We start from the raw sequence: 112735 nt of genomic DNA on the forward strand, positions 1-112735 counted from the left end.
GGCTGCCAAGAACGATCCGCGCGTCACCCGCTTCGGCAACTTCATGCGCAAGACCCGTATCGACGAACTGCCGCAGATCCTCAACGTGTTCAGGGGCCAGATGTCCTTCGTCGGCCCGCGCCCGGAGCGTCCTTACTTCGTCGAGCAGCTGATCGAAGTGGTCCCGTATTACAACGTGCGCCACAGCGTCAAGCCGGGCATAACCGGCTGGGCCCAAGTACGCTATGGCTACGGCTCCTCGGCCGAAGATGCCCTGCAGAAGCTGCAGTACGACCTGTACTACGTAAAGAACAATAGCCTGTTCCTCGACGTTCTCATCCTGATCAACACGCTCAAGGTCGTCCTGCTCCGCCGCGGCCAGTGAGCGCCGCCGCAGAGTCCCGCCCGGCGCGCCGTTGCGCTGGGCCAGCCCGAGCTTCATTCCTTCCGCCAAGCGCCGCCTAGTTTCTCTCATGGACGATATCTCCCTGACCAGTATCGCGGCCTACAGTTACGTACTGGTGGCCGTATGCTTTCTCATTCTCGGCGCGCCGCTGGCGGTGGGCCAACGGCGCCGCCACGACGTCGCGCTCGGCCTTGCCAGCCTGTCGAGCGTGCTGTGGGGCGCCGCCCTGGCATGGGAGGCGGCCGCCGGCGGCATATCCTCGATGCTGACCGACTGCGCCGAACTGCTGCGCAATGCCGGCTGGTCGGTGTTTCTGGTGGTGCTGCGCGGGCACTTCACGGATGACAGCAGCCGCATGCCACTTCGCCTGCAGCCGGCGCTGGTGCTTGGCGCCCTGGTCTACCTGGCTTGCTTCGGCGCCGTGGCCCTCGGCTGGTGGAGCCTGGCAAAGCAGGGCCAGGCTGGCGTGCTTCCGGGGGCAGCCCGGGTGGCGATCGCGGTGTCGGGCATGCTGCTGGTCGAGCACGTGTACCGCGCGCGCAGCCTGCACGAACGCTGGGCCGTCAAATTCGCCTGTCTCGGCATCGGCGCAATGTTCGCCTACGACTTCTACCTGTACAGCAACGCGATGCTGTTCCGCGAGGTTAATCCCGACATCTGGGCCGCGCGTGGCGTCGTCAATGCGCTGACCGCGCCGCTGATCGCGGTCTCGCTCGGGCGCAGCAAGTTGTGGTCTTCGCCGCTGTCGGTGTCGCGCCGCGCGATGTTCCATTCCGCTACCCTGTTCGGCTCGGCCGTGTACCTTTTGGCGATGGGCTCGGCCGGCTACTACCTGCGCTACTTCGGCGGCAGCTGGGGCACCGTGATGCAGGTGACCTTCCTGTTCGGCGCCCTGATCCTGCTGGTCGGCGTGTTGTTCTCGGGAAGCTTCCGGGCACGCCTGAAGGTCTTCATCAGCAAACATTTCTACCGCTATAACTACGACTACCGCGAAGAATGGATGCGCTTCACGCGTACCTTGTCGAAACCTGGGCCGGACCTGGGCGAACGCGTTATCGAGGCGTTGGCGACCCTGGTCGAAAGCCCGGGCGGCGTGCTGTGGCGACGCAGCGGTTCCGGCGGCTTCGAGGCGGCGACCGCCTGGCATTCGCCGGCCTTGAGCGGCATGGAAGCGGCCGATTCGCCGTTCTGCCAGTTCCTCGAGTCCAGCCAATGGGTGGTCGACCTGCACGAATACGCGCATAGCCCCGATAAATACGAGGCTCTGGTGCTGCCCGAATGGCTGATGAATTATCCGCGTGCCTGGCTGGTGGTGCCGCTGATCTTGCACGGACGCCTGTCCGGCTTCGTGCTGCTGCAGAACGCGCGTAGCCCGATCACGCTAAACTGGGAAGTGATTGACCTGCTCGAGATTGCCGGCAGTCAGGCCGCCAGTCAGTTGGCCCAGCAGGAGACCGCGAACGCCCTGATGGTGGCGCGCCAGTTCGAGTCCTTCAACCGCATGTCCACGTTCGTGGTGCACGACCTGAAGAACTTGGTGCTGCAGCTGTCCCTGATGAACGCCAACGCCGCCAGGCACAAGGACAATCCGGAATTCCAGGCCGACATGCTCGAGACCGTGGATTACTCGGTACAGAAGATGAAGATCATGCTGCAAAAGCTGAGCCGCACCGAAAATGCCGAACAGCCGTCGGCGCTGGCGGTGGAGCAGGTAGTGCGCCAGGCGATGGAGCAGAAGGCAGCCTTCGAGCCGCGTCCGCAACTGCTGGTCGAGACCCCGGGGCTGCAGGTGGTGGCCGACCGCGAACGCCTCGAGCGCGTGGTCGGGCACCTGATCCAGAACGCGATCGAGGCCACCCCGCGCACCGGCACCGTCACTATCCGCCTGGCCGGCGACGGCACGCGCGCGCTGGTGGAGATCAGCGATACGGGCGAAGGCATGAACGAGGAATTCGTCCGCGAGCGCCTGTTCAAGCCCTTCGACTCGACCAAGTCGGCGGGCATGGGCATCGGCGCTTTCGAGAGCCGCGAGTACATCAACGAACTGGGCGGCAGCCTGGAGGTGCGGAGCAGCCCGGGTACGGGCACCACTTTCCGCGTCGTGCTGCCGCTCCATCAACAGGAAGTGCCGGCGGAGCCGGGCGCCCAGCGTGCCCAGCGTGCCGCCTGAAGCGAGGAAAGACGTGACCCAGACCAAACCGAAACTGCTCATCATCGAAGACGATCCCGGCGTGCAGAAGCAGCTGCGCTGGAGCCTGGATGGCTACGACGTGGTGGTGGCCGGCGACCGCGAGGCCGCGCTGGCGCAGATCCGCCGCCACGAACCGGCCGTGTGCACCATGGACCTGGGACTGCCGCCCGATCCTGACGGCTCCACTGAAGGACTGGCGACGCTGCAGCAGATCCTGGCGCTGGCGCCGGATACTCGCGTGATCGTCCTGACCGGCAACCAGGACCATGCCAATGCGGTCAAGGCGATCGGCATGGGGGCCTACGACTTCCACCAGAAGCCCTGCGACCCGGAAGTGCTCAACCTGGTGATCCAGCGAGCCTTCTTCCTGCATGACCTGCAGATGGAGAACCGCCGCTTGCAGGAGACCCAGGCCGACGCACCGCTGGCCGGCGTGATCTCGCGCGACCCGGGCATGCTTAAGGTCTGCCGCAACATCGAAAAGGTCGCCCCGACCTCGGCCTCGGTGATGCTGCTGGGCGAATCGGGCACCGGTAAGGAGGTGCTGGCGCGCGCGCTGCACCAGCTGTCGCCGCGCGCCAAGGAGCGCTTCATGGCGATCAACTGCGCGGCGATTCCGGAAAACCTGCTCGAGAGTGAACTGTTCGGCTACGAAAAGGGCGCCTTCACCGGCGCCGCCAAGCAGACCAAGGGCAAGGTCGAGCTGGCGCACGGCGGCACCTTCTTCCTCGACGAAGTGGGCGACCTGCCGATGCCGCTGCAGGCCAAGCTGCTGCGCTTCCTGCAGCAGCGCGTCATCGAGCGCATCGGCGGCCACGAAGAGATTCCGGTTGACGTGCGCATCGTCTGCGCGACCCACCAGAAACTCAAGGAACTGTGCGCCCAGGGCCGCTTCCGCGAAGACTTGTACTATCGCCTTTCCGAGATCGTGGTGACCATCCCGCCGCTGCGCACGCGCGAAGGCGATGCCGCGCTGCTGGCCCACCACTTCAAGAACAAGTTCTGCGCGTCCGAAGGACGCTCCTCGCTGAACTTCGCACCGGACGCCATCGCCGCCATCGAGGCCTACAACTGGCCGGGCAATGTGCGCGAGATGGAGAACTACGTCAAGCGCGCCGTGATCATGGCCGATGGGAATACCATCGTGGCCGACGACCTCGGGCTGCCGAGCGAGGGCGCGGTGGAAGAGCCGATCAACCTGCGCCAGGTACGCGACGAGGCCGAGTACAAGGCGATCGTCAAAGTGCTGGCGCGGGTGGACGGCAACATCGTCAAGGCCTCGGAAATGCTTGGCGTAAGCCGCCCGACCTTATACGACCTGATGTCCCGGCACGGGATCAAGGCGTCTAGCCAGAACGGTAACTAAGCGTTCAGGACCTCGTCAAACAGGCGCGCCAGCTGCTGTGCATGGGTGCGGCGCTCGTGGCGCCGCACCGTCTCTGGGCAGGCCAGGAGTGCCTACCTTCGGCGACCAGCGCCAAGAGCCGCGCGGTGTCGAGCGCAAAGGCGCGCTACACCTTTGCAACCTGCTGCTGCGGAAAGTGAAAGGCTACCATCAGTACCTCGCTTCGAGGGGCTCCCACCAGGGTTTTCTATCACGCGCGCATCCACTCACAGATGCGCGCGATAGCCTCGTCCTGCCAGGCACGCTGGGAGAAGGTATGGTCGGCGCCCGGGAGCTCGTAGCGGGTCACGCGGCTGTCTGCCAGCAGCGTGCGCCAGAGGGCCGAAGACTGCGCCAGTCCGGCGAATTCCTGTGCGGTCAGGTCGGCCCCGCTCAGGACCACCAGCACGCCGCCGCGAAACGCGCTGAGTCGCCCGTAGAGCCTGTCGGGCAGGCTATCGCCGGCTTCCTGCGCCGGGGTGCTCCGGGCATGACGCAGCAGTCCCAATACTGAGGACAGCGCGGCCCCTGCCTTGAAACGGCCCGACAGCAACTTGCGCCAGAAATCGCCGCTCGCCAGGCGCGCGCTGTAATAGTGCTGTAAGGTGGCGCGCGCCGCGCCCTGTTCGGTGCGCGCCCATGGGTTGAGCAGCACCAGGCCGCGCACGCGCGTGTCATCGGCCGCATAGAGCACCGCAGCGGAGGCGCCGTCGCACAAGCCGCACAGGGCCACTTCGCGCAGCGAAGGCACGGCAGCGAAGAAGGCGTCGAGCGCAGCGCGCAAGTCGGAATTGACCGTCTCGAAGCTGCGCAGATCGCCTTCACTGTCGCCCATGCCGCGGTAGTCGAAGCGCATTGCTGCCACACCGCCGGCGGCCAGTCGGCGCGCCAACTGGGTGAACTGGCGGTGGCTGCCGGCACGGTATTGCGGGCCGCCGACCACGATCAGTACGCCGCGGGTGGCGGGGGGAAAGGGCAGGCTGACGATGCCGACCAGCTGCTGTCCTTCGCAGGCGAAGGACAGCGCGCGTTCCTCATGCATGGGCGGCCTCCGCCATAGCAGCCACGGTGGCACCGACCAGGGCCGGACAGTCGACGATTTCCTGGCTGTCCCAGAAGGCCGGCCCACGTACCGAATGCATGGCCACCCGCACGCCGGCCTTGCCGCCGACGCTCCAGACGTGCGCAATGCGTTCGCTGGACGGAGACATGGGACGCTCACCCGGGCTGATCGCGAACCAGTCGACCGATGCCGGCGGGATCATGACGCCGGCATCCAGGATGTCGATGGCCGCCGCCAGCTGCGGAGCTAGAGTGTAGCCGGCAACCTCGAGCGGCGTACCGCCGAGCAGGGCGGCGCGCAGGGTCTGAGCCCCCTGCGCGCTGCCAGCGCGCAGCATGTCGCCAGCGCTGCGCAAGCGCAGGAACTGGGTGAGGTAAACTGCGCCGCTAGTGACCGGCTGCCACAACAGGAGGCGTGGTGGCGGGGCGGCGGCGCGCCGGGCAAAGTCGAGCGCCAGCAGCGCGCCAAGGCGCAGGCCCCACAGGCTGGCCGCCATGCCGCTGCGCTCATGTAGCCAGGCCCGGCCAAGCGCCAGGTCGTCCAGCCAGGCTTCCCAGCGCGCGTCGGCGAAATCGCCGTGGCTGTCGCCGCAACCGCTCAGGTCCAGCTGCAGCACGGCCACACCGCTGGCCGCCAGGCGCCGCGCCGTCATGGCGGCCATGCGGCGCGACTTGTTCATCTCTTCGCCGAATGGATGCACGTAGAGCAGGGCATGGCGGCACACGCCCATGGGGGCGTGATACAGGGCGAACAGCGGCCCGCGCGGGGACGGCAGGAAAAAGGGTGCGGCGCCCGTTGCCCTGCTCATTGGCCGAGCTTGTAGGTGACGAATGCTGTCAGGCTGCCCAAGGTCTCGAAGGTACTGGCGCTGATCTCGTCGTCGTCCACCATGAAGCCGAAACGCTCTTCGAGTGCACCCAGCAGCGACACTACCGCCATCGAGTCGAGCTCGGGCAGGGCGCCCAGCAGCGGCGAGTCGGCGGTGAGCGCGTCGCCGCGCGGGCCCAGAAACAAGGTGTTGGTCACGATTTGTCTTACTTCATCAAGGTACATGGCTTCTCCAGCGATTCAGGCCCGGGCGCGCAGCGCGGCATGCGCGCGCGCCAGCAGCGGCCATCGGTAATAGTTTACATGGTACAGACGGCGGACTTCCTGCGTCCAGCGCAGGTGCCATTCCATCACCCTGCCATAGAATTCGATGCGCCGGCAGTGGCCCGCTCCGAACAGGGCGCGGGTGGACTCCTCGCGCATTAGGAGGGCGGGAGAGGTGCCCTCAGCCACCACTTCGTCGTAGGTCGTCTTCAGCACGATCAGGACTCCTTCATCCTCGATGCACAGGTCCATTGCGGCCAGCCGCTCGCCATACCAGTAGCGGTAGACACAGGCGCCGCCGCGGCGGGCAAACGCGGCCAGCATGGCGGCGTAGAAGCGGCTCTGCGCGTCGCCCGGCGCCACCGCGGTGCCGCCCCCGGCCTTCCAGCCGGCGGCCTCCAGGCGCGCATAGTCGGCCACCGCCGCCTCCATGTCAGCGGCATCGCGCACCGTTTCCAGGCGCAGGGCGATGCCGTCGCGGGCCAGGCGGGCGCGCTGCTTCTTCAAGTTGGCGCGCAGGTTCTTGCCGCGCGCGCCCCAGTAATCGTCGAAGCTGCCCTGCAAGGTGATGCGGGCGGTGTCGATGTAGTCAAGCGTGCGCACGCTGCGCGCATCCGGGGGGCGCGGCAGCAGGTCAGGGTCGAGGTGGGTCAGCGCCACCATTGCCGGCCAGCCGGGCAATGCCCGCAGCAGGTCGTGCAGCAGTTCGCCGGTGCCCCGGCCCGGCTGCTGCAGCCACAGACCGAGCGGGGCCTGGGGCGGCTGCAACGTGCTCCAGCCACGTCCTGCGGGAACGAATATGCCCATTGCGACCGGGAGGGACGCGTCGTTTTTGCCTTCCCGGCAGCAGGCCAGCAGAGCGCGCTGGTCGCCGAAGCAGTCTAGCAGCGGCATTACGAGCTCGGGCGCCAGCGCCGGCAGCATGGCGGTCTCGCGCGCCAGCGCCGTCCAGTCGGAGGCGAAGTCCGGGAAGCGGGCGGCGGGGTACAGGGTCCAGCGCAAGGTATCGCTCATGCGCCGGCCGCCTCGCGAATGGTGGTGCACAGCCAGGCGGCTTCGTCTGCCCGCAACTCCTGGTGTATAGGAAAGGCAAGCACCTGGCGCACCAGCGCGGCGCTGTGCGGGAAGGCATCGACACTCGCCCCGGGGTCGCGCATTTCGGCGAAGCGCACCAGCGGCACGCCGCGTGCGCGCAGGGCTGCGAACAGCGCCTCGGGGTGTTCGGCCACTAGCGGGAATACCCAGGGACACACGTCCTCGGGGAGGCAAGGATGCAGAGGACGACAACCCGGCAGGCCGGCCAGCGCATCCGCCAGGCGGGCATAGTTGGCGCGGCGCTGCTGGACAATGCGTTGCGCGCTGCTCAAGCGCAGCACGATACGCGAGAACAGCGCACTGCGGCGATCAAGCCAGGCCGGCTCGAAGCGCACGCTGCTGTCGGACGAATCGGGCGCCAGCGCGGCGGGGGCGCCGGCTTGTTTCGCCTTGGCGCGCTTCCACAGCACGCGCTTGAGGGCCATTGGCAGCGCCAGCAGGAGCTCGAGCCCCTGCAGGCGACCGTAGCCGAAGGCGCGTTCCAGCGCGCCCATGGCCGCCTTGGCCTCGAAGCCGACCCCGGCGCCGCGCGGCGCCGGCGCGCGCAGCGCATGGCGCGCCGAAACCAGGCAGCCGCCTTCGTAGGTAGGGTAGAACTTCATGCTGCTGGCGATCGCATAGTCGCCCCAGGCGCCTGCCGGGCGCCCCTGGACTTCGCCGAACCAGCAGTGGGCGCAATCCTCCAGCAGTTGCAGCCCGCTGGCGTCGCACCAAGCGCGTAGCGCCGCCATGTCCTGGTGGAAGCCGAAATAGTGGGTCGCCATCAGCGCGCGTACCGCCGGGGTGCGCCGGCGCGCCAGCTCCTGGATGGCGACGGCGCCATCGGGGCCGACGTCGTAGAACACCGGCTGCACGCCGGCCCACAGCAGTGGCGCCACCATCGACTGGGTGTGCCAGGCCGGCACCAGCATGGCGTCGCCGGGCTTGAGTTCCATCTCGCGTAGGGCCATGCCGATCGCGATGCGGCCGCTGGTGACCAGCAGGACAGGACCGGCATCGAGCACGGAAGGCAGCCTTTCCGGCGCTACGGTGCCTCCATGCGTGAAGCTGGCGACCGACAGCACCGGCGCCAGCGGTACGCGCGGACGTGCCGGCGTGCCGGTGGCGCCGGGAGTTGCAAGGGTGGGTGAGGGCAGGATTCTGGTCATCAGAGAGTATAGGCTCAGCAATGGCTTCCGGTCGAGCGGGTGCTCATCCGTGCGCCCCCGTCGTCGATTACTTCACCGAAATCTTACTGGTAAAATGCGCGCTTGGCTGCCCGGACAGGGAGCGGGAAAGGATCAGTTTTCATGAGTGAGCTCGTTCACGATTTCATTTTCTCGGCGGCAGAGCGCATGCCGCATGCCGAAGCGCTGGTCTACCGCGGCGAGCGCCTGGACTACGCGGCGCTGGCGCAGCGCGTCCGCGCGGCCGCCGGCGCCGTGCAGGACGCCGGCGTCCAAGGCGGCGAGCGCGTCGCGGTCTTCCTCGAAAAGCGCATCGAAGGCGTCGTCGCCCTGTTCGGCGCCGCCGCCGCGGGCGCCGTATTCGTGCCCGTCAATCCCCTGCTCAAACCGGAACAGGTCGCCTATATCCTGGCCGACTGCGGCGTGCGCGTCCTGGTGACCTCGCCGGAACGCCTGCGCCAGCTGGCGCCCGCGCTGACTGGCTGTCCCAAACTGCGTACCATTTTGCTCGCTGGCGCCACCGACGGGCTGGAAGCGCTGCCGGGCGTAGTCCTGCGCACCCTGGGAAGCGATAGCGCGCCGGCACGTCCGGTGGAACGCATCGACCTCGATGTTGCCGCGATCCTGTACACCTCGGGCAGCACCGGTAAACCGAAAGGCGTCGTGCTGTCGCACCGGAACCTGGTGGCGGGCGCGCTCAGCGTGTCGAGCTACCTGGCGCTGCGCCCGGACGACCGCCTGCTGGCGGTGCTCCCGCTCAGCTTCGACTACGGCCTGAGCCAACTCACTTGCGCCTTCCATGTAGGCGCGGCAGTGGTGCTGATCAATCATCTGTTCGCCCAGGATATCGGGCGCGCCGTGGTGGCCGAGCGCATCACCGGGCTGGCGGCGGTGCCGCCGCTGTGGATCGAGCTGGCGCGGCTCGACTGGTCGGCGGCGACCACGTTGCGCTACCTGACCAATTCCGGCGGCGCCATGCCGCGTGCCGCCGTCGATGCGCTGCGCGCGGCCATTCCGCAGGCCGAGCTATTCCTGATGTATGGGCTGACTGAAGCCTTCCGCTCCACTTACCTGCCGCCGTCCGAACTGGACCGCCGTCCGGATTCGATCGGGCGCGCGATCCCGAACGCCGAAGTGATGGTCGTGCGGCCCGACGGCACGCCCTGCGCGACAGACGAGCCGGGCGAACTGGTGCATCGCGGAGCCCTGGTGGCGCTGGGCTACTGGAACGATCCGGTCAAGACCGCCGAGCGTTTCCGCCCGACGCCGGGCCGCGATCCGGCCCTGCCGCTGGCTGAGATGGCGGTGTGGTCGGGCGATACGGTACGCCGCGACGCGGAGGGCTACCTGTATTTCATCGGCCGCAGCGACGAAATGATCAAGGTTTCCGGCTACCGGGTCAGCCCGACCGAGGTCGAGGAAGCTTTCCATGCCAGCGGTCTGGCGACGGAAGTGGCCGCCTTCGGCGTGCCGCACCCGAAGCTGGGGCAGGCGGTGGTGGCGGTGGCGCGCCTGCGTGAAGATGCCGGTCCCGATGCGGCGGCGGGCCTGCAGCAGGCCTGCCGCCGCCTGCTGCCGGCCTACATGGTGCCGGCCCACATCGACCTGCGTGCCAGACCCTTGCCGCGCAACCCGAACGGCAAGATCGATCGTCCGTTGCTGCGCGCTGACTTCATGAACCTGTTCGAGGACCAGCATGAGTGACTCCTGTCCACTGCAAAAGCCCGTGCATGCGGCGCAAACCCTGTTCGCCGTGGCGGATGGCTGCCTGCAGGTAGGCGGCATCCCCCTGACCCGGCTCGCCGAGCGGGTCGGCTCCACGCCCTTTTATGCCTACGACCGCAGCCTGCTGGGCGCGCGCGTGGCGCAACTGCGCGCTGCACTTCCGGGTTCGGTACGGCTGCATTACGCGGTCAAGGCCAATCCGATGCCGGCCCTGGTGCAGCACATGGCCGGCCTGGTCGACGGCTTTGACGTGGCCTCGGCCGGTGAGATGGCGGTCGCCCTCGACACCGGCATGGCGCCGGGCGAGATCAGCTTCGCCGGCCCCGGCAAGCTCGATGCCGAGCTGCGCCGGGCGATCGCCGCGGGGGTCTGCCTGCACATCGAGTCGGAAGGTGAACTGGCGCGCGCGGCCACCATTGGCGCTCAACTGGGCATCCGGCCGCTGGTGGCGCTGCGCGTCAACCCGGACTTCGAACTGAAGGGCTCGGGAATGCGCATGGGGGGCGGCGCCAAGCCTTTCGGCATCGACGCCGAGCGGGTGCCGGCGGTGCTGCGCTCACTGGTGGACATGCCGGTCGAGTTCCGCGGCCTGCACATCTTCAGCGGTTCCCAGAGCCTGAAGGCGGACGCCATCATCGAGGCCCAGGCCGCGACCATCGAGCTGGCCCTGGCCCTGCTCGAAGACAGCGGCTTGCCGCTGCCCCAGCTGAACATCGGCGGCGGCTTCGGTATTCCATATTTTCCCGGTGAGGCGCCGCTGGCGCTGGACGCCATTGGGGCTAAGCTGGAAGCCTGTATCGCGCGTCTGCATGAACGTTCGCCACAGACCGAGGTGATCGTCGAGCTGGGACGCTACCTGGTAGGCGAGGCCGGCGTGTACGTGGCTCGTGTCACCGAGCGCAAGGAGTCGCGCGGCCAGGTATTCCTGGTAACCGACGGCGGACTGCATCACCATCTGGCGGCGTCCGGCAACTTTGGCCAGGTGATCCGCAAGAATTATCCGGTCGCGATCGGCAACCGGATGCAAGATGGCGCCGGCGCGCAGCGTGAAACGGTCTCCGTGGTGGGGCCGCTATGCACCCCGCTCGACCTGCTGGCCGAGCGCATGGAGTTGCCAAAGGCGGAAGCGGGAGACCTGGTGGTGGTGTTCCAGTCCGGCGCCTACGGGCGCAGCGCCAGCCCGGCCGCATTCCTGAGCCATCCGGCGGCAGCCGAAGTCCTGGTCTGAGGCCATCCCTTGATCAGGATGTCCCAAACTTGCATCCTCCTTATTTCCCCAGCTTCAGAAAGGTTTCTTTGGTCAAGGCTGCTGCTTCTAGCATGAGCGCGCGTGGCAGGTAAGACAGGCTCTTCAGGGGACGGGTGCCACAGCGCGCCGCCTGGATGAACAGCGACATGCTGGAGCGGTAGCTGCCCGAGAAGAACAGGTCGCAGGCCATCTGGAACGAGCGGCTGCCGCGCATATGGCGAATTTCGGCATCGGACAGCTTGCTCGCCTGTTCGCGGATATGGCGCTCGATCATGGGCTGGACGATGTCGCCGGTCTGGCGGCGGTGGCGCTTCATCAGGCTGTCATTTAGGTCATAGTAATTGATCAGCACTTCCGGCAATACCGTGATCTTGCCGCGGGTGGCCAGTTTGATCCACAGGTCGAGGTCCTCGCCCACCGCCAGTTGTTCATCGAAGCCACCCAGTTCACGCACCAGCGCGGTACGGGTGAGCACGGTGGGGGTCGGCAGGAAGTTATACACCAGCAGGGTCTTCCAAGCGTCTGCGCCCTGCACCGGCGGCCGGTTCACGTGGCCTTCCTTGAGCGGCCGGCCCTCCGCATCCGTCTGCTGGCTGTTGCAGGAGACCAGGGTGATAGTCGGATCGGCGGCGATGGTCGCCACCTGGCGCTGGAGTTTGCCTGCCAGCCAGATGTCGTCGGCGTCGAGAAAGGCCAGGTAAGGCGCGCGCGCCAGCCGGATTCCGGCATTGCGTGCCGCCGATACACCGCTGTTGAGTGGCAGTTGCAGCAGGATGATGTTTTCTCCCGGCCGGATCGCGGCGCGCACGGCGTCCGCGGTGCCATCGCAGCTGGCGTCGTCGATGACAATGATTTCGGTCCCCACGCCTTCCTGGGCACGTACCGAAGCGAGTGCGCGTGCGATGGTCGCAGCGGCATTGAAGGCCGGGATGATCACGCTGACCTGGATGTTGTCGGGGGCGCAGGAAAGTGCGGCGCCCGGCCGGTCGTTATGTTGTTCTTGCATCGGGTTAACCTTCGAAACCATATTGTGCTCTTGATAGTGGGGCGGGCTGCGCCGCCTTCGGATCGATATAGGTTGTGGCGACAGGACGCATCGCGAGTCCTAGGCCCGCGTGCGCGCGAGTGCACGCACCGGGCGCAGGAATAGCCAGGCCGCCAGCCGGGTTGGCTCGACAAGGCCGTCAGCGCCGGCGATCTCGCGCTCCGAGATGTGGAGGCGGCCGACCGGGCCGATGTCCTGGCCCGGCTCGGCTGCGCCACCGATGCGGTTCAGGTGGCCGCGGCTGTCGAACAGGTAGCGGTAGCCGGCCGCGCGACAGGCCGCCAGCACGGTGTCCGATCCGGCGCCGTGTGGCAGCGACATCGAAACGATCCGTTCCTGGCCGAGGTAGCCGGACATCGACTCCTGCGCGGCGCGTAGTTCACGGGCCAGGTCGGGAACCCGGGTCAGGGGCTGGTGGCTCATGCCATGTCCGCCGATCGCATGGCCTGCGGCCAGCTGGCGTAGCTGCGGCACGTCCATCATCGCGGGAAGGCCGTGTCCGGCGCCGCTTCGGCGGCGCAGTTCGGCGGCCAGCGCCAGCGTTTCGCTGCGTGGACGCTGGCCGAGTTCGCGGATCACGGCGCGGATCGCCGCTTCGCCGCCGGCTGGCGCAACATCCTTGAGCGGCTTCATGTCGAGCCCGGCCAGCGCCGCCCTGAGCTGTGCCAGCGCCTCCGGCTCGGTCGCCAGGAAACTGAATACGGCTTCCTCCCAGAAGGGAGCGCTCTGGCCAACCGCGCCGCCTGCCACGAACACCAGCGCCGGCATGCGGTAGCGGTCGAGCACCGGCTGAGCGAATTCTGCGGTGTCGGCCCAGCCGTCGTCGAAGGTGATCAAGAGGCTGTTGGGCGGCAGGGTGTGTTTTCCTTCGAGCGCCGCGAACACCCGAGGCGCATCCACCACGTTGTAGTGGCGGCGGAAGAACTCGAGGCATTGGCCGAATGCTTCTACCGTCATGGTCCATTCCGGATCGGCGCCGGCGAAGCGCGGATCAGTGCGTGGCAGGACGCGGTGGAACATCACCACCGTCAGGTTGCGGCGGTTGCGGATGCGGTGCCAGGCGCCCAGCAGGCCGCTGCGGTAGACCAGCCGCTTGACACGCGTGGCGAGGCCCGGCGCCGAGGTGCGGCTGGAGGGGGCATGCAGGCCGAGCAAGGGTAGCACGTGTTCGCCCAGCGGGTGGCGGGTGAGCACCAGGCCGCCAAGCCATCCCAGGACGGCGCCGAGGCCTCCCAGCGCCAGTGCGCTCCAGACGTGTGGCGTATGGTCGGAACCTCCCAGCCACACCAGGACCGGCACCGCCAGCGAGCAGGCCGCGATTGCGACGCTGCCAGCACAGGCACGCGCCAGCGCCGGCGGACGCACGCCGATAGTGCGGTGCAGGAACCAGCATACAACCACCAGGCCGATGCATTCGGAAACTACCATAGCCAAGGCCACCGCTTCCAGGCCCCAAGCCGAGCTGGCCAGCACGGCAGCGATGCGCAGCGGCTGGACCAGTAGGTTGCACAGGGTCGCGCTGCGCACTTGGCCCGCCGCCACCATCGCCTGCGACGAGAAGAGGCCGACCGCACTGACGATGCTGGCCACGCACAGCAGGCGCGCTATCGGCACCGCGGTGTTCCACTGGTCGCCGTACAGGGCACGGGTCACTGGATAGGCCAGCACCAGCAGAACTGCCAGGAAGGGCCAGGCTACCGCGGTCAGCTGTGACACCGCTGTCAGGTAAGGCTTGTCGAGCGCCTTGCCATCGCGCTTCACCTGGGCGAAGTAGGGCAGCACCAACGGCGTGAGCGCGCTGGCGATCAGGCGTGTGAACAGCTGCACCAGGCCGGTGGCGCGGCTGAAATAGCCGACCGCCGCCAGGTTCATGACCTTGCCGATGATGAGCTCTGGAGCGCTGGCGCCGGCGTTATTGGCCAGGTTGCCCAGGCTGCTGATGCTGCCGAAGGACAGGATGGCGCCCAGATTGCGAAAGCGCGGTAGCCAGGGCAGGCTGGCGGGCCGGAAGACGTTGCTGGCCAGGCCGAAGGCGAGGATGCCGGCGAAGTTGCTCCATGCCAGGCTGAGGGCGCCATGACCCTTCAAAGCAAGCCAGATGCCCACGCTCACCTGGCACAGGGCAGCGAAGGTCTTCACGTAGAAGATTGCGTCGAGGCGCCCTTCGCGCCGCAGCACGCCGAGCACTACCGAGCCGAAGGGAGATATCGCGAAGCTGGCCGCCATCACCAGCATGACATCGCGCAGCGCCTGGTTGGCATAGAACTGCGCCACGGGCACACTGAGAAGCGCCATCACGCCCGCTACCGCCAGCGCCAGCAGGATCGCCACGCCCATTACCGAGCTCAACTTGTCGCGGCCCAGTTCGCGTTCCTGGATGATGTACTGGATCACGCCGAAGTCGCGGAACGTGTGCAGCATGGTCATCAACATGGCCGCCACCGAAAAGGTGCCGATCTCCGACGGCGACAAGATCCGCGCCAGTACCATCACCGACACGAACTGGATTCCCAGCTCGACGTATTGCGTGGCGAACGAGATGCCGATTGCCTTGCGGCCTGTGAATGTGTTTGTCATGGTAGCCATGACGTTCACGCTGCCAGCCAGCGCAGGACGCGGAATACGTAGAAGGGGCGGGTAACGTCCCAAGGACGGCTGCGCGGTAGGGCGAAACGGTGGTCGGCAGCGCTGGCCGCTCCGAGGGCGGTCGTAAAGGCGGCCTCGAAGCCGGCCTGGCGCGCCATGGTCATATGGCGTTCGTCGAAATCCTTGCCGTGCTTGCCGTTCGGGTAGGCGAAATAGCGCACCGGCCGGCCCGTTATCGCTTCCAGCTGGCGCTTGCTCTCTTCCATCTCCTGCAGCGCGCCGGCATCGGGCAGGCTTGTCAGGATCGGATGCGACACTGTGTGTGCCCCGATCTCGATGCCCTGCTCCATCAAGGCGCGGATCATGTCTGTGGTGAGCATCGGCTCGCGCGCCGGCGAATCGGCCAGCCCGTCGAGGTGCTCGACCAGGGCCTGGCGCGCGGCCGGCTCGAGATACTTGGCTTTTTCAGTCAGTACCGCGACTGCCTCGCGGCGCTGTTCGAGGGTGTCGAGCGAATAGCTGCCAAGCCCCGCATCCTCCAGGTTGAGACCGGCCGCGTTCATGGTGCGCAGCGCTTCCAGAATGCGGTCGTTCCACATGCTGCCGCGGTCGACGAAGCCGGTGGTGACGAACACCGTGGCGGGAAAGCCGAACTCGCGCAGCACCGGCAAAGCCAGGTCATGGGTCGAGCGGTAGCCGTCGTCGAAGGTGATGCATACCGCGCGTGGCGGCATGCGGCCACTCGCGAGCGCCGTGAGCGCCTCGTCCATCGGCAGCACGTTGAAGCAGTCGGCCAGCACCTGCATCTGCCAGCGGAATGTCTTCACGTCCGGTTCGGCCGCCAGCAACGGATCGGCCGACTCCAGGATACGGTGATAGTTCAGGATACATAAACGGCCTTGTCCGGGCCTGCCGGTGGCGATTCGGTCACCGATATACCGCACCAGGCGCGCACTCATGCCTGAAGAAGGCGTATACGCCGTCATGTCATGTCCTTTGCGAGGAAACCACGGTAGGCGGCGTCTCATGGCGGAGCAGCAGCCCTTGGAAGAGGCCGACGACGCGCAGCGCATTTTCGTGCCAGGTGAGTCTTTGTTCGGCGATCGTGGCACGGGCATTGGCCGCCACCTTCTCGCGAAGGGTGCGATCATGACACAGGCGGTCGACCGCTTGCGCCAGCGAAGCGGTACTGTCCGGGTCGAACAGTACCGCATTCTCGTCGCGCGTCAGGATCTCTTCGATGTTTGGTTGGGCCGGGCCGACGATCGCCTTGCCGAGCGCTAGGTATTCGAACAGCTTCAAAGGCGACGCGTAGGCCACCACCGCCGGCTGCAGCGCGATGTCGAAGGCCGCCACGTGGCGCGCCACGTCGTCGCGGCCGACGATGCCGGTAAAGGTCACGCGGCTGGCGATACCGAGCTCGCGCGCCTGCTTTTCCAGGCTGGCGCGCGCCGGACCGTCGCCGACTACCAAGAGGTGGCGCTGCGATTCGGGCGGGTCTTTCGCTATCAGGTCGATTACCTTGTCCAGGCCGTGCCAGTCGCGCACGAAACCGGTGAAGCCCAGCACCAGCTTGCCGCCCAGGCCGAGAGCGCGCTTGGCCGCCTCGACGTCGGGCACCGACGAGAAGCGCTTGTTGTTGATGCCATTCGGGATCACCACGATGCGCTCCTGCGGCACGCCGTAGGAAGCGACGATGTCGCCCAGCACGCGCGTTACCGGCAGCACCACGTCGGCGTTGCGCCAGGCATAGGCTTGCGACCAGCGCGCCAGGCGGGTGAGTGCGAGGCCGTCGTAGCGGCTGCGCTCTTCCAGGATCGGGGCGTTGATCTCGAGCAGCAGCGGCAGCTTGTAGCGGCGCGCCAGCGAGACGCCGGCCGGCAGGAACAGGTTGTAGCGCTCGTAGATGCAGTCCGGCTTGTGCTCGCGCACAGCTTTTGCCAGGCGGCGGTAGGCCACCAGCGAATAGCCCAGCTCTATCAGTTCGTAGAACCATTTCGGCAGCCAGCGCTTGAGCAGAGCCACGGCGCCGGCGTCCGAACCGAAGTCCTCGGTCTCGGCGCTGGGCGGAGCCACGATCACGATCTCATGGCCCTGCTCGCGCAGGGCATTGATCATCTCTTCGATGTGGACGTACTGGCCGTCCTTCGAGCGGGTGCGGTGGTGATAAAGGATGCGCATCAGGTATGCCCCATAAGAATAGTGCGGAACAGGTCGATCTGTCCCTGCGTGGTCTGGTCCCAGCTGAAGCGTTCGGCGTAGCGCCGGGTGGCGGCGCGGTCCGGGGTGTCGGCGCGCAGCAGCTTGACGGCTTCCGCCAGGCATTCCGGCGTGCGCTCGGGTATCAGGCGGCCCGCTTCGGGCGCGGTAACGACTTCCGGCGTGCCGCAGATGCTGGTGGCGACCACCGGCGTGCCGCAGGCCATCGATTCGAGCAGCACGTTGGCCCAGCCTTCGCGGCTGGAGGCGAGCACCAGGAGATCGGCGGCGCCGTAATAGGTACGCAATTCGGTCTGCGGCACGGGACCAAGCAGGCGCACGCGGTCGGCCACGCCGAGTTCTTGCGCGAGGGCGGCCAGCTTGCCGCGGTCCGGACCGTCGCCGGCGATCATCAGGCTCACGCCCGGCAGGCGGGTGAGGGCCTTGACGATGATGTCGTGGCCCTTGACTTCATTGAGGCGGCCGACCGAGAGCAGGGTGTAGCCGCTAAGGCCGAGCTTGGCGCGCACCGCATCGCGTTCGGTGTCCATCGGCGCGAAGCGCTGCAGGTCGACGCCGTTGCGCAGCGGCGTAATGCGCTGCGGGTCGGCGCCCAGGCGCACCATCTCGTCCTTCAAATAGCTGCAGACGGTGATCACGGCGTGCGCGTTCTTGGCCGCCCACAGGATCATCTTGCGCGGCACCGGGAATTGCGGCAGCAGGTTGATGTCGCTGCCGCGCGCGGTCACCACCACCGGCTTGTTGAAGTACTTGCCGAGCATGACCGCCGCCACCCCGTCCGGGTAGAAGTAATGGGCGTCAATGGCGTCGAAATCGTAGCCGCTATCGATGATCCGGCCGATCGCCGGACGCACTGCGCGCGCCATTAGATGCGGCGCGACGTTCATGCCGATCTTCGGCAGCGCCACGTAGCGCGGATGGCTGACCTCAATGGCGCCGCGTACTTCGTTGGTAGGCACACACGCCAGCTTGCCGTACTTGCCGAAGCGCTCGTGTGCGAACGGGAACCAGGGTACGGGGGCGACCACGCGCGATTCGACCTGGCCGCTGGCGATCAGGTAGCGCAGCCGGGTTTCCACGAACAGTCCATGGGTGGTCTGTTCGGCATTGGGAAACAGAGTGGAAAACGTCAATAATTTCATGTCGGAACTTGACCGGACAGGCATTCCGGCACTGCCTTCACAAGGCACGCGGACCGGTCTTCGCTTGTTGCACCTGACCGGTATAGTCAGGACAGGGAGTGCTTATTGGAATGCCATTTTCGTTAAAGGCAAGTCAGCATATTACCTTATAAAAATTAAAATATCGCACTTGTTTCGTGTGGGACACAGTGTCCGTTTTTACGCATGCAGTGCCATACACAATAATGTTATTTCGTTTGCAATTTTTTAACGGCACTGTTAGTCTTGCTAGAAACATTCACGGCCGGGCTCGCTTGAAGCGCCGGCTATCCGTGTCTCTTTCCACGCTGAATTCCTATGAAAATTTCCATCATCGGCACCGGGTATGTTGGCCTGGTGTCTGGCGCCTGCTTCGCTGACGTTGGCAATACCGTGCTGTGCCTCGACGTCGATGCTCGCAAGATCGACATGCTCAAGGACGGCCGCATCCCGATTCACGAACCGGGCCTCGATTCGCTGGTCAACCGCAATGCCGGCGCGGGGCGCCTGCTGTTTTCCACCAGCTACGATGAAGCGGTTGCTCACGCCGAGGTGATCTTCTTGGCGGTCGGAACCCCACCGGACGAGGACGGCAGCGCCGACCTGACCCACATCCTGACCGCCGCGCGCAGCATCGGCAAACGTATCGACCGTCCGGTGGTCATCGTCGACAAGTCGACCGTACCGGTGGGCACCGCCGACAAGGTACGCGCTGCCATCGCAGGCGAATTGGACAAGCGTGGCCTGAATATCGAATTCGCCGTGATCAGCAATCCGGAATTCCTGAAGGAAGGCGCCGCGATCGGCGACTTCACCCGTCCGGACCGCATTGTGATCGGCAGCGACAATGTATGGGCGACGCGCCTGATGCGCGAGCTGTACGGTCCTTTCAACCGCAACCACGAAAAGCTGGTCGAGATGGACGTGCGCAGCGCCGAGCTGACCAAGTACGCCTGCAACGCCATGCTGGCCACCCGCATCAGCTTCATGAACGAACTGGCGAACCTGGCCGAACTGCTGGGCGCCGACATCGAGGCGATCCGCCTCGGCATGGGCCTGGACCCGCGCATCGGCCCGAACTTCCTGTACGCCGGCGTCGGCTACGGCGGCTCCTGCTTCCCGAAAGACATCAAGGCTCTGGTCAAGACTGCAGCCGACCACGAGCAACCGATGTACCTGCTGAACGCCACCGAGAAGGTCAACGAGGCGCAGAAGAACGTGCTGTTCAGCAAGCTGTGCCGTTTCTACGGCGGCGAAGACAAGCTGGCCGGCCTCACGATCGCGCTGTGGGGCCTGTCGTTCAAGCCGAACACCGACGATATGCGCGAAGCCTCGAGTCTGTGCCTGATCCGCAAGCTGTTCGCGGTCGGCGCCAAGGTTGTGGCCTACGACCCGGTGGCGAGCGAAGAAGCGTTGCGCGTGCTGCTGGCCGAGCACGGCCCGCAACGCATCGCCGAGATGCTGCGCATCTCGACGTCGGCCATGGATGCGGTGCGCGGTGCCGATGCGCTGGCGCTGGTCACTGAGTGGAAGGAATTCCGCTCGCCGGATTTCGCCCAGCTGGCCCAGGGCCTGGCAAGCAAGGCTGTGTTCGACGGCCGTAACATCTGGCAGCCGGCCATGGTCTCATCCTATGGCCTGCATTACGAAGGGATCGGGCGCGTCAGCCGCGCCGCGTGAAGCGTTCCCCGGGCCGCATGCCCAGGGTGTTCGTATAGATGTGAATCAGCGCCCGGCCTGTGCCGGGCGTTAGTTTTTCAGCGTCCCAAGCTGACGCGCAGGAAGGCTTCGAACATCAGCACCGACCACAGCGAGGCGCTGTAGTCGCTGGTGCCGGATTCGTGCTGGTCCACCATGTGGCGCAGGTAGCGCTCGTTAAAGATGCCGGTGTCCAGCAGGCGCTGGCTGAGCACCGCTTCGCGCACGGCTCCGCGCAGCGGGCCACGCAGCCACGCTGCGACCGGGATCGAGAAGCCCTTCTTGGAACGGTACAGCACGTCCTCGGGCAGGAAGGGTTCGAGCGACTTCTTGAAGATGTACTTGCCCTCGCCACCCTGCAGCTTGATGTTCGACGGCAGCCCCGACACCCACTCCAGGAAGGTATGGTCCAGCAGCGGCACCCGCACTTCGAGCGAGTGGGCCATGCTGGCGCGGTCGACCTTGGTCAGGATGTCGCCCGGCAGGTAGGTCTTGAAGTCGAGGTACTGTAGCAGCGACAGCGGGTCGTCGGTGGGAGCGTTCTTGGCATGGCTGCGCATCACTTCAATCGCGCGGTAGCCTTGCAGTTTGTTGCGGAAGCCATCGCTGAACAATTCGTCGCGCACGCGGTCCGGCATGATTGACACGCCGTGGAAGTAGCCCTCGACCAGGTCGCGCGCCAGCGCTTCGAAGGTGGTCTTGGCACGGAATACGCGCGGCGCCCAGTCGGCCTTCGGGTACAGGGCACCCAGGGTCCCGAACAGGGGCTTGCGGATCCCGGCCGGCAGCTTGGAGCGCACGCTGTGCTCGGCCATGGCATAGCGGTAACGGCGGTAGCCGGCGAAGTTCTCGTCGCCGCCGTCGCCCGACAGCGCCACCGTCACGTGCTTGCGTGCCAGCTGGCAGACCCGGTAGGTCGGGATCGCCGAGCTGTCGGCATAGGGTTCGTCGTACAGTCCGGCCAGCAGGTTGACCAGGTCGTAGTCGTCCTTGCTTACCACCTGCGCGTGGTGGCGCGTGGTGTAGCGCTGGGCCACCATTTTGGCGTAGGTCGATTCGTCGAACTCGGGGTCATCGAAGCCGATCGAGCAGGTGATCACCGCATCCTTGCCCTGCTGCGCCATCATCGCCACTACCGCACTCGAATCGACGCCGCCGGACAGGAAAGCGCCCAGCGGCACTTCGGCTTCGGTCTGCGACAGCACCGCTTCCTGTAGGCGCGCGGCCAGTTCGGCAGTGACCTCGGCTTCTGGACGCGGTGCATGCGGACGGAAGGGCAGGTCCCAATAACGGCGCGGCGTCACGGTCTTGTCGCCGACGTGCAGAGTGATGCAGTAGCCCGGGCTGAGCTTATAAGCATTGTAGAAGATCGTGTTCGGTTCCGGCACGTAGCCGAAGGCGAAATAGTCTTCGACCGCCCGTGGGTTCAGTTCGCGCGACAGTTCGGGGAAGGTCATGATCGACTTCAGCTCGGAGCCGAACACGAACAGGCCGTTCGGCAGCAGCGAGTAGAACATCGGCTTGACGCCGACGTGGTCGCGCGCCATGAACAGCAGCTGGCGCCCCTTGTCCCACAAGGCGAAGGCGAACATGCCGCGCAGGCGGCGCAGGCAGCCCTCGCCCCAGGCTTGATACGCCTGCATGAGGACCTCGGTGTCCGACTTGGTGCGGAACACGTGGCCTTTGGCCACCAGCTCGTCGCGCAGCGCGCGGTAGTTGTAGATCTCGCCGTTGAACACCAGGGTCATGCTGCCGTCGGCGCTGCGGAAGGGCTGCTGGCCGGTGGCGATGTCGATGATCGACAAGCGCCGGTGGCCCATGCCCAGGCCCGGTTCCAGGTACAGTTCGCCCTCGTCGGGGCCCCGGTGGTACTGGCTTTCGTTCATGCGCCGCAGCGCTTCGCGGTCGATGGGGCGGGCGCCCCGGGTGTCGAGAATGCCGACGATTCCGCACATGGTAGGTGTTCCTTAAGTTTCTCTAATCTTTTTCTGAATTAATTCAGCCTGCCTTAATCAGGCCGGCTGGCGAATCTTCTGCCGGCACAGGCGGTCGTACAGCTTGCCGTATTCCGCCAGCATGGCGCGCATGCTGAAGGCTGCTTCGACCCGTGCGCGCGCCGCCTCGCCGCGCTGCCGGCGCAGCGCCGGGTCGCGTACGTAGCTTGCCAGGGCCCGGGCCAGCGCCTCGGTGTCCTCCACAGGCACCAGGCTGCCCTCGATGCCGTCGGTCACGACTTCGGGAATGCCGCCCACGTTCGACGCCACCACCGGCAGGCCGCAGGCCATCGCTTCCAGCATCGAGACCGGCGTGCCTTCGGCCAGCGAGGGCAGGGCGAACAGCGAGAAGCCGTGCAGCAGCGCGGCCACGTCGGCGCGCGCGCCGGGCAGCCACACCACGTCCTGCAGGCCGAGGCTGGCCACCTGTTCGCGCACCGCGCCCATCAAGGGACCGTCGCCGACGATGCTCAGGCGCAGCCGCTCGCGCTGCTCCGGCGCCAGCTCGCGCAGGCGGGCGAAGGCCGCGACCAGGCCGCGGTGGTTCTTGACGTCCTGGATCCGCGCCACGGTGCCGATTACGATGTCGTCCGGTCCCCACGGCGAGGCCTGGCCGGCCGCCACGTTTGCTGCGGCGAAGCGTTCGGTATCGACGCCGTTCCGGATGAACAGGGTCTGGTCCGCCGGGATGCCTACCGTCTCGCCGAGCCAGCGGCGCAGGTCTTCCGACACCGGGATGAAGCAGTCGATGAAGGGCGCCAGGCGGCGGCGCAGGAAATTGTGCTTCGGGTTCAGGCCCTGTGGATCGCTGGCGTCGCGTCCGTGCTCGGCGTGGATGCGCACCGGGATGCCGGCCAGCGCGCCGCTGAAGTTGTACTCGAGCGCCGACAGGTTGTAGGTGTGCAGGATGGCCGGGCGCAGCCGCCGCATCAGCTTCCAGAACGCCAGGTGCGTGCCGAGTCCCAGGCCGGGTGGCTTGCCCAGCGCGTACAGCTCGACGCCGGGCTGGGTGATGCGCTTGGCGAAATCGGTATAGCGCGTCAGGCAGACCACCGCATGCCGGTAGCGTTCCGGCGGCATGCGGTTGATGCAGTCCACCAGCAGGGTTTCCAGCCCGCCGACGTCGAGCGAGTAGGTCAGGTGCACGACCAGCGGGCGCTGCATGCCGGGGGTCTCCAGGTGGGCGAGCTCGTTGCGCATGCCGATCCTCAGTGCGCGCGCGCCTGCGCCAGGCCGCGGTCGATGGCGCCGAAGTGCTGGCCGAGGAAGGCGCGCAGGGCGGCGCGGGCGCTGTCCGCATCCTTGTCGGTGGCATCGTAGGGCGCCGCCAGCGCCAGCATGGCGCCGTCGTCGCCGCGGAACTGCAGCTTGCCCTGGGCCTGGCGCAGCTTGCCGGTGACGTTGCTCGCCGTGTAGCGGCCATCGACCCACAGCGTCTGCCAGACCAGCAGCGGTCCGCCCGGACCGTGCAGCACGGCTTCGCGCAGCGCCAGCGCCTGGCCGCCCACTTGCTCGGTGCGTCCGCGCGAGGCGGTCTCGTGGAAGGCGCTCTGTTCGCCGGCCAGCCGGTTGACGGAGCTGATCAGGCCTTTCTGCTTGCTCTGGTTGCGGTAGTACAGCAGCTGCAGCCGCACCGGCCGTCCCTCGGGCGAGCGGTAGGTGCGCAGCACCCGGGCGTCCGGCTCCATGTAGTCGACCTGCCAGTCCGGGAACGCCGCCGCTTGCGGCCAACCCAGTGCCGGCAGTGCCAGGTCGACCGGCTGCGGGTTGTGGTTGGCACGGTCGTTGTAGGCGGCGAAGGCCGGCCAGGCGGCGGCCATTGCCACCACGGCGACGGCCGCCGGCACCAGCGATCCGGCCGGGCCGCCGGCCGCCACCGGCGCCGCGGCGGACGCGGCCGGCGTGGCGGGCGTGTCGTCCTCGCGCCAGTAGCTGCCGACCCAGAACATGAGGAACATGATGATGCCGAAGAACAGCCAGCCGTAGACCAGGTGGTCGACACCGGTGGCCAGTTCCATGCCGCTGGTATGGCCGATCATCACGATGCCGTAGGCGCGCAGCCAGTTGGCCACGATCGGGACCAGGATCGCCATGCCGATGAACACGGCGCGCCGCAGGTTCGACCGGTAGGTCAGGTAGGCGTACAGGCAGCCCAGCGTGATCGAGGAGATCAGGTAGCGGATGCCGCTGCAGGCCTCGACCACCGACCAGCTGCCGGTGGGCAGTTCGAAGCGGGTGCCGTTGCGCAGCACCGGGATGCCGGTGGCCTGCACCGCCCACACCGTGAAGTCGGCGGTATGCTGGATCAGCGGGCCGACGAAGACCTCGCCGAAAGGCACCGCGAACAGCAGGAACAGCAGCGGGAAGGTGAATTTCGCCGCCAGGCGCGGGCCCAGCAGGGTGAGCGCGGCAAGCGGCATCATCGCCACGAAGGCGTACTGCATCACCACGCCGACGTCGCCCAGGCGTCCGGCCAGCCAGGCCGCGCCGGCGCCGGCCATCAGCACCAGCCCCGGCCACCAGGGCCGCGCCGGGATGCTGGCGAACCAGGCGCGCTGGCGCCAGATCAGCCACAGGCTGACCGGCAGGATCACGTAGCCGTGGGTGAAGGTCTCGGAACTGTTCCAGATCCCGACCATCGAAGCGGCCGTGCCGTAGAACAGCAGGATCGGGACCAGCAGGGCCACGGCCAGCGCGGCAATGCTGGCGCGCGCTGCCGAAGCCGGGACCGGGATGGCGGCATGTGCGGCGGCCTGGTCGATGCCAGGCGGAGGTTTCAGGAACATTCGAGTCGCTCCCCGATGCAGGCCAGGTTGCTCGGCCAGCTGTACTTGCGTTCAACCCTGGCGCGTGCGGCCAGGCCCATGTCGTTGCCGCTGCGGGCCAGCAGCAGCGCCACCGCCCCGGCGAAACCGGCGGCGTCCTGCGCCAGCACCAGTTCGCGACCGGGCTCGGCCTCGATGCCTTCCAATGCCTGCGGTGTCACCACCACCGGGGTCGCCATCGCCATCGCCTCGAGCACCTTGTTCTGGATGCCGCGCGCGATGCGCAGCGGGGCCACCGCGGCGCGCGCATGCTTGATATAGGGCCGCACGTCCGGCACGGTGCCGGTGACCACGATGTTCGGCTGCTTGGCCAGTTCCAGCACAGCGGGCGCCGGGCGCGCGCCGACGATGTAGAAGCGCAGTTCGGGGAAGCGCGCGCGCAGCAGCGGCATCGCTTCGGCGGCGAACCACTGCACCGCGTCCACGTTCGGCCAGTAGTCCATGGCGCCGGTGAACACGATGGCCTGCTCGCCTTCCTTGAAGGGGGACGGGCCGGCGGCGTCGGGCGAGAAGTACTCGGTGTCGACACCGTTGCTGAAGAAGCCGATGCGCGCATCGCTCTCGGGAGCCAGCTGGCGGAACAGGTCCGCTTCCGGCGCCGACACGAACAGCGAGGCATCGTACTGGCGCGCCACCTGGCGCTCGTAGGACAGCAGCTGGCGCGCCTCGTGGCGGTACAGCCAGCTCATCGGCCAGGATTTCTTGTCGGCGTACTGGCGCCACTTGTCCGAGTCGACGTCGCAGAAGTCGACCACGCGGCGCGCGTCCGGATACTTGTCGGCGTACTGGGCCATCGCCGACGAGAACACCAGCACCCGCTGGATCTTGTGGGCGGCGACGGTCTGGTCGACCCAGCGCGCCAAGCCTGCGTCGCGGTAGTAATCGAGCGAAAGCGAGCGGTTCTTGACCAGCGCGCCGAGGCTGCGCACCCGCGAAAGAAGCGGATTCAGGGCCGCGAAATGGCTGCTCGCGCACATCTTCTCGACGGTCGGCACGTGCTGCCAGTCGTCGGGGTCGTCCACGAACGTCGCCAGGTGCACCCGGTAGTCGCGCGCCAGGTGCTTGAGCAGGTGGTAGGAGCGGATCTTGTCGCCCTTGTTGGGCGGGTAGGGGATCCGGTGGATCAAGAGCAGCAGGTCTTCCACGTCTTATCCCAGGTTGCGCACGATGTAGGGGCCGAGGAAATTCGCCACCGGCAGCGGCAGCTTCTTCCACATCTTGATGAACAGCTGGTACTTCGGGTTCAGCGGGTTGTTGTCCGGCAGCTTGTCGGCGCCATACAGCTTGTACTCGTAGGCCAGCGGCGTGGCCGTGAAGCCCCAGTTCTTCTTGAAGTCGTAGGCGCCGGTGCCCAGTTTGCTGCGGCCGTAGTCGAAGATGCGGCAACCGCGCGCCGCTGCGGCCTGCATCAGGTTCCAGTACATGAAGTCGTTGCCGGCCACTTCGCGCGCCAGGTCCATGCCGCCACCGTAGTAGGGCACGACCTCGTCGCGCCAGTAGAAGGACAGCACCGAGGCCACCAGGCGATCGTCTTCAGTGTAGATGCTGCGCACCTCGCACTCGTCGCCGAAGACCTGCTGCAGCAGGGCGAAGTATTTTTTCGGGAACACCGGGGTGCCCAGGCGCAGCACGCTGTTGGCATAGGCCTCGAACATGCGGTCGACGTTGTCCTCGACCACGCCCTTCAGGCCCAGCTTGATCCCCTTGCGCACCATGGCGCGCTGCTTGCGCGGGATCGCGTTCAGGTTGGCCTCGTCGTCCGCGCTGATCTCCTTGCGGAAGGTGACGTACAGCTCCTTGGTGTGCCAGCTGGCGTCGTCCGGGTGGGCGCGCGTCATGCCGCGGTACTCGAGGTGGCCGACGCCCAGCTCGCGCGCCAGCTTGTCGGCGGCCTCGTCGAGCAGCAGGCGGGCGCCGTCGTCGATCGCGGCCACGCCGCCGTAGACGCAGAAAGGCATCGCGCCCAGCGAGTGGCCGAACAGGCGGCTCTTGATCTCGGCCAGCGGCAGCACGCCCTGGATCTGGCCGTCCTGCTGGACGTAGTAGAACCAGGTCTTGATGTCGAAGGATTCTTCGATGACCTTCTGCCATCCGGACAGGTGGAAGAAGGTCGCGTCCGGGCAGGAACGCACGAACGCATCCCAGCGCGCGCGTTCGTGCGGCTGCAGGAGGTGGAGGGTTTGCGGTCCGGTGGCGAGCACCGGGGCGGCGCGCTTTGCCTGTGCCGCTTCAATGATCGAGTTCATGCCGTGCTATGCCTTGTTGGTGTTGTTGTCTTGCGTCGGTGCTGCTTGGGTGTTTATCGTCGGTCGAGGAAGATGCGGTCCATGCGGTCCCAGGCGAAGTCGCGGGCCAGCTGCTCGAGGCGGCCTTCCATGCGCTCGATGTTCACGTAATGGCGGAAGCGCGACTTGGCGTCCAGCCCTTGCGGGCGCGGCTGGCCCGGATCGAGTTCCCAGGGATGGAAGTAGAACAGGGCCGGCTGGCGGTCTTCGCGGTTCACCTTCTGCATCATCCAGCGCGACAGCGCGTAGGGCAGCAGGCGGAAATAGCCGCCGCCGCCGGCCGGGAGGTTGCGGCCCAGCATGTTGACCGTGGTGACCGGGACTTCCAGCAGGCCGTCCGGGCCATGCGGGTAGAAGGCGAAGCGCGGCGCGTCCGGCATGCCGTAGTGGTCGTGGGCGATCGGGTAGATGCTCGAGCTGTAGCGGTAGCCGGCTTCCTGCAGGGCCTCCAGCGCCCACAGGTTGGCATGGCCGATCGAGAAGCTCGGCGCGCGATAGCCCAGCACGGCCTGGCCGCCGATGTCTTCCAGCAGCGCCTTGCTCGACCGGATGTCGTTGTCGAACTGGGTCCGACTCTGGTCGGAGGCGCGCAGGTGGCCGTAGCCGTGGCTGGCCAGTTCGTGGCCGGCGGCGACGATGTTGCGCACCATGCCTGGATAGCGCTCGGCGATCCAGCCCAGGGTGAAGAAGGTGGCCTTCACGCCGTGGCGTTCGTAGATGGCCAGGATGCGCTCCATGTTGGCCTCGACCCGGCATTCACGGGTGGGCCAGGAATCGCGGTCGATGTAAGGGGCGAAGGCCGAGACCTGGAAATAATCCTCGACGTCGCAGGTCATCGCATTCCTGATGCGCTCGCCCGGGGCAGGGGCGGGGCGGGCTACGGGTTCGTAGGGCTTCATTCCTGGTTGTCCATGTGCTGGGGCGCGGCACCCTGGGGCGTGGCGACGATTTTCTTCAGGATCGACAGTACCGAGACGATCGACTTCTCGAGGCGCATCATGCGTTCGTCGAGCACTTCCACGCTGGCGCCGCCGCTGTTGGCGCGCCTGTCGCCCATGCGGGTGTCGATGGCGCGCAGCTCGCCCTCGGGCAGGGCGCCGGCGTCCGGCGTGCCCATGGCCTCGGGAAGCTCGTATTCCTCGGCGATGTCGCGCACCACGGTGGTGATGTCGGCTTCGCCGAAGGCGTGCATCTCTTCCAGGTAGCCCATCAGGAGCACCCGGTCCATCAGGGTATTGGTCTTGCGCGGGATGCCGCCGCTGTAGGCATAGATCGCCGCATGCGCGCCGTCATCGAAAGCGGGGTCGCCCTGCCAGCCGACCGTGGACAGGCGGTGCTCGACGTAGGCGCGGGTTTCCTGCGCATCCATCGGGCCCAGGTGGTAGCTGGCGATCACGCGCTGGCGCAGCTGCTGCATGCCGGGGCTGTGCAGGGTGGCGCGGAACTCCGGCTGGCCGAGCAGGAAAGTCTGCAGCAGCGAGCGGTCGTCGGTCTGGAAGTTCGACAGCATGCGCAGTTCCTCGACCGTGCGCGCGTTCAGGTTCTGGGCTTCGTCGATCACCAGGAGGGCGCGCTTGCCCTGGCGGTCGACGCCGCGCAGGAACTGTTCCAGGCGGTTCAGCAGCTCGGCCTTGCTGGCGCCTTCGTACGGCAGGCCGAAGCTCGACACCACCATGCGCAGGGTGTCCTCCGGATCGAGGCTGGTGTTGACGATGTGGGCGGCGACGATCTGGTCGGTCGGAATCTTGTTGAGCAGGTTGCGCACCAGGGTGGTCTTGCCGGCGCCGACTTCACCGGTAATGACGATGAAGCCCTCGCCTTGCGACAGGCCGTACTCGAGGTAGGCCATGGCGCGCTTGTGGCCCTTGCTGCCGAAGAAGAAGTGGGGGTCCGGGCGCAGCTGGAAAGGCTTGACGGACAGCCCGTAGTAAGTCTCGTACATCGCTTGCGGCTCCTTAAAGCTGGGCGGACAGGCTGGCGGAAATGGAATGCTCTTGGTATGGACCGGTGCTGCGGCCGGAGAAACCGACCGAGCCGGTGCGGCGCTGCAGGTCGACCGTGGCACGCAGCTTGCGGCTGAGCTGGTGGTTCAGGCCAATGCGGAAATCGCGGCGGATGTCCTCGATATCGGTCGTCAACGACAGGCTGCGCGACCAGCCGAAAGCGGCTACCGCGTTCGTCCGCGCGGTGAGGCGGTAATCGAAAGTTGCGCTCGCGCCCTTCTGGCGCACGTTGTCGTTACGTGAGCTGAGCTGGTTGCCGAGCAGGATGCTGTCGTTTTCCTGGCTCGACAGGGCGATGCGCTCGCTGCGCGACACGGACAGGATGCCGGTGGTGCGCGCCAGCTTGAACGCCATCGATCCCTGCAGGCTGCGCTGGCGGAAATAGCGGTTGCTCAGGAAGTTGACGTCGTTGGCCAGGCTGGGAGGCAGGCCGGTGTTCTGGATGTAGGCGGCAATGGCTTCGCGCCGCGCCGCCGGGTCCGGGATGGCGGTGGCGAACAGACGGTCCAGCAGCGCGCCGGTGTCGACCGCGGAGGGCAGCAGGAACTCTTCGCGCGCGGTGGTAATGCCGTCGTCGTAGGCGACGTTCCAGGTCGTGCGCCGGCTTCGGTGCACCAGAGAGAATGCACCGGTCTGGCCGTAGAAATGGCGGCCGAGGGATGCGCTCATGCTGGTGCGCAGCGAAGGGTTCCAGTCGAAGCCGTACGACCAGTTGCGGCCCTCGCTGTTGCCGCCGCCCAGGGTCGGAAAACGATAGCGATCGTAGCCGACCTGGGCCGTCAGGCCCATGCGCGGGGTAAGGACATAGCGCAGCTTGGCGCTGGCGACCTGGCTCGAAGTCTCGCCATTGAGCGAATCGTCCAGTTCCTGGTGCAGGTAGCTCAGGCCCCAGCCCACTTTGGCGAACGCGGCGCCGCTGGACAGGCTGGCGGCGATGCTGTCGCCGGTGGTGGTAGCGAAACCGCGGGTGCCGCCGCCCTCGACCCGGTCGCGGGTATAGCGCAGCGACAGCGCGGCCTGCTGGCCGTAGCGCTGTTCGAGATGGGGGCTGATGCGCCAGGTTTTGACCTTGGCCTGGTTGGACGCGAGCCAGGGAGCGTCCTCGACCCGCGGGCCGAAGGCGGAAATATTGTTCGGCCGCGCTGAAGCACTGGCGTCGACGTACAGCAGGTCCTGTGCCAGCGTCGCACGTCCGGATAGGTCGTATTCGAAGCTGTGGTCGACCCTGTCGCGCAGGTCCTTGTCGCGGTAATCGAAATGGCGCCATTGCGCCGTGCCGTTCAGGAGCAGGCGCGGACCGGTCTTGGCGAAGCTCACGGAAGGGGCGAGTTCGCTGATGAACTGCGAGCGCTTCAGCGCGTCGCTCTCCTGCCTGAAATTGTCGGTGTAGCGCTCGGTCAGCGTCAGCGCGGGCACCACGCGCCAGTCGGCGCGGCATTCGGAAGCGAACAGCATCGCTGCGATTGCGAGCGGCGCCAGGCGCGGCATGCTCGCCACGCTGGCACGGAGCTCACCCATAGTGGTAGTCATACGTTTCTTCGATGCCCGGGATGTCCCTGGTCTTGTTGTAAATGAGGTTCACGTTGGGGCAGCCCTCGAGCTGGCGCAGTGCTTCGCCGACCGCGTGCTGCGTGGTCTTCTGGGCTTCGACCACTACCACGATCTGGCCCATGTGGCTGGCCAGGGCGCGTGCTTCGCTGGTGAGCAGCAAGGGCGGCGAGTCGAAGATCACGACCCGGTCCGGATAGCGGTTGGCGATCTCCTGCACCAGGTTGGCCATGGACGAACTGGCAAGCAGTTCGGTGGCGCGCGGGGTGCTGGTGCCGGCGGCAAGGATGCTCAGGGTGTCGACGTTGGTGCGCAGCAGGACGTCGGAGACGTCGAGCTTGTCGTCCACCAGCAGGTCCATCAGGCCGCGCTGTGCCGGCAGGCCGAGCGTGCTCAGCACCGAGGGGCGGGCCACGTCGGCGTCCACCAGCAGCACGGTATGGTCGAGTTCCATGGCGATGCTCATCGCCAGGTTGATGGCGCAATAGGTCTTGCCTTCGCCCGGCAGCGAGCTGGTCATCATGATCAGGTTGGCCGGGTTCTCGCGCGGCTTGCGTTCGCCGAAGGCGCGCTTGAGCAGGGGGCGCTTGATGATGCGGAAGTCTTCCACCAGCGAGGTGCGGCCGCCGGCGGCGGTCACCATGCCGCTGGCGCGCATCTTGGCCAGGTCGAGTTCTACCTTGCGGGTCTGGCGCCGCGGCGCAGCCTCCGCTTCGAGGACTGGCGCGGCAGCCGCTTCGAAAGCGGCCGGCGCCGGGGCGGCGGGAGGCTGCGGCGGCAGGACCGGCGCTCCGGCGCCGACGGGTTCGAGGACTTCGAGGTCGGCCGTTTGCACGGCGTGCGATACGGCCAGTTGCGCCGGCACCTGGACCGGCCCGGCCTGGCCGCGTTCCTGGTCGATGCGGCGCGCCGCTTTTTCGATAATGCTCACGTCTGCTCCTTGATCGGTTACAGGCCCGGGCGGACCAGGATGGTGGTCACGCCGGCGCCGTAGATGGCCAGCAGCAGCGCCACGGCGGCGCCCAGCGCAATCAGGCGGCGCTTGCGGCGGACGGTCTGCTGTTCGGTCCAGTTCATGCTGATCGAGCCGAGGATCGGCAGGCCGGTCACCTCGCGCAGGCTGGCCTGGCTCAGGAAGGTCGGACGCAGCTGGCTCAGCAGGAAGGCCGAGGCCAGGCCGGCGACCAGCGCGCCGACGAAGACCAGCGAGAACAGGCGCAGGCGGTTCGGGCCGGACGGCAGCAGCGGCGCGGTCGGCGGGTCGATCACGCGGAAGGTCAGCATGTCGGTGGCGGAAGACAGGTCGCCCGACAGCTTGGCCGATTCGCGGCGTTGGACCAGCTGCTGGTAGTTCTCGCGGTTGACCGCGTAGTCGCGGTTGAGCTGGGCCAGCTGGGCCTCGATCTCCGGCGCCTGGCTGCTCTGGGCGCGCAGGCGCGCCACGCGTGCCGTGTGTTCGCTGACCCGCGCCTGCAGCGAGGCCACGCGTGCCTCGGCTTCCGACAGCGCCACGTTCATCTGCTGCAGCATCGGGCTGTAACCGGCGCCCGGATCGGCACTCGGCTTGCGGTTCTTGGCCAGATCCTTCTTGCGTACGATCAGCTGATCCAGGAGGCGGGCGTTGGCGATGATGTCGGGATGCGCTTCGGTGTACTGGGTGCGCAGGCCGTCCAGGGTCTTGGTGACCTCGGCGATGCGCGCTTCGAGTTCCGGGTCGGTGACCGGCAGCGGCGCGGTCTCGCCCGGGGCGGCTTCGCCGGCGATGCGGCGGCGGATCGCGTTGCGTGCCTGCTCGGCTTCGGCCAGTTCCAGGCGCGCCGTGTTCAGCGCTTCGTTGGCGGCCATCATGCGCGAACCGAAGTCGCCGCCTTCCGACGGCAGCATGCCCAGGTTGCGGATCTTGAATTCCTTCAGGCTGTTCTCGGCCGCGGCCAGCTTTTCCTCGTAGTTGCGGATCTGGTCGTCGATGAACTGGACCGCCTTCTCGGAATCCTGCTTCTTGCCGCCGAAACTGCCTTCGACGAACATGGTCAGCAGCGCCTGCACCACGTCCTTGCCCAGCTTCGCATCGGGGGCGGTGTAGCTGATGGTATAGATGTCGTCGCGCTCGGTGCCGCCGATCTTGATCTTCTCCATCAGTTCCTCGACCATTTCGTCGTGTTCCTTGGCGTTCTTGGCCTTGACGTCGAGGTCGACCATGCGCATGACCTTTTCCACGTTCGGACGGCTGATCAGGGTGCGGCGCATGTACAGCACCTGCTGGTCGAGGTTCGGCAACGTGGTCATGCCGGACAGCAGGGGCTTGAGAATGCTCTGGGTATCGACGTAGACGCGCGCCGACACTTCGTACTGGTTGGGCAGTTTCATGACCACCACCCAGCCCGCGATGGCCACGGCCCAGGTAATGAAGACCGCGTGCCAGCGGTATTTCCCAATTGCCTTGAGGAAGTTAAGGATTGCGGCTGTGATATCTGCCATGTCGTGGATTCTCGCCTAAGAGATTGCCCTTGAGTTGGCAAGCTCATCAATCAATAAAAGTGTCAAATAGTCTGCATGATCGCTTGTTGACTGAGCAATTGCAATTGCGGGTCGGAAAAATAGTCGACGGACACGACAAAAATGGTGGTCCATGCAACACAAATTCCCGATCACAACGAATATTTGACGGTTTTTCTATGAATTTAATGCTGAAATGTTACTTAATCGCAACATTTTGCCGTGGAAATGCTGTTGCTTGGCGCATTGTCCTGCCACTGCATCCCGCGGCTCGCGTACACTCATGGCCGTTTCTTTAATGAAAATTGCCCTGTGTCAAATACGTATTTTAATGTCGGAAAGACAAAAATGCCCACACGATTGATTCTTTTTCGAAACCTCGCTGGCGCGTCCCAAACGGCCCGGAGAATGGTGTCGAAAGTGGCCCTGCACACCCTCGTCCTGGCCGTCGCGGCTGTCGCCATGCTGCCGGCCAAGGCGCAGAACCTGCCGCGTACGGTGGCGCAAATCAAGCCTTCGGTCGTCGGCGTCGGCACGCTGCTCAAGACCCGCCAGCCTGCCGTCGTGTTCGTCGGCACCGGCTTCGCCGTCGGTGATGGCTTGAGCATCATTACCAATGCGCACGTCATTCCGAAGCAGCTGGATGAGGCGCGCAAGGAAGAGCTCGGCATCGTGATCGGCGGCGAGGGCGAGGCCGCCAGTTTTCGTCCGGCCCGCCTGGTCGCGCTGGACGCGGAGCACGACCTGGCCCACCTGCGCCTGTCCGGCGCGCCGCTGGCCCCGCTGGCGCTTGCCGGTGACGACGGCGTGGCCGAAGGGCAGGAGCTGGCATTCACCGGCTATCCGCTGGGCATGCGCCTGGGCCTGCATGCGACAACCCACCGCGCGCTGCTGGCGGCGATCACGCCGGTGGTGCGGCCTTCGCTGAATTCGCGCCAGCTCGACGCGCGCGCGATCGCCCAGCTGCAGCGCTCGGCCTTCCGCATCTATCAGCTCGACGGCACCGCCTATCCCGGCAACAGCGGCAGCCCGCTGTTCCGGCCCGACGACGGTAGCGTGGTCGGGGTGATCAATATGGTATTCCTGAAGGGCTTGAGGGAAAGCGCGGTGTCCGACCCAAGCGGCATTTCCTACGCGATCCCGGTGCGCCATGTGCGCGAGCTGTTGCAGCGCCCGCACTAACCAGCAAGCGGCAAGTACGCCACAAGTATTTCAATTGTGCAGGTGTTGCCGAAGTGCTATGGTATAGAATTATGCTCAACAATATTGCATGCATGCCGTAACCGACGCCATGCCAACCCGAGGATTTTGACGTGAGCACGAACATGACCCCTAAGATCAAGCGCGCGGCCCAGGCTGTCGCGATCAGCTGCCTGTTCATCCTGGGCGGCTGCGCCACTACCCTGCCGGCGCTGCCTTCGGCCGAAGTGGTGAACCCGGAATACCTGATCGGTCCGGGCGATGCGATCAATATCATCGTCTGGCGCAATCCGGAAGTGTCGATGTCGGTGCCGGTCCGTCCGGACGGCAAGATCACCACGCCGCTGGTGGAGGACCTGCCGGCCGCCGGCAAGACCTCGACCCAGCTGGCGCGCGACATCGAAGCCGCGCTTGCCAAGTTCATCCAGCAGCCGGTCGTCACTGTGGTGGTCACCAATTTCGTCGGCGGCTACGGCGAGCAGATCCGCGTGATCGGCCAGGCGGCACGTCCGCAAGCCCTGCCATATCGCAAGGACATGTCGCTGATGGACGTCCTGATTGCCGTTGGCGGCGTGACCGAGTTCGCCGCCGGCAACCGCGCCAGCGTCATCCGTACCGTGGACGGCAAGCAGCAGAAATACGGGGTGCGCCTCGACGACCTGATCAAGGATGGCGACATCTCGGCCAACATGACGATGCGTCCGGGTGACGTGCTGGTCATCCCCGAAAGCTTCTTCTGAGTCTGTCGAGAAATCTGACACAGCACGCCGAAATCTCGCTAGACTGCATGCGTAAGGGATGAGCAGCCCGCGCTATGCACTTGTTTTATAGTGAGTTTTGGCGCAAATGATGCAACACGGTACGTTTCTTGCTTGAATGAAACGAGCCGTTGGGGCAAACCATCAATGTGAGGATAGACACCGTGTCCACCGAAGACCAAGCAGGGCGCGCCGAGCCGGCCGCGCCGATGACCCCGCAAGGCGCGGCGCGTCGCCGCCTGGCGAAGGCCGGGCTCGGTGCGGCCGGCGTGCTGTGGACCACCCAGGCCAGCGCTACCCGGGTATGTGTCTCCGCATCGGCCGCGTTGTCCAGCGGCCTGCTCAGCAAAAAACCGAATGCCACGGCCGTGAGCTGCGCAGGCAGGTCGCCAGGCTACTGGAAGAACCACGGCGGCTGGCCGGTCGCGACCGACACCCTGTTCAGCCGCATCTTCAGCTGTTCCGAGGCGAATGACGGCACCTATGGCTCGGCAACCTTGCTGCAGCTGGTGGAGGGCTGTAAATTCGACAAGTACAATCTTGGCATGCACCTGGTGGCGACCTACCTGAACGTGAAGCAGGGCTGGACCAGCTACCTCTCCGAGCGTACCCTGCTGCAGATGTGGGCTGAGCTGCAGAGCACCGGCCATTACCAGCCGGCCAAGGGCGTTTACTGGGATGCCGAAACCACCAAAAAATACCTCGCGTCCACCCAGGGTTGAGGATGCGTGATGTGGCAGTTCCGGCATGGCGCCTGGCGAGCGGACAGGCGCTTGCTTACCGCAGCTGGGACGACGAAACCGTACTGTACAACGACCTGTCCGGCGCCACCCATCTGCTGGGGCCGGCCGCACTGTGCCTGCTCGAATCCCTGCGTCCCGGACCCGCCTCCAGCGCCGCGCTGGCCTCGACGCTGCAGGCCGAATTCGATATCGCCGGCGAGACCATTGGCGCCGAGCTGGAAGCACTGCTCGGTGAACTGTCGCGCCTCGGCCTGATCGAGCCCTGCCCATGCTGACGCTGGCCAGCCTCGGCCGCGCGGAGATGCTGCGCCGCCTGTCCCTGTCGGGCCCCGGCCTGGTGCTGCGCACCGGTCCTTTTCGCAACCGCATCCGTACCGACATTGCGCACCTGGCCGATGCGATCGCATTGCTGTATGCCAACTATCCGGTCGATGGCGAGGACGGTTTCGCCGATTTCCAGCTCAGCTTCCGCCGCTCGGGCGGTCCGCGCCGCTGGTACCGCCCGCAGGTGCGGTTCGATGCGGACGGCCGGGTGCCGTTCCAGCCGCTGCCGCTGGACCAGGCCTTCCCGATGTTCGAATGGGTGATGAACTGGTGCGTGTCGCACCACGCGCACGGCTACCTGATCATTCATGCCGCCGTTCTCCAGCGCGGCAACGCCGGCGTGATCCTGCCGGCGCCGCCGGGTTCCGGCAAGAGCACCCTGTGCGCGGCGCTGGCCAGCCGCGGCTGGCGCCTGCTGTCGGACGAGCTGACCCTGGTCAGGCCGCAAGACCTGGCGCTGCTGCCGCTGGCGCGTCCGGTCAGCCTCAAGAATGCGTCGATCGGCGTGCTGCGCGATTATGCCCCGCACGCCCTGTTCGGCCCCGAAGTCCATGGCACCACCAAGGGCACCATCGCCCACATGGGGGCGCCGCGCGCCAGCATCGCCGCCGCCGCCGAACCGGCGCGTGCGACCCATGTCGTGTTCCCCAGGTACGAAGCCGGTACGCCGCCCAGCCTGGCGCCCCTGGCGAAAGCGCGCCTGTTCACCGGCATGGTCGACAACGCCTTCAATTATGCGGTGCTGGGGGCGCAGGGTTTCGACGTCCTCGGCCGCCTAGTCGAGGGCTGCAGCGGCTATACGTTCAGCTATGGCCGGCTCGACGATGCCATGGCCGTGTTCGACGGTTTCGCGGACGGTCCGGCATGAAGCGATTGCCCCTGCTGGTCGAGGTCCTGCGCGATCCGGCGCGGGTCGGCAGGCTCGGCCTGGCCGATTGGGACCTGCTGCTGCGCCAGGCGGTGAATGCCAGCCTGGTCGCCTCATTGGGAGCCGACCTTGCCGAAGCAGGCCTGCTGGCGTCGGTACCGCCGGACGCGCGCCGGCACTTCGAGTGGGCTGACGTGACGCTGCAGGCGCACCAGCGCGCCGTGCGTTTCGAGGTGGACCAGATTCGGCGCGCCCTGGCCGGCCTCGACCTGCCGCTCATCCTGCTGAAAGGGGCGGCCTATGCGCTTGCCGGACTGCCGCCGGCACAAGGGCGTATTTTTTCCGACGTCGATATCCTGGTGCCGAAGGAGCGTATCGGCGAAGTCGAGGCGGCGCTGATGCTGCACGGCTGGGCAGGCGTCAAGCAGGATCCGTACGACCAGCGCTACTACCGGGAATGGATGCACGAGCTGCCGCCGATGGAGCACGTCCAGCGCGGCGGCGCCATCGACGTGCACCATGCCATTCTGCCCGAAACGGCGCGTGCGCGTCCGGATCCGGCCCTGCTGCGCGCGGCGGCGCAGCCGCTTCCCGGCAGCGACAATCTCTGGATACTGGGACCGCATGACCTGGTGCTGCACAGTGCGGTGCACCTGTTTTCCGAAGGCGAGACGGACCGTGGACTGCGCGACCTGCTCGACTTGCACCGGCTGCTGCTGCACTTTGGCACGGCGCCCGGCTTCTGGGAGGGATTGGCGGCGCGTGCTGTCCAGCTGCAGCTGGCGCGGCCGCTGTTCTATGCGCTGCGCTATTGCAGCCGGTTGCTCGGGACCCCGGTGCCGGCGGCGACCCTGGCCGCAGCCGAGGCTACCGGCCGACCTTCTGCACCCCTGCTGGCCCTGATGGACCGCATCTTCATGCGTATCCTGGTGCCGCAACATCCGAGCTGTGCCGACCGCTTCACCCCCTTGGCGCAGGGCGCACTCTACCTGCGCGGCAATTGGCTGCGCATGCCGCTACTGATGCTGGCGCGCCACCTGTTTCACAAGGCGTTCATCTCACCCAGGACGCCCAACGCCGAGCAAGTCTGACAACACATCTGGTTTCAATTGCATGACTTTAATGAAATGTGTTGAAATTGGGCGAACACACCCTTGCTCGAGGAAAGCATGCAGGCAGCGTCCATTCCCCTGATCCGTTTGCAGGCCTTGCAGCAAGCATTGGCATACTGCCCTGAACAAGATAGCCTCCAGGATCAGGTCGCGCTCGCGGCCGGCCTGATCGGCGCGGCAAGTTGTTCGCTCATGCTATTGGGAGGCAAGGGGGAGGGCGAGTCGTGCATGAGCATCCATGCCCACCACGGTCCCTTGCCCAATGCCGCACTGCAGGCCGCCATCCGGCGTGGCGAAGGTATTTCCGGCCGGGTGCTGGAAAGGGGAAGCGCACTGCTGGTCCCGGATATCCGGGAGTCTGAATTCGCATCGTTTGCACGGCGCGGGACGGCACTGGGATGCAGCCTCGTGTGTGCCCCAATCCATGTGGAGGGACGCATCGTCGGGGTCATCAATGCCGCCAACGGCAAGGACAGCGCTGCCTTCGACGAGGCGGCCTTGTGCCTGCTCCAGCTGTTCGCCTCGTTCCTGGGCAGGTATCTGGAAATACATCACTTGCGCCACCTGCTCGGCTCACGCTTCGCCCAGCTGGCGATGCTCCAGGAGACGGCGGGCGAGCAGCCTGGAACGGACCGGCTGGCTTACCACCAACCCGAACAGGTCGCCAGGATCCTGGCGCGCTCGTTTTTCCGTGAAATGTACCGTGCCGGCTTTGGCTCGGCCCAGATCCTCTCGGCGGCGTCCGAACTCATCGGCCAGCTCAATCGCGACATCCAGCAGGACCATTGAACTACGCAAGGCCTGTCGGCGTGTCGGTGATCCAACAATATCGGCTTATACAAGCATCTCCACCGTCCAAGGGGTGGAGACGCCATATGCTGTTCGATATGATGAAGATAAAATTCTTTAGCACAATTTGTTGCCAATTTAGAATTTCCGATGCTATGATATGAGGCAGTCCCGGCTGCGGCAAGACGCGTCCATCCCGCCAGGAGAGTACACATGTTCGACACCGTCACGACAGAATCGGTCAGTCCTGGCAGCATTGCTGACAACGGGGAAGATGCGTACGCGGCGAGCATTGTCGATGTCACCATCAATGAAAGCGTATTCGGCATCCGTGCCGCCGACGTCGACGAACAGCGCAGTTCCGCCAGTATGCTCATCAGCAAGATGTATGCATGGCGCGGCTATAGCGGCAACCATCAGATCGGCAATGACCCGAACCGGATTACCCTGACCGCTTCGAACAAGAGTGGCGTCATCGGTACACTCAGCCTCAACCTCGATTCCGAAGTCGGCCTGCTCTCCGACCAGGTATTCCGGGACCATATCGATCCCTACCGTGCCCAAGGCAAGGTGTGCGAGATTATCAAGCTGGCCTTCGATCCGTCGGTCAAGTCCAAGGCCGTGTTGGCATCGCTGTTCCACGTGGCCTTCATCTACGCCAGGGACTTGCACAAGTGCAGTGATATTTTCATTGAAGTCAATCCGCGCCACCGCCGCTTTTATGAAGCGATGCTCGACTTCAAGGTGGAGTGCGAGTCGCGGCCGAATCCGCGCGTCGACGCGCCGGCGGTCTTGTTGCGGGGGCATATCGCCCACGGTACCCAGCGCATTGCCGAGGTGGCGGGAAAGGGCGACCACGCGGTCGGCGACCGCTCGCTGTTTCCCTACTTTTTTTCGCCGCGCGAAGAGGCCGGTATCATCGGGCGCCTGAAACGCATCGGCTGAACCCTGCCCCCTCTGGGTGGGCTAGTTGAACAACAATCCCTCCCCGGCAGACATCTGCAGCTTGCTCCCAAGTGCAGAAACTCCTATATTCACTTTCTTCTTTTCACCATCTCACAGCAAGGAATGCCCATGACGATCGGTAAAACCCGGGATGAAATCGCCGAAGCCTATTCATCCGAGCCGTGGTGGTACGACATCCGCGGTTTCTTCATCCTCACGTTTGCCTATAACAGCACGATCGGCACCCAGATGCGTTTCTTCGGCCCGAACTTCGGCCCCGACCATCTGGAGGTTGCCTGCGGTACGGGCACGCTGCTGGAAATGATCCTCAACTGGCGCTGCCGCCGCAAGCTGCCGAAGGTGAACGTGGTCGGCATCGATTATGCGCCATCGATGCTGGCTGGCGCTAAAAAGCGCTTCGCCAAGGATCCGCAAGTAAAGGTGCAGCACGCCGATGCGGCCGACCTGCCTTTCCCGGAGAACCACTTCGATACGGCCAACATCGCCAATTCGATCCACTGCTTCCCGACCGTCGACGGCGCCCTGCGCGACATTCTGCGCGTGCTCAAGCCGGGCGGGACGCTGGCGGCCAACGTGCTGCTGTATCCGAGCGGCTTCGCACCGCTGCGTTGGGCCGCGCAGAAGATCAATGATTGGGGGATCAAAAAAGGCATCCTGTATAGCCCTTTCCATGTGGAAGAGATCCGTGCCAAAGTCCTCGACGCTGGATACCAGATTGCTAGTGAATTTAACTCAGGAAATACTTGGAACGTGGTGTTACGCAAGCCTATGCAGAACCCTTCCGCTAGGTAACATTTTGTTGTCGAGATTTTTTACAATGCTATTTTTTTTTAACAAATGAAAATGCTAAGTAATTGATTTTAAATAATTTTTATTAACTGGCACGGAGCTTGCTTAAGCCTGAGTGTGTAGCACGAACCCCTACAATCAGGAGAACCAAGATGAAAGTAGTCTCGAAGACCATTATTGCTTGCTCGATCGCAGCCGTTTCACTGTTTGGTACCGCTGCAAAGGCTGACAACTTCAATCCGTTCACCGTCAACTATGACGGCCGCGAGTTCACTGCAGACAAGATCACCGGTAACTACAACGAAATTGCTACCTTCAATCAAGACGGCACCTTCAATGTTTCGCTGGTATGGAACGCGGGCCAGTTCGTCGACAATAACGGCACAACCCCGGTGGTCAAAACTGGCCTGAATAACGATTACGGCATCTATGCTCTGTACAGCGCTTCGGGCACCTATGGTGTCGAAGACGGTAAGAACGTGTTCCGTTTCACGGAAGGCAGCGGCAACCTTTCGATGTACCTCGACGTTAACCTGGACACCACCTTCACTATGCCGGGCAGTGGTGCCGGCCCGGTCGCCACCGGCGCGGCAGGTGACGACCTGCTGCTGGCTTCGGGCGACCCGCTGTCGGGATACGGTGTGCTGGATCCGACCTTGCCGACCTGCGGCCCTGATGGCATCAACTGCGGCAGCTTCGGTGCCACCTCGACCTTTAGCCTGGCCGGCTTCGGCCCGCAATTCTTTGTCGTGCCGCGTCCGTTCTATACCTTGTCGTTCCAGTCGGGCCAGCTGAACAACTTCGAAATCGGCGGTACCCAGGAAATCAATGGTTCGCTGGACGTGGTCTTCCGCGCACCTGGCCAAGTGCCTGAACCAGCCTCGCTGGGTCTGCTGGGTCTGGGCCTGCTGGGCCTGGGTGCAGCCCGCCGTCGCAAGCAGGTCAAGAAGTAATGACGGGTGACCTGGCTTGCCAGGTCCGGCCAAAAAAAATCCACTGCCTTGGCAGTGGATTTTTTTCAGCTTTCGATTCTGTGTACTACTTGCCTGCAAACTGACGTTTGCCGATCGCAATCGCCAGCTTCTGGATTGGATGGGAGTTGCCGCTCGGGCGCCAAGTCCGCTTGAGCTTGTTGCGGTAGGCATCGAATTGCATTCCCCAGGGCGCCGCCAATACCTTGCCGCGGCCGAGCAGAATCTTCAGCGCTTCTGTTCCAACGATGCCGGCGCACAATTGGCAGGCCATGAAGGTCGAGGGGCCACGCTGCTCGTCGAAGTTCACCGCTTCCGGCATCACGAGATAGGGGCGGTGCAGCCCGGCCGGCGCCAGGCCGATGGCGAAACGGATCGCCTTGTCGATGTCCGGCAAGTCGCCCCACTGGAAATATTCCTCGAAGGTCATCCCTCCCGGCATGAAGTTCAGCAGGGCCGCGCCCATGCCCAGCGGCGCCGCGGTGGTCGCCGGCACGCCCAGCTGCGCGCACCTTGCGAAAGTCTGGCGGCGCACGTCGAAGGCAAAGAAATCGAGGCCGTCGACATACAGGTCGGCATCGCCCAGGAAATCGTCGAGATTACCCGCATCCACGCCGTCCGGGAATATCCGGATCTCGACCTCGGGATTGATGTCGAGCGCCATGCGCTCCAGTACTTCCGCTTTCGGCTGCCCCAACGTGGACATCATCGCGCCTACCTGGCGGTTGAAATTCGGAATATCGAAACGATCGAAATCGGCGATATTGAATTTCGAAATACCGAGACGCGTCAAGGTCAGCAGATGAACGCCGCCGACGCCGCCGATGCCGGCGATCGCCACGCGCTTGTTGCGCAATCGTTGTTGTTCTTCGGGGGTGATCCAGCCAATATTGCGCGCAAAAGCCTGCTCGTAGCGAAACGGATTTTTCATCGTAGGATGGGAGTAGTTGACGGAAAGCGCCGCTGCCGCGCATGCGCGTGATCGGCCTTATCGATACAGGTACCGCTATATTGCGCTATGGGGAAATGTGGTGCTCATCCATGCGCAACAGGCGGTTGATAATACCGCGTTCCTCGCGGGGGGAAAAGAAGTAGGGGTAGAGCGAGCGTTCCGCGCTGCCGGCGGGAGTGTCGAAGGTTCCGCCCAGGCGTTCGACCTGTTCGGTCACGTAATCGAGGCTCAGGTGCATCAGGTAGGCCGGGGCATTCACGCGCGGATTGATTTTCAAATCGCCTTGCTGGCGGAAGCCGAGCATGCGCTCGTAAAAGCGGCGATGGCGCGGATTGATTTCGATGACGACGTCGGTGCAGTCGTACAGGTCGCGCGCATAAATGAGCGCCAAATGAAATACGTTCGCCAAGGGAACTCTCGACCGCTCCGAGAGGTCAAACGCTAACTTGGTGCATTCACACAGCCGTGCGCCACGCGCGCGATGCTCGTCAAGAATGTCCTTGAACAATTCGTCGGCCATCAGGCCGAGCTCCGAATCGATACCGATGGTCACCGTGCCGACCACTTCACCTTTGTCGGTGGCGGTCAGGGTGACACGGTTATGCTCGTCGAGGACATGGCGCGAACCAGTATACCCGCGACGGGCATACATGCGTTTTACAAGCATGCTGGCCGAATTTCGGCCCTCAGCAGTATCCGGTAGACGAATTCCGTACGAATCGTCGTTCACGATAAACCATCCTCGAAAGTAGAGGCTGCCATAGTATCGCGACTGACATATATCGCGCGTTCGCTAGGGAAGCAGCCAATGAAACCTGGGCCGATGAGGAACAAGACAGCGCCATCGCATGCCTTTATGCAGACATGCGATGGTTCAGGAGAGCCCGAGATGGTTGGTATGCCACGTCCTTGCATTGAGGCGTGGCTTATATCGGTCCTGCCCCGTTTCCGTTGAGCGGGGCGGTTCCGCCGCACCATCGGCGCAGCGGAACCGGAACCAGTTTGATATCAATATATTATCAAACTTACAGGGTCTTGAGCAATGCGCGCGCGGCATCAATTTCATTGAAAGGCGTATTCTGGGCGAGCGCCTTGTCGATTTCCTTGCGGGCGCCCTGCTTGTCGCCCGATTTATGCAACGCGACTCCCAGGTGATAGCGGATGTCCGGTGCGTTCGGCGCCTTCTCGACCGCCTTTTGCAGCAGCGGCAGGGCACGCGCGGTGTCTCCTTTTTCCACCAGCAGCCAGCCGAGGGTATCCATGATGCCTGGATGGTCGCCTGCCAGCTTGAAGGCTTGTTCCGCCGTCGCCAAGGCGCGTGGATCTTTTTCCTGCTGATAGGCCCAGGCCAGGTTGTTCAAGACTTGTGCATTGTTCGGCGCGGCCTTGAGCGCGCGCTCGAGCACCGGAATCGCCTGCTTGAATTCCTTGTTGCCGAGATTGATTTCCGCCACCATCAAGGCGACGCGCACGTCGTTCGGATGCTTGTTCAGCCATTGCGTGCCGCGCGCGCTGGCTTCCTTGCCCTTGCCGGCCATGTTCATTGCCTGCATCGTCTTGAGCAGCAGGCCTGGCGAATTGGACAGCGACTGGGCCTTCTCGTAGGCCGCCACGGCTTGCGCCGGTTTCTTTTGCGCCAGCATCACGTCGCCTTCCAGCATATAGCCGGCTGGGGACTTGGGCTCGCGTTGCTGCAGCTCGCGCGTAACCTGCAGTGCCTCGTCAGGACGGCCGGCGCGCAGTGCCATGTCGATCTGGGCCAGGCGGGCCGGGACGAAATTTGGCTCCAGCTCGATGGCGCGCTTGAGGTGGGTGGCGGCCGAGGCTTCGTTCTTCATGGCCGTGTACACGCCGGCCAGGCGCAGCTGCGCCAGCGCCGACTTCGGCATGACGTTCACCAGCTTGCCATAGGTTTCGAGGGCGCCTGCCGTGTCCTTGGTCGCCATTTGCGCCTGGCCCATCATTTCGAGCAGGCCGCCATGCGTCGGATTGGCGGGTTGCAGCTTGCGCGCCAGGGTCAGGGCCTTCTGTGCCTGGTTGGTGCGGACATAGTGCATGCCCAGGTTGAGGGCCGGCGCCACCGCTTCCGGATTGGCGTTACTGGCCTTTTCGAGCCAGCTCGTGACCTCGTCCGGACGGTTCTGCACCAAGGCCAGCTCGGCCAGCGCCGTCATCGCGTCGACGTTGTTCTTGTCCTTTTCCAGCACTTTCAGGAAACGTCCCTTGGCCGCGTCGGGCTGCTTTGCCTGCAGGTCCAGGCGTGCCAGGTTGGCGGTCGCAGGCAGGAAGGCAGGCTGCAGCGCCACCGCCTTGTCCCAGGCGGCGCGTGCGTTGGCCAGGTCTCCCTTGGCCAGGTAGACCTGGCCTTTCAGGTTCTGTACCTGCGGGCTGTCAGGCTGCTGTTTTTCCAGGGAGGCGATGGCCTGCAAGGCCTTGTCGAACTGCTTCAGGCCCATGTGCGTCTGGACCAGGGCGATACTGGCTTCCGCCGATTTCGGGTCGAGCGTGGCGGCCAGTTCCAGTTCCTTCAGACCGCGCGCCTGGTCGCCCTGGGCCAATTTCGAGATGCCCAGCGAAGTGCGCACGCCCGCCGCCTTGGGCGCCAGTTCGGCCGCTTTTTCCAGGTAGCCGCTGGCCTTGCTGAAATCGCGTACCTGCATGTAGGACTGGCCGGCCAGGGCCAGCAGTTGCGCATCCTGGGTGCCATCCTTCAGTACCGGCGCCAGCGCCGCGGCCGCATCGGCCGGCTGGCTGCTCTTGAGCAGGGTCTGGGCCAGCAGCTTGCGTGCATAGACATTGTCTGGATTGCTCTCGAGATACTTGCGCAGGTGCTGTTCAGCCTGCTGTACGGCACCAAGATTCATCTCGGAAGCGCCCGCCAGCAGCAGGGTCGGCATATGTTCCGGCGCCACTTTCAGGATCTTTTGCAGCGATTCCTGGGCGACGGCATACTTACCTTGGGAGAATTCGTACAGGGCGCGCACATAGACCACCAGCAGGTTGCCTGGCGCTGCTTTCTCGGCGCCTTCCACGGCAAGCTTAGCGGCTGGGAACTTGCCTCGACCGATCTCAACGTAGGCCTTTTCGATATAGGCATCGCGGTCGTTCGGCTTGAGCTTGAGGGCTTCGTCATAGGCCGCAATGGCCTCGTCGGCCTTGTTGCTCATGCGCAGCATACTGCCCTGCGCCATCCAGACGTCGGGATTCTTCGGGTCCTTGGCCAGCGCCTCGGCCAGCAGGCGCTCCGCGCCCGCGCGGTCATTGTTCAGCATGGCATAGCGCGCCAGGCCGAGGAAGGCAGCGCCCAGGTTCGGATCGATGGCCAGCGCAGCCTCGAACGCGGCCTTGGCTTCGTCCGGCTTGCCGGTGACAAGCAAGGCGTCGCCACGCAGAGCCAGCAGCGGCGCCGAGCCCTTGGCCTGGTCGGCAGAAATGTCGTCCAGCAATTCCTTGGCACGGCCCTGCAGCATATTGGCCTTGCCCAGCAGCGGCAGGACTCGTCCGGCATCGGCGCCGAGGGAACGGGCCTTGCGCAGTTCCTTGTCCGCCGAGACGGCGTCGCCCACTTCCAGGTGCAGCATGCCCAGCTGGATACGGGCTTCGGCGTCTTCGGGGCTCTTGGCCACCGCGTTCTTCAGCTGGATCATCGCCGCCTTGACGTCGCCCTTCTGTTGATACTGCTTGGCTTCGGCCAGCAGTGTCTCGGTCGACTGGTTATTGCTGCAGGCGGACAAACCCGCCATCAGGAAGGCGCTGGAAAGAAGTGCGGCGGAAAGCTTGAGCTTGGAGGCGTGGCGCGGCATAGGAATTCCTTGAGGGTTGTCTGGCATTCGCATGTTGGTGCGAAGAATTAACTCGACAACAATAATACATGATGGAATCCTGTGCCAACGCAACATGGATGATACATTGTTGCAAAAGATTTCTGATTGTTGCTCTCAAAAAATTTAGTGTTGGGCGGGTGCTACAAGCCTTATTCTGGCGCGTTTCCTTTGCGCAAACGACCCAGCAATTCCTCGACATCGTCACCCACGGGAAGACCATGACGGCGCAGCAGCTGGACATGCAGCACCAGGTTCTCGAGCACCAGCTTGGCCGATACGGCCAATAGGGTCATCAAGCGGTCTTCGGTGCTGAAATTTTCCATCGCGGCCGCCATTTCGCACAGGTGGGTGGCCACCAGGGTGCGCAGCTCGTCCTCGGGAAAGGGAAGGTCGGCGAAGTCGATCGGATCTTCCTGTTCGACTTCGGCCATCAGGGCGGCAAGTTGCTCGGGCTGGATCGGCATGCATGAACTCCATGAATGGTCGTCAGTCCATTCTAGGGCAGGCGCGGATGCGGGGCTAACGGGATTGGACAGGTGCGATGCTGGCCGGACAGGCATAGAATGCTATTTCACATTAGAAATGACGGGCGGGCGATGGCACGGCTGTTCTTCACCCAGCAACTGGCGCGCTTTACCAGCGTGCCCCAGATCGAGACCTCGGCAGGCGCATTGCGTGCTGCCCGCCCCAAGCTACCCGCCCAATCCGGAGACGTCGGACGACAAGACCGACTGGAACAACCGCATGGTCTGGGCGCTGGAGGCGGGCCACGCCAGCCAGCCCGGCCAGCTGTGGGCGGGCACGCTGCCCGGCGGCCTGTTCGTCTCGCGCGACCACGGCGATTCCTGGCAACTGGTGCGTCCGCTGTGGGACGTGCCGCAGCGGGCCAACTGGTTCGGCGGCGGCTACGACGTGCCCGGCATCCACAGCATCAGCGTCGACCCGCGCGACGCCAGGCAGCTCCTGGTCGGCGTCTCCTGCGGCGGCGCCTGGCGCAGCGAGGACGGGGGCGCCAGCTGGGCCGTCAGTTCGACCGGCATGCGCGCCGACTACATGCCGCCCGAGATGAACGAGAACGAGGAAGTCCAGGACCCGCACCGCATCGTGCGTTGTGCGGGGCAGCCGGACATGCTCTGGTGCCAGCACCACAACGGCATATGGCGCTCGCTGGATGGCGGGCGGCGCTGGCAGGAGATCACGGCGGCGCCGCTGCCGCGCTTCGGCTTCGCGGTAGCGGCCCATCCGATGGACGGCAACACGGTTTGGTTCGTCCCGCTGGAGGCGGACCAGCGCCGCATCCCGGTCGGCGCCGCCATGGCGGTGCTGCGCACGCGCGACGGCGGCAGGAGCTTCGAGGTGCTGCGCCATGGCCTGCCGCAAGAGCATTGCTACGACCTGGTGTACCGCCACGGGCTGGCGGTGAGCAGCGACGGCCATACCCTCCTGATGGGATCGACGACGGGCGGGGTGTGGATCTCGGAAAACGGCGGCGACAGCTGGCGGACCCTGTCCGCCACGCTGCCGCCGGTGTATGCGGTGACGTTTGGCTGAGCGTTGCTTGTAACGCCGCCGTCGATACTTCGGAAGGCGGCGACGTTACGACACGCAGATTCGACTACTTTTACTCTTCCTGCGGTAGATGCATCGCTACGGTTGCACGCAGCTTGTCTGCAAATCCGTAGAGGTCGTCAATTTCATTCAGGACGAACTTTTCTTCCGACTTGTCCGTACCGAAAATTCCGACTGCTAGCTTTTGCGTGTTATTGAAGCGCAGTCGGCAAACAGGCTTTCGATTGTTGTCGTCCAGTAGAATCGCGCAATAGCTCAGATTGTCACGCATCACGATGCGCCTCGGGCTAACGACGTCACGCAGAATCGATCGGACAATGTGAAGTCCTTCGATTTCCTCAGCGGTCGTAACGATTTCCGGCTCGTCATCCGTGCGGGGGATGATCGGTGCTGCGTTCTCTTCAACGAACGGAAACTCTGCAGCCATTGCACCCTTCAGGCGGACATTGATACGTTCGGCAAGGAGTTGCTCAAAAGCACGCTTCGTGATTTGTGTGAACTGGTCTTTGAGGGTCGGTGTAAAGCGGCGGCCGCCGAGCAAGTCGCTGGACAGCAAACGAACAAATTCGTCTGGAGGATTGGACACCCACTCTGCCAGCCGCTCTTGAATCGCACGTGTGTACTTCAGGTCGCTAGCAGTGTTAAGGATCGTATCGACATCAAAAGTGGTCTTCGCGAACTTCTTGAGCTCCTCCACGTCCCGTTCCTTGAAGTCGAGGATGTCGAATTCAAAGAATGGCGTGTCATCCATCTTGTTTGGTTGCTCGAGGTCGGTAAAGAACTTGTATTTCAGTCCGTTAGTCAGCACACCAAAGCGCGATTCCGTCACGTGGAAATATCTGAATAGTTGACCTGCGTGGTTGATATGGAGATCGGCACCACACTTCTTACACTCGAATAGCATGATTGGATCGCCATCGCGGAGGATCGCGTAGTCGACCTTTTCTCCCTTCTTTGTGCCGATGTCAGCGACCAGCTCGGGTGTCACCTCGGTTGGATCGAAGACGTTGTAGCCGAGAAGCTGGATAAAGGGCATGACCATAGCGTTCTTGGTCGCTTCTTCTGTCTGAATCAGGGACTTGGTACTCTGGATTCGCGTTGCAAGTGTTCGCAGCTGGTCGATCAGGTCCACGGTAAAGCTCCTTCGCTAGGCATGTGTGCTTGAGAAACGATTACTTATGGCAACCAACTTTATGTTGCGCTCGTTTTAGTTTTATTTCAACAAGTAAATGCCTGCGCTATTTTTGACCTGATGTTCCCGTTAAAAGAACGCGACAGCACAAAATGAAAAAGGCTAGCCCGGGATCGAGCTAGCCTCTCATGAATACCAAGCGTGGCCTTAGTATCCGGGTCTTACATATTGCGGCGATACTGCCCGCCAACCTCGAACAGCGCCGTCGTGATCTGGCCCAGCGAGCAGACGCGCACGGCGTCCATCAGCTTGGCGAACACGTTCTCGTTGTCGATCGCGGCCTGCTGCAGCGCGGCCAGGGCGGCGGGGGCCTTGTCCGCATTGCGTGCGTGGAAGGCTTCCAGGCGGGTCAGCTGCGACTGCTTTTCGTCGTCGGTCGATCGCGCCAGTTCGATCGTCGCCGGGGCACCGGCGCCGTTCGGGTTGCGGAAGGTGTTCACGCCGATGATCGGCAGCGAGCCGTCGTGCTTCTTGTGCTCGTACAGCATCGACTCTTCCTGGATCTTGCCGCGCTGGTAGCCGGTTTCCATCGCGCCCAGCACGCCGCCGCGCTCGGCGATGCGCTCGAACTCCTGCATCACCTGCTCTTCGACCAGGTCGGTCAGCTCGTCGATGATGAAGGCGCCCTGGTTCGGGTTTTCGTTCTTCGCCAGGCCCCATTCGCGGTTGATGATCAGCTGGATCGCCAGTGCGCGACGGACCGATTCGTCGGTCGGCGTGGTGATCGCTTCGTCGTAGGCATTGGTATGCAGCGAGTTGCAGTTGTCGTAGATCGCGATCAAGGCCTGCAGCGTGGTGCGGATGTCGTTGAAGTCGATCTCCTGCGCGTGCAGCGAGCGACCCGACGTCTGGATGTGGTACTTGAGCTTCTGGCTGCGCTCGTTGGCGCCGTACTTGTCGCGCATCGCGACGGCCCAGATACGGCGCGCCACGCGGCCCAGCACCGTGTATTCCGGATCCATGCCGTTTGAGAAGAAGAAGGACAGGTTCGGGGCGAAGTCGTCGATGTGCATGCCGCGCGCCAGGTAGGCTTCGACAAAGGTGAAACCGTTCGACAGCGTGAAGGCCAGCTGCGAGATCGGGTTCGCGCCCGCTTCGGCGATGTGGTAGCCCGAGATCGACACCGAATAGAAGTTGCGCACCTGGTGGTGGACGAAATATTCCTGGATGTCGCCCATCACCTTCAACGAGAACTCGGTGGAGAAGATGCAGGTGTTCTGGCCCTGGTCTTCCTTCAGGATGTCGGCCTGCACGGTGCCGCGCACGTTCATCAGGACCCAGTCCTTGATCTTTTGCGCTTCGTCGTCGGTCGGCTGGCGATGGTTGTCCGCCACGAACTTGTCGATCTGCTGGTCGATGGCGGTGTTCATGAACATCGCCAGGATCGTCGGAGCTGGGCCGTTGATGGTCATCGAGACCGAGGTCGACGGGCTGCACAAATCAAAACCGTCGTACAGCACCTTCATGTCGTCCAGGGTCGCGATCGACACGCCCGAGTTGCCGACCTTGCCGTAGATGTCCGGACGGATGGCCGGGTCGGCGCCGTACAGGGTCACCGAATCAAAAGCGGTCGACAGCCGTTTTGCATCCATGCCGGTCGACACGAGCTTGAAGCGTTTGTTGGTGCGGAAGGCGTCGCCTTCGCCCGCGAACATGCGGGTCGGGTCTTCGCCTTCGCGTTTGAACGCGAACACGCCCGCCGTGTAAGGGAAGGAACCCGGCACGTTTTCCAGCATCAGGAAGCGCAGGATCTCGCCGTGGTCCTCGAACTTGGGCAGCGCGACCTTGCGGATCGGGTTGCCCGACAGGGTCTTCTGCACCAGGCGGGTGCGGATTTCCTTGTCGCGGATTTTCACGACGTAGTCGTCGCCCGCGTAGGCGGCCTGCATGTCCGGCCACATGGCCAGCAGCTTCTTCGCGCCGCCTTCCATGGCGTTGTCACGCTCGGTGATCAGGTCGTCCAATACCACGTCGCGGTTGGCAGCGGCCAGCATGCGCTTGGTTTCGCTCAGCTGCTGGCGCTCGCGCGCCAGTTGCACCTGCTTCTTGACGTTGCGGTGGTAGCCGCGCACGGTGTCGGCGATCTCGGCCAGATAACGGGCGCGCGCCGGCGGGACGATCACGTTCTTGCCGCTCGAGTACTTTTGCGACGGTGCGGCCAGTTTGCTGGGTTCCACCTGCAGGCCCAGCTCGGCCAGCTTCGGCAGCAGGCCGTGGTACAGGGCGGTGACGCCGTCATCGTTGAAGCGCGAGGCCTGGGTGCCGTACACCGGCATGTCGTCCGGCTGGCGGCTCCACAGCTCGCGGTTGCGCTGGTACTGTTTAGCAACGTCGCGCAGTGCGTCCTGGGCGCCCTTGCGGTCGAATTTATTAATGGCGATGAAGTCCGCGAAGTCGAGCATGTCGATTTTCTCGAGCTGCGAGGCGGCGCCGAATTCCGGGGTCATCACGTACATCGAGGTGTCGACGTGCGGCACCATGGCGGCGTCGCCCTGGCCGATGCCCGAAGTCTCCACGATCACCAGGTCGAAGCCGGCCACCTTGCAGGCCGCGATCACGCCAGGGAGGGCCTGCGAGATCTCGGAACCGGCTTCGCGCGTGGCGAGCGAGCGCATGAACACGCGCGCCTGGCCGTTCCACGGGTTGATCGCGTTCATGCGGATGCGGTCGCCCAGCAGAGCGCCGCCCGACTTGCGGCGCGACGGATCGATTGAGATGACGGCGATGTTGAGGCGGTCGCCCTGGTCGAGGCGGATGCGGCGGATCAGTTCATCGGTCAGCGAGGATTTGCCCGCGCCGCCGGTGCCGGTAATGCCGAGGACCGGCGCCTTGACGCTGTCGGCCGCTTCCATGATCTGCTTGCGCAGGGCTTCGTCGGCCTTGCCGTTTTCCAGCGCGGTGATCAGCTGGGCCAGCGGGCGGTGGCGCGCAGCGATGTCGCCCTGCTGCAGTGCGTCCAGCGAGGTCGGGGCGTAGGACGACAGATCGACGTCGCAGCTTTCCAGCATCCAGCGGATCATGCCGACCAGGCCCATGCGCTGACCGTCTTCCGGGCTGAAGATGCGGGTGACGCCGTAGGCGTGCAGTTCTTCGATCTCGCTCGGGACGATCACACCGCCGCCGCCGCCGAACACCTTGATGTGGGCGCCGCCGCGCTGGCGCAGCAGGTCGATCATGTACTTGAAGTATTCGACGTGGCCGCCCTGGTAGCTCGAAATGGCGATGCCTTGCACGTCTTCGCTGAGCGCCGCGGTGACGACTTCGTCGACCGAGCGGTTGTGGCCGAGGTGGATCACTTCGGCGCCGTTCGACTGCAGGATGCGGCGCATGATGTTGATCGAGGCGTCATGGCCGTCGAACAGGGATGCGGCGGTGACGAAGCGCACCTTGTTGGCCAGCTTCGGCTGCTCCGGCAGGTCGAGTTTCGCGGCGGGGGTGATGTCGTTCATTGGATGGGTCCTTGGAGTTCGGGAGGACAGGGGTATCTCGGTACGGTATATGACGTTAACGTTAACGTCAAGCCGGGCACAGGGCATGTGACGGGGTGGACCGAAGTCCACCCCCAGAAGCATCAGGCGGCGCGGCGTTTGATGTTGCCGGAGAGCAGCTCAGCCTTGCGCGCACGGAACTCGGCCACGGCTTTTTCCTTCACATGGCCGAAGCCGCGGATCTGTTCCGGCAGCGAGGCCAGTTCGACCGCATCGGCATGGTTGGATGCGTCCAGCTTGGCCACCAGGGCTTCCACCATGTCGCGGTACTCCACGATCAGGGCGCGTTCCATTTTGCGCTCCGCGGTCTTGCCGAAGACGTCGAAGGCGCCGCCACGCAGGCCCTTCATCTTCGCCAGCAGCTTGAAGGCGCCGAACATCCACGAGCCGTAGTGCGCCTTGACCATGTGGCCCTTGGCGTCCTTCTTGGCAAACATCGGCGGCGCCAGGTTGAACTTGAGCGAGAAGTCGCCCTCGAACTGGGTCTTGAGCTGCTCGACGAAGCAGCCATCGGTGTACAGGCGCGCCACTTCGTACTCGTCCTTGTAGGCCATCAGCTTGGCGTAGTTCTTCGCCACCGCCATCGACAGCTTGTTGCCCAGGCCCTTCGCGGTCTCAAGCTCGCGCACGCGTTTCACCAGGTCTTCATAAACGGCCGCATAGGCGGCGTCCTGGTAGCCGGTCAGGTGCTCGACGCGCTTCTTGATCACGCTGTCCAGGCTTTGCGGCATCTGCACCACGATCGCCTGTGCGGGAATGGCCTGCTGTTCGACGCGCTTGAAGTCCACGGCGGCGCGGCGGCCCCACAGGAAGCTCATCTTGTTGGACGCGACCGCCACGCCGTTCAGTTCGATCGCGCGCAGCAGGGCGGCTTCGCTCAGCGGGATGCGGCCTTTCTGCCAGGCGTAACCCATCAGGAACAGGTTTGTCGCGATCGAGTCGCCCATCAGCGCGGTCGCCAGCTTGGTGGCATCGACGAAATCGACACCCGATTCACCGCCCACGGCTTCCAGGATCAGCGCGCGCACGTCGCTGGACGGGAATTCCCAGTCACGCTGCTGGGCAAAGGTGCCGGTCGGCTGCTCGTGCAGGTTGACGATGGCGAGCGTGCGGCCCGGACGCATCTTGGACACCGCATCGGCGGCGCCGGTGGTCAGGATGTCGCAGCCCAGGATAAGGTCCGCTTCGCCGGTGGCGATGCGCTGGGCGCGCAGACGGTCCGGGGTGGCGGCGATCTTCACGTGCGAGGTCACCGAGCCGTTCTTCTGGCTCATGCCGGTCATGTCCAGCACCGAGGCGCCCTTGCCTTCGAGGTGGGCGGCCATGCCCATCAGTGCGCCGACGGTGATCACGCCGGTGCCGCCGATGCCGTTGATCAGGATGTTGTACGGATGCTCGACGCTCGGCAGCTTCGGTTCCGGCAGGGCGCCCCAGCCGTCTTCGCTGCCGCTTTTCGATACGCCGGTCTTGCTCTTCTTGAGCGCGCCGCCTTCGACGGTAACAAAACTAGGGCAGAAGCCTTTCGCGCACGAGTAATCCTTGTTGCACGAGGACTGGTCGATCTGGCGCTTGCGGCCGAATTCGGTTTCCTTCGGCAGGATCGAGACGCAGTTCGACTGGATACCGCAGTCGCCGCAGCCTTCGCACACCGCTTCGTTGATCACCATGCGCTGGTTCGGGTCGGGGAACTCGCCTTTCTTGCGGCGGCGGCGCTTCTCGGCGGCGCAGGTCTGGTCGTAGATGATGACCGTCACGCCCGGCAGCTCGCGCAGTTCGCGCTGGACGTCGTCCATCTGCTTGCGGTCGTGCAGGGTGACCATGGCCGGCAGGTTGGAGCGGTCCGCGTAGCGCGACAGGTCTTCGGTCACGAGGGCGATGCGTTTCACGCCTTCGGCCGCCATCTGCTGGGCGATCATCGGCACCGAGGTCTGGCCGTCCACCGGCTGGCCGCCGGTCATCGCGACCGCGTCGTTGTACAGGATTTTATAGGTGATGTTCACCTTGGCCGCCACCGCCGCGCGGATCGCCAGGTAGCCCGAGTGGAAATAGGTGCCGTCGCCCAGGTTCTGGAACACGTGCGGTACCTTGGAGAACGCGGCCTGGCCGATCCAGGGCGTGCCTTCGCCGCCCATGTGGGTGGTGAGCTTGTTCATCTCCGGGTAGATCGAGGTCGCCATCACGTGGCAGCCGATGCCGGCCAGCGCGAAGGAACCGTCCGGCACCTTGGTCGAGGTGTTGTGCGGGCAGCCGGAGCAGTAGAAGGCCGGGCGGAAGGGCGTGGTGATCGCCTTGGCAAGCACGGCGTCCTTGGCTTCCAGGAAGGCCAGGCGCGCCTTGATCAGGTCACGGGTGGTCTCATCGTGCACCAGGCGCGCGATGCGGCCGGCGATCACGCGCGCCACCTGGGCCACCGAGAAGTCGGCCTTGGGCGGCAGCAACCAGTCGCCGCGCGGCGCCACCCATTCGCCCTTGTCGTCGAACTTGCCGACGATGTGCGGGCGCACGTCGTCGCGCCAGTTGTACAGCTGTTCCTTCAGCTGGTATTCGACGACCTGGCGCTTCTCTTCGACCACCAGGATCTCTTCCAGGCCCTGCGCGAATTCGCGCACGCCTTCCGGTTCCAGCGGCCAGATCATCGCCACCTTGTACAGGCGCAGGCCGACCTTCTCGGCCATCGCTTCGTCGATGCCCAGTTCTTCCAGCGCTTCCAGCACGTCCAGGTAGGACTTGCCCGAGGCGATGATGCCCAGCTTGGCGTTCGGGCTGTCGATGGTGGTGCGGTTCAGCTTGTTTTCTCTGGCGTAGGCCAGGGCCGCGTAGATCTTGTAGTCCTGCATCAGCGCTTCCTGGGCACGCGCCTGCTGGCCCAGCGGGACGGAGGACAGCTTGGTATTCAGGCCGCCTTCCGGCATCACGAAGTCTTTCGGGTACTTGACCTCGACGCGGAAGGGGTTGGCGTCGACCGAGGCGCTCGATTCGACCGTGTCGGCCAGGGCCTTGAAGGCCACCGCGCAGCCCGAGTAGCGCGACATGGCCCAGCCATGCAAGCCCAGGTCCAGGTATTCCTGCACGTTGCAGGGGTAGAGCACCGGGATCATGCAGGCCGAGAAGATATGGTCGGACTGGTGCGGCAGGGTCGAGGAGTAGGCGCCGTGGTCGTCGCCTGCCACCAGCAGCACGCCGCCGTGTTTCGCGGTGCCGGCATGGTTCATGTGCTTGAAGACGTCGCCGCAGCGGTCCACGCCCGGGCCCTTGCCGTACCACATGGCGAATACGCCGTCGTACTTGGCCGGGCCGATCAGGTCGACGGTCTGGGTGCCCCAGACGGCGGTGGCGGCCAGGTCTTCGTTCACGCCGGGGACGAACTGCACCTGGTTGGCTTCCAGGTGGCCCTTGGCCTTCCACAGGGTCTCGTCGAGGCCGCCGAGCGGCGAACCGCGGTAGCCGGACACGAAGCCGGCGGTGTTCAGGCCGGCGGCGGCGTCGCGCTCGCGCTGCATCATCGGCAGGCGCACCAGGGCCTGGATGCCGGACAGGAAGATGTTGCCGGTCCTGGCGGTGTATTTGTCGTCGAGGGTGACGGTATTCAGGCGGGACGAATAGTCCGGCGTCGCCGCTTGTGGCGTGACGGTATCAGGCATGGGTGTCTCCAAGATCGTGAATCGGGTGTTCCGGGCTGGCTGCCGGGTAGGCAGGGCGGATGGAACGGGGTCGCGGTAGCGACAGGAGTGCTAGGGCACTTTTATTCGCGTGGAGTGTAGGCAGTTGGCCGCGCCAGGGCCAATAGGAAATGCGGATGGGGGTATAAGAAAATCTGATGACCGTTATGTGGTCAAGCGCGCACCCGGCCAGGCGCCGCGTTCGCACAGGTCTTCGGTCACTTCGCGCACCAGCTTCGCGATGGCCGCTGCCGCATTCGTCAGCGGGATATTCCGCGAGGCGCACAGGGTCACGCGGCGCGTCACCGCCGGCTCGCCCACCGGCCAGGCCGCCATCGCGCCGCGTTCGATGTCGGCCAGCAGCGGCGCGACCGGCAGAAGGGTGGCGCCCAGGTCGGCCAGCAGGGCGGAGCGCAGGATGGCGATCGAATTAATTTCCAGGATCGTGCCGAGCGCCAGGCCGGCCCCCTGCGCCGCCTGCTCGACCAGCGGCCGCACGCCGTGCTGGCGCGCCGGCAGGATCAGGGTGCTGGCCAGGGCTTCACGCAGGCTCAGCTTGTCCGTCACGGGCGCGAAATCCGAGCCGGCCCGGCAGATGAACATCAGGTCTTCCTCGACCAGCGCCGTCGCGGTGAAATGCCCGGCCGGGGCCTGGTCGAACAACACCGCCAGGTTCAGGCGGCCCGACTTGAGCTGTTCGGTGAGGCTGCCCGAGATTTCTTCGGTCAGCTGCAGGGTGATTTCCGGGTACCTGGCGCGGGTGGCCTTCAGGAGCGGCAGGGCCAGGGCGCCCGAAATACTGTGCGGCAGGCCGAGCGACACGCTGCCCGAAGGGCGTGTGGTCGACTGGACCACCGCCGCGCGGGCATCGGCCACCTGCTTGAGGATGGCCTGGGCGTGCTCATAGAAGATCTTCCCGGCGTCGGTGCTGACCACGCCATGGGCCGAGCGATGCAGCAGTTGCGCCCCCAGTTCCTCTTCGAGCTGGCGCAGCTGCTGGGTCAGGGCCGGCTGTGCCACGTGCAGGACCAGCGCGGCGCGCGACAGCGAGCCATGGTCGACGATGGCGACAAAATACCGGAATTGACGAAGTTCCATCTATTAAGGATGTGTTTGGTAAGCAACAATCAATGCTTCTGTGTAACAGAATTGTTATACTGCACTGCGGCCGACTGGCGCCGACATTATTACAGAGCAGAGTAGTGACATGTTGAAAAAGGTGGATGCTTCACAGCTGAAGGTCGGGATGTTCATCCACGATCTCGATTGCGGCTGGATGGACCATCCCTTCATGCGTAACCGTTTCGTGCTGACCACTGAGGACGAAATCCTCAAGATTCGCAATGCGCGGATCCACGGCGTCGTCATCGATTGCAGCAAGGGCCTGGACGTGGACGATGCGCCGACCCTGGCGCAGGCCGACGCCGCCACGGAAGCGGAGGTGACGGCCATCGCGACCAAGCCGCTGATCGTCACCCGCGTTTCGCTGGGCGAAGAGCTGGCCCGCGCCGCCAACATCCGCAGACAGGCCGCCGGCCTGGTGCGCACCGTGATGGCCGACGCCCGCCTGGGCAAGGCCGTGGAGCTGGACAAGGTGGGGCCGGTCGTGGAGAGCGTGACCGAATCGATCCTGCGTAATTCCGGCGCGCTGCTCGGCCTCCTGCGCATCAAGAACAAGGACGACTACACCTTCCTGCATTCGGTCAGCGTGTGCGCGCTGCTGGTCGCGTTCTGCCGTTCGCGCAAGATGGACGAGGAAACGATCTACCAGGCCGGCCTGGGCGGACTGCTGCACGACACCGGCAAGGCGCTGGTGCCGGACAGCATCCTGAACAAGCAGGGCCGCCTGAGCGACGAGGAATACGGCATCATCAAGCGCCACCCGCGCGACGGCTACGACATCCTGGTCAAGACCCCGGAGATCGGCCCGATCCCGCTCGACATCACGCTGCACCACCACGAGCGGCGCGATGGCAGCGGCTATCCGGACCAGCAGGCCGAGGGCGCGATCAGCGAACTGGCACAGATGGCGGCGATCGTCGACGTCTACGACGCCATCACCTCGGACCGCTGCTACCACAAGGGCATGCCGGCGGCCGAAGCGCTGCGCAAGATCTACGAATGGAGCAAGTTCCACTTCAGCCCGACGCTGGCCCAGGAATTCATGCGCTGCGTCGGCATCTACCCGGTCGGCACCCTGGTGCTGCTCGAATCCGGCCGCCTGGGCGTGGTGATCGAGCCGCACGAAACCAGCCTGCTCACGCCGAAGGTCAACGTCTTCTTCAGCACCAAGAGCCAGGGCTACATCAAGCCGCAGACCCTCGACCTGTCCAAGCCGCTCGGATTTGGCGGCGGCGACAAGATCCTGCGCCACGAGTCGGCCGAGAAGTGGAAGGTCGATCCGCTGCGCTTCATGCACATCGCCGACTCCTGAACGCCGGCGCCTACAGCCCGCCCGCGCAGCGCAGCGTCGTCCCGGTGACGTAGGACACTAGCGCCTGCGCCGCCGCTTCGTCATGGCGGTAGTTGACCGCCACCGCATGGCCCCTGGCCGCGGCCTGCCTGGCGATGGCGGCACCGATGCCGCGTCCGGCGCCCGTCACGATCAGTACCCTGCTCATCCCGGACACTCCTGTTGTAGCGGCAGGCGAGTGCCTGCATACTCTTCACAGACTATACCAAGCGAGGAAGGCCATGCACCCACCCATCGAATACTGGTTCGAGTTCGGCAGCAACTACAGCTACCTGTCGACCATGCGCATCGAGGCGCTCGCCCGTAACGCCTGCGTGCCGCTGCACTGGAAGCCCTTCCTGCTCGGGCCGATCTTCCGTGAACTCGGCTGGCAAAGCTCGCCCTTCGTCGAGCAGAAGGAGAAGGGCGAGTACGTCTGGCGCGACATGGCGCGCCGGGCCGCGAAATACGGCCTTCCTTTCACCAGGCCCTCGTCCTTTCCACGCCGGGCCCTGCTGCCGATGCGGGTCGCGCTGCTCGGCGCGCGGCAGCCCTGGATGGGTGAATACTGCCGCCGTGTCATGCTGCGCAACTGGTCCGATGACGCCGACATCGACGACGCCGCCACCGTGCTGGCGGCGCTGGAGGGACTGGTGGCCGACCCAGGGGCAGTCCTGCGCGAGGCGGAAGGGGAGGCCAACAAGGCCGCGCTGCGTGCCCAGACCGAGACCGCGCGCCGCCTGGGGCTCTTCGGTGCGCCGAGCTTCATCGTGCAGGGAGAGCTGTTCTGGGGCGACGATCGCCTCGAAGACGCCCTCGCATTCGCGCAGGGCGTACCGACGCCCTAGAAGAACTCGGCGGTGTCGTTGGTGGCGATGGTCTGCAGCAGGCCGTTCGCCACCAGTTCCTCGTAGTGACAGGCGCGGTTGCGGCCGTTGGTCTTGGCGAAGTACAGGGCCTGGTCCGCGTGACCCAGGGTCACGACCGGCGAATCGGTGGCGCCGATGCTGGTGAAGCCGACGCTCACCGTGACGCGGCCTACCTGCGGGAACACGTGCGCTTCGACGTTGGTGCGGAAGCGGTCGATGATCTTGCGGGCATTCTCCAGCGTGGTCGAGCGCAGCAGCACCACGAACTCCTCGCCGCCGAAGCGGAACACGCGGTCCTGCGAACGGAACGAGGATTGCAGCAGGTTCGCGACCAGGATCAGCACTTCGTCGCCGTACAGGTGGCCGAAGCGGTCGTTCACCAGCTTGAAATGGTCGACGTCGACCACGGCCAGCCACTGCTTTTCCTCGGCACCGTGCTGGCGCCGCTCCGGCTGGCCCGGCACCAGGGGTTCGCTGTCGCCGCTGTGCAGCATGCGCGCCAGCTGGTCGTCGAAGGTCTTGCGGTTCAGAAGGCCGGTAAGCGAGTCGCGCTCGCTGTAGTCGAGCAGGTTCTGGAAGTTGCGGTAGACGCTGACGATCCCGCTGATCGTATGGATCGATTCGGCGGTGAAGCCTTGCGCGTGCACGATCTCGAGGCAGGTATCGGCCTTGTCGCCGAACCAGATCGGCAGCCACAGGCGGCGCAGGCCGTCGCTGCCTACGCCCTCGGCGCGCGAATCATGGTGTTCGAGGCAGTGCGCCAGTTCGGGAAAGGCCGCGAGCGGCTCGCCCGGGCTGCCGCCGTCGTGCTGCTCTTCCGGGCAGGCGACGCCGCCGGCGCGGATGCAGGCGCGCGAGCGAACGAATCGCTGGCCGCAGACCGTCGCAATGCTCAAGACGCGGGTCTGCAGCGCGCCCGCCAGTTCCTGTACCGCCGAAATCACGGAGATGTCGAGCATCGTGTGATCGCGGTGGCCAGTCATGTCCACCATGTGTCGCAGCAGGGAATCCATGTCGGTTTTTTCAGAAACGCAGAGAAACTGAGTCACGCAAGAGCACGGCCGGGTTGGTACTACGGCTGCCGCTTTTTTAGGCGGGCAAGAGAAACAGCATAAAGTGTTTTTGTATAGGAGGCAACTATTCTTAACAATATTTATCTTTTTGATGCGAGGAAAGCGATGAAGACGGAGGTTCGCTTGTGGATGCGCAAGTCGCTGAGGAAATAGAGATTTCCACACGGCAAACTTGCCGGGCATCAACTTGCCGTGGGCACTATTCGGTACAGTGAACTCACTGACAGACGCAGTCGGAAGCAGCACAAGACGGGGCCCCGTCTGTCAGTAAGACTCGGTAGTAGAAGTCCTCTCAACCACTAGAAGGAGTTTGTCATGAGCACCATTACCTCCGCCATCAAGAACTTCATTGCTGACGAAGAAGGTGTGACCGCGATCGAGTATGGTCTGATCGCAGCCCTGATCGGTGTCGCCATCGCGGCAACCGCCGCCACCGTCGGCACCGATATCAAAGCGGCGTTCGAGTATATCGCCCAGCAGCTGCCCGATAACCCGGGCCAGTAATCTCGGTCGCCCCCCGGAGCCAAAAGCCCCGGGGGGCTTTTTTTTTCGAAGAGGAGCACATCATGCCTGTCGCAGCCTACCTCGACACGCTGCTGTTGCTGCTGGTGGTGGCCGCAGCGATCAATGACCTCTCCACCCGCCGCATTCCCAACCTGTTGCTGCTGAGCGGACTGGCCGGCGCACTGGCCCTGCACGCGCTGTCGCCAGACCCCGGTCCGGCACTGCTCGATGCGCTCAAGGGTGCGCTGACCGGTCTGCTGGTCTTCCTGCCCTTCTATCTGGCCCGCGGCATGGCGGCCGGGGACGTCAAGATGATGGCCACGGTCGGCGCCTTCATCGGCCCGGGGCCCGCCTTGTACGTCGCCATCCTGGCCTGGTGCGCGGGCGGAGCGATGGCGCTCGCTTTCCTCATTTATCGCCGCCAGCTCGGACTGGCGCTGACCAACATGTGGAGCATCGTCAGGCCAGCACTGCTGAGGCTACCCGCAGTGCCCGTGGAGGCGCGTGCAAGCACCGGTTCGATGCCGTATGGCTTGGCGATTGCGGCCGGCACAATTTATCTGTTGACAGGCCGTTACGCTTGACTTTTCCATCTAGTCATCTTCCTTGGCGGACATCAAGCGCGAGGAAATGGTCGATGGCTAGAATCAATTTAACAAATGTAAGAAATATCCGGATCTAGCAGGAGGTTTCCCCATGGAAGCGTTATCGGCGTCTACGCCAGCCGTCCCCTGCGGGCATCCGGCAGCGGCATCCCACGACGCATTCGAGAGCGAGCGCGTGCCGGTTCTGCCGCGCCAGCCGCGCACCCTACGCGACACCGGCCTCGAGCCGCGCTTCGTCACCGCCCTGGTGGTCAAGGCCATGCATGCGAGCGGCAAGACCGCACTGTCGGTCCTCACCGGCCGCCTGCACCTGTCGATCGGCGTGGTGCGCGAAGTGCTCCAGGGTTTGGTCGCCGAGCAGCAGGCCGAAGTGGCGTGGTGCGGGGAGTCCGATATCGACGTGCATTACCAGTTGACCGCCTTCGGCCAGCGCGCGGCCGCGGAATACCTGGCGGAGTCGCGCTATGTCGGCCCGGCTCCGGTAACGCTCGACGCCTACCGCACCGTGGTGCAGCACCAGTCCTTGCGCCAGCCCGACAGCCTGCGCATCACGCCCGCCGGGCTGCAGGCTGCGCTGGCGGACGACAGCATCGAGCCCGCGGTGCGCGAACTGCTGGGCGCCGCACTGCATTCGCAGCGCCCGATGATGCTGTACGGCCCGACCGGCAGCGGCAAGACCACGCTGGCCCGCAAGCTAATGCGCCTGCACCAGGACCCGGTGGCCGTGCCTCATGCGGTGCTGGTCAAGCACGAGATCGTGCGGATCCACGATCCGTCCCTGCATCCGGCGCCGCTTCAATCCCGTATGCTGGAAGACCGGCGTAGCGGCGACGCGCGCTGGGCGCTGTGTCAGCGCCCGCTGGTGCATACCGGGGCCGAACTGGCGCGCGACATGCTCGAGCTGCACCGCGATGCCCCCAGTGGCGTCTTGCGCGCGCCGCCGCACCTGCTGGCCAACAACGGATTGCTGATCCTCGACGATATCGGACGCCAGCGCGTGCCGGCCGACGATGTGCTGTATCGCCTGCTCGGCGCGCTCGAGCGCGGCACCGACGACGTCGCCATGCCTGGCGGCGCAACCCATGCGCTGCCCTTCGACGTGTCGCTGGTGCTGGCCACCAGCCTGGTCCCGGAGTCGGTGCTGGACGAGTCCTGCCTGCGCCGCATCGGTTACCGGATTCCGGTCGGCCCGCTGTCCGAGATGGCTTACCGTGCGCTGTTGCGACGCCAGTGCCTGCTGCTCGGCATCGACGCCGACGAAGGCGCGATCGACTACCTGATCAATGAATTGCACCGCCGTACCCGGCGTCCGCTACTGGCAGCCTTGCCGCACGAGCTGCTCGGCCGGATCGCCGATTTCGCCGGCTTTGCCGGCCGCGTTCCGCGTGTCGACGTGGATAGCGTGGCCCAGGCCTGGAGCAGCCTGTTCGGCGCCATGGCGGCGCTGGAATCAAGCAACCTGGGAGAAATCCAATGAAGAACAAGCGTGCCGTGATCGTGATGGCGCTCGCGATCCTGTTCGGTCTTGCCGCCGTGGTGCTGGCCTCGCGTTGGCTCCTGACACAACCTTCGGCAAGCGCCAGCCACATCGTCGTGGCGGCGACAGACATCAACATCGGACAGCGTTTGACGCCCGAGATGCTCAAGCTGGTCGAATGGCCGGCCGACAGCGTGCCGAAAGGCGCGTTCAAGGACCCGCAGAAGCTCGGCGGCCGGGTGCTCAAGAGCAGCATCCTGCTTGGCGAGCCGCTGAGCGAAGCCAAGCTGGCGCCGGTGGGCACCCTGGGCGGCCTGTCGGCCCTGATCACCGAGGGCAAGCGCGCCATCACGGTGCGTGTGAACGACGTGATCGGCGTGGCCGGCTTCGCGCTGCCCGGCAACTACGTGGACATCATCGTCAGCACCGAGACCGACGCGCAGCCGCAGACCGGGACAGGCCGTGACCGCACCATCTCCAAGATCGTGCTGGAACGGATCCTGGTGCTGGCCGTGGCCCAGGAAGTCAACCGGGACGAGACCAAGCCGAAGGTCGTGAACGCCGTCACGCTGGAAGTGACGCCCGACCAGGCCGAGAAGCTCGACCTGGCGCGCAGCGTCGGCACGCTGTCGCTGGCGCTGCGCAACCAGGTCGACCCCGCCCCGGCCGACACCGTTGGCGCCACCAAGGACAACCTGCTGCCGAAAGCGGAATTCCCGTTGCGGCCGGTGGCGATGCCGGTGCGGGCGCCTCGGCCGCGTACACAGGCCCCGCGGCCCCCGCAGGCCGCTCCGGCGCCGGCCCCGCGTGACTGCGTCAAGGTCATCAACGGCCTGCATGCCTCGCAGGAATGCTTCTGACCCCTTACCGACTCGGGATGCTTGCCATGAACAGACGCTTCTACTTCGCACCGCTCGCGGCAGGCCTGGCGCTCGCCACCGCCATGCCGGCCCACGCGGACCTCGCAGCCTCCAAGACTGCCAAACCAGCCGATGCCGCCGCCAAACCGCTCGCGGCCGGCGCCAGGCCCGCCGCCGCAGCCGGCGGCTGTACCGGCGAAGCGGCGCGGCCCGCCACCTTGACGCTCAACATGGGCAAATCGACCATGCTGCGCCTGCCCGAACGGGTCGTCCACCGCAGCGTCGGCAATCCTGCCGTGGTGCAGGCCATGCTGGTGGCGCCGGACACGCTCTACATCGCCGGCGTCGACGTGGGCAGCACCAATATGATCGTGCAGGGGAAAAGTGGCCTGTGCAGCGTGGTGGACATCGTCGTCGCGATGGACCCGGTCGCGCTGCAGGCGACCTTGGCCGCCGCCATGCCCGAGGAGAAAGACATCCGTGTGCTTGCGGCCGCGGATTCGCTGGTGTTGACCGGCACCGTCAGCGACACCGGGGCGATCGCCCGTGCGATGGAACTGGCCAGCGCCTACGTGCGGCGCCCGGTGCGCGCGGTGACGGCCGTCGCCGAGAACAATGCCACCGACGGCGTGATCGCCGTCGGCAACGGCAACGCCAGCGGGAGCTCGTCTTCCGCCGCGACGCGGGTGGTCAACCTTCTCAGCGTCAGCGCGCCGCAGCAGGTGCAGCTCGAAGTGAAGATTGCCGAGGTGTCGAAGACGCTGCTCGAGCGGCTCGAAGCCAGCACCCGCATCAGCTTCGGCGGCGGCAGCTGGACCAGCACCCTGGTGTCGAATTTCCTCAGCGGCCGCGTGTTCCCTGGCGATGAGGCGTTTCAGACCAGGGGTGGGCGGCATGGGCGGCTGCTGGCCGACGCCAGCAAGCAGGACAGCCTGGTGCGCGTGCTGGCCGAGCCGAACGTGCTGGCCATCAGCGGCCAGGAAGGCAGCTTCCTGGCCGGCGGCAAGTTCTACATCCCGGTGGCCCAGGACAACAACAGGATCACGCTCGAAGAAAAGGAGTTCGGCGTCGGCCTGCGCTTCACCCCGACCGTGTTGTCGGGCGGCCGCATCAACCTGAAGGTGGCGCCCGAGGTATCGGAGCTGTCGCGCGAAGGGATCGGCATCAGCGCCGCCGGCATTACCGGCAACGCGATCCTGCCGCTGGTGACCACCCGCCGCGCCAGCACCACCGTGCAGCTGTACGACGGCCAGAGCTTCGCCATCGGCGGGCTGGTGCGGAACAACCTGGTGGCCAACCTGGACGGCTTGCCGATGCTGAGCGAAGTGCCGGTGCTGGGCGCCCTGTTCCGCAGCACCGACTACCAGCAGGACCGCACCGAACTGGTGTTCGTGATCACCGCGCGCCTGGTCAAGCCGATTCCGGGCGCCGGCTACGAGCTGCCGACCGACAAGGTGGGCATCCCTTCGCGCGGCAGGGTGCTGCTTGGCGGCCAGCTCGAAGGCGCCGCGCCGGCCGTGAGCACCGCCGCCGCATCCACCCCGCAGGTGCCGGCGCCCGCGGCGCAGACCGCCGGCGGCTTCGAACTCAAATAGGAGGCTAGCGTGAACATGACGAAGCGATTGATGGCACTGGCGCTGCTCGGCGCCTGCCTGCAGGGCTGCGCACAGACCAGCCCCCGGTTCGACCGGGAGTTCGGCAGCGCCACGCGCGCCAACCTGGCCGCCCAGGTGCTGGACCCGGCGGCGGCGGCCAACAGGAATCCCGCCACCGGCATCGACGGACGCGCGGCCAAGGGAGCGCATGACCGTTACCAGCGCAGCTTCGCCCAGCCTGAAAGCCCGCCGCCGTCCTTCTTCATCAACACCGGCGGCGGACGTTGAGCGCCTTCCATTCAACCCGAACCGATGTGCCAGCAACGAGGAAGCCATGAAAGCGCTACTCATCAGCCGCGACAGCCAGCTTTATGCGGAAATCGCCTCCCAGGGCGCCGCCCGCGTGCCGCCGCTGAACCTTGGGTCGATCCGCGCCAGCCTGCGCGAGGCGCTCGACCGGCCCGAGGTCGATCCACCCCAGCTGGTTATCGTCGACGCGACCGACACCGAGCCTTCCGAAGCCGCGCTGCTCGAACGCCTTGGCCGTCAGTATCCGGAAGCGCACCTGATGCTGATGACCGACCAGCACCAGCCGGACCTCCTGATCCGCGCCATGCGCGCCGGCGTGCGCGAGGTGCTGCAACTGCCGCTGGTGCACCGCGCCTTCCACGAGTCGATGGACCGCATCTCGGCGGCGGCCGGCGTCTCGGCCCTGCGTGACGGCAAGGTCCTCGCCTTCATCGCCTGCAAGGGCGGCAGCGGCGCCACCTTCATCTCGACCAATTTCGGCTATGCGCTGGCCACGCTGGCCGCCAAGAAGGTGCTGTTGATCGACCTGCACAGCCAGTTCGGCGATGCTGCGCTGTATGTGTCCGACCAGAAGCCGTCGATGACCCTGTCCGACGTCTGCGCGCAGATCGGACGCGTGGATGGCCAGTTCCTGGAAAACTGCGTGGTGCACGTCACCCCTGGCTTCGGCGTGCTGGCGGCGGCCGACGACCCGGCCCATGCCAGGGAAGCCAAGCCGGAGCACATCGACACCATCCTGCGCGTCGCGCGTCAGCACTACGACTATGTGCTGCTCGACGTCGGCCGCCAGATCGACGCGGTGTCGTTGCGGGCGCTCGACGTCACCGACACCATCTACCCGGTGCTGCAGCTGGCGCTGCCCGATATCCGCGACGCGCGCCGGCTGCTCGACATCTTCCGCTCGCTCGGCTACGTGCTGGACAACATCCGCCTGATCGTCAACCGCTACGAAAAGGGCGGCAAGCTGCGCCTGCAGGACCTGCACGGGGCGCTCGGCTGTGAAGTGGTGCATACCTTCCCCAATGATTACGTCGCCGTCACCGATTCGGTCAACCAGGGCGTGCCGGTGCTGCAGCTGTCGCGCTCGAGCGCCGCGGCGCGCAGCCTGGCCGACATGGTCGAGCTGGTGACCGACCGCCGCGTCCAGGAAAGCAAGGGTCTGTTCGACCGCCTGTTCGGACGCAGCGATTCCGAAGACTGAACGAAACCAAGGACGAAAAGGAGCCTCTGATGTCCCTACGCGAACGCCTTGCGAGCTCCAGCCAGGAACGCCAGCCCGGCGTGGCGGTGCCGGAGGCTGCCAACCACGCCTACCAGGAGCTCAAGAAACTGATGCACCAGATGATCCTGGACCGCATCGACCTCGAACGCCTGAAGCGCCTGACCGCCGAGCAGTTCAAGCACGAACTGGCGCTGCTGATCCAGCGCATCATCGAGGAAGAGCGCATCGTGCTGAACCAGCACGAGCGCCACCATCTGGTGCTCGACATCCAGCACGAGATGCTCGGTTTCGGCCCGCTCGAACCGCTGCTGAACGACCCGACCGTCTCCGACATCCTGGTCAACACCGCCAGCAAGGTGTATGTCGAGCGGCGCGGCAAGCTCGAACTCACCGACATCAGCTTCCACGACAATGCCCACCTGATGAAGATCATCGAGAAGATCGTCTCGCGCGTGGGTCGCCGCGTGGACGAGTCGAGCCCGATGGTCGACGCGCGCCTGCCGGACGGCTCGCGCGTCAACGCGATCATCCCGCCGCTGGCGGTGGACGGGCCGCTGCTGTCGATCCGCCGCTTCGGCGCCACGCCGCTGACGGTGCAGAACCTGCTCGACTACAAGAGCATGACGCCGCCCATGATCAAGGTGCTGGAAAGCCTGGGTGTGGCCAAGGTGAACATCCTGATCTCGGGCGGCACCGGCAGCGGCAAGACCACGCTGCTGAACCTGATCTCCGGCTTCATCCCGGCCAGCGAGCGCATCGTCACGATCGAGGACGCGGCCGAGCTGCAGCTGCGCCAGCCGCACGTGGTGCGTCTCGAGACCCGTCCTCCCAACATCGAAGGCAAGGGCGAGGTGACCCAGCGCGCGCTGGTGCGCAACGCGCTGCGCATGCGCCCCGACCGCATCATCCTGGGCGAGGTGCGCGGCGCCGAAGCCCTCGACATGCTGCAGGCGATGAACACCGGCCACGAAGGCTCGCTGGCGACGATCCACTCGAATACCCCGCGCGATGCGCTGTCGCGGCTGGAGAACATGGTCAGCATGGCGGGCGTGAACCTGACCGCGCGCGCGATCCGCCAGCAGATCGTCTCGGCCGTGACGGTGGTGGTGCAGGCTTCGCGCCTGACCGACGGTACGCGCAAGGTGGTCAGCCTGCAGGAAATCACCGGCATGGAAGGCGACATCATTTCGATGCAGGAGATCTTCCGCTTCGAGCAGCTCGGGGTCGAGGCCGACGGCAAAGTGCGCGGCCGCTTCAGCGCCACCGGGGTCCGTCCGCGTTTCGCCGACCGCCTGAAGATGTTTGGCGTGCCGGTGCCGGAGGATTCCTTCGACCCCGACCGGATCTTCGACTGAGGAGGCGGCATGGACGCGCTGTTCTACGCATTCGTGGTATTCCTGTTCGCGGCCTCGGTCCTCGCGATCGAGGGCACCTATCTGTGGTGGATGGGCACGCACGGCACGGCGGCGCGGCGCATCGCCCGCCGGCTGCAGGTCATGTCCGGCTCACCGGGGCGCAGCGGCGAGAGGATCTCGATCCTCAAGCAGCGGCCCTACAGCCGCAACCCCTCGTTCGACAGGCTCCTGCACCGGATCCCGCTGGCGCACCGGATCGATGCGCTGCTGGTGCAGTCCGGCGCCGGCACCACCGTGGGCCAGTTCCTGGCCTGGTCGCTCGGCTGCATGGCGGCGTTCGGCCTGCTGTCGCTCGGCCTGTCGCTGCCTGCGCCGCTGCGCATGGTGGCGGCCGTGTTCGGGCTGTGCGTGCCGTGGATCCTGCTGCGCCGCGCGCGCCAGCGCCGGCTGCGGCGCATCGAGCAGCAGCTGCCCGACGCCGCCGACTTCATCGCACGCGCCCTGCGCGCCGGCCACTCCTTCACCAACGTGCTCCAGATCGTCGGCAACGAGCTGCCGGAGCCGCTCAGCGGCGAGTTCCGCATCGCGCGCGAGGAAATCAACTATGGCGTGCCGATGAACGAAGCGCTGCACGGGATGGCTGCCCGCATCCCGCTGACCGACCTGCGCTACCTGATCATCGCGGTGCTGATCCAGCGCGAATCGGGCGGCAACCTGGCCGAGATCCTGGGGAACATCAGCCAGATCATCCGCGCCCGCCTGAAGCTGGTGGCGCACGTGCGCGTGCTGTCGGCGGAAGGGCGGATGTCGGCCTGGATCCTGAGCTTGCTGCCGTTCGCGGTGCTCTGCCTGATGCTGCTGACCAACGCGAAGTACGTCAGCGTCCTCTGGACCGACCCGATGGGCCAGCGCATGCTCTGGAGCTGCGTGGTCCTGCTCGTGATCGGGGTGATCTGGCTGCGCAACATCATCCGTATCCGTATCTGATTCCGGCCCGCGCTGGCGTTTTCCAGAGGTGACCATGACATCTTCCCAGTTGACCTTCCTGCTCGTCGTCCTGTGCGTCGTCCTCGGCCTGGCCTGGCTCGGACTGGTCCTGTTCGCGCCGCTGGCCCTGCGCGAGCGCCTGCGGAAGTTCCTCGGCACCGCGGAGCAGAGCCAGCTCGACGCCGGCGGCGGCTGGGTCGAGCGCGTCGCCAGCGTGGCCAAGCCGCTGACCAAGCTGTCGATCCCCGAGGAGGGCTGGGAGAAGTCGACGCTGCGCACGCGCTTCATGAATGCCGGCTGGCGCAACCCATTCGCCCCGACGCTGTATTTCGCATCGAAGACCTGCCTGGCGCTGCTGCTGCCGACGGTGGTGGCGCCATTCGCGCTGATCTACGGCACCGCGCTCAACGGCGGGCGCCTGCTGGCGCTGCTGCTGGTGGCGGCCTCGCTCGGCTACTACCTGCCGAACATCGTCCTGGAGCGCATCGTGCAGCGCCGCCGCCGCGATATCTTCGAGACCATCCCCGACGCACTGGACCTGCTGACGGTCTGCGTCGAAGCCGGCCTGAGCCTGGAGCGCGCGCTGGTCAAGGTGGCGGGCGAAATCCACATCAAGAGCGTCGTGCTGGCACAGGAACTGCAGCTCGTGCTGATGGAAATGCGCGCCGGCTTCAGCAAGGAGAGGGCGCTGCGCAACTTCGCCCTGCGTTCGGGCGTCGAGGACGTCGACACCCTGGTGGCCATGCTGATCCAGTCCGAACGCTTCGGCACCAGCGTCGCCGACTCGCTGCGGGTCCAGTCCGACAACCTGCGCCACAAGCGGCGCATGCTGGCCGAGGAGTGCGCCGCCAAGATCGGCCTGAAGCTGCTGTTCCCCCTGATTTTCTGCATTTTCCCGATGCTGATGGTGGTGCTGCTCGGTCCTGCCGGGATCCAGATCTCGCAGACCCTGCGGGCACTGCCCGGCGCGCACTGAACACGAAGGAGTTCGACATGCCACACCTCACCCTTATCGCACGCCTGGTGCTGCTCTGTGCCGGCGTCACCCTGGCGGCCTGCGCACCGATCGGCGGCCGCCCGGTCTTCGACCGAACCGTATCGGCAGCGGACGACGCCTACCTTGCCGGCCGCAACCACCACCTTGCGCGCCGCTACGACGAAGCGCGTGCCGCCTACCAGGCTGCGCTCCAGGCTGCCCCAGGGCACGTGAATGCCCGCAACGGGCTGGCGACGCTGTACGCGGAGCAGCGCGAGTTCGCCACCGCGATCGCGCTGTGGCGTGCACTGACCGAATCGCTGACCCTGTCGTCCGGTCCCGGCAAGGCCTACCTGTTCAGCAACCTCGGGCATGCCCATTTCCTCAACGCCGAGTACGACGATGCGCTGGTCGCGCTCGAGAAGGCCTGCCTGCTCGACCCGCTCAACCACCGTTCCTGGCAGCTGCTCGGCGAAACCTTGCGCAAGCTCGGACAGGAAGAGCGCGCGCAGCAGATGCTGAGCCAGGCCGAGGCCTTGCTCGCCCACGACCTGCGCGCCGACTATGCCGCTGCCGGCAGCCCGCCCCGGGTTGCGGCGATCGAGCGCGCGCTTAAGACGCCGGCGCGCGAGAAGGCGGGCTGGAGCCAGGTGCAGCTGGTTGCCGGTGCGGATGGCATGCTGGAGCTGCGGCGCGGCCCGACACCGGCAAGCCCGTCCGCGCCGGCGCGGCTGCCGGAACCGGCCCCGGGGCCACCCGCGCCGGCGGGGAACGCTCCGCTCATCGCACTGGTAGAGATGCGCAATGGAAATGGCGTGTCAGGCATGGCGCGCTCGCTGGCACGCCAGGTCGATACCAAGGGACTGAAAGTGACGCGCCTGTCGCACCAGAAGGGCTTCGGCGTGCGCCAGACCCGCATCGAATACGAGGCGGCCTACCGCGAGGCTGCCGAACGCCTGGCCAATCGCTTCGGCGGCGCGCAGCTGCAGGAGGTGGCGAGCTGCGCCCCCGCCAACCTTCGCGTGGTGCTCGGGCGCGACCTGGCCCGCCGCGGGTTTGCCCTGCGCCCGACGGTCCCGGCCGGGAATGCGGCAGCACCGGTACTGGCATTGAACAAACCTGACTGAAAAAAGGTCCGTTTGCACGTTTGGCCAGCATCAAACGTCGACCAAGGGTACCCGTGAGAATGGGCTGGTCTGCCTTCTCTCGGGAGCCCTCCATGAACCTTTCCTACCGCATTCATCTGATCCTGCTCGGCCTGCTGCTGGCAATCCTCAGTGCCTGCGCGCCGTCCGGCACGCACCGCGGCACCGGCGAATACATCGACGACGCCGCCATCACCACCCGGGTCAAGACCGCTTTCGCCACCGATTCCCAAGTCAAGGCGACCGAGGTCCAGGTCGAGACCTACAAGGGAACGGTGCAGCTCAGCGGTTTTGTCGATTCGGCCGAGAGCGCCGCGCGCGCGGCACAGCTCGCCCGGGAAGTGCCGGGCGTAAAGGAAGTGCGGAATAGCATGGTGGTCAGGCAGCGCATGCGCGAGTAGGGCTGTTCGCGCAGTGCTTACCGCCAGCTGACCTTGCCGATGCCGTTGGTGTTGGCATTGCGGGTCGCCGGGTTGCCATAGACGGTGGCCGAACCCAGGCCGCTCAGGTCGATCTCGGCCGCACGGGTCGCGTGCACCGTCGCGCCGCCGAGGCCGGTCATGTCGAGGTCGACCGATTCGGCGCGCAGACCCTGCGCTTCCAGGCTGCCGACACCGGCCAGCTTGGCGCGCAGCAGTTTGCTCTCGCCATTGACACTGATGCGGCCGGCGCCACGCAGGTTGAGGTCAACGCGCTCGGCGCTTACGCCGTTCAGGGCGAGTCCGCCGACGCCGCCCAGGCGGGCGTCGATATTGCGGTAATTGCTGTTCATGGTGACCGATCCGGCGCCGTCGAGCGCGACCTGGATGGCATTGCCCGAGAAGCCGGTGACGGTCGATGTGCCCACGCCCTGCGAGGTAAACTCGGCGAGATTGGGCACGGTCAGTTCGGCGCGCAGCTTCTCGCTCATGTCGCCACGGCGGGTATTGAAGGATTCGGTACCGATTTCCAGCGTGTCGCCGCGCTGGGCGGTGGTGATGCGCTGCACGTAGCGGCGGTCGCCCGAGACGACCAGCGAGGGTGTATTGCCCTGGCGCAGGACGAGGTCGACGATGCCATCCAGTTTTACCTTGGTGACTCTGGCATCGACACTGCGATTTTCACGCACGAGCTCGTCGGCGATGACGGGGCTGGCGACCAGTGCGAGCGTGGCGGCGACGGCGGCGGCACTCAACAGTTTTTTCATGCTTGTTCTCCGGTAGGTTGTCGATGGAGGCACTATAGGCCGCTCTCGTGACGATACCGAGCCGATTGCGATGAATTGCGCAAACCACGGTCTGGAGCGTAAAAAAGCCGGCATGGCGCGACCGGACTGCCTGGCACTGCGGCAGCAAGCTGCCCGGCGGACAGGTAGCTACCGTGCCGGCGTGGCGCGCCGGTAGACGCGCACATAATCCACCAGCATGCGCTGGGGCAGGACCGTGCTGCTGTCCGGATTGCCCGGCCAGGCGCCGCCGACGGCCAGGTTCAGGAGCACGAAGAAGGGATGCTCGATTACCCATTCTCCCTTGACCAGGTTCGGCCGCGCCGTATGGTAGTGGATGCCGTCGCGGTACCAGCGAATCTCGCCACGCTCCCATTCCACTGCGAACACGTAGAAATCGTCGGCAAAGATGCCGCTCGCCAGGGTCGCGTGCGTGGTGAAGGCCTTGGCACCCGAATAACCGGGACCGTGCAGCGTGCCGTGCACGTTCGACGGCTCCTTGCCGATGATCTCCATGATGTCGATCTCGCCGCTGCGCGGCCAGCCCACCTGCCCGATGTCCGCGCCCAGCATCCAGAACGCCGGTTAGATGCCCTGGCCCTGCGGCACCTTGATGCGTGCCTCGAAGCGGCCATGCATCTGCTCCATCAGGCCGGCGGTCTTGATGCGCGCCGAGGTGTAATCGTTGCCGCCATGGCGTTCCCGGCGCGCCTCGATGACGAGCATGCCATCTTCCACCCGGACGTTCTCGGGACGGCCGGTGTAATGCTGCAGCTCCTGGTTGCCCCAGCCGTGGCCGCCGGTCTCCGCCACCCATTTCGCGCGGTCGAGCTGGCTGCCATCGAATTCGTCGCTCCATGCCAGCGTCCAGCCGGCAGGCGCGTGCGCGGAGGTGGAAGCGCAGCCGGCGCTAGCCAGCGCAAGCAGCGTGGACAGGGTGGCGGCGAGCAGGCGGATCGGTTTCATGGGTTTCCTTGTGGCTTCAAGGCGCCGCCGGCGGACGGGCCTGCTGCTGCCTGACGTGTTGCATGATGTTGATGAAGGTATCGGTCCAGACCAGCCGGCGATGCTCCGCCAGGAAGCGCAGCAGCTCCTCGTGGGCCTGCGCGGACACGCCGAGGTAGTCGCCGCCGATACCGTGGAAGGTGAAGTTGACCATGGTGCCGCGCCCGATCGCTTCCTTGACGATGGCAATCAGCTCCGCGCCGCTGCTGCCGCTAGGTGTCGCCACCGGCACCGCGAGCGGATCGAGGCTGCGCATCGCGTCGATGACGCCGCTGCCGCCCGTGACCTTGATCGCGACGAAGGCGGCGCGCACCGCGGGCAGGTAATCGCGCCCGCCGGCCTGGGTGTCGCCGCAGGGCAGCGTGAACGTGCGCTCCCGGCGTCCGTCGATCGCCGCCAGCATGGTATTGGCCAGCAGGACCTGGTCGCGCATCTGTTCCACGCTGACCGTGTCGAGGTCGCGGTGCGGCTCGACCCAGTCGCGTCCGGGCTTGCTGCGCGCGCACTGGTGAAACAGGCTGTGGTTGCCGAGTTCGTGCCCGGCCCGCGCGGCGGCGCGCCACCCCTCCATGCGCCGCGCCACCGCCGGATTGGACAGGGTCAGGTAGAAGCTTCCCTTCAGGCCGAGCCTGTCGAGGGCGGGCAGGGCATGGTCGAGCTGGGAATCGAGGGCATCGTCGTAGGCCAGGCTGACGGCGGCCCGCGCGCCGTGCGGCCAGGCGAAGCCGGGATGGATGTCGGCCGCCCCGGCGGCAGGCATGCCGGCATGGAGTCCCGCGACCAGGGCGCATACGAGCAGGCACCGGCGCCTTTTCCTCTGCTTCAGCAGGCCAGTCCGCCCCGCGCTGCCTGTCGCCTCGGGCGCGTAGTCGCTTCGCTCCATCGCCATCCTTTTTCGCCGATATTTGGAAACGTTACCAGAATGTCAACCCGACTATAGCACTGTAGATTTTTCAGTGTCAATTGCATCGCATCGGGCAAGATAGATCCGAACGGCGGCCGGGCTTCGCTCCTAAGCATGGGCAATGTTGCAAATCAGCCGCAGTTCGCCTCATATCCACAAGAAATATTCCGTTGACAATTTTTTTTGCTAAGCCTAATATTCAAACAAGGTATATGGAAACGTTTCCATATCTCTCACGTGATGACAGATGAACGAGCGCAGCGCGTATCGCTTTACCCGCTACCTGGCAGCGAGGACATCGGCACTGGCCGCATGTCCTCGCTGTGCCGTCTGGTGGCAGGACGCGCCCTGCGGCCAGCACCGGCGCCCGGGGGGCGCCGCGGCGAGGATGTGCCCAGCGATAGGGACGGCAGCAGGGGCGACAGCAAGGACCGCCGGCGGCGCGCAGCCTGGATTGCGCCGGCACAGGTAGTGGAGACACCGTTGGATTGGGTGACGGTCATTTTAAAAAGAACAGGAGAGCACCATGTATTACCCCAAGGCTAAGCAGACATTGATGAGCCTGGCAGTCGCCAGCGCATGCGCGGCATTCATTCCGGCGCATGCCCAGGAAGCCGCCTCGACCCCCGGGGTTGCCAGCACCACCGCCGCGACCACCGACCCGGCAGCCCTGACCCCTCAGGAAGCCAGCACCCCATCCTCGCCGGCCGGCGTCCAGACCGTCGTCGTGACCGGCCTGCGCGCCAGCCTCGAATCCTCGATGGCCCTCAAGCGCAACGCGCAGGGCTTCGTCGACGGCATCGTCGCCGAAGACATCGGCAAGTTCCCCGACACCAACCTGGCCGAATCCTTGCAGCGCATCAGCGGCGTGTCGATCGACCGCAGCATCGGCGAAGGCTCGAAAGTCACCGTGCGCGGCGTCGGTCCCGACTTCAACCTGGTGCTGCTCAACGGCCGCCAGATGCCGACCTCGAACCTGGGCGACCGTCCGGGGCGCGCCTACGACTTCGCCAACATCGCTTCCGAAGCGATCTCGCAGCTGCAGGTCTACAAGTCGGCCCGCGCCGAGACCCCGACCGGCGGCATCGGCGCCACCATCAACGTGCTGACCGCGCGTCCGCTGGCGCGTCCCGGCCTGCAGGCTAGCATCGGCGTCAAGGGCGTGCATGACCGCTCGGCCGAGAACCTGCCGGCAGACGTCAAGCGCGGCGGCAGCCTCACCCCGGAAGTGTCTGGCATCTACAGCAATACCTCGGCCGACGGCCGCTTCGGCATCGGCCTGTCGGCCAGCTACCAGGAACGCAACCTGGGCTACAACGTGGCGTCCGTCGGCAACGGCTGGAAGGGCCCGTTCCGCGGCGACGAGAACAACTGGGGCACGATTCCCCAGCCAGGCACCGATGGTTCGGACCGCATCACCAATCGTCCCGACCCGAGCGACCTGTACCAGGTTCCGCAGAACATGAACTACGCCATGAGCGGCATCCAGCGCCAGCGCACCAACGGCCAGCTGGTGTTCCAGTTCGCGCCGACCAAGGCTTTGACTACCACCCTCGACTATACGTACTCGGAAAACAAGATCCAGACCCGCCGCCAGGACGTGTCGGCCTGGTTCAACTTCGGCCCGTCCAGCAGCACCTGGACCGACGGCCCGGTCGCCGCGCCGCTGGTCTACACCGAACTGATCCCGACCAACAACAGCGACATCGCGATGGGCGGCGCCGACTTCGCCACCAAGACCCAGAACAAGTCGCTCGGCTTCAATGCCGCATGGCGCGTCAACAGCGACCTGCGTTTCGAGCTCGACGCCCACAAGTCGACCGCCGAATCCAAGCCCGACAGCCCCTGGGGCTCGTCCAACACCCTGGGCACCTCGAGCTTCAGCCGCGGCGACACCAGCGTCGACTTCTCGCAGGACCTGCCGGTCCTGAGCATCAAGGGCGCCGACTTCCAGCGCGCACCGCAGCAGGTCACCGGCTCGGTGTTCGAGAACGGCTACGTGAAGAGCGAAGTCAAGCAGGTCCAGACCCACGGCAGCTGGAAGATGCTGGAAGCCTCGGAGCTGAAGTTTGGCCTGGGCCATACCGACGTCAACAACCGTTCGGCCTTCTCGGTGCAGCAGCGCGACACCTGGGGCGGCGCCACCGTGGCGTCGGACTACCCGGCCAGCTACTTCCACCAGGAGAGCCTGCGCCAGTACTTCGACAACATCGACGGCCACGACAACCCGAACCTGTTCAACACCTTCTACACCTTTGACTTCAACCAGCTGCGCGAGCTGGCCGCCAAGGCGTCCGGCCTGCCGGAGCTGTACCGTCCGAAGACCGTCTACGACACCGACCAGCGCACCCGCGAGAAGTCCAAGAGCCTGTACCTGCAGTTCAACACTGACTGGGACTTCGCCATGCCGGTGCACACCTCGGTCGGGGTGCGCTACGAGAAGACCGACATCACCTCGACCGCGCTGGTGCCGATCGCCACCCAGATCAGCTGGGTCTCGCAAAACGAATTCCCGGTGGCCTTCGGCGCACCGAACTTCACCACCCTGACCGGCAAGTACAAGCACGTGCTGCCGAGCTTCGACGCCGACATCGACCTGCGCTCGGACATGAAGGGCCGCTTCAGCTACGGCGAAACCATCGGCCGCGCACGCTATGACCAGCTGACCGGCGGCCAGGTGCTCGATACCCTGGCCCGTGTCGAGGGCGGCACCGGACGCCAGGGCAACCCGGGCCTGCTGCCGGTCAAGTCGAAGAACATCGACCTGGCCTGGGAGTGGTACTACAACAAGTCGAGCTTCGTCTCGCTCGGTCACTTCCGCAAGCGCCTGGAGAATTACGCCGGCCAGTCGCAGGTCGTCGCCCAGCCCTTCAACCTGCGTACCCCCGTGGGCGGCACCTACTGGAATGCGGCGCTGGCGAACGGCTGCTCGAACGCGGACACCACCTGCATCCGCAACTACATCTTCCGCAACTTCGCCGGCCAGCCGGGCGTGACGCGCGGTGCGGACGACGCCTCGGGCAACGCCACCGGCACCATCGTCGGCCAGCCGAACGACCCGGTCGCCAACTTCAAGATCACCAGCTACTCGAACCAGAAGCAGGCGCGCCTGCGTGGCCTCGAGCTGAACGTGCAGCACATGTTCGGCAGCTCGGGCTTCGGCATCCAGGCCAACTACACCAAGGTGGATTCGGGCCTGCAGTACGATAATTCGAGCATCGGCGAGCAGTTCGCGCTGGTCGGCCTGAGCGACTCGGCCAACCTGGTGGGCATCTTCGAGAACGACAAGTGGAACGTGCGCGCGGCCTACAACTGGCGCGACAAGTTCCTGTCGTCGACCTTCGACGGCGCCGGCCCGAACCCGAACTACGTCGAGGCCTACGGCCAGCTGGACCTGAGCATCGGCTACAACGTGAGCAAGAACATCAGCGTCCAGTTCGAGGGCATCAACCTGACCGACGAGATCCGCCGCGTGCATGGCCGTAACGAACGCCAGGCGCTGTACGTGGAGCAGTCCGGTCCGCGCTACATGCTGTCGGCCCGTTACAAGTTCTAAACCGCGGAAATGGAAAACCGGCGGACCCTGGCATCTGCCATGGTCCGCTGCGTGCATTTTCAGGGTAGACTTGCCCGAATTAGTTTTTATTGAAAACAAATATGGCGAGCACCACCATCAGGCATGTCGTCATCGTGGGCGGCGGCTCGGCCGGCTGGCTGAGCGCCGCCGTCCTGGCATCGGGCTTCCAGGCGCTGGAGCATGGTGGCCTGCGCGTGACGCTGATCGAATCGCCCGATGTGCCGACCATCGGCGTGGGCGAGGGCACCTGGCCGACCATGCGCGACACCCTGCGCGCCGCCTGCCTGTCCGAGTCCAGCTTTTTCCGCGAATGCGACGCCGCCTTCAAGCAGGGCTCGCGCTTCAACCGCTGGGTCGATGGCGGCGATCGGGACTACTATTTCCACCCCTTCGTGCTGCCCCAGGGCTGGGGCGAGGCCGACATGGCCGGCCGCTGGCTCGAACGCCATACCGACATTCCCTTCGCCGACCTGGTGACATACCAGCCGCACCTGTGCGTGCACGGGCGCGCGCCCAAGCAGGCCGCCACGCCGGAATTCGCGGCGGTGGCCAACTACGGCTACCACCTGGACGCCGGCAAGTTCGGCCTCTTTTTAAAGAAGCACTGCCTCGAACGCCTGGGTGTCCATTTTGTGGCGGACCACGTCACCGGCATCCTCTCACACGACAATGGCGACATCGCCGCCCTGCACACCAAGGCGCACGGCGCGCTGGCGGGCGACCTGTTCGTGGACTGCACCGGCATGCAGTCGCTGCTGCTCGGGAAGCACTACGGCGTGCCCTTCATCCCGCAGCGCGGCGTCCTGTTCAACGACAGCGCGCTGGCGGTGCAGGTGCCTTACCCGGCGGAGAATGATCCGATCGCCTCGCAGACCACCTCCACCGCCCAGGAAGCCGGCTGGATCTGGGACATCGGCCTGCCGACCCGGCGCGGCATCGGCCACGTGTATTCGAGCGCGCACACGAGCGACGAGCAGGCCGAACGCGCGCTGCGCGCCTACATCCGCGCCACCGGCGGCCCCGAAGAGATCGCGACGCCGCGCAAGCTGTCCTTCGAACCAGGCTACCGCGAGCGCTTCTGGCACCGCAACTGCGTCGCCATTGGCTTGTCCGCCGGCTTCATCGAGCCCCTGGAAGCCTCGGCGCTGGCCATGGTCGAGTTATCGAGCGCGATGCTGCTCGACGAGATGCCGGTCACGCGCGCGCAGATGGAGATCAGCGCGCGGCGCTTCAACGAGACCTTCACCTACCGCTGGGAGCGGGTGATCGACTTCCTGAAGCTGCACTACGTCCTGAGCCGCCGCGAGGGCACGATGGATCCGCATGGCTACTGGCGCGACAACCGGCGCGAGGAGACCATCCCGCAGCGCCTCGCCGACCTGCTGGCGCTGTGGCGCCACCGTCCGCCCTCGCGCTACGACTTCAACCGCATCCAGGAAGTCTTCCCGGCGGCCAGCTACCAGTATATTTTGTACGGGATGGGCTTCCTCCCGGAACCCGCCCAGGCCCGGCGCGAACGGATCGGGGAGGGCAATGGCGCCATGGCGGATGGCTTCTTGCGCCAGGCCGCCGACCTGACGCGCCGGATGCTGCCGGCGCTGCCGGACAACCGCGCGCTCATCGCGCACATCGTGCGCCATGGCTTGCCCACCTGACCAGACAACGACAACGAGAAAGTGAAAGAGACATCCCATGGCCAAGCCAGTACTGCTGAATAACATCGACCACAAGGACCTGCGCATCATTACCCGTCACGGCCGCGGCCTGGACGACAGCCACGCCTACGTGCAGACCTTCGCCGGCGAGTTCCGCCTCCTGCAAGCCCATTACCCGATCATCTTCCGCAAGCAGAGCGAAGCCCATCCCTACGAGCCGGTCGCCCTGTTCGGTTTCGAGACCGACGAGAACCTGTTCCTGGAAGACGAGCGCTGGGACGCGCCCACGCTGCCGCTGCTGGTGGAGCGCCTGCCTTTCCTGATCGGCCGCGAAGGCGACGAACTGATGATCCACATCGACGTCGACAGCCCGCGCATCAGCACCACGGAGGGCGAGCCGATCTTCCTGCCGCACGGCGGCATGAGCCCCTACCTCGAGCACGTCAATTCGATGCTGCTGACCATCCATGAAGGCATGGGTTCTAATGCAGCGTTCATCGAAGCGCTGGAAAAGCACGAACTGCTCGAAGGTTTCGCGCTCGACATCACCCTCGACGACGGCTCGCAGAACCGCCTGGCCGGCTTCTTCACCGTCAATGAGGAGCGCCTGGCCGCGCTGGACGGCGCGGCGCTCGACAGCCTGCACAAGGCCGGCTGGCTGTCCGCCATCTACTTCCAGATCGCGTCGCTGTCGAACTTCCGCGCGCTGATCGACCGCAAGAATGCCCGCCGTGCTGCCCGCGCCTAAAGCCATTCGCGAACTCGCCGGCCTGACGCCGCGCGACCTCGGCCCCGGCATTCTCGCATCCACCGAGCCGATCGTGCTGCGCGGCCTGGTCGCGGCCTGGCCCATGGTCCAGGCCGCGCGCCGCTCGGCGCTCGAGGCCGACGCCTACCTGCGCCGCTTCTATCAAGACGCCACCGTCAACGCGATGCTCGGCCCGCCCGAGATCGATGGCCGCTTCTTCTACAACGAGGCGATGGACGGCTTCAACTTCGCCCCGGTGCGTGTGCGCCTGGACAAGGTGCTGGCCGAGCTGGAACGCTACCGCGGCGCCGCCAACCCGCCGGCGATCTACGTCGGCTCGACCACCATCGACACCTGCCTGCCCGGTTTCCACGACGAGAACCGCATCGACCTGGGCGGACGCGATGCGCTCGGTTCGATCTGGATCGGCAACCGCACCCGCATCGCCGCCCACTACGACCTGCCGGACAACCTGGCCTGCGTGGTGGCCGGACGGCGCCGCTTCACCCTGTTCCCGCCCAGCCAGGTCGAGAACCTGTACATCGGCCCGCTCGACCTGACGCCGGCCGGCCAGGCCATCAGCCTGGTCGACTTCGTCAAGCCCGACCTGGCGCGCTTCCCGCGCTTCGCCACCGCGATGGAACATGCGCTGGCGGTCGAACTGGACCCGGGCGACGCGCTGTTCATCCCCAGCATGTGGTGGCACCACATCCAGGCGCTGGAAGACTTCAACGTGCTGGTGAATTACTGGTGGCGCCAGTCCCCCGACTACATGGACACGCCGATGAACGCGATGATGCACGCCTTGATGAGCGTGCGCGACCTGCCTTTGGCACAGCGCAAGGCCTGGGCCGTGCTGTTCCGCCATTACGTGTTCGAGGCGGACGACGAGACCGTGGCCCACATCCCGCCGCATGCGCGCCGCGCCCTGGGTCCGATGGATGCCGACAGCGTGCGCAGCATCCGCGCCCAACTACTGAAAAGAATGAATCGCTGAGGAGGGAGACATGGAACAAGGACTGAACGGCATCGGCAAGCCGGTGCGGCGCGTCGTCATCGCGGGCGGCGGCACCGCCGGCTGGATGGCGGCCGCCTGCATCTCGAAGGTGCTGGGCAAGCGCCTCGACATCAAGCTGGTCGAGTCCGACGAGATCGGCACCGTGGGCGTGGGCGAGGCGACCATCCCGACCCTGCTGAACTTCCACAATCTCCTCGAGATCAACGAGCAGGAGTTCATGGCCGAGACCAAGGCCACCTTCAAGCTCGGGATCAGCTTCGAGAACTGGCGCAACGTGAACGAGGACTATATCCACTCGTTCGGCCTGACCGGCACCGACCACTGGACCGCCGGCTTCCAGCACTTCTGGCACAAGGGCCGCGAGCGCGGGCTGGCCGGCGACTACGGCGACTACTGCCTGGAGCTGCGCGCCGCGCAGGAGAACAAGTTCGCCCATCTGCCGCAGAATGGCAGGAACTTCGGCATGAACTACGCCTACCACCTCGATGCGAGCGCCTATGCGCGCTACCTGCGCAGGTTCAGCGAGCGCTTCGGCGTGCAGCGCATCGAAGGCAAGATCGTCGACGTGAGCACCAGCGCATTGAGCGGACAGGTGCGTTCGATCGCGCTCGATTCGGGCGCGGACATCGAGGGCGACCTGTTCATCGACTGCACCGGTTTTCGCGCGCTGCTGATCGGGCAGGCGCTCGGCGTCGGGTATGAAAACTGGTCGCAATGGCTGTTCAACGACAGCGCGGCCGCGCTGCAGACCAGCTCGGTGGGCGATGCGGTCCCGCTCACGCGCTCGATCGCCCATCCCTTCGGCTGGCAATGGCGCATTCCGCTGCAGCACCGCGTCGGCAACGGCATCGTGTTCTCGAGCCGCTACGTGGAAGAGGGCGCGGCGATTCAAGCGCTGCTGGGGAATGTCGAAGGCGAGGCCCTGATGAAGCCGCGCGTGATTCGGTTCACGCCGGGCCAGCGGCGCCAGGTCTGGAAGAACAACGTGGTCGCGGTCGGCCTGTCGAGCGGCTTCCTCGAGCCGATCGAGTCGACCAGCATCCACCTGATCCAGCGCAGCATCATCCGCCTAATGCAGATGTTCCCGACCAGCGGCATCGTCCAGAGCGACGTCGACGAGTTCAACCGCCAGGCCTGGGAAGAAGTGGAGAAGATCCGCGACTTCATCATCCTGCACTACAAGGTCAACAACCGGATCGATGCACCTTACTGGGAGGACGCGCGCAACATGGAAGTGCCGGCCTCGCTCCAGCACCGCATCGACCTGTTCCGCGAGACCGGGCGCGTGTTCCGCGTCGCGAACGAGCTGTTCGCCGAGAACTCGTGGACCCAGGTGATGCTGGGGCAGGGCATCATGCCTTACCGGCACCACCAGTCGGCCGACCTGATGGGCGACGAGGAGCTGTCGCACTTCCTCGGTGCGATCAAGGGGCAGATCGACCGCACCGTGGCCGGCCTGCCCTCGCACCAGTCCTACGTGGAGCGTTACTGCGCGACGCCAAAGTAGGACGGAAGGGCTACCAGCCGTGCTCCAGCACGTGCAGCCAGGTGCCCGCGCTGACTGCCAGGGCGATGCAGGCCGCGCTCCCGAGGATGCCGGCATCGCGCCGGTTGCGCGACCTGAACTCGCGCCATGCAACCCAGGCAAGGCACATGCCGATCAGGCCATTCGAGACCAGCATGGCGCTCATGTCGTGCACCTCCTCAGTCCCATTCCATCGCTCCTTTCTTCCATTCGTAGGCAAAGCCCACCGTCAGCAGGCCCAGGAAGACCATCACAGCCCAGAATCCGACGCTCTCGAGTTCCATCAGGGCCGCGGCCCAGGGGAACAGGAACACCACTTCCAGATCGAACAGGATGAACAGGATCGCGACCAGGTAGTAGCGCACGTCGAACTTCATCCGTGCGTCGCTGAAGGCTTCGAAGCCGCATTCGTAGGCCGACAGCTTTTGCGCGTCTGGCCGGTGCGGCCCGAGCGTGCGGCCCAGCAATTGCGGCACGACGCCCACGGCAATGCCGATGAGCATGAAAAGCAGGACGGGCAAGTATTCAGAAATATCCATGATCGCTCATTCAGTGTGAAACCATCTTCAGGCCGACGATGCCGGCGCCAATCATTGCGATGCACAGCAGCCGTGCCGGCGAGGCCGATTCGCCCAGCAGCACGATGCCGATGATCGCGGTGCCGATCGCACCGATCCCGGTCCATACCGCATAGGCGGTGCCGACCGGCAGGGTCTTCAGCGCGTGCGACAGCAGGCCGAAGCTGACCGCCATCGCCAGCAGCGTGCCGACTGACGGCCACAGGCGGCTAAAGCCTTCCGTGTACTTCAGGCCGATCGCCCAGCCAATCTCGAACAGGCCCGCGACGACGAGTATCGCCCACACCATGATTGTTGCCTTCGCAGTAAGTTAACGGGACCAGGCGCAGTGTATATCTCAAAACTAGATGGAAAAAGTCAGTAGCTATCAGTAAAATTGAAAGATGGCTTTCGATCTCGACAACCTGCGTGTCTTCCTGGCGGCGGTGGACCACGGTTCCTTCTCAGCCGCCGCCCGTGCCCTGGGGCGGGTGCCCTCCGCCGTCAGCATGGCGATCGCCAACCTGGAGGCCGAACTCGATTTGCAGCTGTTCGACCGCCAGGGCCGCGAGCCGCGTCCCACCGCGCATGCCGCCGTGCTGCTGCCGCAGGCGCGCCTGCTGGTGGAACAGCTGCAGCGCCTGAACGGCCACGCGCTCGAGCTGAACCGGGGGCTGGAAACCTCGCTGACGATCGCCCTGGTGCCGGAACTGCTGGCGGCTGCGCCCTGGAGCGAAGCGCTGCGCCGGCTGGCCCTGGATTACCCCCTGCTGAAGGTCGAAGTGCTCACCGCGCCCCAGGCCGACGCGCTGGCCATGCTGCAGAGCGGGCGCGCCGACCTTGCGCTGGTCTACGAGCGCTATGGGCGCCAAACGGACGAGGCGTTCGAAGAGGTGGCCGAGGAAAGGCTGGTGGCCGTGGTCGCACCCGGCCATCCCCTGTGCGAACGCATGGGCCGGGAAGCGATCCGCGACGAAGACCTGCTGGCCGAGCGCCAGGTCTTGATCGCGGGGCGCGATACCGAGTACGTCGACAAGCGCATCGCCATCGCGCGCCTGCAGTGGCGCACCGATAACCCGGCCGCGGCGCTGGCGCTGGTGAAGGCGGGGCTCGGCTGGGCATGGCTGCCCTCCGGCCTGGTGCGCGAGCTCCTGGAGCACGGCGATCTGGTCGAGATCCCGACCGCGAACTTCACCAATGTGCTGCGCTTTTTCGTGGACATCATCTGGAACAACCAGCGCCCGCCGGGCCTGGCGGGGCAGCGCTTCATCGCCCTGATGGAAGCGCTGCGCGACGACGAAAAAAATGCCCGCTCATCGAGCGGGCATGGCTAGGGGAGGGCCGGCGCTCAGGCTGCCGCCACCGGCTGCTTGTGCAGGTTCGCGTACTTCAGGCCGAAGTACAGGATGAACAGGTAGCACGTGGCCGGCACCAGGAAGGACGGCTGCAGGCCGATGGTGTCGGCGAACATGCCCTGCACGAAGGGCACGACGGCGCCGCCGACGATGGCCATGCACAGGATGCCCGAACCCTGGCCGGTGAACTTGCCCAGGCCGTGCAGCGCGAGGCTGAAGATGGTCGGGAACATGATCGAATTGAACAGGCCGACCGCGATGATCGCCCACATGGCCAGCTGGCCTTCGCCGAAGGTCGCCGCCAGCACCAGGAGGATCGAACCGAGGGCATTCACGGCCAGGGTCTTGCCCGGGCTAACGTAGCGCATCACGGCGAAGCCGATGAAGCGGCCCACCAGCGCGCCGCCCCAGTACAGGCTGACGTATTGCGCCGCATCCGCGTGGCTCAGGCCCGCGATGTTGACCTCGCCGAGGAAGTTGATCAGGAAGCTGCCGATGCTGACTTCCGCGCCCACGTACAGGAAGATCGCGACCGCGCCCAGCACCAGGTGGCGGTAGGCCATGGCGCCGCCCTTGCCGTCGACGGCCGGCTTGCCGTCGTCCGCATGGCTGATCCTGGGCAGCCTGGCCAGTGCGAACAGCACCGCCAGCAGCGCCAGCGCCGCGGCCAGGCCCAGGTACGGGCCCTGCACCGCGGCCGCCTCGGCGGCCTTGTGCGCGGCCTGCTCGGCGGCCGGGAGCGCCGCCAGCTGCTCGGCGCTCAGCGCGACCGTGGACAGGATCAGGATGCCGCCCAGTGCTGGCGCGACCGTGGTGCCGAGCGAGTTGAAGGCCTGGGTGAGCGTGAGGCGGCTGGACGCGGTGCGCGCCGGTCCGAGCACGGTCACGAAAGGATTGGCCGCCACCTGCAGGATCGTGATGCCGCTCGCCAGCACGAAGAAGGCGAACAGGAACAGGCCGTAGCCGCCCTTCGAGGCCGGGTAGAACAGGGCGCAGCCGGCGGCCGCGATCGTCAGGCCGGTGACGGCGCCGTTCTGGTAGCCGATCTTGCGGATCAATGCCCCGGCCGGCAACGACACGATGAAGTAGGCGCCGAAGAAGCAGAACTGCACCAGCATCGCCTGCAGGTAGGTCAGGGTATAGATCGACTTCAGGTGCGGGATCAGGACGTCGTTGAGCGACGTGAGCAGGCCCCACATGAAGAACAGGATGGTGACGATGACGAGCGCGCCGGTGTGCGGGTTATGCTCGGACTCGAGCGCCTGCGCCGCCGCCGGCGGCTGGTTCTGGACGGTGTTCTGCATGGGGTCTCCGTTTATTGCAGGGTCGCGATATGGTCCGACAGCATCGCGGATACGCCGCGCAGCGCCGGGTACTGCTCGGTAATCAGGTAGGTCGGGATGCGGGCGAGGTAAGGACCGAGACGTCCCTTGTCCTCGAAGCGTGCGCGGAAAGCCGATTCGGTGAACAGTTTACCAAGCCTTGGCACGATGCCGCCACCAATATACATGCCGCCGGTCGCGCCCAGGGTCAGCGCGACGTTGCCCGCCACGCTCCCCAGCACCGCGCAGAAGATCCCGACCGTCTTGACGCAGTCGGCGCAACTGCCGTCGATCGCGGCCCTGGTGATGCCCGCGGCGTCAAGGCGCCGGCCGCTCGAGACCCGGTGGATCAGCTCCAGCCCCATGCCCGACAGCAGGCGCTCGGCCGACACGTGGCCGTATTCCGCCCACAGCGCTTCCAGGATCGCCACTTCCTCCTTCGTCGACGGCGCGAAGCTCACGTGGCCGCCTTCGCCGGCCAGGGCGATCCAGCGCTCGCCCGCTGGGATCACGCCCGATACGCCGAGGCCCGTGCCGGGGCCGATCAGGCCGATCGGCCGGTTCTGTAGTTCGATGCCGCCGCCGATGCGCTCGCGCCCCTCGGCCGCCAGGTGCGGCAGCGACATCGCCAGCGCGGCGAAGTCGTTCACCACCAGCAGGGTTTCCAGGCCTTGCCGGCGGCGCAGCTCCTCGATCGAGAAGCTCCAGTGGTGGTTGGTCATGCTGACCCGGTCTTCCTCGACCGGGTTGGCGATCGCCAGCGCCGCGTGGCGCACGCGCTCCACCGCCAGCCCGCGGCCGGCCGCCTGGCCGAGGTAGGCCCGCATGGCCTCGTCCAGGGTCGGATAATCGGCGCAGGCCAGCACTTCGACATCAATCACACCCGCGTCCGACTCCAGTGCGAAGCGGGCGTTGGTGCCGCCGATGTCGGCCAGCAGCTTCATTGCAGCTCCCCACAGCGGACGGCATCGGCCTCGCTCGCTGCGCCCCCGGCGATCTCGATGTTGGTAAAGGCGGCGGCAAACGCGGCGTCGCTGGTGATGCTGAAGGGCGTATCCACCTTGGCCAGGTCGGTGCCCTTGGCCTGGAAGCAGGCCAGCGGAATGGCGACGGTCTGCTTGCCCTTGCCGGCCAGGCGCTTGAACAGGGCGGTGGTGTCGAGGCTGCCGCTACCCATGCGCATCGTGATCCTGCCGCTTGGCGCCTTCGATACGATGGTGTCGAAGCGCAGCGCCGCATTCGCAGCGGCTGCGGCCGGCAGCACCATGGGGCGGGCGCCGCGCGCCTCGACGCTGGCGGGGCCGGTCCAGGTCACCAGCTTGGCGTCCTGCTGGGTATTCACCTGCGAGGTCTGCACGTTCACGCCCGGCAGGCTGAAGCTCGCGTTCAGGTCGGCGCCCAGCGCCAGGGTTTGCCCGCCGCTGCGGATCGTCAGCGGGAAGCTGGCGCGGTCGGCCTGGCTGAACACGGGGAAGCTGTTGCTGACGCCGCAGCCGCCTTGTGGATAGGTGGTATCCAGCTTGCCGACTTTCGAGCGCGTCGCCGCCTTGAGGCCGTAGCCATAGGCGAACAGCGGCGCATAGTGCTTGTCGCCCACGTTCAAGTCGGTCTGGCAGGCCGACTTCGGCCACGAGAAGGGCAGTTTGCCGCTGAAGTCGTAGCGTTTTCCGCTGGATACCAGCAGGTCAGCCACGCCCTTGCCCTCGGTGCCCGGCAGCCAGGCGGCCACGAACACGTCCGACAGGTTGAGCAGGTCGTTGACGTAGAGCGGGCGGCCCGAGACGAACACGGTCACCACCGGCTTGCCCTTGCCACTGACGGCCTGCAGCACCGCCAGGTCTTCCGGATAGCGGCTGGAATGCCGCAGGGTGCCGCTGGGGCCGATGTCGCCGTCGCCTTCCGCATACGGACGCTCGCCGATCACGGCCACCACCACGTCGAATGTCGAGACGTCGATACCCTTGCCGTCCACGCTGAACGTGACATTGTCCTTGCCCGCCGCTTCACGGATGCCGGCCAGCACCGTGTCGCCGTTCGGGAAGTCGGCATTAGTGTTGGCGGTGCCCTGCCAGGTGATCGACCAGCCGCCGCTCTGGTTCGACATGTCGTCCGCGCTCTTGCCGACCACGAGGATTTTCTTGCCGCGTGCGATCGGCAGCACCGGCTGATCGTTCTTGAGCAGCACCAGCGACTCGCGCACCGCGCGGCGCGCCAGTTCGCGCGGCTGCATGACATCGTCCTTGCCGGCATAGGCGTTCTGCGCCGGGCTCTTGTCGAACAGGCCGGCGCGCAGCTTGACGCGGATAATGCGGCTCACCGCATCGTCGATGCGCGCCATCGGGATCTCGCCGCTTTCCACCTGCCTGATCGTGTTGGCAATGAAGGCCTTCCAGTCGTCCGGCACCATGATCATGTCGTTGCCGGCATTGATGGCCGCGGCGCAGCTGTCGTTGCGGCAGCCCGGCACTTCGCCGTGGCCGTTCCAGTCGGTGACGACGAAGCCGTCGAAGCCCATCTTTTTCTTGAGCACGTCGGTGAGCATGGTGCGGCTGCCGTGCATCTTGCCGTAGTTGGTCCCGCTCGCCACATCGTTCCAGGAATTGAACGAGGACATGACGGTCTGCACCCCCGCCTCCAGGGCCGGATAGTAGCCGGCGCCGTGGATGTTGATCATCTGGGATTTGGTGGACTTGTTGACGCCGCGGTCCTTGCCGAACTCGGTGCCGCCGTCGCCGATGAAATGCTTGGCGGTGGCGATGGTGTTGGCGTCGTCCTTCAGCATGCCCTGCATGCCGCGCACGTAGGCGCCGGCATAGCTTTTCACGATCTCAGGATGCTCGGAATAGCTTTCGTAGGTGCGTCCCCAGCGGTCGTCGCGCACCACCGCCAGGGTGGGGCCGAAGACCCAGGCGATGCCGCTGGCGCGCGTGGCTTTCGCGGTGGCCGCGCCGATTTCTTCCATCAGCTTCGGGTTGCGCGCCGCCCCCAGGCCGATGTTGTGCGGGAACAGCGTGGCGCCGAACACGTTGTTGTGGCCGTGGACGGCGTCCGTGCCCCACACGACCGGCACCTTGACCGCCATGTCGGTGGCCATCGAGGCCTCGTGGTAGCGCTGCGCCAGCGCCAGCCATTCGGCCGCCTTGGCATGCTTGTTCCCGTTCGGCCAGCTGCCGCCGCCGTTGAGCACCGAGCCGAGGTAGTAGCGCTTCACGTCTTCCGGCGTGGCGCTCTTGATCTCGGGCTGGGTCATCTGGCCGACCTTCTGCGCCAGCGTCATCTTGCTCACGATGTCGCGGACGCGCTGTTCCAGCGCCGCGTCCCTGGCGATGGCGCTGCGCACCGTCGGCCAGTCGTTCAAGGGGGCTGCCGCGGCAGGGAGGGCCAGCGCGATGGCCAGCGCCAGCACGGGGTTGCGAAGCATGGGTGTCATGGGGTCGTCTCGCTGTCTTGTTGTGTGTTCGTCTTATTCGCCGCGCAGGAAGGAACGGTACCACTTGCCGCTGCCCTTCAGGCGGCGCTGCTGGCTTGCGTAATCGATGTAGGTGAGGCCGAAGCGCTTCAGGTAGCCTTCGGCCCATTCGAAGTTGTCGAGCAGGCTCCAGGCGAAGTAGCCCTTGACCGGCACGCCATCCTTGATGGCCGCGTTCAGGGCGGCCAGGTGGCGCATCAGGTAGTGGCGGCGCTCGACGTCGTCGATCTCGCCGTCCGCGCCCACTTCGTCGGCATAGCAGGAACCGTTTTCGGTGACGTACATCGGGCCCGGACGGTAGTCGTTCTCGATGCGCAGCAGGAGTTCGGCCAGGCCCTGCGGCGCCACTTCCCAGCCCATGTAGGTGGTCTCCACGCCGGGCGCGGGCGGCAGCACGCGCGCCGACAGCGGCCCATGGCCGGGGGCATGCTCGATGGTCTCGGGGAAGTAGTAGTTCACGCCGAGGAAGTCGGTTGGCACCGCGATGGCCTCGAGGTCGCCCGGCAGCACGACGGGGGCGGCGTCGCCGATCGTCTCCAGGATCGCCTGCGGGTAGCCGCGGCCGTAGAGCGGATCGAGGAACCAGCGGTAGCGCAGGCCGTCGTGGCGTTCGGTGGCGGCGATGTCCTCGAGCTGGCTGGAAGCGGGGCGCACCGGATGCAGGCTCAGGGCGAGTCCGGTCCTGGCATGTGCGACGTTCGCGCGGATCAGCGGCACCGCCTTGCCGTGCGAGAGCAGCACGTGGTGCGCCACCTGCAGCGCGGTCTTGAAGTCGGTATTGCCCGGCGCGTGCCAGCCTTCGTAGTTGCCGATGATGGCCGTGCACCAGGGTTCGTTGTGGGTGATCCAGTGCTGCACGCGGTCGCCCAGGCGGCGCGTCACCGCATCGACGAACGCCAGGTAGGCGTCGACGGTGGCGCGGTTGTTCCAGCCGCCGCGGTCCTGCAGGTACTGCGGCAGGTCCCAGTGGTAGAGCGTGGCCCAGGGCTGCAGGCCGCGTTCTAGCATGCCGTCCACCAGGCGCGAATAAAAATCCAGGCCTTTCTCGTTCGGCTTGCCGCCCACTTCGGAAAAGATGCGCGGCCAGGCGATCGAGAAGCGGTAGGCGTTCAGTCCCATGTCGCGGCCGATGTCGAAGTCTTCCGGCCAACGGTGGTAGTGGTCGCAGGCGACCGATCCGTTGGAGCCGTCCTTGATGTTCCCCGGCGTGGCGGCGAAGCGGTCCCAGATCGATTCGACCCGGCCGTCTTCCCGGCCGGCGCCTTCGATCTGGTACGAGGAGGTGGCGCAGCCCCACAAGAAGTCGGGGGCGAAATCGCCGCGCGATGGGGCGCTCGGCTCGGGACGGGATGCTGTTGTCGTCATGGTCTGGTCTGTTTGAGCTTGTTACGCTAGGATATTTGGAAAGCTTTCCAATTGCAATCTAAAAAAAAGGCCGGCGGGCGGCCCTCTTATTTTTTTCTGCCGCGCGTGCGGCCGGCGGGGCTGTCGCCGCCCGAGCTCTCGCTCGGGCCCTTGGCCAGCGAGGCGCGCAGCGTCACGCTCACCGGGAAAGTGCGGGCCACCGGGCGCTGCAGGTCGTAGCAGCGGTTGAGCAGGGCGTTCAGGCCGTTGAGCGTCATCTCGCGCCAGGGCATGTGCACGGAGGTCAGGCGCGGGGCCGAGAACGCGGCGCTCGGGGTGTCGTCGTAGCCGATCACCGACAGGTCGCGCGGCACGCTGATGCCGGCTTCCTGGAAGTAGGCCAGCGCGCCCACCGCCATCTCGTCGTTGGCGCAGAACAGGGCGGTGCACCTGGTGCCGGAATCGACCAGCGCCTTGGCCGCCGACCAGCCGCCCTGGGGCGAGAAGTCGCTTTCCATCATCCAGACCTTCTTGGTGTCGATGCCCTGGGCTTGCAGCTCGCGCATGAAGCCGTCGATGCGGGCCACGTTGTCGGCCAGCGCCGCCGGGCCGGCAATCACGGCGATGTCGCGGTGCTTGTAGTCGAGCAGGGTGCGCGCGGCCAGGCGCCCGCCCAGCGCGTGGTCGACCGTGAAGCACTGCTCGGGGATCTGCTTGAATTCGTGGTTCAGTGCGACGATCTGCTTCTGCTTGCCGCCCAGGGCAGCGAGGTCCTCGTCGCTGAGGGCGCCGGTCATCATGACGATGCCGTCGCAGCCGCGTTCGATCAGGAACTCGATGCCCTCGATGGCCTGGCGCCGCGCGTCGCCCAGGCCGACGCCGAAGGCCACCACCATGTGCAGGCCGGCGGCGCGCAGCTCGGTGTCGATGATCTGCAGGATCGGGGTGTAGAAGGTGCCGCTCAGGACCGGGATGTAGACGCCCACCATGCGGCTGGTGCCGGACAGCAGGGCGCGCGCCGCGTGCGAGGGGCGAAAGCCCAGCTCGTCGATCGCCTTGCGCACGCGTTCCAGCGTGGCCGGCGACACCGAGCCCTTGCCGCTGACCACGCGCGAGGCGGTGCCGAGCCCGACGCCGGCGAGACGCGCTACGTCCTTGATGGTTGCCACTGAGGATCCCTATCCTGTTGTCTGGTTATACGAAAAACACTGAAGCATACTGCATTCATGTGACACTGGCACCTGTCTTAAAGGCGCCGGCCGCTGCTTGGGTCGAACAGCGAGACCCGCGCCGCGTCGACGTCGAAGCGCACCGTCTGCCCGCTTGCCAGCGGCCGCGGATCGTGCACGATGCTGGAAAGCTGGCGGCCGCCGCAGTCCAGCCAGACGACCTGGTGGTTGCCCATCGGTTCCACCAGCGTCACGCTGGCCTGGAGGGAGCCGTCCGGCACCAGGTGGATGTCTTCCGGCCGCACCGCCAGCGTCACCGTGCCAGGCGCGGCCACGCAGTCCGGCGCCAGGTTCAGGGCCAGCATGCCCGCAGTGAAGCGGCGCCTGGTCTTGTCCACCCCGTCCACTTCTTCCTCGAGCCGGCCGTCGACGAAGTTCATCGACGGCGCGCCGAGAAAACCCGCCACGAAGCGGTTGGCCGGACGCTCGTAGACCTCGCTTGGCGTGCCGATCTGCTGGATGCGGCCGCCTTCCATCACGACGATGCGGGTGGCCAGGGTCATCGCCTCGGCCTGGTCGTGGGTCACGTAGATCATGGTCGAGCCGAGCGCCGCGTGCAGCAGCTTGAGTTCGCGGCGCAGCTCGGCGCGCAGCTTGGCGTCCAGGTTCGAGAGCGGCTCGTCGAACAGGTAGACGCCGGCTTCGCGCACCAGGGCGCGGCCGATCGCCACGCGCTGGCGCTGGCCGCCGGAGAGCTGGGCCGGTTTACGGTCCAGCAGCGACTCCAGTTGCAGCATCTCGGCCGTCTTGCGCACCCGGCGTTCGATTTCCGCCTTGGGAGCGCCGGAAATACGCAGGCCGAAGGACATGTTCTTCTCGACCGTCATGGTCGGGTACAGCGCATAGGACTGGAACACCATGCCGATCCCGCGCTCGCTCGGGTCGGCATGGCTCATATCGACCCCGCCGATCTCGATCGCGCCCTCGGCCAGGTCGATCAGGCCGGCGATGCTGTGCAACAGCGTGGACTTGCCGCAGCCCGAAGGGCCGAGCAGGACCAGGAACTCGCCCGGCTCGACCTGCAGGTCGAGGTCGCGGATGACCTGGTTGCTGCCGCGGGTGATGCACAGCTTGCGGAGGTGGACGTTCGACATGCTTGTTAGCCTTTAGCCTTTCACCGCGCCGGCGGCGATGCCGCGCACGAACCAGCGGCCCGAGATGAAATAGATCGCCAGCGGCACGCTTGCCGTCAGGATGGTCGCGGCCATGTTGACGTTGTACAGGCGGGTGCCAGTGGTGGTATTGATCACGTTATTCAGCTGCACCGTCATCGGCGCATTGTCGCGGCCCGCGAACACCAGGCCGAGGATGTAGTCGTTCCACACGCCGGTGACCTGCATGATGGCGGCGACCACCACGATGGGCAGCGACATCGGCAGCATCACCTGCAGGAAGATACGCCAGAAGCCGCCGCCGTCGATGCGCGCGGCCTGGAAAAGCTCGTGCGGCACCGAGGCATAGTAATTCCGGAACAGCAGGGTCATGATCGGCATGCCGAAGATGACGTGCACCAGCACGATGGCCGGCAGCGAACCGAACACGCCGGCGCGCGCCATCATCCACACCAGCGGGTAGATCATCACCTGCACCGGAATGAAGGCGCCGGCCAGCAGCACGCCGAACAGCACATTCGCGCCGCGCGGGCGCCAGAACGACAGCGCGTAGCCGTTGATGGCGCCCAGCAGGATCGGGATCACGGTGCTCGGCACCGCGATCGCCACCGAATTCCAGAAGCCGCCGCTGACCTGGCTCCAGGCATTACGCCAGGGCTCGACGGTCACCAGGAGGGGCAGGGCGAACACGTTGCCATTGCGAATCTCGTCCATCGACTTGAAGGAGGTGATGATCATGACGTACAGCGGCAGCAGGAAGTACAGCGCGGCGCTGAACAGGAAGGCGTAGACGCCGATGCGCGCCGGCGACAGGCGCCTGCGGCGCGCCGCCGTCTTCATCGATTCGCGTGGCAGCACGGGGACCGCTGGCTGCAGGACGGTATGGCTCATGCGCGTTGCCTCCGGCTGCGTGCATAGGCATACGGCGCCAGCAGGGCCAGCACCGGGATCAGGAGGGTGACGGCGCCGGCCGAGGCCAGGCCGATGTTCGAGCGCAGGAACAAATGGTCCATGATGAACTTGGCCGGCACCTCGCTGGCCGTGCCCGGTCCGCCGCCGGTCATGGCGACCACCGCGTCGTACAGCTTCACGACGGCGGTGCACAGCAGCAGGAACACGGTGGCGATGGTGGGCCCCAGCATCGGCAGCACGATCTCTAGGTAAACCCGCCAGGCCGGGATGCCGTCCAGGCGCGCCGCCTTGTAGATTTCCGGATCGACGCCGCGCAGCCCGGCCAGCATCAGCGCCATCACCAGGCCCGAGGCCTGCCAGACGGCGGCGATGACGATGGTGTAGATGACCATCTCCTGGTCGACGATCCAGTCGAGGCCCAAGCCGGCGCCAGGCGCCAGCATCCACTGCCACACCAGGCCGGTGGCGACGAAGGACATCGCATACGGGTACAGGAAGACCGTACGCAGGAAGCCTTCGCCGCTGACGTTCTGGTCGATGAAGGCGGCCAGCAGGAAGCCGAGCACCATGCAGGCGACGATGAACAGCGCGCCGTACACGGCCAGGTTGTTCAGCGAGATCAGCCAGCGCTCGTTGTCGAACAGGCGCAGGTATTGCGCGGCGCCGATATAGGTATCCGACGGAAAGGTGCGCGAAGCGGTGAACGAGGTGCGCAGGGTCCACAGCGCCGCGCCGATGTAGGCGACCAGCACCGTCAGGGCCATCGGCAAGAGCGCAACGTGGGGACTGAATCGATGGGCGCGCAGGGTCGGCATGGCGGTCAGTATTTGAGGGCGTTGGCGATGCTCTTCTGGGCGCGTTCGACCGGCATGCCGGTGTTCCAGTAGGCGGTCAGGACGTCCTGCATGGCGCCGTTCTGGTCCGGCGTCAGGTAGACCTCGGTGACGCCGGCCTGGCGCGCGCGGTCCTTCATGATCTCGATGCCCTTCTGCGCGCACAGGTCGAGTTGCGCCGCATCGACGTCATGGCGCACGGGAATCGAGCCTTTCAGCTTGCTGAACGCCACCTGCAGGCCCGGTTGCGACACCACATTGGCGAGCAGCTGCTGCGCCTTGACGGCCTGGCCCTGGTCGGTGCGCGGGAAAACGAACACGTCGCCCTGGATCAGGTAGGGCGTGGCCGCGCTGAAGCCGGCCATGCAGCCGTAGTGCCGGCCCGCGACCTGCTTTGCGTTGGTGAACTCGCCCTTGGCCCAGTCCCCCATCACCTGGAAGCCCGCCTTGCCACTGATGACCAGGGCGGTGGCGTCGTTCCAGTTGCGCCCCGGCGCGCCGGCATCGACATAGGATTTCAGGCGCTTGAAGGCCGGCAGCACATCGCGGAACTGCGGCGAGAGCAGGGTGGCCTGGTCGCGGTCGCGCATGGCCTTGAGGTACAGCTCCTTGCCGCCCATGTTGGCCAGGATCGCCGAGAACAGCACGGTCTCCTGCCACGACTGGCCGCCGTGGGCCAGGGGGATGAGGCCGGCGGCCTTGAGCTTGTCGAGCGCGGCGAAGAATTCAGGCATGCTGCCCGGCTCTTTTGCGATGCCGGCCTTCTGGAAGGCGGCCTTCGAATACCAGAACCAGGTCTGCATGTGGATGTTCAGCGGCACCGCGTAGTAGTGACCCTGCACCTTGATCACGTCGATGATCGGGGGGGGGCAGCAGCCGGTCCCAGTTCTGGGCGCGCGCGAGGCCGTCGACGTTATTGAGCATCCCCGCTTCGATCACGTCGAGGAACTGCTTGGAGGTGTTGAACTGTGCCGCGGTGGGCGGATTGCCGCCGACGATGCGGTTGATGGTCACGGCGCGCGACTGGTCGCCGCCGGCGATCGCGGTGTCGATCCACACGCCGCCGGCATCGCGGTAAGCCTGGGCGACCTGCTTGACCGCGGCCGATTCGCCGCCCGAGGTCCACCAGTGGATGACTTCGGCCCTGGGCGCGGCAGCCGCCGACGCGGCATGCGCCGGGGCGGCAGGCGTCATGGCGAGGCCGAACCATGCGCATGCGCAGGCTGTCGCCAGGGTGCGTGGTGTGAACATCGTGTCTCCGTGTATGCCGTTATTGTGGGTAAGTTGGAAACGTTACCATCGGCTTTGCCCGACTATAGCACCGGGTGAAATCAGGGTCAAACAATATTGCTGATGGGATTCTGGCACAGTTGCCGCTTCCGAGCACATGCTGGGCGGTCCGACCGGCCGAATGCTGGCGCCAGCATGATTTACTCAGCTGGACACACATGGTATGGTTTCCAGTTGCCGTTGCGTAACCCGCAACAACGAGAACACATGAGGAGACGCCATGCATGCCATGGGCACCACCGAGATTTTCCTGATCGCAATGCTGATCATCTTCAGCCTGCCTTACCTGATCTGGCGGCTGGGGAACACCGATTACTACGCGCCGCTGGTCGTGGTGCAGATCATCGCCGGTGTACTGCTGGGGCCGGGCGTCCTTGGCCGCGCTTATCCGGAATACTATGACTTCGTGTTCAACCCGCAAGTCATTGCGAGTCTGAACGGCGTGGCCTGGTGGGCCGTGATGATCTTCGTGATGCTGGCCGGGATCGAGCTCGATCTCAAGAAGGCATGGGAGCACCGGCGCGAGAGCGCCATCACGGCCGGGCTGGCACTGGGCACCCCGCTGCTGTTCGGCAGCGTGGCGGCGCTCGGCATGCTGGGCTACGCCGGCTGGGTCGGCCCCGCGGCGCGCGACTGGCAGTTCGTGCTCGGAGTAGGCATGGCCTGCGCCGTGACCGCGTTGCCGATCCTGATCCTGCTGATGGAAAAACTGGCGATCCTGCGCGAGCCGATCGGCCAGCGCATCCTGCGCTATGCCAGCCTGGACGACATCGCGATCTGGGGCGTGCTGGCCCTGATCCTGCTGGACTGGGAGCGCGTCGGCCGCCAGCTCGGCTTCGTGCTGGCCTTCGCCGCCGCGACCTGGCTGTTCCGCCGCCTGATGCGCCGCCTGGAAGAGCGTGACCGCTGGTATGTGGCGCTGGTATGGCTGGTCATCTGCGCCTTCTCCGCCGACTGGGCCGGCCTGCACTACATGGTCGGCGCCTTCCTGGCCGGGGCCGTCATGGATGCCAAATGGTTTGACCAGGAACGGCTCGATTTTCTGCGCCATAACGTGCTGCTGGTCCTGATGCCGGTGTTCTTCCTCAGCACCGGCCTGCGTACCAACTGGGCGGTAGGCGGTTCGGCCGTGTTCATCGCCGCCGCCGTCTTGCTGTTCGCCTCGGTAACAGGCAAGCTGGTCGGTACTCACGTCGCGGGACGGGTGCTGAAATGGGGCGATGGCGAAGCGTCGATCATCGGCTGGCTCCTGCAGACCAAGGCGTTGATCATGATCATCTTCGCCAATATCCTGCTCGACAAGGGCATCATTACCAGCGAAACCTTCACCGCCCTGCTGCTGATGGCGATCGGCAGCACCATGCTGACCGTGCCCGTGGTGTATCCCAAGCTGCGGCGGGCGGCGGCGCTGGTGTGCAAAACCAGTTGAATTTGGGGTTCAGGAACCAGGCTTCACTTTGCTCAGCCGCAAGCCGTTTGTCCCGGATCCATGCCGACAACCGACACGCTGGCTGGGCTGAGCTTGCGCAAGCGCCTTCGGGTGCCGCTTTCTAAGATGGCTTCATTGCTCCTGCAGAGGAGGGAGAAATGGACCAATTCACGAAGCGCCAGGCGGCAAACGAAGCCGATCTGTCGCACCCGAATGTCGCCGCTTTCCTGAAGGCGATTGCCGCGGCAGAAGGCGGCGCCTACGATTTCAAATATGGCGCGCTGCGCGGCAGGACGAACGACCGCTGGCGCTTCAGCGACATGTCGACCCACCCTGGAGCGGGCATCGACGGCAAGTCCACCGCTGCCGGCATGTACCAGATCACGCGGCCGACCTGGCGTCACCACGGTGGCAAGCTGGGCTTGAAGGACTTCTCGCCGCGCACGCAGGACTTGATCGCGGTCGAGATCCTGCGCAGCCTGGACATTATCGATGCCATCAAACAGGGCGATATCGCGGACGTCATGCCCGAGGCGGCGCGCATCTGGGCCGCGCTGCCCACCGGACCGGGGCAGCGCAACCACTACCCGCCGCAACGCCACGTCAGCTTCGAGCGCTTCCTGTCCGCCTATCGCGACGCCGGCGGCAGCGTCGCCTGAGCGGCCGCCGATCGCTCAGCCCTTGCGCTGGGCGAGCCCATGCAGCAAGGGGTGCAGCAGGTCGAAGTCGATCGGCTTGGTGATATGGTGGTCGAAGCCGGCCTCGAAGGCGCGTTCGCGGTCTTTCTGCTGGCCCCATCCGGTGGTGGCGATGAGCATGGCCTGCGCGCCGGCAGGCTGCTGGCGCATGCGGCGGGCCAGTTCGTAGCTGTTCATGTCCGGCAAGCCGATGTCCAGCAGGGCAGCAGCGGGCGCGAAGACAGGAAGCAGGTCTAGCGCCTCGGCAGCGCAATGGGCGACGCGGACTGCGCAGCCCGAGCATTCGAGCGCCATCGCCAGCATCTGGGCCGCATCCTCGTTGTCGTCCACCACCAGTACCCGGACCCTGGCTGCGAGCGCGCCGGACGGAGCAGCCCCTACCGGATGGACGGCCGCCGCCGACAGCGGCAGGCGCACGCTGAAGCTGCTGCCCTTGCCGGGACCGGCGCTGTCTGCGGCGATGCTGCCGCCATGCAGTTCGACGATGCCGCGCACCAGGGCCAGGCCGATGCCGAGTCCGCCCCTGGAGCGTTCCAGCGCGGGCTCGAGCTGCGAAAACATGTCGAAGATATTGGCCAGCGCGTCGGCCGGGATACCGATGCCGTTGTCGCTCACCCGGATCTCGGCCATGCCGCCGTCGCAGGAAAGCTGGAGTTCGATCAGGCCGCCCTCGGGCGTGTACTTGGCCGCATTGGTGAGCAGGTTCAGGACGACCTGGGACAGGCGCGTCGGGTCGCCGTCCACGATGACCGGCGGCGGCGCAATCGACAGCCGCAGCGTATGGCCTGCCGCTTCCATGGTCGTGGCCAGGTCCTGGGCCGCGCCTGTCACCAGCGCGGACAGTTCGACCGCGCTGCGGCGCAGCTGCATGCGCCCCTGCGTGATACGCGAGACTTCCATCAGGTCGTCCACCAGCCGTGTCAGGTGGCGCAGCTGCCGGTCGAAGGCCTGCAGCAGGCGGCCGTCGGCGCTGCGGGCGAACTTCAGCGTGAGCACGTCGAGCGCACTGCGCATGGGCGCCAGCGGATTGCGCAGCTCGTGCGACAGCGTCGCCAGGAATTCGTCCTTGCGCCGGTCGGCGGCCGACAGCTGGGCGTTGAGTTTCTTGAGTTCTTCCTCGGCGCTGCTGCGCGCCGCCAGCGCGGCTTCGGCCGTCTTGCGCGCCTCCAGCAGCTCGCGCTCGTAAGCCTTACGGTCGGACGCCTTGAACAAGGCCCAGTGATCGACCAGCCGGCCCCCCTCCTGCTGCCGTACGATATTGATCAGTACCGGGATGCGCTCTTGGGAGCGGGTGCGCAGGTCGACCTGGATCTCGGCCACCGAGCCCTGCACCTCGAGGATGGGCTGGCAGTGCGTGTGATAGAACAGGCGCGCACCGACCGGCAACATGTCGCGCATGCGCATGGCGCCAGCCAGTTCCTCATGGGTGTAGCCGAGCCAGGTGCATGCCGTGTCGTTGGCGCGCAGAATGAGGCCGTCGGCCGCGGTGACGACGAGCGCGCAGGCCGCATGGTCGAACAGGAGTTCGCCCGGAAGAGGGTCTGCTGACACGGCATTCAGCGCAGGGTTTGCGCGAGAAATTCGTCGATGGCGTTCGAGCTCGCGGTGGGGGCGCTCATGTGCGGGCAGTGGCCGACGTTTTCGATGATGTGCAGGGTGCTGGACGGCAGGTGCCGGTGCAAATACTGGCCGACGGCGACCGGCGCGACCAGGTCGTCGCTGCACTGCAGGATCAGGGCCGGGACGGTCGACTTCGGCACGTCGGCGCGGTGGTCGGACGTGAAGGTCACGCGGGCGAAGTGCTTGGCGATCTCGGGATCGTTGCGGCAGAAGCTGCTGGTCAGTTCATCGCGCAGCTTGGGTTGGTTGGGCGCGCCCATGATGGCCGGCGCCATGCTGCTCGACCAGCCGAGGTAATTCGCATCCATCGTCTCCAGCAGCTCGTCGATGTCCTCGTGGCTGAAGCCGCCGGTGTAGTCGCCGTCATTGATGTAGCACGGCGAGGGGCCCACCATCACTTGCGCCATGAACTTCTCCGGCGCCTTGATGGTGGCCAGCAGGCCGATCATGGTGCTGACCGAGTGCCCGACGAACACCACCGGACCGGTGGCGAAGGCATCGAGGATCTCGAGCAGGTCGTCGGCGTAGCCCTGCAGGCTGCCGTACTTGGCGCGGTCGTAGGCGGACAGGTCGGAGCCGCCGCTGCCGACCAGGTCGAAGGAGATGGTGCGGAAGCGGTTTTCGTAGGCCGGCGCGAGGAAGCGCCACATGGTCTGGTCGCAGCCGAATCCATGTGCAAACACCATGGTTGCTGAACCATTACCGGAAACACGGACATTGTTGCGAAGCTGGATGCGGGAGCTCATCGGTGTCGACGGGAGGAGTTGAACTGAGCGATTATAGCCCTGTCATGTCGCGCAGGCCCGCACTTTTGACCCGGAATTGTCCAGTTTTGGGCGACTGTTGTTTGCCTGGCGCCGGAAAACAAAAAGCCCAGCCAAATGGCTGGGCTCAATGCTTGAGAATCATGGTGCCGACTGCAGGACTCGAACCCGCCACCTGATGATTACAAATCAACTGCTCTACCTGATGAGCTAAGTCGGCTTAATCTTGGAACAACGATTATACGCTATTTGATGCGCGTCAACGTCGGGCGTCCGCCCTTCTTGGGCGGCTCGTCGTCGCCGCCCGGTGCGGCAGTCGTCTCGACCGGCGCTTCCGTTCCCTTTGCCGGCACCGCCGACAAGGAAGGCGCCGCCGCTTCTTCAGCAGAAGGAGGGGCCGTCTCGGACGCGGTCACGTTCACCTCGAAGGCCATGCCCTGGCCGTTCTCGTTCGCGTAAATCGCCAGCACGTTCTGCACCGGAATGTACAGCTCGCGCGAGACGCCATTGAAGCGCGCGCGGAAGTGGATCGCGTCGTTGTCCATCTTCAGGCCCGAGGTGGCGCCATAGCTGATGTTCAGGATGATCTCGCCTTTGCGGACGTATTCCATCGGCACCGTCGTGGCGGCGTCGACCTTGACCGCGAGGTAGGGCGTGTAGCCGCTGTCCGTGCACCATTCGTAGATGGCGCGCAGCAGGTAGGGCTTGGTGGAAATCTCGGACATGGACGTGATAAAAAAAGCAAACCTATACACGCCAGTTTAGCGGATTCGCCCGGAAGGCGTCCGAAAACCAGCGTGTAGCGAATCGGGAGATACGCGATGCGGGCGCCAACACGCGCCCGCAACAAGCATCAGCGGCGCATCACCTTCTCGGAAGGGGTCAGCGCCTCGATGTAGGCCGGACGCGAGAAGATGCGCTCGGCGTACTTCATCAGCGGAGCCGCGGTCTTCGACAGCTCGATGCCGTAGTGGTCCAGGCGCCAGAGCAGCGGGGCGATGGCGACGTCCAGCATCGAGAACTCGTCGCCCAGCATGTACTTGTTCTTCAGGAACAGCGGGGCCAGCGTGGTCAGGCGGTCGCGGATTTCCGCACGGGCCTTTTCCTGGCTCTTGTCGTTCGTCTTGTTGCGCTCGCTTTCCAGCGTGTGCACGTGGACGAACAGTTCCTTCTCGAAGTTGAACAGCATCAGGCGGGCACGGGCGCGCATCAGCGGGTCGGCCGGCATCAGCTGCGGGTGCGGGAAGCGCTCGTCGATGTATTCGTTGATGATGTTCGACTCATACAGGATCAGTTCGCGCTCGACCAGGATCGGCACCTGGCCATACGGGTTCATGGTCGAGATGTCTTCCGGCTTGTTGAACAGGTCGACGTCGCGCACCTCGAAGTCCATGCCCTTTTCGAACAGGACCAGGCGGCAGCGTTGGGAGAACGGGCACGTGGTGCCGGAGTAGAGAACCATCATGGTTTGTAGTTCCTCAAGAAACAATGGGGTGAAGCGCTGTGCGGTTCACCCCGAAAAATGATTGCCCGTATTATAGCCAACCGGGCAATGAAAGCGAATTTACTTCACTTCTTTCCAGTAGGATTTGTTTAAAAGCCAAGCAAGGAAGGCAAATCCTGTCATGAACAACAACACGATAACGCCCAACTTCTTGCGCGTGTCTTGCGCTGGCTCAGCCATCCACACCAGATACGCAACCAGGTCGGCGGTGGCAGTGTCGAATTCCTGCGGGGTCATCGTGCCCGGTTGTACCGCTTCGAAACCGACGAACTTGTGCAGGGTCTTGCCGGCTTCGTGCGGGTCAGGCACGTCCTGGAACTTCGCCTGGCGCACGCCTTGTTCCTGCCACATCACGTGCGGCATGGCCACGTTCGGCACCACCATGTTGTTCCAGCCGGTCGGGCGGGCGTCGTCCTTGTAGAAGGTGCGCAGGTAGGTGTACAGGTAGTCCGCGCCGGTGCCCGAAGGCGAGGCCTTCGCGCGTGCCATCACCGACAGATCCGGCGGCACGGCGCCGAACCAGGCCTTGGCGTCGTCCGGGCGCATCGCCGTCGTCATCATGCCGCCAACCTTGTCTTGTGAAAACAACAGGTTGTTCTTGATCTGCTCTTCGGTCAGGCCGATATCGCGCAGGCGGTTGTAGCGCATGCTTGAGGCCGAGTGGCAGTTCAGGCAGTGGTTGACGAACAGCTTGGCGCCGTTCTGCAGCGAGGCCAGGTCGCTGCGCGCCGGTGCCGGCTCGAGCGGGAAGCCGCCTTCCGCGGCGAATGCCAGTCCCGGCACCAGGGCCAGGACCGCGATCAGTTTCTTCGCAAATTTCATGTGTCTGTCCTTTGGTCCGTGCTTAGTGTGGGGTGAAGGTCAGGCGAGTCGGGACCGGCTTGAAGCGGCCCATCGTGCTCCACCACGGCATCAACAGGAAGAACGCAAAGTACAGCAGGGTCGCCACTTGCGAGATGATCGTGTAGGCCGGCGTCGGCAGCTGGGTGCCCAGGTAGCCCAGGGTCACGAAGCACAGGCCGAACAGGATGTACACGTACTTGTGCCAGTCCGGACGGTAGCGGATCGAGCGCGCCGGCGAGTGGTCGAGCCAGGGCAGCAGGGCGATGATCACCACCGACGAACCGAACAGCACCACGCCCCAGAACTTCGCGTCCAGCACCTGCGGCAGCATGCCGATGATCAGGACCAGGCCGATCACGGCCACGGCGATCTTGGTCCTGTAGGCCAGGCGCGACTTGAGCCAGATGAACACGACGTAGGCGGCGATCGCGGCCATCAGCACGTACATGAAATCGGCGGTGGTGGCGCGCAGCACCGAGTAGAACGGCGTGAAGTACCAGGTCGGCGCGATGTGCGGCGGGGTCTTCATCGGGTCGGCCGGCAGGAAGTTGTTGTATTCCAGGAAGTAGCCGCCCATCTCAGGCGCGAAGAACACGACCGCCGAGAAGATGGTCAGGAACACCGCCACGCCGAAGAAGTCCTTGGTCGAGTAGTACGGGTGCGACGGGATGCCGTCCACCGGGTGGCCGTCGGCGTCCAGGTTGTCCTTGATCTCGATGCCGTCCGGGTTGTTCGAGCCGACTTCGTGCAGCGCGATCAGGTGCGCCGCCACCAGGCCCAGGATCACCAGCGGCAGGGCGATGACGTGGAAGGCGAAGAAGCGGTTCAGGGTGGCGTCCGACACCACGTAGTCGCCGCGGATCCACAGCGACAGGTCCGGGCCGATCACCGGGATCGCGCCGAACAGGTTGACGATCACCTGGGCGCCCCAGTACGACATCTGGCCCCACGGCAGCAGGTAGCCGAAGAAGGCTTCGGCCATCAGGCAAAGGAAAATGCCGAAGCCGAACAGCCAGATCAGCTCGCGCGGCTTGCGGTAGGAACCGTACATCAGGCCGCGCGCCATGTGCAGGTAGACCACGATGAAGAACATCGAGGCGCCGGTCGAGTGCATGTAGCGCACCAGCCAGCCCCAGGGCACTTCGCGCATGATGTATTCGACCGAGCCGAAGGCCAGGGCGGCGTCCGGCTTGTAGTGCATGGTCAGGAAGATGCCGGTGACGATCTGCAGCACCAGCACCAGCATGGCCAGCGAACCGAACAGGTACCAGACGTTGAAGTTCTTCGGGGCGTAGTACTTGCCCCACTGGTCGTTCCACAGCTTCGACAGCGGGAAGCGGTCGTCGACCCAGGCCAGGGCCTTGGCGCCGGCGCCTGCGTTGGCCGGAACTTGGGTTTCTTTGAATGGGCCGCCCATGTTATGCCTCGCCTTTCTCGTCTTTGCCGATGATCAGCTTGTTATCGGACAGGTACATGTAGGGCGGGACGTCCATGTTGGTCGGCGCCGGCTTGTTGCGGAAGACGCGCGCCGACAGGTCGAAGGTCGAGCCGTGGCAGGGGCAAAGGAAGCCGCCCGGCCAGTTGTCGGGCAGGTTGGGCTGGGGGCCGGACGCGAGGCGCGAGGAGGGCGAGCAGCCGAGGTGGGAGCAGATGCCGACCGTGACCAGCACTTCCTTGTGGTCTTCGCGCGCGCGCCAGGGGTTCCTGGCGTACTCGGGCGTGGGCAACTGGTACTCTTTTTCGGAGTTGGGGTCGGCCAGTTCGGCCGTGTCCTTCTCGAGGGTGGCCATCATCTCCGGGGTGCGGCGCAGGATCCAGACCGGCTTGCCGCGCCATTCGACGACCTTCATTTCGCCAGGCTTGACGTCCGAGATGTCGACCTCGACCGGGGCGCCGGCGGCTTTTGCTCGCTCCGACGGCTGGAAGGTACTCACAAGAACGCCCGCCGTGGACACCCCGACCACGCCGCCAGCGGCGCATGTCGCGACGAGCAGCCCGCGTCGGCCTGAATCGACCTGCTTTTCAATACTCATACCAACCCCACTCCGTGAAAATACGAATCTTAAGAATCAATAAAGAGCTTCCAGCAACACAAAATTATATGTGAACGGCAATACCGATTGGAAAAAAATTATCAAGCGGACACATCCGCGCGGAATTGACCCTCCTGTTTAGACCACAAACCCGCCTGTGCATCCGCAGCATTTGCGCTTGGGGTATCATGAAATCGCATGACTCAATAACAACCTAGGAGAAAACACATGTCAATGATGGGAGAGTTCAAAACCTTCGCCATGCGCGGCAACGTCGTCGATCTTGCGGTTGGCGTGATCATCGGCGGCGCCTTCGGCCGCATCGTCGATTCGCTGGTCAAGGACGTGATCATGCCGCCGATCGGCATGTTGTTCGGCGGCCTCGATTTCGCCAACTACTACCTGCCGCTGAACGGCCAGGGCACCGCCTTGCCGCTGGCCGAGGCGCAGAAGGCCGGGGCCGTGCTCGCCTACGGCAACTTCCTCACCATTTTGCTGAACTTTATCCTGCTCGCCTTTGTCATCTTCCAGATGGTGCGCGTCGTGAACCGCCTGCGCGGCCCCGTGGAGGCGGCGACGCCGGCGGAGAAGGAAGAGATCCTGCTGCTGCGCGACATTCGCGACTCCCTGAAAAAGCCTTGAGAAAGCCGACCGTGAACGACAGCGTCCATGAAATCAAGCCGCCGGGCATGCGCCCGCGGCGCCAGTCGGGAGCCTTCCGGCGTTTCTGGCTGCTGTTCGCGCAGGTCGTCACGGTCGCGCTGGCGCTGTATTTCGTGGTCGCCGCCCTGCGCCCGGACTGGCTGGAGCGCCCACCCACCCGGGTGGCGCTCGGCCCCGCCGGCCAGCAGGTGCCGGTGCTGCAGGGGGCGAGCGTGCCGGCCCCCGGCAGCTACCGCGAGGCGGCCGGGCGCGCCATGCCGGCCGTCGTCAATATCCTCACCAGCAAGACCACGCGCGAGACCCATCCGCTGCTGAAGGATCCCTTCTTCCGCCGCTTTTTCGGCGACCGCATGCCGCCCGACGAGCAGCTGGCCAGCCTCGGCTCGGGCGTGATCGTCAGCGGCGACGGCTACATCCTGACCAACAACCACGTGATCGAAGGCGCCGACGTCATCGAGGTCGGGCTGGCAGACGGGCGCAAGGCGCCGGCGCGGGTGGTCGGCACCGATCCTGAAACCGACCTGGCCGTGATCCGCATCAATGAGCGCAAGCTGCCCGTCATGGTGCTGGGCGATCCGGAAAGCGCGCGGGTGGGCGACGTGGTGCTGGCCATCGGCAATCCGTTCGGCGTGGGCCAGACCGTCACCCTCGGCATCATCTCGGCGCTGGGGCGCAACAACCTGCACATCAACCACTTCGAGAATTTCATCCAGACCGATGCCGCGATCAACTTCGGCAACTCGGGCGGAGCCCTGGTCGACACCAACGGCCAGCTGCTCGGGATTAACTCGGCCATCTATTCGCAGACCGGCGGCTCGGTCGGCATCGGTTTCGCCATCCCGGTGAGCACCGCCAAGATGGTGCTGGACGCGATCGTCAAGCACGGCCAGGTGGTGCGCGGCTGGATCGGCATCGAATCGCAGGACATCACGCCGGAACTGGCTGAAAGCTTCGGCCTGGGGCGCTCGAGCGGCGCCATCATCGCCGGCGTGGTGCGCGGCGGCCCGGCCGACCGCGCCGGCATGCGCCCTGGCGACATCCTGGTCGCGGTGGGCGGCAAGAACGTGGCCAATACCAGCGAGATGCTCAACCTGATCGCCCAGCTCGAGCCGGGCGAGAAGGCCCCGCTGCGCATCCTGCGCAAGAACCGCGAGTCCACGCTCGACGTCACCGTCGGCAAGCGTCCGCGCCAGCCCCAGTAACTTTTTTCGGACTTCTTCATGCACCTGCGTGACCTGACGCAATTCTTAAGCGAGCTCAGCGAGAACAACAACCGTCCCTGGTTCCTCTGGAACAAGCCCCGCTACGACATCCTGCGGGCCGAATTCCTGCAAGTGGTCACCGAATTGATCGGAGAGCTGGGCGCTTTCGACAAGCGGGTGGCCGGCGGCGATCCCAGGAAGGCGCTGTTCCGCATCCACCGCGACGTGCGCTTCGCCAAGGACAAGCGGCCCTACAAGACCCATTTCTCGGCCGGCATCGCGCCGCTCAACAAGCGCCGCCCGAGCGCCGCGGGCGGACCGACCTATTACTTTCACATCGAGGCCGACGGCAAGCTGCTGTTCGGCGCGGGCGAATACCTGCCGCCGGCGCACCGCCTGAAGGCGATCCGCCAGCACGTGATCAACGATGCGACAGGCTTCAGCAAAATGTTGAAGAATAAGCATCTCCGCGCGACCTACGGCGACCTGCAGTTCGAGGACGTCCTGCAGCGGCCTCCGAAAGGCGTCGACCCGAACCACCCGCTGGTCGAGTACCTGAAGCTGAAGAGCTATTTCGTCTGGGTCGAGGTGCCGCTGCTGTTCAATGCACCCGAGTTGCTGGTGCCGCAGCTGGCGAGCGGAATGAAGGATGCGTTCCCGCTGGTGACCTGGTTGCGCAGTGTGCCCGATGAGGTACCGGAGACGCGGGAAGAAGAGGAATCAAGCGAATAAGGAGGGGCGACATGGCCTTGCAACACGCAGTTTCGGGCGAGCGCATCGCATTACAGCGCGGCGACGACGACATCGCCCATTTCACGTCGATTGCGCTCGTCAAGACCGAGCACATGGAACTGATCCGGCTGGTGCTGCCCAAGGAAAAGCCCATGCCCGCGCACCGGGTCGAGGGCGAGATGACCCTCGTGTGCCTGGAAGGAGAAATCGCCTTCGACGCGCACGGTCGCACCACGATCCTGCGGCCCAACGAGATGGTCTACCTGGCGGGCGGGGAGCCGCATGCGATCCGCGCCAACAAGGATGCGGTGGCCTTGATGACCATCCTGCTGGGGCCGGTGCGCACCGGCGGGCCGACCAACGACCCGCGCGGCTCGGGGAACTGAAGCGGCACCTTAGGCCAGCTCGTCCCGCGGATCGCGCGCCAGCAGGCGCTGCGCCATCTCCGTCGCACTCACGCCATCGAACAGCACCGCGGCCACCGCCTCGGTGATCGGCATTTCCACGCCCAGCCTGCGCGACAATTCGCGCACCGCTTTCGCGCAGGGCACGCCTTCGGCCACGTGCCCCAGTTCGGCCACGATGGTGTCCAGCTGCTTGCCCTGGGCCAGCGCCAGTCCCACGCGCCGGTTGCGCGACAGGTCGCCGGTGCAGGTCAGGATCAGGTCGCCCATGCCGGCCAGCCCCATGAAGGTGGCGGCCTGCGCGCCCAGGTGCACGCCCAGGCGGGTGATCTCGGCCAGCCCGCGGGTGATCAATGCCGCGCGCGCGTTCAGGCCCAGGTTCAGGCCGTCCGATACGCCGGTGGCGATCGCCATCACGTTCTTGACCGCGCCGCCCACTTCCACGCCGACCATGTCGTCGCAGGCGTAGACGCGCATGTTGTCGGCGTGCGCCGCGGCTACCACGCGCTCGCGCAGGCTGGCCGAGGTCGAGGCCACGGTCAGGGCGCAGGGCAGGGCGCGCGCCACTTCCTGGGCAAACGAGGGGCCGGACAGCGCCGCTGCCGGCACGCTGTCGCCCAGCACCTCGGCCGCCACCTGGTGCGGCAGCAGGCCGGTGCCGGCTTCGAAGCCCTTGCACAGCCAGACCACGTTCGGCATGGCGCGGCCCTTCAACTGCCCCAGCAGCGGGCGCAGGCCGGCCACCGGGCAGGCCAGGATCAGGAGCGGCGCTTCGTCGGCGGACGCCTCGGCCACGTGGGCCAGCGCGGCCTCGAAGTCGGCGCTCACGCGCAAGGAGGACGGCAGCGGGTAGCCGGGCAGGTAATGCAGGTTCTCGCGGGCTGCCTGGGTTTGCGCCATCTGTTCGGGATTGCGGCCCCACAGCAGCACGTCGTGGCGGGCGGCCAGGGCGATGGCCACGGCCGTGCCCCAGGCGCCGGCGCCCAGGACGGTGATCTTGGAGGGTGTTTTCTGTTCTTGCATGCGCTTTCAGTCAAAACAGCGGGGCATCACAGGCCCCAGACGTCGTTCGCACGGACATAGCCGTCGATGCCGTCGCGATGGCGTATCCGGATCCAGGTGAGGGCGGTCGGGTCAACCAGTTCGAGCAGGACACCCCTGTCGGCCGTCATCAGGACCGGGCTGGTCTCGTCGGGTCCGGCGAACACCTTGGCTCCGGGCGTGCGTACCACGAGGTTGCGGCGCGGGCCCAGGCCCTTGGCTTCGGTCCAGGCCAGGTCGCCGTTGGCGTCGCGGACCTTGACCCACTCGGCATAGCTCGACACCACCTGCAGCGGCATGCCGCGCGGGGCGATGTACATCCTGGTCCCCTTGGTGCTCGGGGTGTCGTACAGGATCACCGGGGCCGCGCCCACGTTCTTGAAATCGATGGCGAATACGTGCGGTGCCGCCAACAGGAGCACGCTTGCAAGGAGACGGGAACGGATCATGGCGGGCCGAAGGACGAAGTGACCGGGGCGCCGGAGGCACGGGCACCGCATGGAGCGGCACCCGTGGATGGGAACAACTTACTGTGCCGGAGCTGCGGCAGCCTGGGCCATTGCCTGCTGGCGCTGCTGGTAGAAGGCTTCGAAGTTGATCTCGGCCAGGTGCACCGGCGGGAAGCCGGCACGGCTGATCACGTCGGCGATGTTGGCGCGCAGGTACGGGTAGACGATGTTCGGGCAGCCGATGCCCAGCAGCGGATCCATCTGATCGGCCGGGATGTTGCGGGCTTCGAAGATGCCTGCCTGCTTGCCTTCGACCAGGAAAGCGACCTTGTCTTTCAGCTTGGCGGTGACGGTGATGGTCACGGTCGACTCGTAGATGCCTTCAGCGATCGATTCGGCGCCGACGTCCAGCGACACTTCGATGGTCGGGGCTTCCTGCTCAAGGAAGATGGCCGGGGAATTCGGTTGTTCCAGCGACATGTCTTTCAGGTAGACGCGTTGGATTTGGAATACTGGTTGCAGGTTTTCGTCGGACATGGAACGCTTTCGTTTTAAATGATGTTGGACGGACGCGCCGTCCCGGTACTTTGGTCAAACGCGAGGGCAATTGTATCAAAATCAATTCTGATGCAATACCCCCAGCGCCACGGACCCCAAAGCCCGTCAAATCAAGCTTGCTGGCCCTTCAGCAGCGGATCCAGGCGGCCGGCCTGGTCGAGCGCGTACAGGTCGTCGAAGCCGCCGACGTGGGTGTCGCCCACGTAGATCTGCGGCACGGTGCGGCGGCCGGTGCGCTGCATCATGATCTGGCGCTGCTCGGGATCGAGGTCGATGCGGATGCGTTCGATGTCGGTCACGCCCTTGGCTTCGAGCAAGCGCTCGGCGCGGACGCAGTAGGGGCAGCTGGCAGTGTGGTAGAGAACGACGTGTGCGGTCATGATGCTTCCTTTCCCATAAATTATTTAGTCACCGGCAAGCCGGCCGCGATCCAGGCCGCCTGGCCGCCTTCGAGCGCATGGGCGTCCTCGAAGCCGGCCGCCTGCAGCTGGCGCGCCGCCTTGTCGGCGCGTGCGCCGGTCTGGCAGACGACGATCACGGTGCGGCTCTTCGACTTCTCCAGCTCGCCGATCCGCTTGTCCAAGTCTGCCAGCGGGATGTGTTTCGCGTCGCGCAGGTGGCTGGCGGCGTATTCCTCGGCGGTCCTCACGTCGAGCACGAGGCTCTTGCCGCGGTTGATCATCTGCGTGGCCTGCAGCGGGGTGACGCGCTTGCCGCGCGGGCCCAGGGCCGGCCAGAGCAGGGCGCCGCCGGAAATCACGGCGATCGCTACGATGAAGATATTATCGAGAATGAAATTCACAAGGGTTCCGTTGGTTGAACTGAATCGGCGCATTATAAAATAGATGCTGGACCGGATTTCAATTGCATTTTTTCTTGAGAAGAGCTTATGTACAAAATCGTATTCATGCGCCACGGCGAATCCACCTGGAACCTGGAAAACCGCTTCACCGGCTGGACCGACGTCGACCTGACCGAGAAGGGCATCAACGAGGCCAGGAGCGCCGGCCGCGTGCTCAAGGAAGCCGGTTTCAGCTTCGACGTGGCCTACACCTCGGTGCTCAAGCGCGCGATCCGCACCCTGTGGCTGGCGATGGACGAGATGGACATGATGTACCTGCCGGTGAAGAACGACTGGCGCCTGAACGAGCGCCACTACGGCGCCCTGCAGGGCCTGGACAAGGGCGAGACCGCCGCCAAGTTCGGCGACGAGCAGGTGCTGGTCTGGCGCCGCAGCTACGACACCCCGCCGCCGGCGCTGGAAGAAAACGATCCGCGTACTTCCTTCCATGACCCGCGCTACGCGGCCCTGGCGAAGGAACAGATCCCGCTGACCGAATGCCTGAAGGACACCGTGGAGCGCGTGATGCCGTGCTGGGACGAGGAAATCGCCCCCGCCATCCGCGCCGGCAAGAAGATCCTGATCTCGGCCCACGGCAACAGCCTGCGCGCCATCATCAAGATGCTGGACAACATCAGCGACACCGACATCGTCGGCCTGAACATCCCGAACGGCCAGCCGCTGGTGTATGAGCTGGACGCCGACCTGAAGCCGATCAAGCACTACTACCTGGGCGACCAGGAAGCGATCGCCGCCGCCGTGGCGGCCGTGGCCAGCCAAGGGAAGGCGAAATAAGTCTTGCGTTTGCCATTCACGAAGTTCGCCGGCAGCGCGCTCCTGGGCGCGCTGTTGGGCGTCGCCCTGCTTGAGCCCGCCTTTGCCCAACGCCAGACCGAACGCAGCCGCCAGAAGGTGACCGCGGAGAAGCAGCGCACCGGTATCCAGCAGAAGCTGGCAGCGATCAAGCGCGACATCGCCCGCACCGAGGATGCGCGCGCCGACGCCGCCGACGAGCTGGCGGCGTCCGAGGCCGCCATTTCCGACGCCAACCG

General features: G+C 65.4%; 102 protein-coding genes, 1 tRNA gene and 1 pseudogene (2 of these 104 running past the window's edge). 45 read left to right on the top strand and 59 right to left on the bottom strand.

Annotated elements, in window-relative coordinates; all coding sequences use genetic code 11:
- From MasN3_RS01855 to prsR, 3 genes are all read left to right on the top strand, one after another.
- Nucleotides 1–364: the 3' end of a TIGR03013 family XrtA/PEP-CTERM system glycosyltransferase gene (locus tag MasN3_RS01855; RefSeq protein ID WP_281911789.1), read on the top strand. Its footprint begins 1040 nt before the window's first position; only the last 364 of its 1404 coding nucleotides appear in the window; its start codon lies off the left edge, out of view; its stop codon occupies nt 362–364.
- Between the two features lie 88 nt (nt 365–452).
- Nucleotides 453–2555, top strand: a complete 2103-nt coding sequence (gene prsK / locus MasN3_RS01860) for an XrtA/PEP-CTERM system histidine kinase PrsK (protein ID WP_281911791.1) — start codon at nt 453–455, stop codon at nt 2553–2555.
- 13 nt (nt 2556–2568) lie between these two features.
- Nucleotides 2569–3942, top strand: coding sequence for a PEP-CTERM-box response regulator transcription factor (gene prsR / locus MasN3_RS01865; RefSeq protein ID WP_281911793.1), 1374 nt, complete (start codon nt 2569–2571; stop codon nt 3940–3942).
- A 229-nt stretch (nt 3943–4171) separates the two neighbouring features.
- Here prsR and MasN3_RS01870 read toward each other — a convergent pair whose 3' ends face one another.
- Genes MasN3_RS01870 through MasN3_RS01890 form a run of 5 tightly spaced genes read right to left on the bottom strand, consistent with a single transcriptional unit; the run spans nt 4172 to nt 8358 of the window.
- Nucleotides 4172–5002: a hydrolase 1, exosortase A system-associated gene (locus MasN3_RS01870; protein ID WP_281911795.1), complete on the bottom strand. Its 831-nt coding sequence runs from the start codon at nt 5000–5002 to the stop codon at nt 4172–4174.
- Nucleotides 4995–5831, bottom strand: coding sequence for a hydrolase 2, exosortase A system-associated (locus MasN3_RS01875; RefSeq protein ID WP_281911797.1), 837 nt, complete (start codon nt 5829–5831; stop codon nt 4995–4997). The genes MasN3_RS01870 and MasN3_RS01875 overlap by 8 nt, the downstream gene beginning before the upstream one ends.
- Entirely contained in the window at nt 5828–6076 is a 249-nt protein-coding gene (locus tag MasN3_RS01880) for an acyl carrier protein (RefSeq protein ID WP_281911799.1), read from the bottom strand. The genes MasN3_RS01875 and MasN3_RS01880 overlap by 4 nt, the downstream gene beginning before the upstream one ends.
- Nucleotides 6077–6091: 15 nt before the next feature.
- A complete protein-coding gene (locus MasN3_RS01885; protein ID WP_281911801.1) occupies nt 6092–7129 on the bottom strand; it encodes a GNAT family N-acetyltransferase in 1038 nt (345 codons plus the stop codon).
- Nucleotides 7126–8358, bottom strand: a complete 1233-nt coding sequence (locus MasN3_RS01890; RefSeq protein WP_281911803.1) for a DegT/DnrJ/EryC1/StrS family aminotransferase — start codon at nt 8356–8358, stop codon at nt 7126–7128. Before MasN3_RS01890 ends, MasN3_RS01885 begins: the two co-directional genes overlap by 4 nt.
- Nucleotides 8359–8499: 141 nt before the next feature.
- On the opposite strand from MasN3_RS01890, the gene MasN3_RS01895 reads away from it, so the two are divergent.
- Nucleotides 8500–10080 carry an acyl-CoA ligase (AMP-forming), exosortase A system-associated gene (locus tag MasN3_RS01895; RefSeq protein ID WP_281911804.1) on the top strand — a complete coding sequence of 527 codons (1581 nt, stop codon included), beginning with the start codon at nt 8500–8502 and terminating at the stop codon, nt 10078–10080.
- Entirely contained in the window at nt 10073–11329 is a 1257-nt protein-coding gene (locus MasN3_RS01900; protein ID WP_281911806.1) for a pyridoxal-dependent decarboxylase, exosortase A system-associated, read from the top strand. Before MasN3_RS01895 ends, MasN3_RS01900 begins: the two co-directional genes overlap by 8 nt.
- Before the next feature lie 40 nt (nt 11330–11369).
- On the opposite strand, the gene MasN3_RS01905 is transcribed toward MasN3_RS01900, so the two are convergent.
- The 5 genes from MasN3_RS01905 to MasN3_RS01925 all read right to left on the bottom strand — a co-directional run bounded on the left by MasN3_RS01905 (nt 11370) and on the right by MasN3_RS01925 (nt 18343).
- Nucleotides 11370–12356 (bottom strand): glycosyltransferase family 2 protein, encoded by a 987-nt coding sequence (locus MasN3_RS01905; protein WP_281911808.1) that lies wholly within the window; start codon nt 12354–12356, stop codon nt 11370–11372.
- Between the two features lie 99 nt (nt 12357–12455).
- Nucleotides 12456–14972 (bottom strand): oligosaccharide flippase family protein, encoded by a 2517-nt coding sequence (locus MasN3_RS01910; RefSeq protein WP_281911809.1) that lies wholly within the window; start codon nt 14970–14972, stop codon nt 12456–12458.
- 14 nt (nt 14973–14986) lie between these two features.
- Complete coding sequence (locus MasN3_RS01915; RefSeq protein ID WP_281911810.1) at nt 14987–15967, bottom strand: polysaccharide deacetylase family protein; 981 nt, start codon at nt 15965–15967, stop codon at nt 14987–14989.
- Between the two features lies 1 nt (nt 15968).
- The gene (locus tag MasN3_RS01920; RefSeq protein ID WP_281911811.1) at nt 15969–17162 is read right to left on the bottom strand and encodes a glycosyltransferase family 4 protein; all 1194 of its coding nucleotides are present in this window, start codon (nt 17160–17162) and stop codon (nt 15969–15971) included.
- Nucleotides 17162–18343, bottom strand: a complete 1182-nt coding sequence (locus MasN3_RS01925) for a glycosyltransferase family 4 protein (RefSeq protein ID WP_281911812.1) — start codon at nt 18341–18343, stop codon at nt 17162–17164. Before MasN3_RS01925 ends, MasN3_RS01920 begins: the two co-directional genes overlap by 1 nt.
- Before the next feature lie 336 nt (nt 18344–18679).
- Here MasN3_RS01925 and MasN3_RS01930 point away from each other — a divergent pair, with 336 nt between their 5' ends.
- The gene (locus MasN3_RS01930; RefSeq protein WP_281911813.1) at nt 18680–20041 is read left to right on the top strand and encodes a UDP-glucose dehydrogenase family protein; all 1362 of its coding nucleotides are present in this window, start codon (nt 18680–18682) and stop codon (nt 20039–20041) included.
- Nucleotides 20042–20118: 77 nt separating this feature from the next.
- Here the strand turns inward: MasN3_RS01930 and MasN3_RS01935 are convergent, their stop codons facing one another.
- Genes MasN3_RS01935 through MasN3_RS01980 form a run of 10 tightly spaced genes read right to left on the bottom strand, consistent with a single transcriptional unit; the run spans nt 20119 to nt 33192 of the window.
- Nucleotides 20119–22014 carry an XrtA/PEP-CTERM system amidotransferase gene (locus tag MasN3_RS01935; RefSeq protein WP_281911815.1) on the bottom strand — a complete coding sequence of 632 codons (1896 nt, stop codon included), beginning with the start codon at nt 22012–22014 and terminating at the stop codon, nt 20119–20121.
- Between the two features lie 57 nt (nt 22015–22071).
- Nucleotides 22072–23253: a TIGR03088 family PEP-CTERM/XrtA system glycosyltransferase gene (locus MasN3_RS01940; protein ID WP_281911817.1), complete on the bottom strand. Its 1182-nt coding sequence runs from the start codon at nt 23251–23253 to the stop codon at nt 22072–22074.
- Between the two features lie 8 nt (nt 23254–23261).
- Nucleotides 23262–24839 (bottom strand): exosortase A, encoded by a 1578-nt coding sequence (xrtA, locus tag MasN3_RS01945; RefSeq protein ID WP_281911818.1) that lies wholly within the window; start codon nt 24837–24839, stop codon nt 23262–23264.
- The gene (locus MasN3_RS01950; protein ID WP_281911820.1) at nt 24830–26023 is read right to left on the bottom strand and encodes a TIGR03087 family PEP-CTERM/XrtA system glycosyltransferase; all 1194 of its coding nucleotides are present in this window, start codon (nt 26021–26023) and stop codon (nt 24830–24832) included. The genes xrtA and MasN3_RS01950 overlap by 10 nt, the downstream gene beginning before the upstream one ends.
- A gap of 3 nt (nt 26024–26026) precedes the next feature.
- Nucleotides 26027–27124 carry a FemAB family XrtA/PEP-CTERM system-associated protein gene (locus tag MasN3_RS01955; RefSeq protein WP_281911822.1) on the bottom strand — a complete coding sequence of 366 codons (1098 nt, stop codon included), beginning with the start codon at nt 27122–27124 and terminating at the stop codon, nt 26027–26029.
- Nucleotides 27125–27177: 53 nt separating this feature from the next.
- Entirely contained in the window at nt 27178–28062 is an 885-nt protein-coding gene (locus MasN3_RS01960; protein ID WP_281911825.1) for an XrtA system polysaccharide deacetylase, read from the bottom strand.
- Nucleotides 28059–29105, bottom strand: a complete 1047-nt coding sequence (locus MasN3_RS01965) for an XrtA/PEP-CTERM system-associated ATPase (protein ID WP_281911826.1) — start codon at nt 29103–29105, stop codon at nt 28059–28061. Before MasN3_RS01965 ends, MasN3_RS01960 begins: the two co-directional genes overlap by 4 nt.
- Nucleotides 29106–29118: 13 nt before the next feature.
- The gene (locus MasN3_RS01970) at nt 29119–30696 is read right to left on the bottom strand and encodes a TIGR03016 family PEP-CTERM system-associated outer membrane protein (RefSeq protein WP_281911828.1); all 1578 of its coding nucleotides are present in this window, start codon (nt 30694–30696) and stop codon (nt 29119–29121) included.
- Nucleotides 30677–31645 (bottom strand): XrtA-associated tyrosine autokinase, encoded by a 969-nt coding sequence (locus tag MasN3_RS01975; protein WP_281911830.1) that lies wholly within the window; start codon nt 31643–31645, stop codon nt 30677–30679. The genes MasN3_RS01970 and MasN3_RS01975 overlap by 20 nt, the downstream gene beginning before the upstream one ends.
- Before the next feature lie 17 nt (nt 31646–31662).
- Nucleotides 31663–33192, bottom strand: coding sequence for an XrtA system polysaccharide chain length determinant (locus tag MasN3_RS01980; protein WP_281911832.1), 1530 nt, complete (start codon nt 33190–33192; stop codon nt 31663–31665).
- Nucleotides 33193–33618: 426 nt separating this feature from the next.
- On the opposite strand from MasN3_RS01980, the gene MasN3_RS01985 reads away from it, so the two are divergent.
- The 10 genes from MasN3_RS01985 to pepA all read left to right on the top strand — a co-directional run bounded on the left by MasN3_RS01985 (nt 33619) and on the right by pepA (nt 41712).
- On the top strand, nt 33619–34392 hold the full coding sequence (locus MasN3_RS01985) for a S1 family peptidase (protein ID WP_281911834.1): 774 nt from the start codon (nt 33619–33621) through the stop codon (nt 34390–34392).
- Nucleotides 34393–34535: 143 nt separating this feature from the next.
- Entirely contained in the window at nt 34536–35150 is a 615-nt protein-coding gene (locus MasN3_RS01990; RefSeq protein ID WP_281911835.1) for an XrtA/PEP-CTERM system exopolysaccharide export protein, read from the top strand.
- A 182-nt stretch (nt 35151–35332) separates the two neighbouring features.
- The gene (locus tag MasN3_RS01995; RefSeq protein ID WP_281911836.1) at nt 35333–35890 is read left to right on the top strand and encodes a hypothetical protein; all 558 of its coding nucleotides are present in this window, start codon (nt 35333–35335) and stop codon (nt 35888–35890) included.
- Nucleotides 35891–35901: 11 nt separating this feature from the next.
- On the top strand, nt 35902–36186 hold the full coding sequence (locus MasN3_RS02000; protein ID WP_281911839.1) for an HPr-rel-A system PqqD family peptide chaperone: 285 nt from the start codon (nt 35902–35904) through the stop codon (nt 36184–36186).
- A complete protein-coding gene (locus MasN3_RS02005) occupies nt 36180–37103 on the top strand; it encodes an HprK-related kinase A (RefSeq protein ID WP_281911841.1) in 924 nt (307 codons plus the stop codon). Before MasN3_RS02000 ends, MasN3_RS02005 begins: the two co-directional genes overlap by 7 nt.
- Nucleotides 37100–38194 (top strand): nucleotidyltransferase domain-containing protein, encoded by a 1095-nt coding sequence (locus MasN3_RS02010; RefSeq protein ID WP_281911843.1) that lies wholly within the window; start codon nt 37100–37102, stop codon nt 38192–38194. Before MasN3_RS02005 ends, MasN3_RS02010 begins: the two co-directional genes overlap by 4 nt.
- Before the next feature lie 78 nt (nt 38195–38272).
- Nucleotides 38273–39004, top strand: a complete 732-nt coding sequence (locus MasN3_RS02015) for a GAF domain-containing protein (protein WP_281911844.1) — start codon at nt 38273–38275, stop codon at nt 39002–39004.
- Between the two features lie 213 nt (nt 39005–39217).
- Nucleotides 39218–39949, top strand: a complete 732-nt coding sequence (locus MasN3_RS02020; protein ID WP_281911847.1) for an N-acyl amino acid synthase FeeM domain-containing protein — start codon at nt 39218–39220, stop codon at nt 39947–39949.
- A 129-nt stretch (nt 39950–40078) separates the two neighbouring features.
- Nucleotides 40079–40762: a class I SAM-dependent methyltransferase gene (locus MasN3_RS02025; RefSeq protein WP_281911849.1), complete on the top strand. Its 684-nt coding sequence runs from the start codon at nt 40079–40081 to the stop codon at nt 40760–40762.
- Between the two features lie 149 nt (nt 40763–40911).
- A complete protein-coding gene (gene pepA / locus MasN3_RS02030; protein ID WP_281911851.1) occupies nt 40912–41712 on the top strand; it encodes a flocculation-associated PEP-CTERM protein PepA in 801 nt (266 codons plus the stop codon).
- Nucleotides 41713–41797: 85 nt separating this feature from the next.
- On the opposite strand, the gene MasN3_RS02035 is transcribed toward pepA, so the two are convergent.
- The 4 genes from MasN3_RS02035 to MasN3_RS02050 all read right to left on the bottom strand — a co-directional run bounded on the left by MasN3_RS02035 (nt 41798) and on the right by MasN3_RS02050 (nt 46970).
- Nucleotides 41798–42661 (bottom strand): ThiF family adenylyltransferase, encoded by an 864-nt coding sequence (locus tag MasN3_RS02035; RefSeq protein WP_281911853.1) that lies wholly within the window; start codon nt 42659–42661, stop codon nt 41798–41800.
- A gap of 85 nt (nt 42662–42746) precedes the next feature.
- Complete coding sequence (locus MasN3_RS02040) at nt 42747–43412, bottom strand: N-acyl amino acid synthase FeeM domain-containing protein (RefSeq protein WP_281911856.1); 666 nt, start codon at nt 43410–43412, stop codon at nt 42747–42749.
- 295 nt (nt 43413–43707) lie between these two features.
- A complete protein-coding gene (gene prsT / locus MasN3_RS02045; RefSeq protein ID WP_281911858.1) occupies nt 43708–46485 on the bottom strand; it encodes an XrtA/PEP-CTERM system TPR-repeat protein PrsT in 2778 nt (925 codons plus the stop codon).
- Nucleotides 46486–46655: 170 nt separating this feature from the next.
- The gene (locus MasN3_RS02050; RefSeq protein ID WP_281911860.1) at nt 46656–46970 is read right to left on the bottom strand and encodes a hypothetical protein; all 315 of its coding nucleotides are present in this window, start codon (nt 46968–46970) and stop codon (nt 46656–46658) included.
- 211 nt (nt 46971–47181) lie between these two features.
- On the opposite strand from MasN3_RS02050, the gene MasN3_RS02055 reads away from it, so the two are divergent.
- Complete coding sequence (locus tag MasN3_RS02055) at nt 47182–48057, top strand: WD40/YVTN/BNR-like repeat-containing protein (protein WP_281911861.1); 876 nt, start codon at nt 47182–47184, stop codon at nt 48055–48057.
- 70 nt (nt 48058–48127) lie between these two features.
- Here MasN3_RS02055 and MasN3_RS02060 read toward each other — a convergent pair whose 3' ends face one another.
- The 4 genes from MasN3_RS02060 to MasN3_RS02075 all read right to left on the bottom strand — a co-directional run bounded on the left by MasN3_RS02060 (nt 48128) and on the right by MasN3_RS02075 (nt 57512).
- Nucleotides 48128–49207: a type I restriction endonuclease gene (locus tag MasN3_RS02060; protein WP_281911863.1), complete on the bottom strand. Its 1080-nt coding sequence runs from the start codon at nt 49205–49207 to the stop codon at nt 48128–48130.
- A gap of 221 nt (nt 49208–49428) precedes the next feature.
- Entirely contained in the window at nt 49429–52716 is a 3288-nt protein-coding gene (gene icmF, locus MasN3_RS02065) for a fused isobutyryl-CoA mutase/GTPase IcmF (RefSeq protein WP_281911865.1), read from the bottom strand.
- Nucleotides 52717–52838: 122 nt separating this feature from the next.
- On the bottom strand, nt 52839–56396 hold the full coding sequence (locus MasN3_RS02070) for an indolepyruvate ferredoxin oxidoreductase family protein (RefSeq protein WP_281911866.1): 3558 nt from the start codon (nt 56394–56396) through the stop codon (nt 52839–52841).
- 183 nt (nt 56397–56579) lie between these two features.
- Nucleotides 56580–57512 (bottom strand): LysR substrate-binding domain-containing protein, encoded by a 933-nt coding sequence (locus MasN3_RS02075; RefSeq protein WP_281911868.1) that lies wholly within the window; start codon nt 57510–57512, stop codon nt 56580–56582.
- Nucleotides 57513–57621: 109 nt separating this feature from the next.
- Between MasN3_RS02075 and MasN3_RS02080 the strand changes: the two genes are divergently transcribed.
- On the top strand, nt 57622–58848 hold the full coding sequence (locus MasN3_RS02080; RefSeq protein ID WP_370662325.1) for an HD-GYP domain-containing protein: 1227 nt from the start codon (nt 57622–57624) through the stop codon (nt 58846–58848).
- A gap of 10 nt (nt 58849–58858) precedes the next feature.
- Here the strand turns inward: MasN3_RS02080 and MasN3_RS02085 are convergent, their stop codons facing one another.
- A complete protein-coding gene (locus MasN3_RS02085) occupies nt 58859–59035 on the bottom strand; it encodes an SDR family NAD(P)-dependent oxidoreductase (RefSeq protein WP_281911873.1) in 177 nt (58 codons plus the stop codon).
- A gap of 73 nt (nt 59036–59108) precedes the next feature.
- Between MasN3_RS02085 and MasN3_RS02090 the strand changes: the two genes are divergently transcribed.
- Nucleotides 59109–59714 (top strand): 2-hydroxychromene-2-carboxylate isomerase, encoded by a 606-nt coding sequence (locus tag MasN3_RS02090; protein WP_281911874.1) that lies wholly within the window; start codon nt 59109–59111, stop codon nt 59712–59714.
- Here the strand turns inward: MasN3_RS02090 and MasN3_RS02095 are convergent.
- Nucleotides 59711–60748 (bottom strand): GGDEF domain-containing protein, encoded by a 1038-nt coding sequence (locus MasN3_RS02095; protein ID WP_281911876.1) that lies wholly within the window; start codon nt 60746–60748, stop codon nt 59711–59713. The two genes, MasN3_RS02090 and MasN3_RS02095, sit on opposite strands and share 4 nt — an antisense overlap.
- 375 nt (nt 60749–61123) lie before the next feature.
- On the opposite strand from MasN3_RS02095, the gene MasN3_RS02100 reads away from it, so the two are divergent.
- The 12 genes from MasN3_RS02100 (at nt 61124) to MasN3_RS02155 (ending at nt 72244) form a co-directional block, all read left to right on the top strand.
- A complete protein-coding gene (locus tag MasN3_RS02100) occupies nt 61124–61312 on the top strand; it encodes a Flp family type IVb pilin (protein WP_281911878.1) in 189 nt (62 codons plus the stop codon).
- Nucleotides 61313–61374: 62 nt separating this feature from the next.
- Complete coding sequence (locus MasN3_RS02105; RefSeq protein WP_281911880.1) at nt 61375–61896, top strand: A24 family peptidase; 522 nt, start codon at nt 61375–61377, stop codon at nt 61894–61896.
- A 112-nt stretch (nt 61897–62008) separates the two neighbouring features.
- Nucleotides 62009–63394, top strand: a complete 1386-nt coding sequence (locus MasN3_RS02110) for an ATP-binding protein (protein WP_281911882.1) — start codon at nt 62009–62011, stop codon at nt 63392–63394.
- Nucleotides 63391–64254, top strand: coding sequence for a Flp pilus assembly protein CpaB (gene cpaB, locus MasN3_RS02115; protein ID WP_281911884.1), 864 nt, complete (start codon nt 63391–63393; stop codon nt 64252–64254). The genes MasN3_RS02110 and cpaB overlap by 4 nt, the downstream gene beginning before the upstream one ends.
- 26 nt (nt 64255–64280) lie before the next feature.
- A complete protein-coding gene (locus MasN3_RS02120) occupies nt 64281–65849 on the top strand; it encodes a type II and III secretion system protein family protein (protein WP_281911886.1) in 1569 nt (522 codons plus the stop codon).
- Nucleotides 65850–65864: 15 nt separating this feature from the next.
- The gene (locus MasN3_RS02125) at nt 65865–66137 is read left to right on the top strand and encodes a hypothetical protein (protein ID WP_281914609.1); all 273 of its coding nucleotides are present in this window, start codon (nt 65865–65867) and stop codon (nt 66135–66137) included.
- 46 nt (nt 66138–66183) lie between these two features.
- Nucleotides 66184–67359: an AAA family ATPase gene (locus tag MasN3_RS02130; protein WP_281911889.1), complete on the top strand. Its 1176-nt coding sequence runs from the start codon at nt 66184–66186 to the stop codon at nt 67357–67359.
- Between the two features lie 29 nt (nt 67360–67388).
- The gene (locus MasN3_RS02135; protein WP_281911890.1) at nt 67389–68735 is read left to right on the top strand and encodes a CpaF family protein; all 1347 of its coding nucleotides are present in this window, start codon (nt 67389–67391) and stop codon (nt 68733–68735) included.
- 9 nt (nt 68736–68744) lie between these two features.
- Nucleotides 68745–69722, top strand: a complete 978-nt coding sequence (locus MasN3_RS02140) for a type II secretion system F family protein (protein WP_281911891.1) — start codon at nt 68745–68747, stop codon at nt 69720–69722.
- Between the two features lie 34 nt (nt 69723–69756).
- A complete protein-coding gene (locus MasN3_RS02145; RefSeq protein ID WP_281911892.1) occupies nt 69757–70698 on the top strand; it encodes a type II secretion system F family protein in 942 nt (313 codons plus the stop codon).
- Nucleotides 70699–70715: 17 nt separating this feature from the next.
- Nucleotides 70716–71825: a tetratricopeptide repeat protein gene (locus MasN3_RS02150; protein WP_281911893.1), complete on the top strand. Its 1110-nt coding sequence runs from the start codon at nt 70716–70718 to the stop codon at nt 71823–71825.
- Nucleotides 71826–71917: 92 nt separating this feature from the next.
- Nucleotides 71918–72244 carry a BON domain-containing protein gene (locus MasN3_RS02155; RefSeq protein WP_281911894.1) on the top strand — a complete coding sequence of 109 codons (327 nt, stop codon included), beginning with the start codon at nt 71918–71920 and terminating at the stop codon, nt 72242–72244.
- Between the two features lie 17 nt (nt 72245–72261).
- Here the strand turns inward: MasN3_RS02155 and MasN3_RS02160 are convergent, their stop codons facing one another.
- The 4 genes from MasN3_RS02160 to MasN3_RS02170 all read right to left on the bottom strand — a co-directional run bounded on the left by MasN3_RS02160 (nt 72262) and on the right by MasN3_RS02170 (nt 74935).
- Nucleotides 72262–73029, bottom strand: coding sequence for a GIN domain-containing protein (locus tag MasN3_RS02160; protein ID WP_281911895.1), 768 nt, complete (start codon nt 73027–73029; stop codon nt 72262–72264).
- A 168-nt stretch (nt 73030–73197) separates the two neighbouring features.
- Nucleotides 73198–73620, bottom strand: a complete 423-nt coding sequence (locus MasN3_RS25185; protein WP_307730399.1) for a glycoside hydrolase family 16 protein — start codon at nt 73618–73620, stop codon at nt 73198–73200.
- 12 nt (nt 73621–73632) lie between these two features.
- Nucleotides 73633–74013, bottom strand: a complete 381-nt coding sequence (locus MasN3_RS25190) for a glycoside hydrolase family 16 protein (protein WP_307730400.1) — start codon at nt 74011–74013, stop codon at nt 73633–73635.
- 16 nt (nt 74014–74029) lie between these two features.
- A complete protein-coding gene (locus tag MasN3_RS02170) occupies nt 74030–74935 on the bottom strand; it encodes a polysaccharide deacetylase family protein (protein ID WP_281911896.1) in 906 nt (301 codons plus the stop codon).
- Between the two features lie 577 nt (nt 74936–75512).
- On the opposite strand from MasN3_RS02170, the gene MasN3_RS02175 reads away from it, so the two are divergent.
- The 5 genes from MasN3_RS02175 (at nt 75513) to MasN3_RS02195 (ending at nt 83461) form a co-directional block, all read left to right on the top strand.
- On the top strand, nt 75513–78512 hold the full coding sequence (locus MasN3_RS02175; RefSeq protein ID WP_281911897.1) for a TonB-dependent receptor: 3000 nt from the start codon (nt 75513–75515) through the stop codon (nt 78510–78512).
- 101 nt (nt 78513–78613) lie between these two features.
- Nucleotides 78614–80188 (top strand): tryptophan halogenase family protein, encoded by a 1575-nt coding sequence (locus MasN3_RS02180; protein ID WP_281911898.1) that lies wholly within the window; start codon nt 78614–78616, stop codon nt 80186–80188.
- 37 nt (nt 80189–80225) lie between these two features.
- Nucleotides 80226–80936 (top strand): SapC family protein, encoded by a 711-nt coding sequence (locus tag MasN3_RS02185; RefSeq protein ID WP_281911899.1) that lies wholly within the window; start codon nt 80226–80228, stop codon nt 80934–80936.
- Nucleotides 80911–81933 (top strand): cupin-like domain-containing protein, encoded by a 1023-nt coding sequence (locus MasN3_RS02190; protein ID WP_281911900.1) that lies wholly within the window; start codon nt 80911–80913, stop codon nt 81931–81933. Before MasN3_RS02185 ends, MasN3_RS02190 begins: the two co-directional genes overlap by 26 nt.
- 10 nt (nt 81934–81943) lie before the next feature.
- Complete coding sequence (locus tag MasN3_RS02195) at nt 81944–83461, top strand: tryptophan halogenase family protein (protein WP_281911901.1); 1518 nt, start codon at nt 81944–81946, stop codon at nt 83459–83461.
- A 10-nt stretch (nt 83462–83471) separates the two neighbouring features.
- Here MasN3_RS02195 and MasN3_RS02200 read toward each other — a convergent pair whose 3' ends face one another.
- Genes MasN3_RS02200 through sugE form a run of 3 tightly spaced genes read right to left on the bottom strand, consistent with a single transcriptional unit; the run spans nt 83472 to nt 84346 of the window.
- Entirely contained in the window at nt 83472–83645 is a 174-nt protein-coding gene (locus MasN3_RS02200; protein ID WP_281911902.1) for a hypothetical protein, read from the bottom strand.
- A 13-nt stretch (nt 83646–83658) separates the two neighbouring features.
- The gene (locus MasN3_RS02205) at nt 83659–84018 is read right to left on the bottom strand and encodes an NADH-quinone oxidoreductase subunit A (protein WP_281911903.1); all 360 of its coding nucleotides are present in this window, start codon (nt 84016–84018) and stop codon (nt 83659–83661) included.
- 10 nt (nt 84019–84028) lie between these two features.
- Entirely contained in the window at nt 84029–84346 is a 318-nt protein-coding gene (gene sugE / locus MasN3_RS02210; protein ID WP_281911904.1) for a quaternary ammonium compound efflux SMR transporter SugE, read from the bottom strand.
- Nucleotides 84347–84440: 94 nt separating this feature from the next.
- Here sugE and MasN3_RS02215 point away from each other — a divergent pair, with 94 nt between their 5' ends.
- Nucleotides 84441–85370, top strand: a complete 930-nt coding sequence (locus tag MasN3_RS02215) for a LysR family transcriptional regulator (RefSeq protein WP_281911905.1) — start codon at nt 84441–84443, stop codon at nt 85368–85370.
- Nucleotides 85371–85384: 14 nt separating this feature from the next.
- Here the strand turns inward: MasN3_RS02215 and MasN3_RS02220 are convergent, their stop codons facing one another.
- From MasN3_RS02220 to MasN3_RS02260, 9 genes and pseudogenes are all read right to left on the bottom strand, one after another.
- Nucleotides 85385–86695: a sugar MFS transporter gene (locus MasN3_RS02220; RefSeq protein ID WP_281911906.1), complete on the bottom strand. Its 1311-nt coding sequence runs from the start codon at nt 86693–86695 to the stop codon at nt 85385–85387.
- A gap of 11 nt (nt 86696–86706) precedes the next feature.
- The gene (locus MasN3_RS02225) at nt 86707–87657 is read right to left on the bottom strand and encodes a glucokinase (RefSeq protein ID WP_281911908.1); all 951 of its coding nucleotides are present in this window, start codon (nt 87655–87657) and stop codon (nt 86707–86709) included.
- The gene (locus MasN3_RS02230) at nt 87654–90143 is read right to left on the bottom strand and encodes a glycoside hydrolase family 3 protein (protein ID WP_281911909.1); all 2490 of its coding nucleotides are present in this window, start codon (nt 90141–90143) and stop codon (nt 87654–87656) included. Before MasN3_RS02230 ends, MasN3_RS02225 begins: the two co-directional genes overlap by 4 nt.
- A gap of 33 nt (nt 90144–90176) precedes the next feature.
- Nucleotides 90177–91547: a GH1 family beta-glucosidase gene (locus MasN3_RS02235; protein ID WP_281911911.1), complete on the bottom strand. Its 1371-nt coding sequence runs from the start codon at nt 91545–91547 to the stop codon at nt 90177–90179.
- Nucleotides 91548–91633: 86 nt separating this feature from the next.
- Nucleotides 91634–92695 carry a LacI family DNA-binding transcriptional regulator gene (locus MasN3_RS02240; RefSeq protein WP_281911913.1) on the bottom strand — a complete coding sequence of 354 codons (1062 nt, stop codon included), beginning with the start codon at nt 92693–92695 and terminating at the stop codon, nt 91634–91636.
- A gap of 77 nt (nt 92696–92772) precedes the next feature.
- Nucleotides 92773–93849: an ABC transporter ATP-binding protein gene (locus MasN3_RS02245; protein WP_281911915.1), complete on the bottom strand. Its 1077-nt coding sequence runs from the start codon at nt 93847–93849 to the stop codon at nt 92773–92775.
- 12 nt (nt 93850–93861) lie between these two features.
- Complete coding sequence (locus MasN3_RS02250) at nt 93862–94758, bottom strand: carbohydrate ABC transporter permease (protein WP_370662326.1); 897 nt, start codon at nt 94756–94758, stop codon at nt 93862–93864.
- Complete coding sequence (locus MasN3_RS02255; RefSeq protein WP_281911917.1) at nt 94755–95594, bottom strand: carbohydrate ABC transporter permease; 840 nt, start codon at nt 95592–95594, stop codon at nt 94755–94757. The genes MasN3_RS02250 and MasN3_RS02255 overlap by 4 nt, the downstream gene beginning before the upstream one ends.
- Before the next feature lie 5 nt (nt 95595–95599).
- Nucleotides 95600–96863 (bottom strand): annotated as a pseudogene (locus MasN3_RS02260) (ABC transporter substrate-binding protein).
- Between the two features lie 268 nt (nt 96864–97131).
- On the opposite strand from MasN3_RS02260, the gene MasN3_RS02265 reads away from it, so the two are divergent.
- Both MasN3_RS02265 and MasN3_RS02270 read left to right on the top strand, forming a co-directional pair.
- Nucleotides 97132–98331 carry a cation:proton antiporter gene (locus MasN3_RS02265; protein WP_370662380.1) on the top strand — a complete coding sequence of 400 codons (1200 nt, stop codon included), beginning with the start codon at nt 97132–97134 and terminating at the stop codon, nt 98329–98331.
- A gap of 158 nt (nt 98332–98489) precedes the next feature.
- Nucleotides 98490–98990: a paar repeat-containing protein gene (locus MasN3_RS02270; protein WP_281911921.1), complete on the top strand. Its 501-nt coding sequence runs from the start codon at nt 98490–98492 to the stop codon at nt 98988–98990.
- A 15-nt stretch (nt 98991–99005) separates the two neighbouring features.
- Here the strand turns inward: MasN3_RS02270 and MasN3_RS02275 are convergent, their stop codons facing one another.
- The 8 genes from MasN3_RS02275 to petA form a co-directional block, all read right to left on the bottom strand.
- Nucleotides 99006–100580 (bottom strand): ATP-binding protein, encoded by a 1575-nt coding sequence (locus tag MasN3_RS02275; protein WP_281911922.1) that lies wholly within the window; start codon nt 100578–100580, stop codon nt 99006–99008.
- A 5-nt stretch (nt 100581–100585) separates the two neighbouring features.
- Nucleotides 100586–101335, bottom strand: coding sequence for an alpha/beta fold hydrolase (locus MasN3_RS02280; protein WP_281911924.1), 750 nt, complete (start codon nt 101333–101335; stop codon nt 100586–100588).
- Between the two features lie 222 nt (nt 101336–101557).
- A tRNA-Thr gene (locus MasN3_RS02285) sits at nt 101558–101633 on the bottom strand.
- Nucleotides 101634–101658: 25 nt separating this feature from the next.
- On the bottom strand, nt 101659–102138 hold the full coding sequence (locus tag MasN3_RS02290) for a ClpXP protease specificity-enhancing factor (protein ID WP_281911926.1): 480 nt from the start codon (nt 102136–102138) through the stop codon (nt 101659–101661).
- Between the two features lie 128 nt (nt 102139–102266).
- Nucleotides 102267–102878 (bottom strand): glutathione S-transferase N-terminal domain-containing protein, encoded by a 612-nt coding sequence (locus MasN3_RS02295; protein WP_281911927.1) that lies wholly within the window; start codon nt 102876–102878, stop codon nt 102267–102269.
- Between the two features lie 99 nt (nt 102879–102977).
- Nucleotides 102978–103739 carry a cytochrome c1 gene (locus tag MasN3_RS02300; protein ID WP_281911928.1) on the bottom strand — a complete coding sequence of 254 codons (762 nt, stop codon included), beginning with the start codon at nt 103737–103739 and terminating at the stop codon, nt 102978–102980.
- 22 nt (nt 103740–103761) lie between these two features.
- A complete protein-coding gene (locus tag MasN3_RS02305; protein ID WP_281911930.1) occupies nt 103762–105177 on the bottom strand; it encodes a cytochrome b in 1416 nt (471 codons plus the stop codon).
- Between the two features lies 1 nt (nt 105178).
- Nucleotides 105179–105793 (bottom strand): ubiquinol-cytochrome c reductase iron-sulfur subunit, encoded by a 615-nt coding sequence (petA, locus tag MasN3_RS02310; protein WP_281911933.1) that lies wholly within the window; start codon nt 105791–105793, stop codon nt 105179–105181.
- Nucleotides 105794–106021: 228 nt separating this feature from the next.
- Here petA and mscL point away from each other — a divergent pair, with 228 nt between their 5' ends.
- Genes mscL through MasN3_RS02330 form a run of 4 tightly spaced genes read left to right on the top strand, consistent with a single transcriptional unit; the run spans nt 106022 to nt 108776 of the window.
- Nucleotides 106022–106435, top strand: a complete 414-nt coding sequence (gene mscL / locus MasN3_RS02315; protein WP_281911935.1) for a large conductance mechanosensitive channel protein MscL — start codon at nt 106022–106024, stop codon at nt 106433–106435.
- A gap of 47 nt (nt 106436–106482) precedes the next feature.
- On the top strand, nt 106483–107658 hold the full coding sequence (locus MasN3_RS02320) for a Do family serine endopeptidase (protein WP_281914611.1): 1176 nt from the start codon (nt 106483–106485) through the stop codon (nt 107656–107658).
- Nucleotides 107659–107676: 18 nt separating this feature from the next.
- A complete protein-coding gene (locus tag MasN3_RS02325; protein WP_281911938.1) occupies nt 107677–108390 on the top strand; it encodes a DUF2461 domain-containing protein in 714 nt (237 codons plus the stop codon).
- Nucleotides 108391–108401: 11 nt separating this feature from the next.
- On the top strand, nt 108402–108776 hold the full coding sequence (locus MasN3_RS02330; protein ID WP_281911940.1) for a cupin domain-containing protein: 375 nt from the start codon (nt 108402–108404) through the stop codon (nt 108774–108776).
- A 9-nt stretch (nt 108777–108785) separates the two neighbouring features.
- On the opposite strand, the gene MasN3_RS02335 is transcribed toward MasN3_RS02330, so the two are convergent.
- The 5 genes from MasN3_RS02335 to MasN3_RS02355 all read right to left on the bottom strand — a co-directional run bounded on the left by MasN3_RS02335 (nt 108786) and on the right by MasN3_RS02355 (nt 111644).
- A complete protein-coding gene (locus MasN3_RS02335; RefSeq protein WP_281911942.1) occupies nt 108786–109817 on the bottom strand; it encodes an NAD(P)H-dependent glycerol-3-phosphate dehydrogenase in 1032 nt (343 codons plus the stop codon).
- A 26-nt stretch (nt 109818–109843) separates the two neighbouring features.
- A complete protein-coding gene (locus MasN3_RS02340) occupies nt 109844–110284 on the bottom strand; it encodes an SH3 domain-containing protein (RefSeq protein WP_281911945.1) in 441 nt (146 codons plus the stop codon).
- 78 nt (nt 110285–110362) lie between these two features.
- The gene (gene secB / locus MasN3_RS02345; RefSeq protein WP_281911947.1) at nt 110363–110821 is read right to left on the bottom strand and encodes a protein-export chaperone SecB; all 459 of its coding nucleotides are present in this window, start codon (nt 110819–110821) and stop codon (nt 110363–110365) included.
- 131 nt (nt 110822–110952) lie between these two features.
- A complete protein-coding gene (gene grxC, locus MasN3_RS02350; protein ID WP_036205956.1) occupies nt 110953–111222 on the bottom strand; it encodes a glutaredoxin 3 in 270 nt (89 codons plus the stop codon).
- 20 nt (nt 111223–111242) lie between these two features.
- Nucleotides 111243–111644, bottom strand: coding sequence for a rhodanese-like domain-containing protein (locus tag MasN3_RS02355; RefSeq protein ID WP_281911948.1), 402 nt, complete (start codon nt 111642–111644; stop codon nt 111243–111245).
- 87 nt (nt 111645–111731) lie between these two features.
- On the opposite strand from MasN3_RS02355, the gene gpmA reads away from it, so the two are divergent.
- Nucleotides 111732–112478 (top strand): 2,3-diphosphoglycerate-dependent phosphoglycerate mutase, encoded by a 747-nt coding sequence (gene gpmA / locus MasN3_RS02360; RefSeq protein ID WP_281911950.1) that lies wholly within the window; start codon nt 111732–111734, stop codon nt 112476–112478.
- A 9-nt stretch (nt 112479–112487) separates the two neighbouring features.
- Nucleotides 112488–112735: the 5' portion of a murein hydrolase activator EnvC family protein gene (locus MasN3_RS02365; protein WP_281914613.1), read on the top strand. Its footprint extends 1168 nt past the window's final position; the window shows 248 of its 1416 coding nt (coding positions 1–248); it begins with the start codon at nt 112488–112490; its stop codon lies off the right edge, out of view.

Origin of the sequence: Massilia varians, from assembly GCF_027923905.1 — a bacterium.
Taxonomy (GTDB): domain Bacteria; phylum Pseudomonadota; class Gammaproteobacteria; order Burkholderiales; family Burkholderiaceae_D; genus Telluria; species Telluria varians_B.

Excerpts from the sequence above, each read along its gene's own strand:
- MasN3_RS02335 (WP_281911942.1), bottom strand. The coding sequence starts at position 109,817 with ATGCAAGAACAGAAAACACCCTCCAAGATCACCGTCCTGGGCGCCGGC.
- MasN3_RS02280 (WP_281911924.1), bottom strand. The coding sequence starts at position 101,335 with ATGGTGTTTGCACATGGATTCGGCTGCGACCAGACCATGTGGCGCTTC.
- MasN3_RS01925 (WP_281911812.1), bottom strand. The coding sequence starts at position 18,343 with ATGAAATTATTGACGTTTTCCACTCTGTTTCCCAATGCCGAACAGACC.
- MasN3_RS02075 (WP_281911868.1), bottom strand. The coding sequence starts at position 57,512 with ATGGAACTTCGTCAATTCCGGTATTTTGTCGCCATCGTCGACCATGGC.
- MasN3_RS02270 (WP_281911921.1), top strand. The coding sequence starts at position 98,490 with ATGGACCAATTCACGAAGCGCCAGGCGGCAAACGAAGCCGATCTGTCG.
- MasN3_RS02155 (WP_281911894.1), top strand. The coding sequence starts at position 71,918 with ATGAACCTTTCCTACCGCATTCATCTGATCCTGCTCGGCCTGCTGCTG.
- MasN3_RS02205 (WP_281911903.1), bottom strand. The coding sequence starts at position 84,018 with ATGGATATTTCTGAATACTTGCCCGTCCTGCTTTTCATGCTCATCGGC.
- MasN3_RS02295 (WP_281911927.1), bottom strand. The coding sequence starts at position 102,878 with ATGATGGTTCTCTACTCCGGCACCACGTGCCCGTTCTCCCAACGCTGC.
- MasN3_RS02160 (WP_281911895.1), bottom strand. The coding sequence starts at position 73,029 with ATGAAAAAACTGTTGAGTGCCGCCGCCGTCGCCGCCACGCTCGCACTG.
- prsK (WP_281911791.1), top strand. The coding sequence starts at position 453 with ATGGACGATATCTCCCTGACCAGTATCGCGGCCTACAGTTACGTACTG.
- MasN3_RS01885 (WP_281911801.1), bottom strand. The coding sequence starts at position 7,129 with ATGAGCGATACCTTGCGCTGGACCCTGTACCCCGCCGCCCGCTTCCCG.
- MasN3_RS02325 (WP_281911938.1), top strand. The coding sequence starts at position 107,677 with ATGCACCTGCGTGACCTGACGCAATTCTTAAGCGAGCTCAGCGAGAAC.
- petA (WP_281911933.1), bottom strand. The coding sequence starts at position 105,793 with ATGAGTATTGAAAAGCAGGTCGATTCAGGCCGACGCGGGCTGCTCGTC.
- MasN3_RS25190 (WP_307730400.1), bottom strand. The coding sequence starts at position 74,013 with ATGAAACCGATCCGCCTGCTCGCCGCCACCCTGTCCACGCTGCTTGCG.
- xrtA (WP_281911818.1), bottom strand. The coding sequence starts at position 24,839 with ATGTTCCTGAAACCTCCGCCTGGCATCGACCAGGCCGCCGCACATGCC.
- MasN3_RS02130 (WP_281911889.1), top strand. The coding sequence starts at position 66,184 with ATGAAAGCGCTACTCATCAGCCGCGACAGCCAGCTTTATGCGGAAATC.
- MasN3_RS01875 (WP_281911797.1), bottom strand. The coding sequence starts at position 5,831 with ATGAGCAGGGCAACGGGCGCCGCACCCTTTTTCCTGCCGTCCCCGCGC.
- MasN3_RS01985 (WP_281911834.1), top strand. The coding sequence starts at position 33,619 with ATGGTGTCGAAAGTGGCCCTGCACACCCTCGTCCTGGCCGTCGCGGCT.
- MasN3_RS02005 (WP_281911841.1), top strand. The coding sequence starts at position 36,180 with ATGCTGACGCTGGCCAGCCTCGGCCGCGCGGAGATGCTGCGCCGCCTG.
- MasN3_RS02140 (WP_281911891.1), top strand. The coding sequence starts at position 68,745 with ATGGACGCGCTGTTCTACGCATTCGTGGTATTCCTGTTCGCGGCCTCG.
- MasN3_RS02175 (WP_281911897.1), top strand. The coding sequence starts at position 75,513 with ATGAGCCTGGCAGTCGCCAGCGCATGCGCGGCATTCATTCCGGCGCAT.
- MasN3_RS01920 (WP_281911811.1), bottom strand. The coding sequence starts at position 17,162 with ATGCGCATCCTTTATCACCACCGCACCCGCTCGAAGGACGGCCAGTAC.
- MasN3_RS02235 (WP_281911911.1), bottom strand. The coding sequence starts at position 91,547 with ATGACGACAACAGCATCCCGTCCCGAGCCGAGCGCCCCATCGCGCGGC.
- MasN3_RS01905 (WP_281911808.1), bottom strand. The coding sequence starts at position 12,356 with ATGCAAGAACAACATAACGACCGGCCGGGCGCCGCACTTTCCTGCGCC.
- MasN3_RS02100 (WP_281911878.1), top strand. The coding sequence starts at position 61,124 with ATGAGCACCATTACCTCCGCCATCAAGAACTTCATTGCTGACGAAGAA.
- pepA (WP_281911851.1), top strand. The coding sequence starts at position 40,912 with ATGAAAGTAGTCTCGAAGACCATTATTGCTTGCTCGATCGCAGCCGTT.
- MasN3_RS02095 (WP_281911876.1), bottom strand. The coding sequence starts at position 60,748 with ATGGATTCCCTGCTGCGACACATGGTGGACATGACTGGCCACCGCGAT.
- MasN3_RS02085 (WP_281911873.1), bottom strand. The coding sequence starts at position 59,035 with ATGAGCAGGGTACTGATCGTGACGGGCGCCGGACGCGGCATCGGTGCC.
- mscL (WP_281911935.1), top strand. The coding sequence starts at position 106,022 with ATGTCAATGATGGGAGAGTTCAAAACCTTCGCCATGCGCGGCAACGTC.
- gpmA (WP_281911950.1), top strand. The coding sequence starts at position 111,732 with ATGTACAAAATCGTATTCATGCGCCACGGCGAATCCACCTGGAACCTG.
- MasN3_RS02225 (WP_281911908.1), bottom strand. The coding sequence starts at position 87,657 with ATGAAGCTGCTGGCCGACATCGGCGGCACCAACGCCCGCTTCGCACTG.
- MasN3_RS02170 (WP_281911896.1), bottom strand. The coding sequence starts at position 74,935 with ATGGAGCGAAGCGACTACGCGCCCGAGGCGACAGGCAGCGCGGGGCGG.
- MasN3_RS02080 (WP_370662325.1), top strand. The coding sequence starts at position 57,622 with ATGTTGAAAAAGGTGGATGCTTCACAGCTGAAGGTCGGGATGTTCATC.
- MasN3_RS02245 (WP_281911915.1), bottom strand. The coding sequence starts at position 93,849 with ATGTCGAACGTCCACCTCCGCAAGCTGTGCATCACCCGCGGCAGCAAC.
- MasN3_RS02320 (WP_281914611.1), top strand. The coding sequence starts at position 106,483 with ATGCGCCCGCGGCGCCAGTCGGGAGCCTTCCGGCGTTTCTGGCTGCTG.
- icmF (WP_281911865.1), bottom strand. The coding sequence starts at position 52,716 with ATGAACGACATCACCCCCGCCGCGAAACTCGACCTGCCGGAGCAGCCG.
- MasN3_RS02110 (WP_281911882.1), top strand. The coding sequence starts at position 62,009 with ATGGAAGCGTTATCGGCGTCTACGCCAGCCGTCCCCTGCGGGCATCCG.
- MasN3_RS02250 (WP_370662326.1), bottom strand. The coding sequence starts at position 94,758 with ATGAGCCATACCGTCCTGCAGCCAGCGGTCCCCGTGCTGCCACGCGAA.
- MasN3_RS02135 (WP_281911890.1), top strand. The coding sequence starts at position 67,389 with ATGTCCCTACGCGAACGCCTTGCGAGCTCCAGCCAGGAACGCCAGCCC.
- MasN3_RS02015 (WP_281911844.1), top strand. The coding sequence starts at position 38,273 with ATGCAGGCAGCGTCCATTCCCCTGATCCGTTTGCAGGCCTTGCAGCAA.
- MasN3_RS02010 (WP_281911843.1), top strand. The coding sequence starts at position 37,100 with ATGAAGCGATTGCCCCTGCTGGTCGAGGTCCTGCGCGATCCGGCGCGG.
- MasN3_RS02020 (WP_281911847.1), top strand. The coding sequence starts at position 39,218 with ATGTTCGACACCGTCACGACAGAATCGGTCAGTCCTGGCAGCATTGCT.
- MasN3_RS01990 (WP_281911835.1), top strand. The coding sequence starts at position 34,536 with ATGACCCCTAAGATCAAGCGCGCGGCCCAGGCTGTCGCGATCAGCTGC.
- MasN3_RS01940 (WP_281911817.1), bottom strand. The coding sequence starts at position 23,253 with ATGCGCAACGAGCTCGCCCACCTGGAGACCCCCGGCATGCAGCGCCCG.
- MasN3_RS01890 (WP_281911803.1), bottom strand. The coding sequence starts at position 8,358 with ATGACCAGAATCCTGCCCTCACCCACCCTTGCAACTCCCGGCGCCACC.
- MasN3_RS02195 (WP_281911901.1), top strand. The coding sequence starts at position 81,944 with ATGGAACAAGGACTGAACGGCATCGGCAAGCCGGTGCGGCGCGTCGTC.
- MasN3_RS01970 (WP_281911828.1), bottom strand. The coding sequence starts at position 30,696 with ATGACTACCACTATGGGTGAGCTCCGTGCCAGCGTGGCGAGCATGCCG.
- MasN3_RS01870 (WP_281911795.1), bottom strand. The coding sequence starts at position 5,002 with ATGCATGAGGAACGCGCGCTGTCCTTCGCCTGCGAAGGACAGCAGCTG.
- MasN3_RS02305 (WP_281911930.1), bottom strand. The coding sequence starts at position 105,177 with ATGGGCGGCCCATTCAAAGAAACCCAAGTTCCGGCCAACGCAGGCGCC.
- MasN3_RS01935 (WP_281911815.1), bottom strand. The coding sequence starts at position 22,014 with ATGTGCGGAATCGTCGGCATTCTCGACACCCGGGGCGCCCGCCCCATC.
- MasN3_RS01965 (WP_281911826.1), bottom strand. The coding sequence starts at position 29,105 with ATGTACGAGACTTACTACGGGCTGTCCGTCAAGCCTTTCCAGCTGCGC.
- MasN3_RS01880 (WP_281911799.1), bottom strand. The coding sequence starts at position 6,076 with ATGTACCTTGATGAAGTAAGACAAATCGTGACCAACACCTTGTTTCTG.
- MasN3_RS02125 (WP_281914609.1), top strand. The coding sequence starts at position 65,865 with ATGACGAAGCGATTGATGGCACTGGCGCTGCTCGGCGCCTGCCTGCAG.
- MasN3_RS02150 (WP_281911893.1), top strand. The coding sequence starts at position 70,716 with ATGCCACACCTCACCCTTATCGCACGCCTGGTGCTGCTCTGTGCCGGC.
- MasN3_RS01910 (WP_281911809.1), bottom strand. The coding sequence starts at position 14,972 with ATGACAAACACATTCACAGGCCGCAAGGCAATCGGCATCTCGTTCGCC.
- MasN3_RS01960 (WP_281911825.1), bottom strand. The coding sequence starts at position 28,062 with ATGAAGCCCTACGAACCCGTAGCCCGCCCCGCCCCTGCCCCGGGCGAG.
- MasN3_RS02220 (WP_281911906.1), bottom strand. The coding sequence starts at position 86,695 with ATGCAGAACACCGTCCAGAACCAGCCGCCGGCGGCGGCGCAGGCGCTC.
- MasN3_RS02145 (WP_281911892.1), top strand. The coding sequence starts at position 69,757 with ATGACATCTTCCCAGTTGACCTTCCTGCTCGTCGTCCTGTGCGTCGTC.
- MasN3_RS02340 (WP_281911945.1), bottom strand. The coding sequence starts at position 110,284 with ATGATCCGTTCCCGTCTCCTTGCAAGCGTGCTCCTGTTGGCGGCACCG.
- MasN3_RS02185 (WP_281911899.1), top strand. The coding sequence starts at position 80,226 with ATGGCCAAGCCAGTACTGCTGAATAACATCGACCACAAGGACCTGCGC.
- MasN3_RS01915 (WP_281911810.1), bottom strand. The coding sequence starts at position 15,967 with ATGACGGCGTATACGCCTTCTTCAGGCATGAGTGCGCGCCTGGTGCGG.
- MasN3_RS02200 (WP_281911902.1), bottom strand. The coding sequence starts at position 83,645 with ATGAGCGCCATGCTGGTCTCGAATGGCCTGATCGGCATGTGCCTTGCC.
- MasN3_RS02025 (WP_281911849.1), top strand. The coding sequence starts at position 40,079 with ATGACGATCGGTAAAACCCGGGATGAAATCGCCGAAGCCTATTCATCC.
- grxC (WP_036205956.1), bottom strand. The coding sequence starts at position 111,222 with ATGACCGCACACGTCGTTCTCTACCACACTGCCAGCTGCCCCTACTGC.
- prsT (WP_281911858.1), bottom strand. The coding sequence starts at position 46,485 with ATGCCGCGCCACGCCTCCAAGCTCAAGCTTTCCGCCGCACTTCTTTCC.
- MasN3_RS02090 (WP_281911874.1), top strand. The coding sequence starts at position 59,109 with ATGCACCCACCCATCGAATACTGGTTCGAGTTCGGCAGCAACTACAGC.
- MasN3_RS02230 (WP_281911909.1), bottom strand. The coding sequence starts at position 90,143 with ATGACACCCATGCTTCGCAACCCCGTGCTGGCGCTGGCCATCGCGCTG.
- MasN3_RS02070 (WP_281911866.1), bottom strand. The coding sequence starts at position 56,396 with ATGCCTGATACCGTCACGCCACAAGCGGCGACGCCGGACTATTCGTCC.
- MasN3_RS02300 (WP_281911928.1), bottom strand. The coding sequence starts at position 103,739 with ATGAAATTTGCGAAGAAACTGATCGCGGTCCTGGCCCTGGTGCCGGGA.
- MasN3_RS02180 (WP_281911898.1), top strand. The coding sequence starts at position 78,614 with ATGGCGAGCACCACCATCAGGCATGTCGTCATCGTGGGCGGCGGCTCG.
- cpaB (WP_281911884.1), top strand. The coding sequence starts at position 63,391 with ATGAAGAACAAGCGTGCCGTGATCGTGATGGCGCTCGCGATCCTGTTC.
- MasN3_RS02035 (WP_281911853.1), bottom strand. The coding sequence starts at position 42,661 with ATGAAAAATCCGTTTCGCTACGAGCAGGCTTTTGCGCGCAATATTGGC.
- MasN3_RS01955 (WP_281911822.1), bottom strand. The coding sequence starts at position 27,124 with ATGAACTCGATCATTGAAGCGGCACAGGCAAAGCGCGCCGCCCCGGTG.
- MasN3_RS02215 (WP_281911905.1), top strand. The coding sequence starts at position 84,441 with ATGGCTTTCGATCTCGACAACCTGCGTGTCTTCCTGGCGGCGGTGGAC.
- MasN3_RS02255 (WP_281911917.1), bottom strand. The coding sequence starts at position 95,594 with ATGCCGACCCTGCGCGCCCATCGATTCAGTCCCCACGTTGCGCTCTTG.
- MasN3_RS02120 (WP_281911886.1), top strand. The coding sequence starts at position 64,281 with ATGAACAGACGCTTCTACTTCGCACCGCTCGCGGCAGGCCTGGCGCTC.
- MasN3_RS02050 (WP_281911860.1), bottom strand. The coding sequence starts at position 46,970 with ATGCCGATCCAGCCCGAGCAACTTGCCGCCCTGATGGCCGAAGTCGAA.
- MasN3_RS02330 (WP_281911940.1), top strand. The coding sequence starts at position 108,402 with ATGGCCTTGCAACACGCAGTTTCGGGCGAGCGCATCGCATTACAGCGC.
- secB (WP_281911947.1), bottom strand. The coding sequence starts at position 110,821 with ATGTCCGACGAAAACCTGCAACCAGTATTCCAAATCCAACGCGTCTAC.
- MasN3_RS01900 (WP_281911806.1), top strand. The coding sequence starts at position 10,073 with ATGAGTGACTCCTGTCCACTGCAAAAGCCCGTGCATGCGGCGCAAACC.
- MasN3_RS25185 (WP_307730399.1), bottom strand. The coding sequence starts at position 73,620 with ATGCTGGGCGCGGACATCGGGCAGGTGGGCTGGCCGCGCAGCGGCGAG.
- MasN3_RS01895 (WP_281911804.1), top strand. The coding sequence starts at position 8,500 with ATGAGTGAGCTCGTTCACGATTTCATTTTCTCGGCGGCAGAGCGCATG.
- MasN3_RS02190 (WP_281911900.1), top strand. The coding sequence starts at position 80,911 with ATGCCCGCCGTGCTGCCCGCGCCTAAAGCCATTCGCGAACTCGCCGGC.
- MasN3_RS02105 (WP_281911880.1), top strand. The coding sequence starts at position 61,375 with ATGCCTGTCGCAGCCTACCTCGACACGCTGCTGTTGCTGCTGGTGGTG.
- MasN3_RS01980 (WP_281911832.1), bottom strand. The coding sequence starts at position 33,192 with ATGGCAGATATCACAGCCGCAATCCTTAACTTCCTCAAGGCAATTGGG.
- MasN3_RS02290 (WP_281911926.1), bottom strand. The coding sequence starts at position 102,138 with ATGTCCGAGATTTCCACCAAGCCCTACCTGCTGCGCGCCATCTACGAA.
- sugE (WP_281911904.1), bottom strand. The coding sequence starts at position 84,346 with ATGGTGTGGGCGATACTCGTCGTCGCGGGCCTGTTCGAGATTGGCTGG.
- MasN3_RS01930 (WP_281911813.1), top strand. The coding sequence starts at position 18,680 with ATGAAAATTTCCATCATCGGCACCGGGTATGTTGGCCTGGTGTCTGGC.
- MasN3_RS02265 (WP_370662380.1), top strand. The coding sequence starts at position 97,132 with ATGGGCACCACCGAGATTTTCCTGATCGCAATGCTGATCATCTTCAGC.